This window comes from Micrococcus sp. iso_229 (genome assembly GCF_058072725.1).
On record NZ_CM176514.1, the window covers coordinates 677101 to 791042 of the forward strand.

Consider the following 113942-nt stretch of genomic DNA (forward strand, 5'->3'; position numbering starts at 1 on the left):
GGTCCTGCCGCTCACGGCGTGGCGGTGGGGGGTGCCCGCGCTGTTCGTCGCGCTCGTGGCGTGCCTGGCCCTGGTGGCCGTGTGGACGGCGCTGACGCGCCGGCGCCCGGCGGGCCAGTTCATGCTCGCGGGCGTGTTCATCGTGCTGTGGGCGCCGTTCCTGCTCTCCTTCGCCGTGGCGCTCCTGGACGAGCCGCTGGGGCACCTCATGGTGGCGATCCTGCTGCTGATGGTGGTCTCCAACGACACGTTCGGCTACATCGTTGGCTACCGCCTCGGCCGCACCCCGATCGCCCCGCGCATCAGCCCCAAGAAGTCCTGGGAGGGCCTGGCCGGCTCCCTGGCGGGCTCGGTGCTGGTGGGCGTCGTCGCCGTCCCCCTGCTGGTCGGCCAGCCGTGGTGGATCGGCGCCGTCCTCGGCGTGACCACCGTCGCCGCCGCCACCTCGGGGGACTTCTCCGAGTCCATGGTCAAGCGTGAGCTCGGCATCAAGGACATGTCCTCCGCCCTGCCCGGCCACGGCGGCGTGATGGACCGCCTGGACTCCCTCGTGTTCGCCTCGCCGGTGGCCTACACCGTGCTGGCGCTGCCTCTGACCTGATCCACCCCTCGACCCGGCACGGCCGGGACCCGCACCGCAGGAGACGCCCATGACCCCCCGCACCACCCCGGACGCCGAGCCGGTCTTCCAGCTCGTCGAGCAGGACGAGATCGGCTACGAGACCACCCACGTGGACGCCTTCATGGCGCGTGCCCGTGAGGCGCGCGACGGCGGTGCCCCGCTGACGGCGGAGGAGGTGCGCCAGGCCCGCTTCGCGACCGTCAACGGCGGCTACGCCACGGACGAGGTGGACGACGAGCTGGACCGTCTGGAGGAGGAGCTGGCCGCCGCCGAGCGTCAGGCCTTCGTCACCGAGCGCGGGGACGAGGACTGGGCCGCGGACCTCGAGGAACGCGTGGCCGAGCTCGTGGCCCGCGCCGACCGGGCCCCGGCGGAGCGCTTCCGCCGCCCCTCCCGCGCGGACGCCGTGAGCTACGACGTGGACCAGGTGGACGCGCTCGTGGACCGCCTGCGCGTCACCCTGGCCGGTGGGGAGGGCTCGACGGATCCCGACGCCGAGGGCGGGCTGACCGCGGACGACGTGCGCCGCGCGTCGTTCGGCGAGGCCGAGGGTGCCGCCGGCTACGAGGAGGGCCAGGTCGACGCCTACCTCGACGCCGCCGTCGACGTGCTGCTGCGCCGCGCCTGACACCCGGCCCTCGCGCGGCGGCCCCGGGCAGAGTGGCGCAGATCACACGAAAGTGATTACAATCACACCACCGAGACGCCGCGCGCTCCACCCCTGCTCGCGCATGCGTACAACTCCCTCGCCCCGCACCGTGGGCGTCGATCGGAAGGCAGTGCAGTGACCCTCGTGGACCACACCCGTCCCACCGGCGGACAGTCTGCCGGCTCCCCGCCCCCGGCGGGCCCGGCCGAAGCCGTGGCGCTCCAGGTGCTCGACGCGGAGGGCCGCCGCTGTCCGCAGCCGGAGCTCGACCCGTGGATCGAGGACGTCGACGCCGACGCCCTCGCCGCGCTGTACCGCCAGATGGCCGTCGTCCGGCGCCTCGACGTCGAGGCCACGCACCTGCAGCGTCAGGGCGAGCTGGCCCTGTGGCCCCCGCTGCTGGGCCAGGAGGCCGCCCAGGTGGGCTCCGCCGTCGCGCTGCGCCCGGACGACTTCGTCTTCCCGTCCTACCGCGAGAACGGCGTGGCCCTGCTCCGCGGCGTCCCCGCGCTGGACCTGCTGCGGGTGTGGCGCGGCTCCACGTTCTCGAGCTGGGACCCGAACGAGACGCGGGTGGCCACCCAGCAGATCATCATTGGCGCGCAGGCCCTGCACGCCGTCGGCTACGCGATGGGCGTCCAGCGGGACCAGGCGGACGTCGCCACGATCGTCTACTTCGGCGACGGCGCCACGAGCCAGGGCGACGTCAACGAGGCCATGATCTTCAGCGCCTCCTACCAGGCGCCCGTGGTGTTCTTCTGCCAGAACAACCACTGGGCCATCTCCGAGCCCGTGCGCCTGCAGACCCGCCGCAGCATCGCGGACCGCCCGTGGGGCTTCGGCATCCCGTCGATGCGCGTGGACGGCAACGACGTCCTGGCCGTGCTCGCCGCGACCCGCGCCGCCGTCGAGCGCGCGGCCGACGGGGGAGGGCCCACCTTCATCGAGGCCGTCACCTACCGCATGGGTCCGCACACCACCGCGGACGACCCCACCCGCTACCGGGACGACGCCGAGCTCGAGGCCTGGAAGGCCCGTGACCCGCTGACCCGCGTGGAGGCGCACCTGCGCACCCTCGACGTGGACGTGGACGCCGTGCTCGCACAGGCCCAGGCCGAGGCCGACGAGCTGGCGGCCGAGGTCCGCCGCGCCCTCGAGGCGCTCGAGGAGGACGGCGCGGACAAGCTCTTCGACGAGATCTACGCGGAGCCCCACCAGGAGCTCGAGCGGCAGCGCCGCGAGCACGCCCTCTACCTGCAGCAGTTCGACGACGAGGAGGCGGGCGCGTGAGCGAGCGCATGACCTTCGGCCGTGCGATCAACCGCGGCCTGCACCGTGCCCTGGCCGACGACCCCAAGGTCCTGCTCATGGGCGAGGACATCGGCGCCCTCGGCGGCGTGTTCCGCATCACCGACGGCCTGCAGGCCGAGTTCGGCGAGGACCGGGTGCTCGACACCCCGCTGGCCGAGTCCGGCATCGTGGGCACGGCCATCGGCCTGGCGATGCGCGGCTACCGGCCCGTCGTCGAGATCCAGTTCGATGGCTTCGTGTACCCGGCGTTCGACCAGATCGTGGCGAACCTGGCCAAGCTGCGCGCCCGCACCCGCGGCGCCGTGCCGATGCCGGTGACCATCCGTATCCCCTTTGGGGGCGGCATCGGCTCCCCGGAGCACCACTCCGAGTCGCCCGAGGCCTACTTCCTGCACACCGCGGGCCTGCGCGTGGTCTCCCCGTCCTCCCCGCAGGAGGGGTACGACCTCATCCGCGCCGCGATCGCCTCGGAGGACCCGGTGGTCTACCTCGAGCCCAAGCGTCGCTACCACGACAAGGGCGACGTGGACCTGGACGTCGCGATCCCGCCGATGAGCCCCGCCCGCATCCTGCGCGAGGGCCGTGACGCCACGCTCGTGGCCTATGGTCCGCTCGTGAAGACCGCCCTGCAGGCGGCCGAGGTGGCGGCCGAGGAGGGCGTCGAGGTCGAGGTGGTCGACCTGCGCAGCCTGTCCCCGCTGGACACCGGCCTGGTCGAGTCCTCGGTGCGGCGCACCGGCCGGCTCGTCGTGGCGCACGAGGCGTCCCGCACCGGCGGCCTCGGCGCCGAGCTCGTGGCCACGGTGGCCGAGCGCGCGTTCCATTGGCTCGAGGCCCCGCCGGTGCGCGTCACCGGCATGGACGTGCCCTACCCGCCGTCCAAGCTCGAGCACCTGCACCTGCCGGACCTCGACCGCATCCTCGACGGCCTGGACCGTGCTCTGGGCCGGCCGAATTCGCTGGACTCCGTGGACGCGTTCGCCGCCCCCGAGACCGCCGAGCAGTTCCTCGCCGCCCAGAACGCCGGGGAGGAGACCCGATGAGCCAGAAGACCTTCCGCCTGCCCGACCTCGGCGAGGGCCTGACCGAGTCCGAGATCGTGACGTGGCGCGTGGCCGAGGGCGACGCGGTGACCGTGAACCAGGTGCTCGCCGACGTCGAGACGGCCAAGGCCGTGGTCGAGGTCTCGAGCCCGTTCGCGGGCGTCGTCGCGGCCCTGCACGGCGCCGAGGGCGAGACCCTCGAGGTCGGTGCGCCCCTGGTGACCTTCACCCTCGAGGGCGCCGAGCCCGACGTCGGCGGGCCCGCCGAGGGCGACGGCCGCGTGCCCACCCTCGTCGGCTACGGTGCCGCGCCGGACACCGGCAAGCCCGGCCGCCGTGCTCGGCGCGGCTCTGCGGCCCCGGCGACGTCGGCCGCCCCGGCGGGTGAGCCCGCCCGCGGGCAGGCGCCGTCCACGTCGGAGGCGGCCCCGGCCGGCACCGGGCGCCCGCAGCCCGAGGCCGCCGAGCCGGACCGCGCGGACGCGGCCCCCGAGGCGGCGCCGGGCGAGCGGCCCCGCTGCACCCCGCCCGTGCGCCTGTATGCACGCCGCTCAGGCGTGGATCTGGAGCAGGTCACCGGCACCGGTGCGGGCGGGGTCATCACCCGCGCGGACGTCGAGGCGTTCCTGGCTGGGGGCGGGCAGCCCGCGGTCGCGGCGACGCCGCCGCAGTCCGGCGCAGAGCCGGCTGCGACCGGGGGCGTCCGCACCCTGGGCGGCCGCCCGCGCACGGAGGCCGTGCCGGTCAAGGGCGTGCGCAAGGCGACCGCGGCGGCCATGGTGCAGTCCGCGTTCACCGCCCCGCACGTGACCGAGTTCCTGCAGGTGGACGTCACCGAGACCATGGAGCTGCTCGCCGAGCTCAAGGCCTCCCGCGAGTTCCGGGACGTCAAGCTCACGCCCATGACGCTCGCCGCCAAGGCGTGCCTCGTGGCGATGGAGCGCACCCCGGACGTCAACGCCCGGTGGGACGAGGCCGCCGGCACGATCGTGCGGCAGAACTTCGTCAACCTCGGCTTCGCCGCCGCCACCCCCCGCGGCCTGATGGTGCCGAACGTCAAGGACGCCCAGGCGATGAGCCTGAGGGAGCTGGCCGACGCCATCCGCGATCTCACGGGCCTGGCCCGCGACGGGCGGCTGTCCCCGGCGGACCTGGCCGGCGGCACCTTCACGCTCACGAACGTCGGGGTGTTCGGCGTGGACGCGGGCACCCCGATCATCAACCCGGGCGAGGGGGCGATCATCGCGATCGGCCAGGTCCGGAGGATGCCGTGGGAGCACCGCGGCGAGATCGCCCTGCGGGACGTCATGACGCTGTCCCTCTCGTTCGACCACCGCTTCGTGGACGGCGAGCAGGGCTCGCGCTTCCTCGCGGACGTCGGCGCGATCCTGCGTCGCCCGGGCCTGACCCTGACCATGGTCTGACGGCCCCGGACGCGCCGCGGCCCCGCCACCCGGGCACCGGGAGGCGGGGCCGTCGTCGTGGAAGGCCGGTGCGGCCGCCGGCACGGCGCGGGCCGCGCTCAGTCGCCGGCGGGCAGCTCCATCACGAGCTCGGTGATGACCTCGGCACGGGCGTTGGAGAAGACCTTCTCCTCGCCGACGGTCTCGAAGCCGCGACGGGAGAGCACCTTCACGGAGCCCACGTTGTCCTCGGGGACGTGCGCCCGCAGCGGGCGGGCGGTGTGCTCCTCGAGGAACCGGTCCACGGCCGCGGTCGTCAGGCCCAGGCCCCAGTAGTCCTGTGCGGTCCAGAAGGACAGCTCGCCCACGCCGTCCTGCTGGGTGCACACGAGCGCGCCCACGGCGCGGCCCTCGTGCTCGATGGTCCGCACGATGGTGTGCTCGTCCCCGAGCAGGTGGGCCCAGTGGTAGTCGAAGACGCCGCGGTCCCGGGGGTTGCGGGGGGCGAAGGCGGACATCAGGTTGGCCTGCTCGTCCTGCTGGTGGAGGAAGAACTCGTCCAGATCCTCGGGTCGGACGTCACGAAGAAGCACGGCGGTGGACCTCTCGGGGCGGGGTTCGACGGCGTCCGCCGTCACGGTACCGGCCACCGTATCACCGGGCACGACGCCGGGCCGGTGCCGCCCGCTCAGTCCTCGCCGGGCAGCGGTCCGGGGGCCGTGGCCGCGGCCCAGGCCATGGCCGCGAGGGTCGCGCGGCGGGCCGCGCGGTCGGCCGCGGTGCGCCGCACGGAGCGGGGAGTGGAGTTGAGCAGGCCCAGCACGGCCTGGGCGCGGAACACGGCGGTGGCCCGGTCCTCTTGGGGGTGGACGACCTGCAGTTGGCGCGCCCACACGTCGATGTAGGCGCGCTGGGTGCGCGTGATGGCCGTGCGCGCCCCGTCGGGCAGGGCGGACATGTCGCGGTCCTGCACGCGGATCACGTCGCGCTGGGCGAGGGCGAAGTCCGCCTGGAAGCCGATGAGGGCCCGCAGGGTCTCCGCCCCCGGCGCGTGCTGCGCCTCGGCGGCCAGCCCGCCGTCGAGCAGGTCCTGTGAGGCCGTGTCGAGGATCGCCGTGAGCACGGCCGCCTTGCCGGCGAAGTGGCGGTAGATGGCGGGTCCGCTGATCCCGACGGCGGCGCCGATGTCCTCGAGGCGGACCGCGTCGAAGCCCCGGGCCGCGAACAGTCGCGCCGCGGCCGCGAGCAGGTCCACCCGACGTCGGGCCTTGGCGGCCTCCCGGGCGGTCGGCGGGGTCGCCGGGGCGGCGGGGGACGCGGGATCGGCGGCGGGCATGGGATCCACTGTAGGACGGGACGAGGCGCGCCGGGCACGCGGTCGACGTCGGTGACGATCGTCACTACACTGAGGCTCAGTTCAGTTAGTCGTCATTCACTGAAGGGGGTCTCATGACCGCCAGCACCCCGGCCCCGGCCGCGCAGGCCGCGCCCACCGTGGCCGAGCGCAACGCGGCCGGCCATGCCCGGCTCGAGCAGGAGCTCGCCGACCTCGTCGCCCGCACGTCGCTCGGCGGGCCCGAGCGCTCGCGTGAGCGCCACACCGGCCGAGGCAAGCTGCTGGTGCGGGACCGCATCGACGCGCTGCTCGACGAGGGCTCGCCCTTCCTCGAGGTCGGCGCGCTGGCCGCGCACGGCCTGTACGACGGGGACAGCCCCGCCGCCGGCGTCGTGGCGGGCATCGGCCTGGTCCACGGCCGCCTCGTGATGGTGGTCGGCAACGACGCCACCGTGAAGGGCGGCACCTACTACCCCATGACGGTGAAGAAGCACCTGCGAGCCCAGGAGATCGCCCTGGAGAACCACCTGCCGTGCATCTACCTCGTGGACTCCGGCGGTGCGTTCCTGCCCCGCCAGGGCGAGGTCTTCCCGGACCGCGAGCACTTCGGCCGCATCTTCCGGAACCAGGCGCTGCTCTCCTCGCAGCGCATCCCGCAGCTGGCAGCGGTGTGCGGCTCCTCCACGGCGGGCGGCGCGTACGTGCCGGCCATGTCGGACGAGACCGTGATCGTGCGCGAGCAGGGCACCATCTTCCTCGGCGGCCCCCCGCTCGTGAAGGCCGCGATCGGGGAGGACGTCTCGCCCGAGGACCTCGGCGGCGGCCGGCTGCACGCCGAGCGCTCCGGCGTCGCGGACCACCTGGCGGACGACGACCTGCACGCCATGCAGATCCTCCGGGACATCGTGGCCACCCTGCCCCCGGCCGAGGCGCCGGCCTGGGAGGTCGCCCCCGCCGCGGAGCCCGCCAAGGACCCGGCCGAACTGACCAGCGTCGTGCCCGTGGACGTGAACACCCCCTACGACGTGCACGAGGTGATCGACCGCCTCGTGGACGGCGGCTCCGTCCACGAGTTCAAGCCCCTCTACGGCACCACCCTGGTCACCGCGTTCGCACGGATCGACGGCCACCCCGTAGGCGTCCTCGCCAACAACGGCATCCTGTTCGGCGACTCCGCCCGCAAGGGCGCGCACTTCATCGAACTGTGCGACCAGCGCGGCATCCCGCTGCTGTTCCTGCAGAACATCTCCGGCTTCATGGTGGGCCGGGACGCGGAGGCCGGCGGCATCGCGCGCGACGGCGCCAAGATGGTCACCGCCGTCGCCACCGCCCGCGTGCCCAAGCTGACCGTGGTGATCGGCGGCTCGTTCGGCGCCGGCAACTACGCGATGTGCGGCCGCGCCTACTCACCCCGCTTCCTGTGGATGTGGCCGAACGCGCGCATCTCCGTGATGGGCGGTCCGCAGGCCTCCTCCGTGCTCACGCAGATCAAGCAGGACCAGCGGGCCGCCGCGGGGGAGGAGCCGATGTCCCCCGAGGAGGTCGAGGCCTTCCAGGCGCCGGTCCGCCGGCAGTACGAGGACCAGGGCAGCCCCCTGTACTCCACCGCCCGCCTCTGGGACGACGGTGTGATCACCCCCGGCCAGACCCGCCGGGTGCTCTCCCTGGCCCTCGACGTCATCTCCCGTTCCCCGCTGCCGGACTCCCGGTTCGGCCTGTTCCGCATGTGAGGCACCCGTGATCGAGAACCACGCCCAGGGGACGCCCCTGTTCGACACCGTGCTGGTGGCCAACCGCGGCGAGATCGCCGTGCGCGTCATCCGCACCCTGCGCCGCCTCGGCATCCGCTCGGTGGCCGTGCACTCCGACGCCGACGCCGACGCGCGGCACGTCCGCGAGGCGGACACGGCGGTCCGCCTCGGCCCGGCCCCGGCTCGCGAGTCGTACCTGGACATCGACGCCGTCGTCGACGCCGCGCGCCGCACCGGCGCGCAGGCCGTGCACCCCGGCTACGGCTTCCTGTCCGAGAACGCCGACTTCGCCCGCGCACTGGACGCGGCAGGCATCGTGTTCGTGGGCCCTCCCGTGGGCTCGCTCGACGCGATGGCGGACAAGATCCGCGCGAAGGAGACCGTGGCCGCGTACGACGTGCCGGTGGTCCCCGGCATCCAGGACCCCACGCTCACCGACGAGCAGATCACGGCCGAGGCCGAGCGCGTCGGCTTCCCGCTGCTGATCAAGCCCTCCGCGGGCGGCGGCGGCAAGGGCATGGTGGCCGTGCGCGCCGCCGAGGAGCTGCTCGGCGCCCTCGCCTCCGCCCGGCGCACCGCGCGCTCGGCGTTCGGCGACGACACGCTGCTGCTCGAGCGGCTCATCACCGCGCCCCGGCACATCGAGGTGCAGGTGTTCGCGGACGCCCACGGTGCCACCGTGCACCTGGGTGAGCGCGAGTGCTCCCTGCAACGCCGCCACCAGAAGGTGATCGAGGAGGCCCCCGCGCCCCTGCTGACCGGGCTGGCGCACGGGGCCGAGCTCCGCGAGCGCCTGGGCCGGGCCGCCGTGGACGCAGCCGTGTCCGTGGGCTACCGCGGTGCCGGCACCGTCGAGTTCCTCGTCTCGGACGAGAACCCGGACGAGTTCTTCTTCATGGAGATGAACACCCGCCTGCAGGTGGAGCACCCGGTCTCCGAGGAGGTCGTCCGGGTGCGCGGACAGCGCCTGGACTTCGTGGAGCTGCAGCTGCGCATCGCCGCGGGGGAGCCGCTCGGCTTCGCCCAGGCAGACGTGAGCCTCGACGGCGCCGCCGTCGAGGCACGCGTCTACGCGGAGGACCCCGCGAACGGCTTCCTGCCCTCCACCGGGCCGGTGCTGCGCTGGCGCGAGCCCGCCGGCGAGGGCGTCCGCGTCGACACGCTCCTGCTGCCCTCGCAGGGCGAGGAGCGTGCGTTCGGCTCTGTCCTGACGATCCGCGACGACGACGGTGCGCTGTGGGAGGGGCTCGCGGCCCCGGACGGTGAGCAGCCCGAGATCACCGGCTTCTACGACCCGATGATCGCCAAGCTCATCGCCCGCGGCGCCGACCGCGCCGAGGCCCTGGACCGGCTCGACGCCGCGCTCGCGGACACCGTGCTGTTCGGCGTCCGCTCCAACCTGGGCTGGCTGCACGAGCTCGCCGCTCGTGAGGACGTGCGGGCCGGCCGACTCACCACCGAGCTGATCGACGGCCTCGAGGCGTGGACCGCCCCCGCGCTCCCCGAGGACCTCGCCGCGCTCGCGGCCGAGGCCCTGGCCGACGTGTCCGAGGACGCGGCCGCCGCCGAACGCCGCGCGGCCGGCACCGCGTGGGCCCGGGCGGACGGCTGGCGCGGCGCAGGCGCCCCGCAGCCCGGGATGCGCGTCCGGGTGGGGGACGAGGACCGGATCCTCACCGCCCCCGCCGCCGACGCCGAGGTGGACGAGGACGCCGGAGCCCTGGCGGGCGTCAACCTCCTGGCCGGTGACCCGCGGGACCCGCGCTCGGCGTGGCTGCACCGCGACGGCGCCGCGTGGCAGGTCCGCCGCCTCACCCGGGCCGAGGTGGTCGAGGCCGCCCGCGCGGCCGCGGCCGCGCGCCGTGCCCCGGCCGGCGCAGCGTCCCCCGAGGCCCGCACACCCATGCCGGGCACCGTCGTCGCCGTGTCCGTGGCCACCGGGGACACCGTGGCCGCGGGCCAGGAGCTGGCGGTGGTCGAGGCCATGAAGATGGAGCACCCCGTCACGGCCGCCGTCGCCGGCGTCGTGACCGTCCACGTCGCCGAGGGCGACTCCGTGGCCGCGCAGGCGTTGATCGCCGTCGTCGAGCCCGCCGAGCACGCAGCACCCGAAGAGAACGCCTGAGAACAGGAGAGGACCATGAGCACCAAGCACCGCACCCTGCCCGCCCTCGAGGAGGACTACCAGGTCCTCTCCGACACCGTCCGCGAGTTCGCCGACGAGGTCGTGGCCCCGGTCTCCGCCGAGCTGGACGCCCAGCACGAGTTCCCGTACGAGATCGTGGCCCAGATGGGCGAGATGGGCCTGTTCGGCCTGCCGTTCCCCGAGGAGTACGGGGGCATGGGCGGCGACTACTTCGCCCTGGCCCTGGCCCTCGAGCAGCTCGGCCGCGTCAACCAGTCCGTGGCCATCACCCTCGAGGCCGGCGTCTCCCTGGGCGCGATGCCGCTGCTGAAGTTCGGCACCGAGGAGCAGAAGCAGCGCTGGCTGCCGGACCTCGTGGCCGGCACGCACCTGGCCGGCTTCGGCCTCACCGAGCCGGGCGCGGGCTCCGACGCCGGCGGCACCCAGACCACCGCCGCGCTCGAGGACGGCCAGTGGCGCATCAACGGCGCCAAGGAGTTCATCACCAACTCCGGCACGGACATCACCTCGCTCGTCACCGTCACCGCCGTGACCGGCACGGTGGAGGGCAGGACCGGCCACGACGGCCGCCCCGCCAAGGAGATCTCCACGATCCTCGTGCCCGCCGGCACCGAGGGCTTCTCCGTGGCCAAGGCCTACGACAAGGTCGGCTGGAACTCCTCGGACACCCACGCCCTGCACTTCACGGACGCGCGCGTGCCGGAGGAGAACCTGCTGGGCGCCCGCGGCCGCGGCTTCGCCAACTTCCTCGAGATCCTGGACGAGGGCCGCATCGCCATCGCGGCCCTGGCCACCGGCGCGGCCCAGGGCTGCGTGGACGAGTCGGTCGCCTACGCCAAGCAGCGGACCTCGTTCGGCCAGAAGATCGGGCAGTTCCAGGCCGTGTCCTTCAAGATCGCCCGCATGCAGGCCCGCGCGCACGCCGCCCGCCTGGCCTACTACGAGGCCGCCCAGAAGATGCTGGCCGGCAAGCCGTTCAAGACCGAGGCCGCCATGGCCAAGCTGATCGCCGGCGAGGCCGCCATGGACAACGCCCGGGACGCCACCCAGGTGTTCGGCGGCTACGGCTTCATGAACGAGACCCTCGTGGCCCGTCACTACCGCGACTCCAAGATCCTCGAGGTCGGCGAGGGCACCACCGAGGTGCAGCTCATGCTGATCGCCCGCGAGCTGGGCCTCTGACGTGACGGAACGCGTCGAGATCGAGCAGCGGGGCCGCTACGCGGACGAGCTGGCGGTCGGTCAGGTCTACCTGCACCGGCCCGGCCGCACGCTCACCGAGGCGGACAACGTGCTGTTCACCACCCTCACCATGAACCCGCAGGCCCTGCACCTGGACCACGCGTACGCGGCGGCCCAGCCGTTCGGCCGGCCGCTGGTCAACTCGATGCTGACGCTGTCCACCCTGGTGGGCCTCGCCGTCGGTCAGACCACGCAGGGCACGCTCGTGGCCCAGCTCGGCCTGGGGGAGATCGCGTTCCCGAAGCCGGTCTTCCACGGGGACACGCTCTACGGGCGCTCCGAGGTCACCGCGATCCGCGAGTCCTCCTCGCGGCCGGGGCAGCGGATCGTCACGTTCGCGATGACGGGGGAGAACCAGCACGGCGACGTCGTCGTCCGCGCCCAGCGCACGTGCCTGATGTGGACCGCGCAGGCGCACGCGGAGGCCAAGGCGAAGGCCGCCGACGCCGCAGGGACGGGGGAGCGGGCATGAGCGCGCTGGCCCTCGGACCGGCCGTCATGTTCACCCCGGCGGACCGCTCCGAGCGGTACGCCACGGCGCTCGAACGCGCGGACGCGGTGATCCTCGACCTCGAGGACGCCGTCACCCCGGAGGCCCGGCCCGCCGCGCGGGACGCCGTTGCGGCGGCCTGGGTGGGGCGGGCGACGGGCGGGGTCGACGGCGGCCCGCTGGACGAGGACCGCGTGGTGGTGCGCGTGAACCCCGCGGGCACCGCGGACCACGACGCCGACCTGGCCATGCTCGCCGGGACGGGCTGGCGCACGCTCATGCTCGCCAAGGCCGAGTCCGCCGCGCAGGTGGACGGGGTCGTCGCCGCCCTCGGACCGCAGACCCGCGTCGTCGCCCTGTGCGAGACCGCGGCCGGGATCCTCGCCGCCGCCGAACTGGCCGCCCACCCGCACGTGGGTGCGCTGATGTGGGGCGCCGAGGACCTCGTGGCGTCGATGGGCGGCAGCGCCTCCCGCACCCCCGAGGGCGCCTACCGCTCCGTGGTCCAGCACGCCCGCGCGACGGTGCTGCTGGCGGCGGCCGCCCACGGCGCGGCCGCGTGGGACGCCGTCCACCTGGACCTCGGCGACGAGGCCGGGCTGGCCGCCGAGGCCGAGGACGCCGTCGCCCTGGGCTGCGCCGCGACCGTGTGCCTGCACCCGCGCCAGGTGCCCATCGTGCGTTCCGCCTACACGCCCGCGCCGGAGGCCCTCGAGCGCGCCCGCCGCGTCCTCGCCGCGGCTGAGGGCCGGCACGGCGCCTTCGCGCTGGACGGGACGATGGTCGACGAGGTCGTCCTCGCGCAGGCCCGCGCGCTCCTGCGCCGCGCGGATGCGGTGGGGCCAGCCGGCGCCTGAGCGTCTCCCGGCGGCTCCGCGCCCCGGCGGCCCCGTGCCGTCGGGGCGCAGCCGTGTCCGCACGGCTGCGCACCGGGGCTGTCACATGGGCACACGGCCCAGGGGCGCGCTTGACGGCGCACCCCTCCGCCCGTCACAGTGTGGTTGTCATCACAGTGATCTGTCTCACACTGACCCGTCCCACGCACCCCGGAGGGCCCATGTCATCCAGCGAGCCCACGGCGCCGGTCCCCACGGCCGCGCAGTTCCGCGCCGCGCAGCAGTCCGAGGAGTTCGCCGAGCTCCGGCGCACCCACCGATCCTTCGCCTTCCCCATGACCGTGGCGTTCTTCGTCTGGTACCTGGTGTTCGTGATCGTCGGAGCGTTCTTCCCCGAGTTCATGGCGATCCGCCTCGGCGGCAACATCACCCTCGGCCTGATCCTCGGCCTGCTCCAGTTCGTCACCACGTTCCTGATCACCTTCGCCTACGTCCGTTTCTCCAACCGGACCCTGGACCCCCGCGCCACCGCGCTGCGCGAGCGCCTCGAGCGCGAGGCCGCCGGCGCCCACGAGAACCCGGAGGCCACGCGATGAGCGCTTCGACCCCCCTGCTCCAGGCCGCCGCGCAGACGGTCGGCAACCCCGCCGTGAACATCGGCATCTTCGTGGCGTTCGTCGTGGTCACCCTCGTGATCGTGATCCGCGCGTCCAAGACGAACGCGTCCTCGGCGGACTACTACGCCGGTGGCCGCGGCTTCTCCGGCACCCAGAACGGCACGGCCATCGCGGGTGACTACCTCTCCGCGGCCTCGTTCCTCGGCATCGTGGGCGCGATCGCCCTCTACGGTTACGACGGCTTCCTCTACTCGATCGGCTTCCTCGTCGCCTGGCTCGTCGCCCTGCTGCTGGTGGCCGAGCTGCTGCGCAACACGGGCCGGTTCACCATGGCGGACGTGCTGTCCTTCCGCCTGCAGCAGCGTCCCGTGCGCATCGCCGCCGCCTTCGGCACCATGGCCGTCTGCCTCTTCTACCTTCTGGCCCAGATGGCCGGCGCCGGCGGCCTGGTGTCCCTGCTGCTGAACATCAACGACCGGGCCGGCCAGGCCCTCGTGATCGTGATCGTCGGCGTGCTCATGATCGTCTACGTGCTGATCGGCGGCATGAAGGGCACCACCTACGTGCAGATCATCAAGGCGATCCTGCTGATCGCCGGCGCGGGGATCATGACCGTGTGGTCGCTGGCCCTGTTCGGCTTCGACTTCAACGCCCTGCTGGGGGCCGCCGTCGAGCTGAACCCGAAGGGCGAGGCGATCCTCGAGCCGGGCCTGCAGTACGGCGCCAGCGCGCTGACCCGCCTCGACTTCGTGTCCCTGGGCATCGCGCTCGTGCTCGGCACGGCCGGCCTGCCGCACGTGCTCATGCGGTTCTACACGGTGCCCACCGCCAAGGAGGCGCGCAAGTCCGTGGTGTGGGCCATCGTCCTCATCGGCGCGTTCTACCTGTTCACCCTCGTGCTGGGCTACGGCGCCGGCGCACTGATCGGTCCCGAGCGCATCCTGGCGGCGCCCGGCGGGCAGAACTCCGCGGCCCCGCTGCTGGCGTTCGAGCTCGGCGGCTCCATCCTGCTGGGCCTGATCTCGGCGGTCGCGTTCGCCACCATCCTCGCGGTGGTCGCGGGCCTGGCCATCACGGCGGCGGCGTCCTTCGCCCACGACGTGTACGGCTCCGTGATCGCCAAGCACCCGCTCACCCCGCAGGAGGAGGTGCGGATCGGCAAGATCACCGTGGTGGTGATCGGCGTCCTGGCGATCGTCGGCGGCATCGCCGCCCAGGGCCAGAACGTGGCGTTCCTCGTGGCGCTCGCCTTCGCGGTGGCGGCCTCGGCGAACCTGCCGACCATCCTCTACTCCCTGTTCTGGCGGCGCTTCACCACCCGCGGCGCGGTGTGGTCGATGTACGGCGGACTGCTCTCCGCGATCATCCTGATCGTCCTGTCCCCGGTGATGTCCGGGACGCCGACCTCGATGATCCCGGGCGCGGACTTCGCGGTGTTCCCGCTGAAGAACCCGGGCATCGTCTCCATCCCGCTGGCCTTCTTCCTCGGCTGGCTCGGCTCGGTGACCTCGTCGCGCGCCGAGGACCCGGACAAGCAGGCCGAGATGGAGGTCCGCTCCCTCACCGGCATCGGCGCCGAGAAGCCGGTGCAGCACTGATCCGCGGCTGACCCGGTCCCACGGGGGTCGGCGGGGCGGGACATCGCGGTGCGGCGTCCGTCCGGCCGGCCCCCCGTCCGTGTCCAGGCCCGGCTGGCATCATGGCGGGGTGACGCACGGATCCCTCACCGACTACACGCTGCCCGCCCCCGACCCGGCGGACGACGGCGGCGCCCCGCGCGCCGTCGCCCTGATCGGCTCCACGGGCTCGATCGGCACCCAGGGCCTCGACGTGATCGCCCAGGACCCCGCCCGGCTCCGGGCCGTCGCGCTCGCGGGCGGGGCGAACACGACCCTGCTGGCCGAGCAGGCCGTGCGCTTCGAGGTCGAGGCGGTGGGCTCCGCCGCGGCGGGGGAGGAGGAGCTGCGGGCCGCCCTCGCCGACGCCGCCGCCCGCCTCGGGCGCCCGGCCCCCCGGCCCGTGCTGTTCACCGGTCCGTGCGCCGCCGAGCAGATCGCCGCGTGGCCCGGCGCCGACACCGTGCTGAACGGGATCACGGGCTCGATCGGCCTGCGGCCCACCCTCGCCGCGCTGCACGCCGGTCACCGCCTGGCCCTGGCCAACAAGGAGTCGCTCATCGTCGGCGGGGCCCTCGTGAAGGCCGCCGCGGCACCAGGGCAGCTCGTGCCGGTGGACTCCGAGCACTCCGCGCTCGCGCAGGCGCTGCGCGGCGGCACGGCGGACGAGGTCCGCCGCCTCGTGCTCACGGCCTCGGGCGGGCCGTTCCGGGGCCTGGACCGCGCCGCCCTGCACGCCGTCACGCCCGCCCAGGCCCTCGCCCACCCCACGTGGGACATGGGCCGCGTCGTCACCACCAACTCCGCCTCTCTCGTGAACAAGGCCCTCGAGGTGATCGAGGCCCACCTGCTGTTCGACGTGCCCCTGGACCGGATCGACGTCGTGGTCCACCCGCAGTCCGTGGTGCACTCGATGGTCGAGTTCGTCGACGGGTCCACGCTCGCCCAGGCCTCCCCGCCGGACATGCGCCTGCCCATCGCCCTCGGGCTGTGCTGGCCGCGCCGGGTCCCGGGCGCGGCCCCGGCCTGCGACTGGACGCGGGCGGCCACCTGGACCTTCGAGCCCCTCGATGAGGAGGCCTTCCCCGCCGTGCGGGCCGCGAAGGAGGCGGCGGCCGCCTCGCCCACCCACATGGCCGTGTTCAACGCCGCCAACGAGGAGGCGGTGGACGCCTTCCACGCCGGCGCCCTGCCCTTCGACGGGATCGTGGACACGGTCCGCGCCGTCGTCGCCGACTACGCCCCCGAGGACGTGCTCGCCGCGGCCGGCCACGACCCCGCGGCGCTCACCGTGGACGCCGTGCTCGCCGCCGAGGCCTGGGCGCGCCGTGCGGCGCGGGCCCGCTGGTGACCGTCGTGGAGATCCTCTGGTACGTCGCGGGTGTCCTCGCGGTCGCGTTGGGCCTGGCGGTCTCGATCGCCCTGCACGAGGTCGGCCACCTCATCCCGGCCAAGCTCTTCGGCGTGCGCGTCACGCAGTACATGATCGGCTTCGGCCCGACGCTCTTCTCCTGGCGCCGCGGCGAGACGGAGTACGGGTTCAAGGCCGTCCCGCTGGGCGGCTACGTCGCGATGATCGGGATGCTGCCCCCGCCGCGGCCCGGACAGACGCCCCGCACGGCGTCCACGGGCTTCGTCCAGCAGCTGGGCCGCCTGGCCGACGACGCGCGGGCCCAGGCCGCCGAGGAGGTCCGCCCCGGCGACGAGCACCGCCGCTTCCTCGCCCTGCCGGTGTGGAAGCGCGTGGTGATCATGCTCGGCGGGCCGTTCATGAACCTGCTCATCGCGCTGGGCCTCACCGCCCTGCTGGTCACCACGGTGGGCACCTCGCAGCCCAGCACCACCGTCGCCGAGGTCTACCGGTGCGTGGTCACGACGCAGGAGCAGCAGACCCGCGCCGCCTCCGGCGGGACAGAGGACTGCCGCCCGGGCGATCCCGCCGGGCCCGCCCACGAGGCGGGACTGCGCCCCGGGGACACCGTGCTCGCCTTCGACGGGCAGCCGGTCTCCGACTGGGACGCCCTCTCCGCCGCGATCCGGGACCGCGCCGGACAGCCCACCCGGATCGAGTGGGAGCGCGACGGCGAGCGGATGAGCGCCACCCTGACCCCGCGCCTGACGGAACGGCCCGTGACGGACGCGCTGGGCCGGCCCGAGCGGGCCCCCGACGGGACCGTCGCGACCCACGAGGTCGGGTTCATCGGCATGGGCTCCCAGGTCCAGACCGTGCGCGGCACCCCGCTCGACGCCGGCCCGCTCGTCGCCCAGCAGGTGCGCGGCGTCGTCGACGTCGTCCTCGTCCTGCCGCAGCGGCTGTGGGACACCGCCGTCGCCGTGGTGACCCCGGCCGAGCGCGACCCGGACGGCCCGATGTCCGTGGTGGGGGTCGGCCGGATCGCCGGGGAGGCGGCGGCGCTCGAGCAGGCCACGCTGACGGACAAGGCCGCCCTGCTGCTGTCCCTGCTCGCGGGCGTGAACGTGGCGCTCATGGTGTTCAACCTCATCCCGCTGCTCCCGCTCGACGGCGGCCACGTGGCCGGCGCCCTGTGGGAGGCGGTGCGCCGCGGCTGGGCCCGGACCACGGGCCGCCCCGACCCGGGGCCGTTCGACCTGGCCCGCATGCTGCCGCTGACCTACGCGGTGGGCGCGGCGATGCTGCTCATGGGCGTCGTCCTGATCGTGGCGGACATCGTGGAGCCGGTCCGGCTGTTCTGAGCCCGGCCCGTTCGCCGTGGGCGGTCGCCCCGCGCCCCGGGGCGCCCGCGCGCCTAGGATGGACCGGAGAACCCGGCGGCCCCGCGCCGTCGACCCCGAGAACCCATGAGGAGCGCCCCCGTGCCCGTCAGCCTTGGAATGCCGTCCGCCCCGCCGCCCGTGCTGGCCCCGCGCCGCACCACCCGGCAGATCCAGGTGGGCTCGGTGGGCGTCGGCTCGCAGCACCCCGTCTCGGTGCAGTCGATGACCACCACCAAGACGCACGACATCGGCGCGACCCTGCAGCAGATCGCCGAGCTCACGGCCGCCGGCTGCGACATCGTCCGCGTGGCCTGCCCCACGGACAAGGACGCCGAGGCCCTCAAGGTCATCGCCCAGCAGTCCACCATCCCCGTGATCGCGGACATCCACTTCCAGCCGAAGTACGTGTTCGCGGCGATCGAGGCCGGCTGCGGCGCCGTGCGCGTGAACCCGGGCAACATCAAGAAGTTCGACGACAAGGTCAAGGAGATCGCGCAGGCCGCCTCGGACCACGGCACCTCCATCCGCATCGGCGTCAACGCCGGCTCCCTGGACCCGCGCCTGCTGAAGAAGTACGGCAAGGCCACCCCGGAGGCCCTCGTCGAGTCCGCCGTCTGGGAGGCCTCCCTCTTCGAGGAGCACGGCTTCAAGGACTTCAAGATCTCCGTCAAGCACAACGACCCGGTGATCATGGCCCGCGCCTACGAGCTGCTCGCCGAGCAGGGTGACTGGCCGCTGCACCTCGGGGTCACCGAGGCCGGCCCGGCCTTCCAGGGCACCATCAAGTCCGCCACCGCCTTCGGCTACCTGCTCGGCCAGGGCATCGGCGACACCATCCGCGTCTCCCTCTCCGCGCCGCCCGTCGAGGAGGTCAAGGTGGGCCTGCAGATCCTGCAGTCCCTGAACCTGCGCGAGCGCAAGCTCGAGATCGTCTCCTGCCCCTCGTGCGGCCGCGCCCAGGTGGACGTGTACACGCTGGCCGAGCAGGTCACCGAGGGCCTCCAGGACCTCGAGGTCCCGCTGCGGGTGGCCGTCATGGGCTGCGTCGTCAACGGGCCGGGCGAGGCCCGCGAGGCCGACCTCGGCGTCGCCTCCGGCAACGGCAAGGGCCAGATCTTCGTCAAGGGCGAGGTCATCCGCACCGTGCCCGAGGATCAGATCGTGGAGACCCTCATCGAGGAGGCCAACCGGATCGCCGGTGAGATGGACCTGGGGGAGGACGGCGGTGACCAGGCTGCCGCCGGTGCCCCGGTGGTCTCCGTCCACTGACCGGGAGGTCCGGGCCGCCACGGGAGACCGCGTCCGCCTGCTGACCGACGCGGACACCGCCGCGCTCGTGGCCCTGTCCGCCCGCGCCCCCGTGTCCAACGTGTTCGTGGACTCCCTGCTCGAGGCGGGCCGCCTGGCCGGCCCGCGCGGGGGAGCCGCGGGCACCCTGTTCCTCGGGATCGACGACGACGCCCCGGGCGCCGGGGGGCTGCGCGCGGCCGTCTGGATCGGCTCGAACGTGGTGCCGGTCGCCGCGTCCGAGGCCCCGGACGCGGGCTGGGCGCCGGGCGACGCGGAGGCGCTCGGCGCGGCGACCGCCGCGCTGCGCCGCCGGTATGGGTCGATCTACGGCCCGGCCGGTCCCGTGCTGGCCGCCGGCGAGGCCCTCGCCGCCGCGGGCCACCGGTCCCGGTCCGTGCGCGCCGACCAGCCGCTGCTCGTGCTGGGCGCGGCCGGGGGGATCGACCCGAACCCGTACGTGGTGCAGGCGCAGCCACGCGACTTCGCGCGCGTCCTGCCGGCCAGCGCGGCGATGTTCGAGGAGGAGCTCGGCTTCTCCCCGTTCGCCGGCGGCGCGGCCCAGTACCGGGACCGCGTCGAGCGGCTGATCCACGCCGGGCGCGTCTTCATCGATCCGGGCCCGCGCGACGCGGGCGGCCCGCTGCGCTTCAAGGCGGACATCGGGCTGCTCTCCTCCCGGTGCGCCCAGATCCAGGGCGTGTGGATGGCCCCCGCCGCGCGGGGCCGAGGGCTGGCGGCGTCGGCGATGGCCGCCGTCGTGGACTACGTGCGCCTCCAGGCGCCCGTGGTCAGCCTCTATGTCAACGCGTACAACACCCCCGCGCTGCGCACGTACGAGCGCGTGGGGTTCGAGCGGCGCGGCACGTTCGCGACCGTCCTGTACTGACCCGGCGGACCCTGCGCGGGCGATAGGATCGGCGGTCAGGACGCCGGGCACCCCGTGCCGGCGTCGTCCCGTCCCGCGCGCCGCCCCCGACCGCGCGAGCCCGTCCGAGGAGGCCCCGTCATGCCCCTGCGCATGTCCACCCTGTTCCTGCGCACCCTGCGCGACGACCCGGCGGAGGCCGAGGTGGCGAGCCACAGGCTCCTCGTCCGTGCCGGGTACATCCGTCGCGCGGCCCCGGGCATCTACTCGTGGCTGCCGCTGGGCCTGAAGGTGCTGGCCCAGGTGGAGCGGATCGTGCGCGAGGAGATGGACGCGATCGGCGCCCAGGAGGTGCACTTCCCGGCGCTGCTGCCGCGGGAGCCCTACGAGGCCACGGGGCGCTGGGACGAGTACGGCGACGGGCTGTTCCGCCTGCAGGACCGCAGGGGCAACGACTACCTCCTGGCCCCCACGCACGAGGAGATGTTCACGCTCCTGGTGAAGGACCTGTACTCCTCGTACAAGGACCTGCCCGCGTACCTGTACCAGATCCAGACCAAGTACCGGGACGAGGCCCGCCCGCGCGCCGGCCTGCTCCGCGGGCGCGAGTTCATCATGAAGGACTCCTACTCCTTCACGGTGGACGACGCCGGCCTGGACGCCGCGTACGAGGCCCACCGGGCCGCCTACCTGCGGATCTTCGACCGCCTCGGCCTCGAGGTCGTGCCGGTGCGGGCCACCTCTGGTGCGATGGGCGGCTCCCGCTCCGAGGAGTTCCTGCACCCCACCGAGGTGGGCGAGGACACCTTCGTCGAGTCCGACGGCGGCTACCGGGCCAACGTCGAGGCCGTCACCACGGTGGCCCCCGCCCCGCTGGACGAGGCCGCCATGGCGGCCCTGCCCGCCGCCGAGGTCAGGGACACCCCGGTCTCCACCACCATCGCCGCGCTCGTGGACGTCGCCAACCAGGTGGCCCCGCGCGAGGGCGAGCCGTGGACCGCCGCGGACACGCTCAAGTGCGTCGTGGTCACCGCGGTGGTGGACGGCGGTGAGCGCCGCCCGTTCGTCGTGGGCGTGCCCGGCGACCGTGAGGTGGACCTCAAGCGTCTCGAGGCCTCCGTGGGCCCGGCGCTCGGCGTGGTCGGCGAGCCCACGCTCGAGGCCGCGACCGCCGCGGACCTGGCCGCGCACCCCGCCCTGGTCAAGGGCTACATCGGCCCCGCGGCCGCCGACGCGGTCGAGGGCACCCCGGTGCTCGGCGCGGAGGACTCCGTCTCGGGCCTGCCCTTCTTCGTGGACCCGCGCATCGCCCCCGGCACGGCGTGGATCACCGGCGCGAACGCGGACCAGCGCCACGTGTTCGGCCTCGTGGCCGGCCGCGACTTCACGTGGGACGGCGTGCTGGAGGCCACCGCGGTGCGTGAGGGCGACGAGGCCCCCGACGGCTCCGGCCCGCTGCACACCCGCCGCGGCATGGAGATGGGCCACATCTTCCAGCTCGGCCGCAAGTACGCCGAGGCCCTCGACCTGAAGGTCCTCGACGTCCACGGCAAGCAGGTCGTGGTGACCATGGGCTCCTACGGCATCGGCATCACGCGCGCCGTCGCCGCGATCGCCGAGCGCTACCACGACGACAAGGGCCTGGCATGGCCGCGCGCCGTGGCTCCGGCGGACGTGCACGTCGTCGTCGCCACGAAGGGCGAGGACGGCCTCGCCGCCGCCGAGACGCTCGCCGCGGGCCTCGAGGCCGAGGGCCTGACCGTGCTCGTGGACGACCGTCCGAAGGTCAGCCCGGGCGTGAAGTTCAAGGACGCCGAGCTCATCGGCGTGCCCACCGCCGTGGTGATCGGCCGCGGCCTGGCCGACGGCGAGCTCGAGCTCAAGGACCGTGCCACCGGCGAGGCCCGCCCCGTGCCCGTGGACGGGGCCGTCGCGGCCGTGCTCGCGGAGGTGCGCGACGGGCGCTGAGTGGTTCGGCGCCGTCGAGCTGACCGCCGGACTGCTCGTCCTCGTGCTCGTCGCGGGCTTCGCGGCGGGCTGGATCGACGCCGTCGTGGGCGGGGGCGGCCTGCTGCAGCTGCCGGCCCTGCTGCTCGTGCCCGGGCTGAGCCCGATCCAGGCCCTGGCCACCAACAAGCTCGGCTCGGTGTTCGGCACGGCGACGTCGGCGCTCACCTACCGGCGGCGCCTGCGGCAGGACCTGTCCACTGCACTGCCGATGGCCGCCGTCGCCTTCGCGGCGGCCCTGGGCGGGGCCGTGGTCGCCGCGCATCTGCCGGCCGGCGTGATCCGGCCCGTGATCCTGGTGGCGTTGATCGCCGTCGCCGTGTTCACGGCCGTGCGCCCGGGCCTCGGGCAGGTCGCCGGCGTGGGGCCGCGGCGGAGCGCCGCGCTGGTCCGGGCCGTGGCGCTCGGCGCGGCGGTGGGCTTCTACGACGGCGTCCTCGGCCCCGGCACGGGCACGTTCCTCATCCTGGGGCTGGTCCTGCTGCTCAAGTTCGACTTCCTGCACGCCTCGGCACAGGCGAAGGTGGTCAACCTCGCGACCAACCTCGGCGCGCTCGTTTACTTCGTGCCCGCGGGGCACGCGATGCTGGGCCTGGGGCTGCTGCTCGGCGCGGCCAACCTCGTGGGCGGCTACGTGGGGGCCCGCATGGCGATCGCCCGCGGCACCGGCTTCATCCGCGTGGTGTACCTCATGGTGGTGACCGCGCTCATCGTCAAGGTCGGCGCGGACACCCTCGCCCCGCTGCTGCGCTGACCGCGCCCCGTCCGACCCGGTCGGGAGCACTCGGCCCCGCCGTGGGCCGCCGGTAGGCTCGGCCCCGGATCCCGACCCCGGCCCCCGCCCGCGTGACGCGGCGGCCCCGACCCGACGAGTGAGGCACCCCATGGACAGCACCGACCGCCGCGACGACCTCGCCGAGCTGCGCACCCGCGTCGAGGAGGCCCTGGCGGCCGACGACGTGGTGGTGGAGCAGGTGCGCGCCACGGGCACCGCCGAGCACCGCACCGTCGAGGTGGTCCTCGACCGCGCCTCGGGCACCCAGGGCCTGAGCCTGGACGACGTCGCCCGCCTCTCCGGCCGGGTCTCCGCCGTCCTCGACGCCCTGGGCGACCACGTGCCCGGCGTCGGCGCGGGGGAGTACCTGCTCGAGGTCACCACCGCGGGCGTGGACCGCCCGCTCACCGAGCCCCGCCACTTCGCCCGCAACGTCGGCCGTCTCGTCGAGGTCTCGGTCGACGGCGCCGCGCCCGTGACCGCCCGCCTGAAGGACGTGACGGCCGACGACGTCGAGCTGGCCGTGGTGCGCCCGCCCGCGAAGAAGGGCATGAGGGCCAAGGAGCTGCCCGCCGAGCGGGTCGCCCTCGACCGCCTCGGTCCGGCGATCGTGCAGGTAGAGTGGAGCCCCGCTCAGCAGGCCGGCGACGCCGACGCCGCCGCGGGCGAGGACACGGCCGAGCACACGGAGGCATGAGTTGGACATCGACATGAGCGCGCTGCGCATGCTGGAGGCGGAGCGGGAGATCCCGATGGACCGCCTCATCCCCACCATCGAGCAGGCCCTGCTCATGGCGTACCACCGCACCCCGGGGGCCCTGAAGCGCGCCCGCGTGGAGATCGACCGCGCGAGCGGCCACGTCACCGTGTGGGCCACGGAGCTGGACGAGGACGACACGCCCATCGGCGAGTTCGACGACACTCCGAACGGCTTCGGCCGGGTGGCCGCCTCCACGGCGCGCCAGGTGATGATCCAGCGCATGCGCGAGGAGGACGACGACAAGGTCCTCGGCGAGTTCAAGGACAAGGAGGGCGAGCTCGTCTCCGGCGTCATCCAGCAGGGCCTGAACCGCCACATGGTCCAGGTGAACCTCGGCACCCTCGAGGCCGTCCTCCCGCCGCCCGAGCAGGTGCCCGGCGAGGACTACGCCCACGGCCGCCGGATCCGCGCCTACGTGGTCTCCGCGACGCGCGGTGCCAAGGGACCGTCCGTCACGGTGTCCCGCTCGCACCCCGGCCTCGTGCGCAAGCTCTTCGAGCTCGAGGTCCCGGAGATCGCGGACGGCTCGGTCGAGATCACGGCGCTGGCCCGCGAGGCCGGCCACCGCACCAAGATGGCCGTGCGCGCGACCCGCCCCGGGGTGAACGCCAAGGGCGCCTCCATCGGCGAGATGGGCAGCCGCGTGCGCGCCGTCATGACGGAGCTCAACGACGAGAAGATCGACATCATCGACCACGTGGACGACCCCGCCGCGATGATCGCCAACGCCCTCTCGCCCGCCACGACCGTCTCGGTGGAGATCCTCGACGCGGACCAGCACTCGGCCCGCGCCGTGGTGCCGCAGTACCAGCTGTCCCTGGCCATCGGCAAGGAGGGCCAGAACGCCCGCCTCGCGGCCAAGCTCACGGGCTGGCGGATCGACATCGTCGGCGACGGGGTCACCACCTCCGCCCCGGGCCGCTGACCGTCCCCGGGAACAGATCCGGGCCCAAACGCGCTAGGATGGATGAGGTCCTTTCTCGATCCGACGCCCGTGAGGGGTGAACGCATGACGTCTCGGACGGTCGTGCGCACCTGCATCGGATGCCGATCGAGGGCGGACCAGCAAGAGCTGGTGCGCGTCGCCCTGGACTCCTCGACGGAACCCCCATCCGTCGTCTGGGACCCGGAACGACGCCGTCCCGGCCGGGGTGCGTGGCTGCACCCCGGCGAGGACTGCCTCCACCTCGCCCTGCGCCGCCGCGCGTTCGGGCGGGCCTTCCGGTCCGCCGTCGACGCCGACGCGCTGGTCCGCACCGCGGAGGCACCGGCTGACAGACCGACAGATGAAGGCGGGTCAGAGATCTGATGCGTACCCGATGAGCACTGAAGCATGAGTGCCCAGCGATGAACTTCACCCCCTGCTATCAGGCAGGCCGTGGTGCGCGTGCCCTGGTGGCGCGCGCGACGGCCTGGAGCAACGTCAACGGTCCCAGGACGCGCTGAGACGGACAGCCCGAGCGGCTCCGTTCCGGCCCGTGGGGCCAGAACAGGAGAACCGTGGCCAAGGTCCGCGTCCATGAGCTCGCCAAGGAGCTCGGCATCACCTCGAAGGAGGCCTTGAGCACGCTCAAGGACCTCGGCGAGTTCGTCAGCTCGGCTTCGTCCACCATCGAGCCCCCGGTGGTCAAGAAGCTGCGCAACGCCTACCCGGGTGCCGGCAAGTCCGCCGCCAAGCCCGGTTCCACGCCCGCCGCCCCGGCCGCGGGCCGTTCCGCCGCGCCGAAGCCGGCGGCCGCCCCGTCGCCGCGCACCGCGGCCCCCACGTCGAACGCCGGCGCCCCGGCGCCCGGTCCCGCCGCGGGCCGCACCGCCGCGCCCAAGCCGGGCGTCGCCCCGACCCCCGGCCCCGCCGCACCGACGCCGGCCGCCCAGGTCCCGGCCGCCCCGGCCGAGCCGAAGGCCCCGCAGCCGTCGGCCACGCCGGGGTCGGCCGCGCCGAAGCCGGGCGCCGCTGCGCCCAAGCCGGGTGCCTCCGCGCCCAAGCCGGGCGCCCCGCGTCCCGGCAACAACCCGTTCAGCCCCAAGGGCGGCTCCGCCGGGTCTCGTCCGGGCGCCCGCCCGGGCGGCCGTGGCGGTGCTCCGCGCCCGGGCAACAACCCGTTCGCCCCCTCGCAGGGCATGCGCTCCGGTCGCGAGGACCGCGCGCCTCGTCCGGGCGGCGGCCCCCGTCCGCAGGCCGGTGCCGGCGGCCCCCGTCCGGGCGGTCCGCGCCCGGCCGCGGGCGCCGGCGGTCCCCGTCCCGGTGGGCCGCGTCCGAACCCGGGCATGATGCCCAAGCAGATCACCCCGGCCCCGCAGCCGGCCCGCGGCCGTGGCCGTCCGGGCGGCGGCCCCGGCGGCGGTCCGGGTCGTCCCGGCGGCCCGGGCGGCCGTGGCGGTCGAGGCAACGCCCAGGGCGCCTTCGGGCGCGGCGGCGGCCCGCGCAAGGGACGCAAGTCGAAGCGCGCGAAGCGCCAGGAGTTCGAGCAGCAGCACACGCGTGAGATCGGCGGCGTCAAGGTCCCCAAGGGCGACGGCACCACCGTCCTGCGCCTGCGCCGCGGTGCGTCCCTGGCCGACTTCGCCGAGAAGATCCGCGCCGACGTCGCCGACCTGGTGAAGGTGCTCTTCACCCTCGGCGAGATGGCCTCGGCCAACCAGTCCCTCGACGAGGAGACCTTCCAGCTGCTCGGCGACGAGCTGGGCTACAAGGTCCAGATCGTGTCCCCGGAGGACGAGGACAAGGAGCTGCTGGAGGCCTTCGACATCGACCTCGAGGCCGAGGAGGCCAACGAGGACGAGGCCGACCTCGAGCCGCGCCCCGCGGTCGTCACCGTCATGGGCCACGTGGACCACGGCAAGACGCGTCTGCTGGACGCCATCCGCTCCTCGAACGTCATCGAGGGCGAGGCCGGCGGCATCACCCAGCACATCGGCGCCTACCAGGTGCCCGTGGAGCACGAGGGCGAGCAGCGTCGCCTCACCTTCATCGACACCCCGGGTCACGAGGCGTTCACCGCCATGCGTGCCCGCGGTGCGAAGGTCACCGACATCGCCGTGCTGGTGGTGGCGGCCGACGACGGCGTCATGCCGCAGACCGTCGAGGCGCTCAACCACGCCCAGTCGGCCGGCGTGCCGATCGTGGTGGCGGTCAACAAGATCGACAAGGACACCGCCGCCCCGGACAAGATCCGCGGTCAGCTCACCGAGTACGGCCTCGTGCCCGAGGAGTACGGCGGCGACACGATGTTCGTGGACGTCTCCGCGCGCAACAACATCAACATCGACCAGCTACTCGAGGCGATCCTGCTCACCGCGGACGCCGCCCTCGAGCTCACGGCGAACCCGCACAAGGCCGCCCGCGGCGTGGCCATCGAGGCCAACCTCGACAAGGGCCGCGGCGCCGTCGTCACCGTGCTGGTGCAGACCGGCACGCTGCGCGTGGGCGACACCATGGTGGTGGGCTCCGCCCACGGCCGTGTGCGCGCCATGTTCGATGAGAACGGCAACGCCGTGGAGGCGGCCGATCCGTCGCGTCCCGTCCAGGTGCTCGGCCTGTCCTCGGTGCCGCGCGCCGGCGACTCGTTCCTCGTCACCGACGACGAGCGCACCGCCCGCCAGATCGCGGAGCGGCGCGAGGCGGCGGACCGCAACGCCCAGCTGGCCAAGCGCCGCAAGCGCATCACCCTGGAGGACTTCGACCAGGCCGTGGCCGAGGGCAAGCTGGACACGCTCAACCTGATCATCAAGGGCGACGCGTCCGGTGCCGTCGAGGCGCTGGAGGACTCGCTGCTCAAGATCGAGGTCGGCGAGGACGAGGTGCAGCTGCGCGTCATCCACCGCGGCGTCGGCGCCATCACGCAGAACGACGTGAACCTGGCGACCGTGGACAACGCCATCATCATCGGCTTCAACGTGCGCCCCGCCGAGCGGGTCGCCGACCTGGCCGACCGCGAGGGCGTGGACATGCGCTTCTACAGCGTGATCTACGACGCGATCGACGACATCGAGAACGCGCTCAAGGGCATGCTGAAGCCGGAGTACGAGGAGGTCGAGCTCGGCTCGGCCGAGGTCCGCGAGGTGTTCCGCTCCTCCAAGTGGGGCAACATCGCCGGTTCGCTCGTGCGCTCGGGCCTCATCCGCCGCAACGCCCAGGCCCGCCTGGTGCGCGACGGCGTGGTGGTCTCCGACCACCTCAAGATCGAGTCGCTGCGCCGCTTCAAGGACGACGCCACGGAGGTCCGCGAGGGCTACGAGTGCGGCATCGGCCTGGGCAGCTTCAACGACATCAAGGAGGGCGACGTGATCGAGACCTTCGAGATGCAGGAGAAGCCGCGCGTCTGACGGCCGGGGCGGGGGCCCGCACGGGCCCCCGCCCTCCGCGTCCCACCCTCTGAACCATCACCACCGGAAGGAACCGCACCATGGCCGATCCGGCACGCGCCGGCCGCCTGGCCCAGCGCATCAAGGTCCTCGTGGCCGAGGCGCTGCGCCGCGGCGTCAAGGACGACCGCGTGGAGCCCGTCACCGTGACGGAGGTCCGCGTGACCAACGACCTGCAGCACGCCACCGTCTACTACACCGTCCTGGGCGACGAGGCCACGGTGGCCGCCGCCCACGAGGGAATCCAGGACAACCGCGGCATCCTGCGCCGCGAGGTGGGCCGCGGGCTCACCATCCGCCTGGTGCCCACGCTCGAGTTCGTGGCGGACACCGTCCCCGAGGCGGCCGCACACCTGGAGGACGTCCTCCGCGTGGCCAAGGAGCGGGACGCCGAGCTGGCGAAGGCGCGCGAGGGCGCGTCGTACGCCGGTGACGCGGACCCGTACCGCGCCGCGGAGCCGGACGCCGACGCCGACGACGCCCCGCGCGCCTGAGGCCCGCGGCACGGTGAGCGCACGCAGCACCGGGGGACAGGCCCCCGACGCGCCGGGAACGGAGGCGTCGGGGGTCGTCCTCGTGGACAAGCCGCAGGGGTGGACCTCGCACGACGTCGTCGGGCGGGTCCGTCGGCTGGCGGGCACCCGCAAGGTGGGCCACGCCGGCACCCTGGACCCCATGGCCACGGGCCTGCTCGTGGTCGGCGTCAACAAGGCCACGCGCCTGCTGACCGCCATCACGGGCACGGACAAGACGTACACGGCCACGATCCGGCTCGGGCAGTCGACCGTCACGGACGACGCGGAGGGCGAGGTCGTGCAGACCCGGCTGGCCAACGCCGTCACGCCCGAGCGCGTCGCCGAGCAGGTCGCCGCCCTGACGGGCGAGATCCTGCAGGCGCCCTCGGCCGTCTCCGCCGTCAAGGTGGCGGGCCGGCGCGCCTACGATCTCGTCCGCGCGGGAGAGGACGTCACCCTCGACGCCCGCCCCGTCACCGTGCACGAGTTCACGGTGCACGAGCTGCGCCGGCTCGACGGCGGCCGGCTGGTCGACCTCGACGTCACCGTGCGCTGCTCCTCCGGGACCTACATCCGGGCGCTCGCCCGCGACCTGGGCGAGGCCCTCGAGACCGGCGGGCATCTGACGGCGCTGCGCCGCACCGCCGTCGGCCCGTTCGACGTGGCCGACGCTCTCACGATCGAGGCCCTCGCGGAGCGCTTCGCGATGACCGAGCTCTCCGAGGCCGCCGCCGGGCTCTTCCCGGTGCGCGAACTGACGGAGCATGAGGCCCACGAGCTCGCCTTCGGGCGGGTCGTGGCGCCCACCGGCACGGGTGAGACGCTCGTCGCCGGACGCGCGCCGGACGGCCGCGTCATCGCCCTCGTCTCCGACGTGCGCCGCCGCGGCGCCGACGTCGCCAAGCCCCAGCTCGTGTTCGCCCCGGCCGAGGGGCCGGGACAGGGAAGGACCGCATGATCCTCGACGCCTGGTTCTGGACGGGACTGGTGATCGGCGCCGTCTCGTTCGTGGTCTGCGTGGTGATGACGGCGATCCGCCGCCACCCCGCGGACGCCTCGATCCTCTCGGTGGCCGCCGTCGAGCTGTTCACGCTCGTCTACGCGGCGGCCGCCGCCGTCCGCCAGCTCCGCGGGGACACCCTGAACGGCCCCGGCTGGGAGTTCTGGGGCTACATCCTCACCGCCCTGATCGTGCCGGTGATCGCCGTGGGCTGGGCCGTCACGGACAAGACCCGGTGGTCCAACCTCGTGCTGGCCGTGGTCGGGCCCACGATCGCCGTGATGCTGCACCGCATGCAGGTCATCTGGTTCGGGCAGTGGTGAGGAGGACGGACATGGCACCCAGCGACGGCGCCCCCGCGCGCAACCAGGGTCTCGGCCGGATCATCGTCATGGTCTACGCGGTGTTCGCCCTCTCGGCGAGCGCGCGCAGCCTCTTCCAGATCCTCACGCAGTTCGACGCCGCCCCCGTGGCGTACACGCTCTCCGCGGTCGCGGCGGTCGTGTACATCGTGGCGACGCTCGCGCTCGCCCGCTCCGGCCCCCGCGCCTGGGCCGTGGCGCTCGGCGCCGTGCTCGTGGAGCTGGCCGGCGTGGTCGGCGTGGGACTGTGGACCGTCCTGGATCCGGGGATGTTCGCCCATGACACCGTGTGGTCCCGGTTCGGCGCGGGCTACGGCTACGTGCCGCTCGTGCTGCCGGTGGTCGGCCTGATCTGGCTGCTGACGCACCGCCCCGTCCGCCCGGCCGAGGCGGGGGCGCTCTGATGCGGGTCTGGAACAGCCTGGACGAGGTCCCCACGGACCTGCCGCGCACCGTGGTCACCCTGGGCAACTTCGACGGCGTGCACCGCGGCCACCGCGAGGTGCTGCGCCGGGTCGTCGAGCTGGCGCGGGCCCGCGACGCCCTGGCCGTGGCCGTGACCTTCACCCCGCACCCGCGCGCCGTGCACCATCCCGAGGTGCCCCACGTGGACATCATCAGCCCCGAGCAGCGGGTCGTCCTCCTGGACGAGGCGGGTCTGGACGCGGTGCTCCTGCAGCGGTACACCCTCGAGTTCGCGGACCAGTCCCCGGAGGAGTTCGTCCGCGGCATGCTCGTGCACGGGCTGCACGCCGCCGTCGTGGTCGTGGGGCACGACGTGCGCTTCGGCCGGGGCAACACCGGCGACGTCGCGGAGATGGTGCGCCTGGGCGCCCGCTACGGCTTCGAGGTCGAGGCCGTCGAGGAGTTCCCCGCCGAGCACGGGGCCGAGCCGGAGCGCCGCTGCTCCTCGACGTGGGTGCGCGAGGCGCTGGCCGCGGGCGACGTCGCGCAGGCCGCGGCCGTGCTCGGCCGGCACCACGTGCTCGCCGGCGAGGTGGTGCACGGGTTCGCGCGCGGCCGCGAGCTCGGCTTCCCCACGGCGAACCTTGAGACGGATGTGCAGGGCATGATCCCGGCCGACGGCGTCTACGCCGGCTGGGTGCACGACGCGCACGGCGGGGTGTGGCCGGCCGCGATCTCCATCGGCTCGAACCCCACCTTCGAGGACGTCTCCCGCGTGGTGGAGGCGCACGTGATCGACCGCCACGACGAGCGCGTGGAGGACTTCGACCTGTACGGCCAGCACATCGAGGTCGAGTTCGTGGCCCGGCTGCGTGGGATGGTCGCCTACGAGGGCGTCGAGAAGCTCGTGGCGCAGATCACGCAGGACGTGGACGAGGCCCGGGCGATCCTGGCCGCGACCCCCTCCGACCGGTGAGCGCCCCGGAGCCGGTCGTTCCCCCCGCCGTGCCGAACCTGCCGGGGCGCCCGGCCCGGGCCCGTCGGGCCGGGCCCAACCCCTTCGAGACCGGCGGTGAGCACTACGACGCCGTCCGCCCCTCCTACCCGGCCGCCGCGGTGGACCGCGTCCTGGCGGACACCGCCGACGGCGCGGACGTGGTGGAGCTCGGGGCCGGCACGGGACTGTTCACCCGGCTGCTCGCGGCCCGCCCGGCGGACCGGGTGCGGACGGTGACGGCCCTCGAGCCGTCGGCGTCGATGCGCGCCGTCCTGGAACGCGAGGTCGCGGCCGCCACGGGCGGGCGGGTGCGCGCCGTGCCGGGCACGGGCGAGGCCACGGGCCTGCCGGTGGCGAGCGCCGACGTCGTGGTGGCGGCCCAGGCGTGGCACTGGATGGACCCGGCCGCGGCGAGCGCGGAGGCCGCACGGGTGCTGCGCCCGGGCGGGCGCCTGGCCGCGGTGTGGAACCAGCTCGACACGGCGGTGCCGTGGGTGCACCGTCTCACCCGGATCATGCACGCCGGGGACGTGCACGCCGCCCGGCCGGAGCAGCGCCGGTTCGCCGCCCCGTTCGGGGCGGAGGAGCACGCGCGCTGGGCGTGGACGCAGCCCATGACCGCGGCGGGGCTGCACGGGCTCATGGCCTCGCGCTCGTACTGGCTGCGCGCGGACGAGCGGATCCGGTCCCGGATGACGGCCAACCTCGACTGGTACCTGCACGAGCACCTGGGCCATGCGGCGGACGCGGTCCTGCAGGTGCCCTACGTGACGGTGGCCTGGTGGGCGGCGCCGGTCAGGGGCGGGCGCCCACGGTGACCGGGACCGTCCGGGCGATCCCGGCCCGCCGCGCCTGCCAGAGCAGCAGCGCCGTGGCCACCGCGACCACCGCCACCGAGAGCAGCGTGGCCGCCGGGGAGCCGGCGGTCTCCGCACCCACGTAGCTGTCCTCGACGGTGCCCACGAGCGTGCCGACGGCGATGATCACCACGTTGTTGACCACGTGGAGGGCGACGGCGGCCTCGAGCCCGCCCGTGCGCCACGTGAGCAGGACGGCGGCGACGGCGAACGCGGCGAGGTCCAGCAGGATCCACGGGTCGAGCGAGCCGTGGGCGAGGGAGAAGGCCGCCGCCGAGAGCGCCGCGGTGACGGCGACGGCCACGACCGGCCGGCGGATCCACGTGCCGACGGCCAGCAGCAGCCACCCGCGGAACAGGTACTCCTCACCCGCGGCCTGGAACGGGGTGAGCACGAACGCCATGACGAGCAGCCAGACCCAGTCCTGCGCGCGCGGGGCCGTGGGGGCGCCGTCGAGGGCCCACGTGCCCAGCACGTAGGCGAGGAACAGCGGCGTCAGCACGACGACGCAGCGCGCCAGCCAGCGCCAGCGCACGCGGCCCTCGACCGAGTGGACGAAGCGGGCGGCGACGGGGTGGCCCAGGGCCACGGCCAGCAGCGCGACCCCGATCAGTGCGGCGAGCAGGAGGTTGTTCAGCAGCACCATGGGCGCGGAGTACAGGTCGAGGTCGGTCACGTCCGTGGGGTCGGCCGCGCCGAGCAGTGCGGGCCCGGACGTGGCGATCAGGGCGAGAGCGCCCAGCACGCCCCCGAGCACGAGCAGGCCCACCAGGCCGGCCAGCACGAGGCCGAAGGACGCGAGCGGGTTCCACCATCGGGCCCGCGGCGTGCGCAGCAGCGCGGGGTAGCCGTGGCCGATCAGCGGCAGGTCCAGGGGCGGCGCGGGCGGCCGGAGGGGGAACGACGGCGGGGCCGGGGAGTGGGGGACCGGTGGGGTGCTCACCGGGCCAGGGTAGGCGATGCGGTAGACTCGACCCTCGGCCTCCCTGCAGTCCGCGGTGGGGTGGGCCCCGCGTCGTCCGCCCCGGCGGGGCGCGGCCCGTGTTCGCGGTACCGAAGTGAAGGAGGCCCACCATGGCCCTGGATCCCGCTGTCAAGCAGCAGATCATCAAGGAGTACGCCACCCACGAGGGCGACACCGGTTCCCCCGAGGTGCAGATCGCGGTCCTGTCCCGCCGCATCAAGGACCTGACCGAGCACCTCAAGGAGCACAAGCACGATCACCACACCCGTCGCGGCCTGATGGCCCTGGTGGGTCGCCGTCGTCGCATGCTGGGCTACCTGCAGAAGGTCGACATCGAGCGCTACCGCGCGCTGATCGAGCGCCTCGGCCTGCGCAAGTGACCTGAGGAGGCGGCGCCGGAGCCCGCGGGAGACCCGCGAGCGCCGGCGCCGCCTTTCGTCTGCCCCCGGACGCACGTAGTGTGTCCCGGGGGAGACCGCCGCAGCCTGCGGCATCCCGGCGCGCCATGGCGCGCATCCCCGCATCATCGACACACCCGACGGTTCCGCGCCCATCGCCCGCGGTCCTCGACAGTGGCTCCCGGACCCCGCCGCACGGCGGGATGCCGAGGGCCTCGATCGAAGACCAGGGGGACAGGGGCGCCTGCGGCGCCGTCCACCTGAAAGGAGGCCCTCATGGAGGGTCCTGAGATCACCTTCGCCGAGGCCGTCATCGACAACGGCTCGTACGGCAAGCGCACCGTCCGCTTCGAGACCGGGCGCCTCGCCCAGCAGGCCGCCGGCGCCGCCATGGTCTACATCGACGAGGAGACGTCGATGCTGTCCGCCACGACCGTGGGCAAGTCGCCCCGCGAGGGCTTCGACTTCTTCCCGCTGACCGTGGACGTCGAGGAGCGCATGTACGCCGCGGGCCGCATCCCCGGCTCGTTCTTCCGCCGCGAGGGCCGCCCGTCCACGGACGCGATCCTCACCTGCCGCCTGATCGACCGCCCGCTGCGCCCGGCGTTCGTCAAGGGCATCCGCAACGAGGTCCAGGTCGTCGTGACCGTCACCTCGATCGCCCCGGACGAGATCTACGACACGGTGGCCATCAACGCCGCCTCCCTGTCCACGCAGCTGTCCGGCCTGCCGTTCTCCGGTCCCATCGGCGGCGTGCGCATGGCCCTCATGGACGACGGCTCCGGCACGCGCCAGTGGGTCGCGTTCCCGAAGCACTCCCAGCTCGAGGGCGCCGTGTTCAACATGGCCGTGGCCGGCCGCGTGGTGGGCGACGACGTCGCCATCATGATGGTCGAGGCCGAGGCGACCCCGGACTCCTGGACCCTGGTCAAGGAGCGCGGCGCGCAGGCGCCCACCGAGGAGATCGTGGCCGAGGGCCTCGAGGCCGCCAAGCCCTTCATCCGCGCCCTGTGCGAGGCCCAGGCCGACCTGGTCAAGCGCGCCGGCAAGGACCCGGTGGACGTCCCCGTGTTCCAGGACTACCAGGACGACGCCTACGCCGCCGTCGAGAAGCTCGCCACGGGCCGCCTGACCGAGATCTTCTCCATCGGCGACAAGCAGGAGCGCGAGTCGGCCTCGGACGCCTACCTGCTCGAGGTGCTCGAGGAGCTCGCCGGCGAGGGCAAGGACTTCGCCGAGCGCAAGGGCGAGATCGCCAAGGCCTACGGCTCCCTCACCAAGCAGATCGTGCGGCGCCGCATCCTCACCGACCAGGTGCGCATCGACGGCCGCGGCCTGACGGACATCCGCAAGCTGACCGCGGAGGTGGAGGTCCTGCCCCGCGTGCACGGCTCCGCGATCTTCGAGCGCGGCGAGACCCAGATCATGGGCGTCACCACGCTGAACATGCTCAAGATGGAGCAGCAGATCGACTCGCTGGCGCCGGAGACGGCCAAGCGGTACATGCACCACTACAACTTCCCGCCGTACTCCACCGGCGAGACCGGCCGCGTGGGCTCCCCGAAGCGCCGCGAGATCGGCCACGGCGCCCTCGCCGAGCGCGCCCTGGTGCCCGTGCTGCCGGCCCGCGAGGAGTTCCCCTACGCGATCCGCCAGGTCTCCGAGGCCCTCGGCTCCAACGGCTCGACGTCGATGGGCTCCGTCTGCGCCTCCACCCTGTCCCTGCTGAACGCGGGCGTGCCGCTGCGTGCGCCCGTGGCCGGCATCGCCATGGGCCTGGTCTCCGCCGAGGTGGACGGCCAGACCCAGTACGCGGCCCTGACCGACATCCTCGGCGCCGAGGACGCGTTCGGCGACATGGACTTCAAGGTGGCCGGCACCGCCGAGTTCGTCACCGCGATCCAGCTGGACACCAAGCTGGACGGCATCCCGGCCTCCGTGCTGGCCGCCGCCCTGACGCAGGCCCGCGAGGCGCGCCTGCACATCCTGTCCGTGCTGAACGCCGCCATCGACGCCCCGGACGAGATGGCCCCCACCGCTCCGCGGATCATCTCCGTGCGCATCCCGGTGGACAAGATCGGCGCGGTCATCGGCCCCAAGGGCGCCATGATCAACCAGATCCAGGACGACACGGGCGCGGACATCACCATCGAGGACGACGGCACCGTGCTGATCGGCGCCACCGACGGCGCCTCGGCCGAGGCCGCGCGCTCCGCGGTGAACGCGATCGCCAACCCGCAGGTCCCCGAGATCGGCGAGCGGTACCTCGGCACCGTCGTGAAGCTGACCACGTTCGGCGCGTTCGTCTCGCTCACCCCGGGCAAGGACGGTCTGCTGCACGTCTCCGAGCTGCGCAAGCTCAACGAGGGCAAGCGCGTGGACGACGTCGAGGACGTGCTCGGCGTGGGCCAGAAGGTCCAGGTCGAGATCACCAAGATCGACGACCGCGGCAAGCTCTCCCTCTCCCCGGTGGTGGCGGAGTCCGACGCCCTGACCGAGACCGCGGACGCGATCGAGTCCTCGCAGATCGAGGCCTGATCCGCCCCGGCCGGGCACGCCCGGCCCGGTGACCACGACGGCGCCGCACCCTCCCCGCGAGGGGTGCGGCGCCGCGTCGCGCATGGGCGAGAATGGCCGTCATGAGTGTTCACCGTGAGATCCCCCTGGACTTCGACGGCGTGCTGGCGGACGAGGGCAACGGTTCCGTGGTGCGCCGCTCCGTGCTGCCCGGCGGCGTCCGCGTGCTCACCGAGGCCATGCCGGACCAGCGCTCGGTGACCATCGGCTACTGGGTGGCCGTCGGGTCTCGTGACGAGTCGCCCGAGGGCTACGGCGCCACGCACTTCCTCGAGCACCTGCTCTTCAAGGGCACGCCCACGCGCACCGCGATGGACATCGCGGCCGCCTTCGACCGCGTAGGCGGGGAGTCCAACGCCGGCACAGCCAAGGAGTCCACCGTCTACCACGCCCGCGTGCTGGACGAGGACCTGCCGATGGCCGTGGAGGTCCTCACGGACATGCTCACCTCCTCCCTGATCGACCCGGACGAGCTCGAGACCGAGCGCGGCGTGATCCTCGAGGAGCTCGCCATGGACGCGGACGACCCCGTGGACGTGGCCCACGAGAAGCTCGCCGAGGTCATGCTGGACGGCCACCCCCTCGGCCGGCCGATCGGCGGCACGCCCGAGACGATCCGGGCCGTCACCCGCGACCATGTGGTCGGGCACTACACGCACTGGTACCGCCCGGACGAGCTCGTCGTCACCGCCGCCGGCCACCTCGACCACGACGAGGTCTGCCGCCTCGTCCTCGCCGCCCTGCGCGTCTCGGGCTGGGAGCTCACCCCGGGAGCCCTGCCCGCCCCGCGTCGTGCCGTGGACACCGCCGGGGCCGCGGCCTCGCGGGTGCGGACCGGCACGCACACCGTCACCAAGGCGGTCGAGCAGGCCAACGTCCTCGTCGGCGGCCGCTCGCTGTCCACCACGGACCCGGACCGCTTCGCCCTGGGCGTCATGCAGTCCGTCCTGGGCGGGGGCATGTCCTCGCGGCTGTTCCAGGAGATCCGCGAGCGCCGCGGCCTGGCCTACAACACCTACTCGTTCTCCGCCGGGTACTCCGACGCCGGCTACTGGGGCCTGTACGCGGGCTGCCAGCCGGACCGGGTGGACGAGGTGGCCGCGCTGATGGAGGCCGAGCTGGACCGGATGGCCGAGGCCGACGTCACCGGGGAGGAGCTCGCGCGCGCCCACGGGCAGATCTGCGGCGGCACCGTGCTGGGCATGGAGTCCACGGGCGCCCGCATGTCCCGGCTGGGACGGGCCGAGCTGGTCACGGGGGAGTACGTGGACCTGGCGGCCTCCCTCGCCCGGGTCCGCGAGGTCGACGCCGGCCAGGTCCGGGCCGTGGCCGCGCGCCTGGCCGCGGGGGACCGGGCGCGCGTCGTCGTCGCCCCGGCCTGACCTCGGCCACGGCCGCCGGGGCGGGCCGCGTAGGCTGGAGGCCATGACCGAGACCCGCACCCCCTCCGCCGTGTCCGCTCCCGACGACGTCCCGCGCGTCGCGATCCTGGGCGCCCGTGGCCGCATGGGCCGCCACGCGGTGCCCGCGGTGCGAGCGGCCGAGGGGCTGGAGCTCGTGGCCGAGCTCGGCTCGCAGGACCGCCTGGACGCGGTGCTCGACGCCGGCGCCACGCACGTCCTGGACCTCACGGTGCCGGACGCCTCGCCCGGGAACGTGGCCTTCGCCGTGGAGCACGGGCTGCACACGGTCGTCGGCACGTCGGGCTGGGTGCCCGAGCGCCGCGAGCGCCTCGAGGCGCAGCTGGCTGAGCACCCGGGGGTGGGCGTGCTGATCGCCCCGAACTTCTCGGTCGGCTCGGTGCTGGCCTCGGCGTTCGCCGCGCAGGCGGCGCGGTACTTCGAGTCCGTCGAGCTCGTCGAGCTGCACCACCCGGACAAGGTGGACGCCCCGTCGGGCACGGCCGTGCGGACCGCCGAGCTCATCGGCGCGGCCCGGGACGCGGCCGGCGTGCCCGTCTCCCCGGACGCCACCGAGCACGACCCGGACGGCGCGCGCGGTGCCGTCGTCCACGGCGTGCACGTGCACGCGGTGCGCCTGCGTGGCCTGGAGGCGCACCAGGAGGTGCTGCTGGGCGGGCCGGGCGAGCAGCTCGTGGTCCGGCACGACGCGTTCGACCGCGGCGCCTACATGCCCGGCGTCGTCCTCGGCCTGCGGACCGTGGCCTCCCGCCCGGGTCTGACCTACGGACTGGACGGATACCTGGACCTTGGCTGAGCCCTCCCGCACCCCCGACGACGGCGCCGTGGGCCCGACCGAGCACGCCGCCCGCGCCCGCCGCTCGACCGTGATGAGCAAGGTGTGGGTCGGCTTCGTGTGCCTGCTCGTGCTGCTGTTCGCCGGGTTCGCCCTCAACGCGTCCGTCGCGCTGGTGCGCGCCCCGCAGCCGCTGGCCAAGGCGATCGGCGCGGGCGTCATCCTCGTGGTGCTGGTGACCGTGGCTGTCCTGGCCCGCGAGGTGTGGTTCGGCCGCCAGACCGAACGCCTGGCCGACCAGCTCGAGGCCGAGGGCGGGCTGCCGGAGGACGACCTGCCGCGCTCGCCCGGCGGCCGGATCGACCGGGAGGCCGCCGACGCCCAGTTCGAGCTGTACCGCGTGGAGGCCGAGGCCGCACCGCGCGACTGGCGCGCCCGCTACCGCCTCGCCCTGGCCTACGACGCCTCGGGCGACCGCCGCCGCGCCCGCGAGGCGGCCCGGGAGGCCGTCCGCCTGCACCGCGCCGGCTGACGCGGCCCACGCCTCGCTCAGCGCCCTGCGACGGCCCGTTCCTAATCCGCCCGGGAGAGCCGGGCCATCACGGCCTCGAGCGGACCCCGTCGGCCGCTGAGCTCGGCGGCCAGCCCGGCCGTGAGGCACAGCACGACGAGGGCGGCGAGCAGCGCCCCGTCGGCCGGGTCGAGCCCGGTGGCGTCCACGAGCGCGAGCACCACGAGGTGCCCCACGTAGAGCGTGAGCGGGATGCGCCCCGCACCCACGAGCGGGCGCAGCGCGGCGTGCCCGACCAGCGGCCGGGCCAGCAGGCAGGCGCCCAGCACGGCGCAGGCCCAGCCCGCCGCGAGCACGGCGGCCACCACGGACCCGGAGTGCGGGGTCGGCAGGGCGAGCCACAGCGGATCCGGGATCAGCAGCGCGAGCCGCGGCTCGCCCGTGCGCAGCGTGAGCGCCGTCTCGGCCGGGTCCGTGCCGATCGCCGCGGCGACCCGCCCGACCGTGCCCGGAGCCCGCAGCACCGCCGCACCGACGACGCCGGCCGCCGCCCACGCCGCGGCCCCGCCGCCGAGGATCCCGGCGGCCACGCGGGGCCGGTCCAGCGGCAGCCGCCCCAGGGCCAGCCCCAGCACGAGGAACGCGCCCCAGGACAGGACGGGGTAGTAGCCCGTGAGCGTCAGATCGGCCAGCAGCAGCCCGGGACGCAGCAGGTCCGCGGGGCCGGGGGAGAGCCAGAGCCGCCCGCCCAGGAAGAACTCCTGGCGCCCCACGGCGGCCTGCGCGGCCGCGACCACCGCGAACACCAGCACCGGCCCGAGCACGAGCCACGCCCCCGCGATCAGGCCCAGGGCGCGGGCGCGCAGGCCCAGCAGGGGCAGCGCGAGCAGGAAGAGCAGGGCGTAGTGGCACAGGATGACGGCCACGGGGACGCCGAGCGTCCCGCACGCGAGCCCGAGTACGAACAGCAGGCCCGCGCGTCGGGCGATCCGGCGGCGCAGCGCCGCGCGCCGGACCCCCGTGGCCGGCGTCGCGCCCCCCGTGGACAGGGCCAGCCCGACGCCGGCCAGCAGGACGAACAGCACCGAGGCGCGTCCGGCGAACCACAGGAACGCCGGGTGCGGCGCCCCGTCCGCCGTCGCCGGGTCGACGACGTGGACGGTGATCATGCCGAGCAGGGCGATCCCGCGGGCCGCGTCGACGCCGGGCAGCCGGCGACGTGCGGGCCGGTCCGGGCGGACGGCGGCGGGGGGCGGGGCGGGACGCAGGGCGGGCTCCTCTCGGGTCGCCGCGCGTCGCGGAGGGGCCACGGACGGCGCGGGCCCCCAGTCTCGCAGGTAGGGTGGGGCCCATGAGTGCCGTCCGTTCCGCCGTCATCCCCTCCGAGCTGCTCTTCGGCACGGTCGTGCCCGCCATGGTCACCCCCATGACGGACGAGGGCGCCGTGGACCTCGAGGTGGCCGCCGCGCTGGCCGAGCACCTGGTGGACCGCGGGGCCGACGGCCTCGTGGTCACCGGCACCACCGGCGAGACCTCCACGCTCACGGACGACGAGAACGTGGCGATGTTCCGCACCGTCGTCGAGGCCGTGGGGGACCGCGCCAGGGTCGTGGCCGGCACCGGCACCAACGACACGGCGCACACCCTCGAGCTGTCCCGCCGCGCGGCCGAGACGGGCGTGGACGGGCTGCTGCTCGTCACCCCGTACTACAACAAGCCCAACCAGGCCGGCATCCGCGCGCACTTCGAGGCCGTGGCCGACGGCGTGGACCTGCCGATCATGCTCTACGACATCCCGGGCCGCTCCGTGATGCCGATCGAGCCCGAGACGATCATCGCGCTCGCGCAGCACCCCAACATCCGTGCGCTCAAGGACGCGAAGGGGGACCTGCAGTCCACCACCACCGTCCTGGCGCACACGGACCTCGACCTCTACTCCGGCGACGACGGTGCGACCCTGCCGCTCATGGCGCTCGGCGCCGTCGGGGTCGTCTCGGTGGCCGCGCACGCGGCCCCCGAGCTGTACCGCCGGCTCGTGGACGCCGTCCACGCCGGCGACCTGGCCGGTGCCCGTGATCACCACTTCGCGCTGGACCCCGTCCAGCGCGGCATCATGACCCACGTCCAGGGCGCGGTGGCCGCGAAGGCCGTCCTCGCCGCCCAGGGCGTCATCCCGTCCGCAGCCGTGCGGCTGCCCCTCGTCCAGGCCACGCCGGACGAGCTCTCCGTCATCCGAGCCGACCTCGCGGAGGCCGGCATCACCTTCTAGAAGGGACCCGTTCCATGACCGCAGGCACCCGCCTGTCCACCCCGCCCAAGCTCAAGCGGGGCACCTGCCGCATCGTCCAGCTGGGCGGCCTCGAGGAGGTCGGCCGCAACATGGTCACCTTCGAGATCGACGGCAAGATCCTCATCGTCGACTGCGGCGTCCTCTTCCCCGAGGAGCACCAGCCCGGCGTCGACCTGATCCTGCCGGACTTCGACTACATCCGGGACCGCGTGGACGACGTCGTCGGCATCGTCCTGACCCACGGCCACGAGGACCACATCGGCGCCGTGCCGTACCTGCTGCGCCTGCGCGACGACATCCCCGTGATCGGCTCCAAGCTGACCCTCGCCCTGATCGAGGCCAAGCTCGAGGAGCACCGGATCAAGCCGCGCACCCGCGTGGTCAAGGAAGACGACATCGTCGAGTTCGGCCCGTTCGAGTGCGAGTTCGTGGCCGTGAACCACTCGATCCCGGACGCGCTCGCCGTCGCCATCCACACGGACGCCGGCACCATCCTGCACACCGGCGACTTCAAGATGGACCAGCTGCCGCTCGACGGCCGCATCACGGACCTGCGCGCCTTCGCCCGTCTCGGCGAGGAGGGCGTGGACCTGTTCATGACCGACTCCACGAACGCCGAGGTCCCGGGGTTCACCACCACGGAGGCGGAGATCGGCCCCACCCTCGAGCGCTACTTCGCCACGGCGAAGCGCCGCATCGTGGTGGCCTCGTTCTCCTCCCACGTGCACCGCGTCCAGCAGGTCCTCGACGCCGCCCACAAGCACGGTCGCAAGGTGGCCTTCGGCGGGCGCTCCATGATCCGCAACATGACCATCGCGGCGAAGCTCGGCTACCTCAACGTGCCGAACGGGATCCTCGTGGACATCCGCAAGGTGGACAAGTACCGAGACGACGAGATCGTGCTCATGGTCACCGGCTCCCAGGGCGAGCCGATGGCGGCCCTGTCCCGCATGGCCAACGGGGACCACCAGGTGCAGCTGGAGGAGGGCGACCTCGTCGTGCTGGCCTCCTCCCTGATCCCGGGCAACGAGAACTCCGTGTTCCGCGTGATCAACGGGCTCATGAAGCTCGGCGCGACCGTGGTGCACAAGGGCATGGCCAAGGTGCACGTCTCCGGCCACGCCTCCGAGGGCGAGCTGCTGTACTGCTACAACATCGTCGAGCCCGAGTTCGTGATGCCGGTGCACGGCGAGACCCGCCACCTGATCGCCAACGGCCGGATCGCGGAGAAGACCGGCGTGCCGGCCGAGAACGTCATCCTGGCCGGCAACGGCACCGTGGTGGACATGACCGACGGCCTCGTGAAGGTCGTCGGCGAGGTGGAGTGCGGCTACGTGTACGTGGACGGCTCCTCCGTGGGTGAGATCTCCGACTCGGACCTCAAGGACCGCCGTGTCCTGGGCGAGGAGGGCTTCATCTCGATCATCACCGTGGTCAACCGGCAGACGGGCACGATCGTGTCCGGTCCGGACGTCCACGCCCGCGGCGTCGCCGAGGACGAGAAGGTGTTCGAGGAGATCAAGCCGAAGATCGTCCGGGCGCTCGAGGAGGCCGTGCAGTCCAGCAAGGACCACACCGCCCACCAGCTCCAGCAGGTGGTCCGCCGGACCGTCGGCACGTGGGTCAACCGCAAGCTGCGCCGGCGCCCGATGATCATCCCGGTGGTCCTGGAGGCCTGACCCCTCCGGGTCGCCATGCCTGCCGTGTCCGCGGTTCGCGGTAGTTTGGTGGGCATGGCGACCCGTACTTCCCCCACGCGTTCGTCGTCCTCCTCCTCCGCCACGTCCCGCTCCGGCTCCGCCGGACGCCGAGGCTCCGGACGGAAGGGGTCGACCGCGACCGTCCCCGAGGCCGACCGGCCCGCCGCGCCCCTGCGCGCCCTGCACACCCTGTGGATGGGGTTGGCCACACCGGTCGGCGCGGGCTTCCGCAAGCTCGGCCCGGACGTGCGCATCGACCGCGAGGAACGCCGTGACGGCACCGGCCTGGTCCTGCTGCTGCTCGCCGCGCTGATCGCGGCCGTGGAGTGGTGGGGCCTGCGCGGCACCGTCGTCGGCCGCGTGGTGCACGGGGTGGTGGGCGGCACCGTCGGGTGGTTCGCCCTCCTGGTGCCGATCGCCCTGCTCGTCGTGGCCGTGCGCTGCTTCCGCCACGCCACGGACCATCGCGCCAACGGACGCATCATCATCGGCCTGCTCATGGCCACCGTCGCGGGCTCCGGCATCGCCCACCTCGTGGGCGGCGTGCCCTCGGCCGCCGACGCCTTCGAGGACATGCTCGGCGCCGGGGGCATGGTCGGCTACCTCGCGACGGCGCCGTTGGCCTCCCTGCTGACACCCGTGCCCGTCTGGGTCCTCATGATCCTGCTGGCTTTCTTCTCGGTGCTCGTGCTCACCGCGACGCCCGTCGGCTCGATCCCGCAGCGGATCGCGGGCGGCTACGACTGGCTCACGGGCCAGGACCCCGAGGGTGCCTCCGAGCAGCGGGCCGCCCGCCGTGCCGAGCGGCGCCGGGCCCGGGAGGAGCGCCGCGAGGCCGAGGACCTCGCCACCCCGCTCTCCGTGGATGCGGAGACCGGGCGCACCCACCCGGACCACGACCAGTCCTACCTGGACGGCCCGGCCGCCGGCGCCCACGCCGCCGGGGCCTCCCGCCCCGGCCTGTTCGCGCGCCTGTTCGGCGGGCGCCGGGCACGCGAGGAGCAGGCCGCCGACGCCGCCCCGGAGCACACCGCCAGCACCGCCTACGACTCCCCGGTGATCCACGAGGCCGAGGCCGGCTCCCACGCCGCCCCCGAGGCGGAGACCACCCAGGTCCTGCCCCGGCCCGCCCCCCGGCGAGCCGCTCGCGGGGAGCAGGGCGTGTTCGACGCCGAGCAGGCCGCCGCAGACGCGCGTGACCCGCGGGACGCGGACCAGGACGCCTCGGACGACTTCGACCCGTGGGTGGACGAGGACGACGCGCCCGAGGACGCGGACGCCGAGCCGCAGCCGCCCGCCGGAGTGCGCCGGCCCACGGCCGCGGACCGTGCCCTCGAGCAGGTGCGCGAACACGCCCGCGCCCAGCGTGAGGCCGCCGCCCCGGCCGCCGCATCCCTGGAGGAGGACGCGGGGGAGGACACCCCGTTCGCCCTGGACGACGCCCCAGGTCAGGGCTCCGGGACCGCCGCGTCGTCGTCGTCCTCCGCCGTGCCCGCCAGCACCCCCGCGCCGGTGCCGCCGGTGACCGCCGAGCCGGCCCGCGGCACCCAGTCCCCGCTGGGCGGGGACGTGTCCTACACGCTGCCGCAGTCGGCCCTGCTCCCTGCCGGCCCCCAGCCGAAGGAGCGCTCCGAGGCCAACGACCGGGTCGTCGCCGCCCTGACCACCACGTTCACCGAGTTCAAGGTGGACGCCCAGGTCACCGGGTTCTCCCGCGGGCCGACGGTGACGCGCTACGAGGTCGAGGTCGCCCCCGGCACCAAGGTGGAGAAGGTGACGGCGCTGGAGAAGAACATCGCGTACGCGGTGGCCTCCTCGGACGTCCGGATCCTCAGCCCCATCCCGGGCAAGCGCGCGATCGGCATCGAGATCCCCAACACGGACAAGGAGGTCGTGGCCCTCGGCGACGTCCTGCGCTCGCAGGCCGCCCAGCGCACCGACCACCCGATGGTGATGGGCGTCGGCAAGGACGTGGAGGGCGGCTACGTGGTGGCCAACCTCGCGAAGATGCCCCACATGCTCGTGGCGGGCGCCACCGGCGCCGGCAAGTCCTCGTTCGTGAATTCGATGATCACCTCGATCCTCATGCGCTCCACCCCGGACGAGGTGCGCATGGTGATGGTGGACCCCAAGCGCGTCGAGCTCACCGCGTACGAGGGCGTGCCCCACCTGGTCACCCCGATCATCACGAGCCCGAAGAAGGCGGCCGAGGCGCTGCAGTGGGTCGTCAAGGAGATGGACACCCGCTACGACGACCTCGCGGCGTTCGGCTACAAGCACGTGGACGACTTCAACAAGGCCGTCCGGGCCGGCCAGGTGAAGCTGCCGCCGGACTCCAAGCGCGTGCTGCGCCCGTACCCGTACCTGCTGGTCATCGTGGATGAGCTCGCGGACCTGATGATGGTCGCCCCGCGCGACGTCGAGGACGCGATCGTGCGCATCACCCAGCTGGCCCGTGCGGCCGGCATCCACCTCGTGCTCGCCACGCAGCGGCCGTCCGTGGACGTGGTCACGGGCCTGATCAAGGCCAACGTGCCCTCGCGCATGGCGTTCGCGACGTCGTCGGTCACGGACTCGCGCGTGGTCCTGGACCAGCCCGGCGCGGAGAAGCTGCTCGGCCAGGGCGACGCCCTGTTCCTGCCGATGGGCAAGTCCAAGCCCATGCGCGTGCAGGGGGCGTGGGTCAACGAGTCCGAGATCCACGCCGTCGTGGAGCACGTGAAGTCGCAGATGCAGGTCCAGTACCGCGAGGACGTGATCCCCGAGAAGACCGAGAAGGTCATCGACGAGGACATCGGCGACGATCTGGACCTGCTCCTGCAGGCCGTCGAACTCGTGGTCACCACGCAGTTCGGCTCCACGTCCATGCTGCAGCGCAAGCTGCGGGTGGGCTTCGCGAAGGCCGGCCGCCTCATGGACCTCATGGAGTCCCGCGGCGTCGTGGGCCCCTCCGAGGGCTCCAAGGCCCGCGACGTGCTGGTCAAGCCCGACGACCTCGCGGACGTGCTCGCCACCATCTCCGGAGACACCCCGCCCTCGACCGGAACCGGTGACGACGCCGCCTCGGCGTCGTCCGCTCCGCGCGACCTGGTGCAGGAGGACCTGGACTCGCGCCCGGCCGCCGTCGACTGGAACGATGAGGACGACGACGAGGGATCGGAGGACGCGTGGCAGCTGACGGGCAGATGAGCACGGCGGGCGGGGCGCAGCACGTGTCCGCCTGGAACCTGCCGAACATCCTGACCTCGGTGCGCATCCTGATGGTGCCCTTCTTCGCCTGGGCGCTGTGGGCCGGCGGGCCGTGGGGCGGCGACTCTCTCCTCGCCCGCTGGCTCGCGCTGGCGCTGTTCGCGGCGGCCATGTACACCGACAAGCTCGACGGGGACATCGCCCGCGCCCGCGGGTTGATCACCGACTTCGGCAAGATCGCGGACCCCATCGCGGACAAGCTGCTCACGGGCACGGCCCTCGTGCTGTTCTCCCTGCTGGGCGAGCTGTGGTGGTGGGTGACCATCGTGATCCTGGTGCGTGAATGGGGCATCACCCTGATGCGCTTCGTGGTGATCCGCTACGGCGTGATGCCGGCCGGCCGCGGCGGCAAGCTCAAGACCGTGCTGCAGACCGTGGGCATCGGCCTGCTGCTCCTGCCCCTGGCTCCGCTCGTGGGCGGCTGGTGGCCCTGGGCCGGCTGGGTGGTCATCGGGGCCGCCACCGTGCTGACGGTGCTGACCGGCCTGGAGTACGTCAAGGACGCGTGGGTCCTGCGCCGGGACGCCCTCGCCGCCCAGCGGGGGGCCTGAGGCGATGACCATGGCGGCCGCCCGGGACGTGGTGCACGCGCTCGCGCACGCGGGCCTCACGGTGGCGACGGGGGAGTCCCTCACCGCCGGCCTGCTGGCCGCGCGCCTGGCCGACGTCCCCGGGGCGTCGGCCGTGCTGCACGGCGGCGTGGTGGCCTACCAGAACGCCGTGAAGACCGGCCTGCTGGGTGTGCCCGAGGACCTGCTCACGCGGGTCGGGGCGGTGGACGCGGACGTGGCCCGACGGATGGCCCTCGGCGCCCGCGCGGCCCTGGGCGCCGACGTCGGCGTGGCCACCACGGGCGTCGCCGGGCCCGAGCCCCACCAGGGCCGGCCGGTGGGCACCGTGTGGCTCGGCCTGGCCGTGCCCGACGCGGACGCGAACGCGCTGGACGTGCTCGGCGGCGGGCGCGACGGCGCGGCCACCGCGATCCTCCTCCGGCTCGACGGCGACCGGGCCGCGATCCGGGAGGCCACCGTCGCCGCGGCGCTGCGGGCCCTGACGCGCCTGCTCGCCGGCCGCGGCCACTGAGGCGGCACGGGGGCGCCGACTGACCCGCCTTGGCGCCCCGTCCCTGGTGGCGGCCCGCCCCGCCGCGTAGGTTCGGCGCGATGGAGACCGCATCGCCTCCCACCCCGCCCGAGCGTGCACCGCAGGACGGCGCCGACGCCCCGGGTCCCCGCGTGATCGGACTCGTGGCCGACCCGGGCACCCCGTGGGCGCTCGTGCGCCGCATCGCCGGGGACGTCCAGGACCGGCTCGACGAACGCCTGCCGCAGCCCGGCGGTTGGCGGGTCGAGACGCGGCAGGAGTCGCTGCCGGTCGGTGCGACCGGGGGCATGGTCCTGGAGGAGCCGGTCCGCTCCCTCGCGGACCGGCAGGGATGGGACACGGTGGTCGCCGTCGTCGACCTGCCCCGGTTCGACGACCGGCGCGGCGTGGTGGCGGACGTCGTGCCGCAGCTGCGGGTCGGCGTCGTGTGCGTGCCGGCGCTGGGGGTCATCACCCCGGCCCGCCGGCTGCGGGAGACGGTGCTGCGGATCGTCGAGCACATCGACACCGCCCCCCACGTGGACCCGCCGGACGGGGAGCTGGACGTGCAGTCCTCCGACGAGTCCGGCGAGGTGGAGGAGGACGGCGGCCGGTCCCCGGTGGACGGGCTCCCCGAGCCCGACACGGACGCACTGCGGGGCATCGCCCCGCTGGTCGACGTCGACGCGGACGTGACCACGACCACCCGGATGGGCGGCGGGTCCCGGCGCACGTCCACGGTGTACGTGAAGGGCTGGACGGGCACGCTGCGTCTGCTGGCCGGGATGGTGATGGCCAACCGGCCGCTGCTCATGCCGCGGGACATGACGTTCACGATCGCGTCGGCCAGCGCGGCCGGTGCCTACGGCGTGTTCTTCGGCTCCATCTGGGTGCTCTCCAGCGTGATGTCCCCGGGGCGGCTCGCGGCGGTCAGCGTGCTGTCCGTGGTGCTGCTGGTGGCGTGGCTGGTCACCACGAACGGTCTGTGGACGCACGGTGCGGCCCACCGGCACAGCTCGCGGCTGGACAACCTCTCCACCGTGCTCACCGTGGGCCTGGCCTGCACCGTGGTCTACGTGCTGCTCTTCGTGACGCTGCTGCTGGTCGCGCTCATGATCATCCCCGTGGAGTACCTGGAGGAGGAGCTCGACCAGCCCAGCGGTGTGGTCGACTACGTCCGGCTCGTGTGGCTGGCGGCGTCCATGGGCACGATGGCCGGGGCCGTCGGCTCGAGCCTGGACGACTCCCACCGCATCCGGAACGCCACGTACTCCCTGCGGGAACGGCATCGGCGCTCGGAGCGGCACGCCGGGGCCGGGGAGGGCCCGACGGCGGGGGAGACCATGTCTCGGGAATGAACGCGACCCCGCCCGACGTTGAATGTAACGAGTCAAGAAGAGTGCCTCGCGGGATCAGGCCCGCGGCCCGGCGCCCTTCAGGAAAAGTCCAGGAGTAGGCGATAGACATGATGCGACATCCCGTCCATTCCCACGGAATCACGCGCTGGGTCGATGACCAGCCCCGTCCCCGCGCGGCCACCCCCGACATCAAGGAGCGCAGCATGCCCCTCCTCCGCCACGAGATCGGCGACGTCCTGCGCGACGTCCGGCAGCTCCAGGGCCGCACCCTGCGCGAAGTCTCGCACGATGCCCGTGTCTCGCTCGGCTACCTGTCGGAGGTGGAGCGCGGCCAGAAGGAGGCCTCCTCCGAACTGCTGGCCTCGATCTGCCAGGCGCTGGACATCCCGCTGTCCTACCTGCTGCGGGAGGTCTCGGACCGGCTGGTGGAGCAGGAGGGCATGGTCGTCCCGGACACCCTGCCGGACGACCTGACGGACCCGAGCCTGGGCTCGCTGGCCGGCCGCTGACTCCGCCACTCCCACGGCGCGGGCGCCCCGTCTCGGGGCGCCCGCGCCGTCTGCGTCCCCGTCCCTGACCCCGTGACCGACCACAGAGAGGACCGTCCGTGCGCGAGAGCGAGTTCCGCCGGCTGATGGACGAGGAGTTCGGCCCCGCCCGGGCCGGCCTCGTGGCCGACTCCCTGCACCTGCCCGGTCTGGACACCACCGCGACGGCGGCGCTCGCCGCCGGTGTGGACCCGCGGCGGGTGTGGCTGGCGGTCTGCGACCTGCATGAGATCCCGCAGGAGCGGCGTCTCGGTCGGGACGTGCCGCCGAAACGCTGACGCCGCGACGTCCCCGGCGCCCGAGACCTCCCTCGGTTAGGGTGGTCGAGCGGTCGTGACGGGTGCCCCCGCCCCATTCCGGTCCGTTCCCCCGTACCCCGAGGCAGCAGACAGGAGCCGTGGTGACGTCAGCGCAGGACCCCCCGGAGCGTACGGCACGGATGGCCGCGGCCCTCGCCCCTGGGGACCTCGTCGTGGCGGTGGGCGCCGACCTGAGCGACCATGCACTCCATCTGGCCTGCGCCGCCGGGGCGCACGTCCTGGCCGTGACGCCGGATCCGCGACGGGCCGCCGACGTCGAGCAGTCCGCGCGCCGACGCGACCTCCACGACCGGGTCGAGGTGCACACCTGCGCGCTCGGCGCGCTCCCGGATCAGTCGGCGCGCGACGTGCCGGGGCGTACCGTGGACGGTCTCGTCGGCCGACGTGTGGTGCGCATGCTCGCGATCGACGTCGACGGGCTCGGGCCCGAAGTGCTCGAGGGCGCGAGGGACACGCTGCGCCGCGGCAGGCCGCTCGTGTGGATCGACTGCCCCGACGAGCGGGCGTACCGGGCCGTCGCCGCCGTGCTCTGGCCGCTCGGCTATCGGGTGCAGGACATGCAGGACTGCTCCCCGACGCTGCTGTTCGCCCCGGCCGCCCCGGGCGTCGGCCCGGTCGACGATCCGGGCGTCGACGCGGCATTGCGGCGGCTGTATGCCGAGCGCCGGACCGTCGAGGCCCTGCGTGGGCGGCTCCGGTGCGAGGGCGAGGGCGCCGACACCGCCGGCGTCGTCGGGCTCCACGGCACCGGGATCTCGGAGATCGAAGCCGGGGCACGGGATGACGTCGTGGTGATGCGCGCCGAGCTGGCCGCCGCCCGGCGTCGCGTCGAGGAACTCGAAGCGCGGGCCCGGCGGGACCGGGAGGACTTCCGGGTGCTGCGCGGCTTCGTCGAAGACGTCCAGCAGCGGCTCTGGGAGGAGAGGCAGGCCAGGGCCGCACGCGAGGCCGCCGGTGAGCGGCTGCGCGAGGTGGAAGAGGCGCTCGGCCGCGTGGCCGAGGAGAAGGAACGGGTGGCCGCCACGGCCCGGGAGGCCCGGTCGGCGCTGCGCCGGGTGCGCGCCTCCCGCACCTACCGCGTCGGCCGCGTCCTCGGCGAGGCCCGAACCCTGCAGGGGGCTCGGCGCGCCCTTCCGCGTCTGGTCTCGATCATCCGTGAGAACCGGAAGGACGACGCATGAGCCGCTCCGCCCCCGAGCCCGTCGTGCCCGAGGAGATGACGGCGCGCCGGCGCCCCGGCCCCTCCGTGCCGGTCCGGCGTCGAGCCGGGCGCGCGGGCCGTCTGGTGGTCGCGTGCATCCTGGACGAGTTCTCGCACACCGCCTTCGAGAGCGAGGCCGACCTCGTCCCACTGTCCATGGAGTTCTGGCGTGCGGAGCTCACCGCGGCCCGCCCGGACCTGCTGTTCGTGGAGTCCGCGTGGCGGGGTCACCGGCAGGCCTGGTGGAACACCGTGCACCGACTCGGACCGGAGCTGCGCGGGATCCTGGAATGGTGCCGCGATCGCGGCGTGCCCACGGCCTTCTGGAACAAGGAGGACCCGGTCCACTTCAACACGTTCCTGACGACGGCGGGCCAGTTCGACGCGGTGTTCACGACGGACCTGGACTGTGTGCCCCGCTACAAGCGGGAACTGGGCCACGACAACGTCCACTTCCTGCCCTTCGCGGCGCAGCCCGCCGAGTCGAATCCGGCCGAGGTCTTCGATCGGGTCGACGGCTGTGCCTTCGCCGGGGCCTACTATGCGCGCTATCCGGAGCGGCTGGCCGACCTGCGGGAGCTCTCCGCGGAGCTGTCGTCCGAGGGTCGCCGGTTCGACGTCTACGACCGCAACCTCGGCCGTCCCCCGTCGGGCTACACGTTCCCCGAGGAGTACGACCGGTTCATCGTGGGCGGCGCGCTCACCCCGGACCTGTTGGACGTGCCCTACAAGGGCTACACCGTCAACCTCAACCTCAACTCGGTGAAGCAGTCCCAGTCGATGTTCGCTCGGCGGGTGTTCGAGCTGCTGGCGTCGAACACGCTGGTCGTCAGCAACTTCTCGCGCGGACTCCGACTGATGTTCGGGGACCTCGTGATCTCCACGGACTCCGGTCCGGAGCTGCGCCGCCGTGTCGAGGCCCTGGAGGCCGAGCCGAACGGCGTCGAGCGGCTGCGTGCCATGGCCCTGCGCAAGGTCCTGCGCGAGCACACCTACGCCGAGCGGCTCGAGTTCGTGGCCTCCCGGTCCGGGGTCGCGATGCCGGCCGCGGCGGTCGAGCGCCCCCTGCTGGTCCTGCCCGCGTCAGCCGGACACGACCCGTCCGCGGTCCGCGCGCTCGTGACGGACTGGCGGGCGCAGTCGTGGACGGACTGGGTCCTGGCCGTGGTGGCCGCGGACGAGGCCGACCTGGGGGAGTCCGTCGCCGACCCGCGCGTCGTGACGGTGGACGGCCCGGACGCCCTCGACGCCCTCGCGCGGGCGAGGGGCTGCACCAGCGTGGGCACGCTCGACCCAGGCGACTGGTACGGACCGCACTACCTGGAGGACCTGGTCCTCGCCCTCCGGTGGGCCGATGTCGAGGCGGCCGGGCACGACGAGCACATCGCCGTCGTCGACGGCGTCGTGCAGCGCCGACGGGCCGGCACTGCCTGGACCCTGAGCGAGGATCTCCGGCCCGCGCGTTCGCTGGTGCGGCTCAGCGGCGACGTCACGGCGGCCCCCGGCGATGTCACCCGTCTGCTGGCCCAGGACGTCGTGCCGGGCCTGGCCGTCGGGCCCGTCGAGTACGTGGCAGGCGGGGCCGACTCACCGACGCTGTTGCGGGAGCAGGCGGCGACGCTCGAGCTCGACCCGGGGCTGTCGCTCGCGGCGATCCGCGCCCATGCGGACGCCCTCGAGATCGACGAGCCGGACGAGGAGCCGGACGTGCTGGACCTCGGCCGCATCCTCGAGGGCATGGCGACGTTCGACCAGCTGAGCGTCCTCTGGGAGGAGGGCGGCGCACGGGTGAGCTCGACCATGGAGACGGGCCGGCACCAGTACTGGATCAACCCCCTGATCCGACCCGTGGCCGAGGCGGTGCGCGGAACCGAGGAGCAGCTCCACCTCGACGTCGGGGTGGGGCTCGACGTGATGCTCGTGGCGTTCTGGCTGAACGACGCAGGGGAGCGCATCGGCCATGCGATGATCCCGGCGCGCCAGTACACCCGGGTGCGCGTCCCGGCCGAGGCCACGGGCCTACGGTGGGGGCTGCGCGTCAGCGGGACCGGCAGCGCCGTGATCCACCGGGTCGTGCGGGGTCCGTACGTCGCCCCGCCCGTGCCCATGCTGACCGGCAGCCCGGACCTGCTGGTCACGAACATCTACCCGTCGTACGGGAACCTGTACCGCAACGGCTTCGTGCACGCTCGGCGCCGCAGCTACCTCCAGCGGGGCCACCGGATCGAGGTCGTCGTGCTCGGGGCCGGGGACCAGCCACGGTTCCGGGAGTTCGAGGACGTGGACGTGGCGATGCTCCGCCCCGCCGACCTGGCGGCGACGCTGGCCTCGGGGGAGGTGCGCACGCTGATGGTGCACTGCCTCCTGCCCGAGACGTGGGAGGTGCTCAAGACCGCCCCCGCGCTGCCGCCCACCACGGTGTGGACGCACGGGTTCGAGATCCAGCCCTGGTGGCGCCGGCGCTTCAACTACACGACGGCGGCGGAGCTGGAGGCGGCCCAGGCGGCCTCCGAGGCGCGCTTGGCGATGTGGCGGGAGGTGTTCCAGACGACCGGCGACGACGTCCACTTCGTCTTCGTCTCCCGCTGGTTCGCGGAGACCGTCTTCGACGACGTCGGCGTCCGCCTGCCCGAACACCGGTACTCCGTCATCCACAACCCGGTCGACGGCACCGTCTTCCGCTACCGGGAGAAGACGGCCGAGGACCGTCTGCGCATCCTCTCGATCCGGCCGTACCATTCCCGGGTGTACGCGAACGACCTGGCCGTGGCGGCCGTCCTCGACCTCGCGGCCGAGCCGTGGTTCGACGAGCTCGAGTTCACCTTCCTCGGGGACGGGCCGCTCTTCGAGGAGACGATCGCACCGCTGCGCGATCTGCCCAACGTCACGGTGCGCCGCGGCTTCCTGACCCACGCGCAGATCGCGGCCGAGCACGCGCGCCACGGGGTCCTGCTGGTCCCGAGCCGCAGCGACACCCAGGGCGTCAGCCGCGACGAGGCGATGTCCTCGGGTCTGGTGCCCATCACGTCGGCGGTGGCCGCGATCCCCGAATTCGTCGACGAGGAGGTCGCCTTCCTGGCGCCGCCCGAAGACCACCGCGCGCTCGCGGACGCCGTCCGGACGCTGCGCGCAGAGCCCGCGCGGTATCTGCGGATGTCCGCGGCCGCGGCACGCCGGGTCCGCAGACAGTCCGGCGCGGACCACGTGCTGGACGCCGAACTCCGCCTGGCGTTCCGCACCGACGGGGACCACTCCGCTCCGTCGGTCCGTCCCCATCCCGAGAGAGAGGCCCACAGGCCATGACCGCACGCATCGCCGTCGTCGGGAGCGCCCTCACCCGCTCCGCCCTGGTCGCGGACCCCCGGCTCTCCGTGCCCGCCGGGCACTTCCTCGCCCGGGTCTCCATGGCTGGGCTGGGCACCCCGCCCGTCGAGGACGCCGACCTGACCGGGGTCGCCTCGGACTTCCGGCGCGAGCTGGTCCGTCGCGACGTCGACCGCATGCTCGTGGCGGACCTGGTCCGGCTCGATCCCGACGCGATCGTCGTCGACGTCGCCGACGAGCGATTCGCCCTGGACGTGCTCCCGTCCGGGGCCGTCGTGACCGTCTCGCCGGAGTACCTCGAGTCGGCGCCGCCGCAGGACGGCCGGCGCCGGGTGCCCAGCGGCGACGAGGAGCACCTCGCGCTGTGGGTGGCCGGGTGGCGGACCTTCCTCTCCACCCTGGACGCCGTGGGTCTGAGAGAGCGGCTGATCCTGCATCACGGCGGGATGGCGGTCCGCACCGCGGACGGGACCCCCGCCCGGCACGAAGCCGCGATCCTCGCCGCCGCGCGCTACGCGGACCGGCTCGCCGACCGGGCGGCCCAGGACCTCGACCCGGCCCGGGTGGTGCGCGTGGACGACGCGATCAGGCACGCCGCGCCGGCCGACGACGGCACCGCCGACCCGCTGGCCCTCGCCCCGGCGGCCGCCGCCGCGCTGGCCGCCGGGGTGGTCGCCGTGCTGGACGGGCGCGATCCATGGGAGGTCGACGGGCTCGTCGACGTCAGCCCGGACGCGGAGCCCGCCGAGTGCGCCGCGCCGCAGGCCCACGCAGAGCCCGCCGCGCCACAGGCCCCCGCCGAGTCCGCTGCGCCCGAGCCGTCCGCACCGCACCGGGACGTCGTGGAGAGCGACTATGCGAACTACGGGGTCGACCCGGTCCGCTGGGAGTCGGCCGAGGAGTTCGCGGCCTCCGGCTTCGGCCCGGGACTGCACATCCTGCCGCTGCCGGACGGCAACCACCTGGACCTCATCATCCGCGGTGACCTCGGGGGTGTGGGCGAGCGCGAGTCCGTCGTCGTCTTCCTCACGGGTGCGATGAGTCAGCGGAACAGCGTGGCCCCGCCGTTCTTCGCCGGGCGTCGGCTCACCTACGAGCTGGGGATCCCGTGGGTCGCCGTCAGCGACCCCTCGATGCAGCTCGCCGACGACCTCCTCCTCGGGTGGTACACGGGCTCGCCCGGCTCTCAGGCCCACGCCAGGCTGCTCGCCGCTCTGCGGGCGCTGGCGGACGGGCTGGACCGTGACCTGCTCCTGGTGGGCGGGTCCGGGGGCGGCTTCGCGGCGCTGCGGCTGAACGAGGAGCTCGAGGGGCGCAGCAGCGTCTTCGCCTGGAACCCCCAGACGGATCTCCTCGATTACCATCCGCCCACGGTGCGGGACTACCTGCGGACCCTCTTCCCGGGCGAGGACCTCGACCCCGGCTCGGAGCGCGAGGCCGTGGAGGCGCGGCTGGCCGAGGAGGGGATCGGGCACCGGGTGGGCACGCTCGACGCGGGCCGTCGCGTGGTGGTGTTCCAGAACGCGGGCGATCACCACGTGGAGGGGCACCTGCTGCCCCTCGTCCACCGCACCCCGGGCATGACGGGCGGCCCTCGCCGGTTCGCCACGGACGCCGAGCACCAGGTGCGGATCGCCACTTGGGGGGCCGGGCACGCCGCGCTGCCCGCCCACGTGACGGCGCGGGCCGTGGACGCGATGCGTCGGGGCCACTCGGCCTCGACCGTGGCGACGGACATCGACGCGCTGCTGGCGCATGAACGGGGCGACGACTCGGACGGGCCGGACGTCCTGGTCACCGCCGAGCCCGGCGGGCTCTCACGGGTGGACTGGGCCGCCTTCCCGGGAGAGGCCGACGACGGGCACGCCTGCACCCTGTCCCGGATGCTCGGCGAGGACGTCGTGGACCAGGTGGAGCACATCGGTCCGCCCGTGGTGCTGTCCCGGCTGGACGAGGGGGAGCACTGGCGGCTGGAGGCGTTCGACGCGCGCGGTCGGCGGGTCCACGAGATCCACGTCGACGGTCGGGGGGACCCGGTGCCGTCCGGCGGTATGGGCGGCTCCGCCCGGCCCCGTCGCGCCCGGCAGTGACGCCGGCGCGTCCGGGTGCCGGCGGTCCGGCCGCGGCACGGTCTGCGGCCCCGGGACCGTCTGGGGCCCACGCCGGTCTTCGAACACGTGTTCGAAGAATGCGGTAGAGTCCTGCACAGCAGTGCGACGGGGTGATCTCGTGCACAGGCGGGGCGGGCCACGCTTATCGTGTCCGCCGCCCCCCGTAGATTCACGGACATGACCGAGGCGGGCGCTCCAGCGTCCGCGGCAGCACCACCAGAGCTAGGGGTGAAGGATGAGCAAGGTGACGGATCGCGAGAAGGCCCTCGAGGCCGCTCTCGCCCAGATCGACAAGCAGTTCGGCAAGGGTTCCGTCATGCGGCTGGGAGACCAGACCCAGGCACCCGTCGAGGTCATCCCCACGGGCTCGGTGGCCATGGACGTGGCACTGGGCATCGGCGGCCTGCCGCGCGGCCGCGTGGTGGAGATCTACGGCCCGGAGTCCTCGGGCAAGACCACCCTGGCCCTGCACGCGGTGGCCAACGCGCAGCGCAACGGCGGCATCGCGGCCTTCATCGACGCGGAGCACGCCCTGGACCCGGTCTACGCCCGCAAGCTCGGGGTGGATACGGACGCCCTGCTGGTCAGCCAGCCGGACACGGGCGAGCAGGCCCTGGAGATCATGGACATGCTCGTCTCCTCGGGCACCCTGGACATCGTCGTCATCGACTCCGTGGCCGCGTTGACCCCGCGCGCCGAGATCGAGGGCGAGATGGGCGACTCCCACGTCGGCCTGCAGGCCCGCCTCATGTCCCAGGCGCTGCGCAAGGTGACCGGCCGCCTCCACCAGACCAAGACCACGGCCATCTTCATCAACCAGCTGCGCGAGAAGATCGGCGTGTTCTTCGGCTCCCCGGAGACCACCACGGGCGGCAAGGCGCTCAAGTTCTATGCGTCCGTGCGCATCGACGTCCGCCGCATCGAGACCCTCAAGGAGGCCGGCAACCCCGTCGGCAACCGCACCCGCGTGAAGATCGTCAAGAACAAGATGGCCCCGCCCTTCAAGCAGGCCGAGTTCGACATCCTCTACGGGGTCGGCATCTCCCGCGAGGGTGGCCTGATCGACATGGGTGTCGAGGAGGGCATCGTCAAGAAGTCCGGCGCGTGGTTCACCTATGACGGGGACCAGCTCGGGCAGGGCAAGGAGAACGCCCGTCGGTTCCTCCGGGACAACCCGGACCTTGCCAACGAGATCGAGCAGCGCATCCTCACGAAGCTCGGCATCGGCGTGGCCCCGGAGGCCGAGGATGACGAGGCCCCGGCCCTGACCGCGGTTCCGGGGGACACTGCGGCCGGATGACCCGATCGCGCAGGAGCGTCGGAGGCGGGGCCGCCCACCGGTCGGAGACGACCGGCCGGAGCGGCTCCGCCTCCGGTGCGTCCGCGTTCGACGACGCCCGGGACTCGGACGTGGGCCGGATGTGGCTCGACCTGGCCGGCGCACCGGAGCCGACGTCGTCCGACGCGGACGCCACGGACGCCGAGCAGGACGCCGTGCCCGCGCACGACGCCGGAGCCCCCGCAGGGGACGTCCCGGACCACGCCCCCGGCGCGGCACCGGATCTCGGGGCCCTGCTGACCCGCGCGAGCGACCTGCCCAGCCCCGCGCCCGGCGCCGGGCCCCGATCGCTGCCCTGGTCCGAGCGCCAGGACACCCGGGCGGACACCGAGCGCCGGGGCCGACAGCGGTCCACCACGCCCCCGCGGCGTGGCCGTCCTCGCGACGAGGGTCGCCCGGCCGTGGATCCCCGCCCCGCCGTCGAGGCCGATCGCCCCCGACGTCGCCCCGGCCCGGCGCCCCTGCCCACCGCACCGCGTGAGCGCGAGGAGGCCGCACGCGAGGTCGTCCTGCGCCAGCTCGCCCTGGGCCCCCGCTCCCGCGGCCAGCTCGAACGCAAGCTCGCCGAGCGCCAGGCCGAGCCCGAGCTGATCGAGCGCGTCCTCGACCGCTTCGAGGAGGTGCGGCTCGTGGACGACGCCGCCTTCGCCGAGGTCTGGGTCCGCAGCCGTCACCGAAGCAAGGGCCTGGCGCGCCGCGCCATCGGGCACGAGCTCCAGCAGAAGGGCGTGGACCGGGAGATCGCCGCCGAGGCGCTCGAGGCCATCGACGGCGAGGACGAACGGACCGCCGCCCTGGACCTCGTGCGCCGACGGCTGCGGGGCCGCACCGCCCCCGGCGGTGCCTCGCCGGAGGCCCGGGCCGAGCGGGACAAGGTGACCCGCCGCCTCGTCGGCATGCTGGGACGCAAGGGCTACGGCGGCGGCCTCGCGTTCGCCGTCGTGAAGGAGGTCCTCGCCGAGCACGAGGAGTGAGCGGCCCCGGGCCGCGCCCGGAGTTCCTAGAATGGTGCGGTGACTCTGACGGACCCCACCCCCCGCACCACCCCGCTCGCGCAGGACGGCGCCACCGCGCGCCCGCACGAGGGTCTGACCTATGAGGTCCGCACCTTCGGCTGCCAGATGAACGTGCACGACTCCGAGCGCATCTCCGGCCTGCTCGAGTCCACCGGCTACGCCCCGGCCGCCGAGGACGCCCAGGCCGACCTCGTGGTCTTCAACACGTGCGCGGTCCGCGAGAACGCGGACAACCGCCTGTACGGCAACCTCGGCAACCTGCGCGCGGTGAAGGACGCGCACCCGGGCATGCAGATCGCCGTCGGCGGGTGCCTCGCCCAGAAGGACCAGGCCGCCATCCAGCGCAGGGCCCCGTGGGTGGACGTCGTCTTCGGCACCCACAACATCGGCTCCCTGCCCGTGCTGCTGGAGCGCTCCCGCCACAACGCCGAGGCCGAGATCGAGATCCTCGAGTCGCTCGAGGTGTTCCCCTCCACCCTGCCCACCAAGCGCGACTCCACGCACTCCGGCTGGGTGTCCATCTCCGTGGGCTGCAACAACACGTGCACGTTCTGCATCGTCCCGTCGCTGCGCGGCAAGGAGAAGGACCGCCGCCCCGGGGAGATCCTCGCCGAGGTGCAGGCACTCGTCGACGCCGGCGCCGTCGAGGTGACGCTGCTGGGCCAGAACGTGAACACCTACGGCGTCGAGTTCGGCGACCGCGGCGCGTTCGCCAAGCTGCTGCGCGCATGCGGGGAGATCGAGGGCCTCGAACGCGTCCGCTTCACCAGCCCCCACCCGGCCGCGTTCACGGACGACGTCATCGACGCGATGGCCGAGACCCCCAACGTCATGCCGCAGCTGCACATGCCCCTGCAGTCAGGCTCGGACAAGGTGCTCAAGGACATGCGCCGCTCCTACCGGTCCGCGAAGTTCCTGCGGATCCTGGAGAAGGTGCGCGAGCGCATCCCGCACGCCGCCATCACCACGGACATCATCGTCGGCTTCCCCGGGGAGACCGAGGAGGACTTCGCCGAGACGATGCGGGTGGTCGAGGCCTCCCGCTTCTCCTCCGCGTTCACCTTCCAGTACTCCATCCGCCCGGGGACCCCGGCCGGGGAGATGGACCACCAGGTGCCCAAGGCCGTCGTCCAGGAGCGCTTCGAGCGCCTCGTGGCACTGCAGGACCGCATCTCGGCCGAGGAGATGGCCACGCTCGTCGGCACCCGCCAGGAACTGCTCGTCACCGCCGCCTCCGGCTCCAAGGCCGCGGAGCGCGGCCGCCTGTCCGGGCGCGCACCCGACAACCGGCTCGTGCACTTCTCCGTGCCCGCCGGCGCCGAGACCCCCCGCCCCGGCGACTTCGTCACCGTGACGGTCACCGAGGCCCACCCCTTCTTCGCCGTCGCCGACCCGACCGCACAGGACTACGTCCTGCGCCGCTCCCGCGCCGGTGACGCGTGGGACCGCGCCCAGGCCGAGTCGTGCGGCGCGCCCGCCCCCGGCACGGCGGGCGGCTCCGGGGCCACGAGCCTCGGCATGCCGACCCTGCGCCCGCGGTCCTGATGTCCGCCGCCGCGGCCTGCCCGCCCGTCGTCGCCGTGGTCGGGGCGACGGCGACGGGCAAGTCCGCCCTCGCCGTCGCCCTGGCGCACGCGCTGGACGGCGAGGTGGTCAACGGGGACGCCCTGCAGTTCTACCGGGGGATGGACGTGGGCACGGCGAAGGTCACCCAGGCGGAACGCGAGGGCGTCCCGCACCATCTGCTGGACGTGCTCGACGTCGGCCAGGAGGCCTCGGTGGCGGCCTTCCAGTCCGCGGCCCGCGACCTGTTCGACCAGATCCGCGTGCGGGGTCGGACCCCGATCCTCGTGGGCGGCTCCGGGCTGTACGTGCGGGCGGCGCTGGACGTGCTCGAGTTCCCGCCCACGGACCCGGTGCTGCGGGCCGAGCTGGAGGCGCGGGCGCAGCGGGAGGGCCTGGCCGGGCTGAGGGCCGAGCTGGCCGCCCTGGACCCGGTCTCGGCGGAGCGGCTGCAGGACGCCCGCCGCATCGTGCGCGCGCTGGAGGTGTGCCGGCTGACGGGCCGCCCGTTCTCCGCGTTCATGCCGGAGCGCACGTACGCCCCGGAGGTCGCCCCCGCGGTGCAGCTCGGCCTGCGCCTGGACCGGGCCGAGCTGCACCAGCGGATCGCGGCCCGGGTGGAGCGCATGCTGGCCGAGGGCCTGCTGGACGAGGTCCGCCGCCTCGACGTCCCCGGGCCGGACGGGCTGCGGCGGGGACCGACCGCGTCCCGCGCGATCGGCTACGCCCAGATGCTCGCCGTCCTCGACGGCGAGCTCACCGAGGCGGAGGCGGCCGAGCAGACCGTCGTGGCCACGCGGCGCTTCGCCCGACGCCAGGAGACCTGGTTCCGGGCCGACCCGCGCGTCGTCTGGCTCGACGCGCAGGGCGAGGACGTCGTGGCGGAGGCGCTCGCCGTCGTCGCCGGGGGCGCCCCCTAGACTGGGCCCATGACCGAGCAGCCCGCAGCGCCCGCCGCCCAGGACCCCCTCCACGCGAGCGCGCCGCGCGTGCCGTTCACGAAGGGCCATGGCACGGGCAACGACTTCGTGCTGATCGCCGATCCGGACGGCAACACGCAGCTCGACGCCGAACGCGTCGCACGGCTGGCCGACCGGCACCGGGGGATCGGCGCCGACGGCGTCATCCGCGCCGTGCGGTCCGCGCGCCTGCCGGAGGGTGAGGCGCTGCTCGCCGAGCACCCCGAGGCCGAGTGGTTCATGGACTACCGCAACGGCGACGGCTCGATCGCCGAGATGTGCGGCAACGGGGTGCGCGTCTTCGCGCACTTCCTGGTCGAGAAGGGCCTCGTGGACCTGGCCCCCGGCCAAGCGATCACCATCGGCACGCGCGCCGGCGTGAAGGCCGTGACCCGGCTCGAGCACGGCTACGCGATCGACATGGGCCCCTGGTCCTACCTCGACCCCGAGCTGGCGGAGGAGGCGGCGTCGGACTCGATGGTCCTCGCCCACGGCCTCACCGATCCGCGGCCGGCGCTGAGCGTGTCGATGGGCAACCCCCACACCGTGGTCCCGCTGGCCTCCTTCGCCGACCTGGAGGGCCTGGACCTGGGCCGCGCCCCGGAGGTGGACCCCGCTCCGCCGCACGGCACGAACGTCGAGTTCGTGGCCGCGCACGAGCCGCTCGTGCGCGAGGGCGTGGGCCGCGTGCGGATGCGCGTGCACGAGCGCGGGGTGGGCGAGACCCAGTCCTGCGGGACGGGCGCGTGCGCGGCGGCGGTGGCGATGCGCGCGTGGTCGGGCGACCAGGGCTCGGACTCGTGGCTCGTCGAGGTGCCCGGCGGCGTGCTGGCTGTGGACGTCGTGCCGGGCCCGGAGGGGGCCGAGCACGTGGTCCTCTCGGGCCCGGCCGAGCTGGTCTTCGACGGCGAACTCACCGCCTGACCGCTTTCGTTCGGGAAACGGCGGGCCACGAACCGCTGTCGTTCGGGAAACGGCGCCTCAGCGCGCCCGCGCCACCCGCAGGATCCGGAAGCCCTTGACGCTGTCCGCCCGCTCCGCGGTGAACCGGCCGGGCGCGCGCTCCTCGAGCATCCGGCCGATCCACGGCAGCAGCGAGTCCGCGCCGAGGTTCTTCTGCACCACCAGCCAGGCCTCGCCGCCGGGGGCCAGGCGTGGCAGCCACCGCTCCAGCAGGGCGTGCAGTGCCGGCTTGCCGATCCGGATGGGCGGGTTGGACCAGATGAGGTCGAACTCCGCGCCCTCGGGGACGTCCTCCGGCCGCAGTGCCACGACGTTGCCGAGGCCCAGCGCCGCGGCGTTGTCGCGGGTCAGCTGCAGGGAGCGGTCGTTGACCTCGACGGCGGTCACCTCCGCCTCGGGCGACCGCAGCGCCAGCGTGAGGGCGATCGGTCCCCAGCCCGCGCCGACGTCGAGGAACCGGCCCGTCGCCGGCGGCGCGGGCACGGCCGAGAACAGGGCCGCGGTGCCCTTGTCCAGACCGTCCGGCGAGAAGATCCCGTTGGCCGTCTGGACCTCGACGTCGCGGCCGGCCAGGCGGGTCCGCAGGGTGCGGCGCCGCTCGGGCGCGGAGGGGTCGGCGTCGAAGTAGTGGGATGCGGAGCTCACGGCGACCATGGTAGCCAGCGGGTCGTCGCGGCCCTCAGCCCGACGCCGGCCCGGCCAGGTCCGCGAGGATCGCGCGCACGGCGTCGCGCCCGGCGCGGTTGGCCCCGACCGTGGACTGGGAGGGCCCGTAGCCGAGGAGGAACAGGCGCGGCTCGTCCAGGGCGCGCCCGCCCGCCACGCGGATGCCGCCGGCGGGCGTGCGCAGCCGCAGCGGAGTGAGGTGCCGGATCGCCGGCCGGAAGCCGGTGGCCCAGAGGATCACGTCCGCCGGTTCGAACGAGCCGTCGGGCATCCGCACCCCGTCCGGCTCGACGGCCGTGAACATGGGGTGGCGCACCAGCACGCCTCGCGTCTCGGCCTCGCGCACCCAGGACGAGCGGTGCATCCCGGTCGCCTCGACCACGGAGCCCGGCGGCAGGCCCGCACGGGTCCGTTCGTCCACCCCGCGCACCGACTCGGCCAGGGCGCCGGGCGCGGCCGAGTCCTGCCACTGCGGCTCGCGGCGGGTCACCCACAGGGTGTCCGCGACCGTGGAGATCTCGGCCAGCAGCTGCGTCGCCGAGACGCCCATGCCCACGATCACCACCCGCTGCCCGGCGAACTCGTCCTTGGACACGTAGTCATGGGTGTGCAGCTGCCGGCCGCGGAACGAGCGCATCCCGGGCACCGAGGGCCACCGCGGGGACGTCCAGGTGCCGGTCGCGTTGACCACGAAGTCCGCCCGCCACGTGCCCGGCGCCCCGTCCGTACGGACGAAGAACCCGCGCGCACGTCCCGGCTCGCCGATCCGCTCGACGCGCCTCACACGCACGGGCCGCCGGATCGGGAGGGCGAACCGTGCCTCGTAGTCCGCGAAGTAGGCCGGCAGCAGGGCGTTGGCGCGCGCGGCCGGGTCGGCCGGCGGCACCGGGTCGCCGGGCAGCTCGTGGATGTGGTTGACGGTGGCCATCGTGAGCGAGTCCCAGCGGTGCTGCCACGCCCCGCCCGGGGCGGTCTCCGCGTCGAGCAACACGAACGTGCCGGGGGCGTCCTCGGGGACGCCGGCGGCGCCGTCGTCGTTCGGAGCCAGCCCCACGAAGCCGCGGCGGCGCAGGTGGTAGGCGGCGGACAGCCCCGCCTGGCCCGCGCCGATCACGACGACGGTCGCCCGGCCCGTCCGGCCGGGCTGCGGCGGGGCGGGGGAGGGGGACGCGGTCATGCCCGCAGGATACGTGGGCGTCGTCGGCGGACCGGGCGTCGGGGCTCCTGTCGCCCACGCGCGCCGCCCGGTATACTCGACGCTCATGTGGATCTTCCTGCGCTGACGCCCCCGCGTCACTGCCCGCCCCCGCCCCTCGCGCGCCCGCCTCGGATGAGGCCGTCGAGCGCGCCCCGGCACCTGAGGGAGATCCCACCATGGACCACCTGGTCCGCCCCTGCACGCCCACCGACGAGACCTCGTGGCTGCGGTGCCGCGTGCTCGCCTGCCTCACGCCGACGGAGCCGCCCAGAGGTTGTCGCCACGCGCCGCCGACCCTCGCCCACACGGCCGTGCGCGTCACCCACCACGTCCGCCCCCTGCGGACAGCCGCCTAACGCGTCCGCCAACCCCTCTACCCTGAGACCATCGGGCCGCCCGACCGCGGCGGCCCAGAGGAGACCATGACTGAGAAGAACCAGCACACCCCCGGCCCCCAGGGCGCCCACGGCTCCGAGGACGAGATCCAGGCCGTGATCGACCGCATCCTGGCCGCCGATGACGCTCGCCGCGCCTCCGACCGCGAGGCGACCGGGCGCGGCTCCGCGGACAGCGTGGCCGCGGACCACGAGGGCGCCCTCGACACCGGCACCCCGGATCGCTCCGCCGCGCTCGCGGGCCGCGCACTCGCCCTGGACGAGGGCGAGGACGGCCACACGGATGCCGACGGCGACCAGGACGAGCTCGCCGCGCGCCACTCCCTCAAGCGCGTGCAGGGCCTGTCCACCGAGCTCGAGGACATGACCGAGGTCGAGTACCGCCAGCTGCGCCTGGAGCGCGTGGTGCTGGCGGGGGTCTGGACCGAGGGATCCGCGGAGGACGCGGAGAACTCCCTGCGGGAGCTCGCCGCGCTCGCCGAGACCGCGGGCTCGGAGGTGCTCGACGGCGTCATCCAGCGTCGCGCCACCCCGGACCCGGCCACGTTCCTCGGCAAGGGCAAGGCGCAGGAGCTCGCCGAGATCGTGGCGCTCTCCGGCGCGGACACCGTGGTGGTGGACTCCGAGCTCGCCCCGTCCCAGCGCCGCGCGCTGGAGGACGTGGTGCGGGTGAAGGTCATCGACCGGACCGCGCTGATCCTGGACATCTTCGCCCAGCACGCGAGCTCGCGTGAGGGCCGCGCCCAGGTCGAGCTCGCGCAGCTCGAGTACCTGCTGCCGCGCCTGCGCGGCTGGGGCGAGTCCATGTCCCGGCAGGCCGGCGGCCGTGCCGCCGCCGGCGAGGGCATCGGCTCCCGCGGCCCCGGCGAGACCAAGATCGAGCTGGACCGCCGCCGCATCCGCACTCGTATGGCGAAGCTGCGCCGGGACATCGCCGGGATGAAGCCGGCACGCGAGGCCAAGCGCGCCAACCGTCGTCGCAACCGGGTGCCGTCCGTGGCGATCGCCGGCTACACCAACGCCGGCAAGTCGTCCCTGCTCAACCGCCTCACCCACGCCGGGGTGCTCGTGGAGAACGCCCTGTTCGCCACGCTGGACCCCACCGTGCGCAAGGCCATGACGCCGGACGGCATCGGCTACACCCTCTCGGACACGGTCGGCTTCGTGCGGAACCTGCCCACGCAGCTGGTCGAGGCGTTCCGCTCCACTCTCGAGGAGGTCGCGGACGCGGACGTCATCCTGCACGTCGTGGACGGCTCGCACCCGGACCCGGAGGGCCAGATCGCCGCGGTGCGCTCCGTGTTCGCGGAGGTGGACGCGCACCGGATCCCCGAGATCATCGTGCTGAACAAGGCAGACGCAGCGGACCCGGCCGTCGTCGCCCGGATCCGGTCCAAGGAGCCCCACGCCGTGGTGGTCTCCGCGCGCACCGGCGAGGGCATCGACGAGCTGGAGCGCGCCATCGCGGCCACCATCCCGCGGCCGGACGTGCGGCTCGAACTGCTGGTCCCGTTCACCCGGGGTGAGCTGGTCTCCCGCCTGCACTCGGCGGACGCGGAGATCCTCGCCGAGGGCTACGAGGAGGGCGGCACCCGCCTGTCCGTGCTGGTCCGTGAGGACATCGCGCCGGACTTCGCCGAGTTCGTCGTGGAGGCGGACGCGTCGTGAGCGACGGGGTGAAGGAAGCCGGGGCGGGCGGCGCGCAGCCGCGCACGGAGCACGAGCGCGAGGCGCTGCGCCTGCTGGATGTCGCGGTGCAGGCCACCGGCGGCCAGCACCGTGCGGGCCAGCGGGAGATGGTGCTGCAGGTGGCGCGCGCCCTCGAGTCGCGCCGTCACCTGCTCGTGCAGGCCGGCACCGGCACCGGCAAGTCCCTGGCCTACCTGATCCCCGCCCTCCAGCACGCGATGACGCAGGAGGACCCCGTCGTCGTCGCCACGGCCACGCTCGCGCTGCAGGCCCAGATCATGAAGCGGGATGCCCCACGGCTGGTCGAGGCGCTCAAGGACGAGCTGCCCCGCGAGCCCGTCGTCGCCCTGGTCAAGGGCCGCTCCAACTACCTGTGTCGCCACAAGGTGGACGGCGGCTACCCCGGGGACGAGGGCGAGGAGGCCCTCTTCACGGTCGCCGACGACGGCGGGATGATCGGCTCCGCCACGGACGGCGCCGCCGGGCCCTCCTCCCTGTTGGGCAAGGAGGTCATGTACCTGCGGGCGTGGGCGGACCAGACCGAGACCGGGGACCGCGACGACCTCGAGGTCCCCGTCACCGACCGCGCGTGGCGGCAGGTCTCCGTGTCCGCGGTCGACTGCCTCGGCGCGTCCCGCTGCCCCCAGGCCGAGGAGTGCTTCTCTGAGCGTGCCCGCGCGGACGCGGCGGACGCGGACGTCGTGGTCACCAACCACGCGATGCTCGCCATCAGCGCCTTCGAGGGGCTCGCGGTGCTGCCGGCGTACTCGGCCGTCGTGGTGGACGAGGCCCACGAGCTCCAGGACCGGGTGACCGGTGCGGTCACCGGGCAGCTGTCCGGGTCGATCGTGCACGGCGCGGCCACCTCGCTGCGCCGCCACACCACCGTAGCCGTGGAGGACCTGATCGAGGCCGGGGCGGCCCTGGACCGCGCGTTCACGGACACCCCGTCCGGCCTGATCGCCGCGGGCCCGGACGAGGTGCAGGAGCAGGCCCTCACCGGCGTCCTCACGGCCGCGCGCCAGTGCCTGTCCGACCTCGGCCAGGACAAGGACAAGGAGGCCGACGCCGACGGCGGACGGCAGATGGCGCGCTCGCGGATCCTCGAGGTCCTCGAGGTGGTGGAGCGCATGCTCGCGGCCCGGCCCGAGGCCGACTTCCCCGAGGTGCTGTGGGCCACCCGCCCCGGCCACTTCGAGCCCGGCGTGGGCTGGCAGCCGGGGGACGAGACAGACCCGCCCCAGCTCTACGTGGCCCCGCTCTCGGTGGCAGGCAAGCTGCGGGAGGGCCTGTTCGGCAAGGCGACGACGGTGCTCACCTCCGCCACGCTCACCGTGGGCTCGGGGGAGCGCCGGTTCGACTCGGTGGCCGGCGACGTGGGCCTGGCCGGCCCGGACGCCCCGAAGTTCGAGGCCCTCGACGTCGGCAGTCCCTTCGACTACCCGCGTCAGGGCGTGCTCTACGTGGCCCGGCACCTGCCCCGGCCCGGCCGGACGGCCTCGCCCGAGTCCCTCGATGAGCTCGAGGCGCTCCTGAGGGCGTCGCAGGGCGGGGCCCTCGGCCTGTTCTCCTCGCGCCGGGCGGCTGAGGACGCCGCCGCCGAGATGCGCCGTCGGCTCGGGCCGAAGGCCACGATCCTGTGTCAGGGGGACGCGACCCTCTCCGCCCTCGTGCGCCAGTTCGCCGAGGAGCCGGACACGTCCCTGTTCGGCACCATGAGCCTGTGGCAGGGTGTGGACGTGCCGGGGAACTCGCTGCGGCTCGTGGTGATCGACCGCATCCCGTTCCCGCGGCCGGACGACCCGCTCTCCCAGGCCCGCACCCGGGACGTCGCCCGGCACGGCGGCAACGGGTTCATGCGGATCTCCGCCACGCACGCGGCCGTGCGCATGGCCCAGGGCGCCGGGCGCCTCGTGCGCTCCGTGACGGACCGCGGCGTGGTGGCCGTGCTGGACCCCCGCCTGGCCACCGAGCGGTACGGCGGCTACATCACGAGCGCCCTGCCGGACTTCTGGCGCACCACGGACGGCGACGTCGTCCGCGGGGTGCTGGCACGGCTCGCCTCGGGCGATTGACCTCGCTCGGCCTCGGACCGTCGGCCCGGCCCGGTAGGAGGGCGCGGGTCAGAGCGAGCGCAGGACCGTGACGACGCGCCCCATCACGGTGGCGTGATCGCCGAGGATGGGCTCGTAGGCCGTGTTCTGGGGCAGGAGCCACGTGTGCCCGTCACGGCGGCGGAAGGTCTTCACCGTGGCCTCGTCGTCGAGCAGGGCCGCGACGATGTCGCCGTTCTCCGCCGTCTCCTGCCGGCGCACCACCACCCAGTCGCCGTCGCAGATCGCGGCGTCCACCATCGAGTCGCCCGTGACGCGCAGCATGAACAGCTCGCCCTCGCCCGTGAGGCGGCGCGGGATCGCCATGACGTCCTCGACCTGCTGCTCGGCCAGGACGGGGCCGCCCGCCGCGATGCGGCCGACCCAGGGGACCGGTACGCTGTCCGCCCCGTCCGCGCCGGTGTGCCACGCGGGGATCGCGGAGACCTGCGACGACGGCGCAGCGGCGGGGGAGGCGGCCTCACCCAGCGGGGTGCCGTCCACGTCGCGCAGCACCTCGAGGGCACGCGGGCGGCCCGGGTCGCGCCGGATGTAGCCGTGTCGCTCGAGACGGCCGAGCTGGTGCGTGACGGAGGAGAGCGAGGCCAGGCCCGCGGCGTCGCCGATCTCGCGCATGGAGGGCGGGTAGCCGTGGTCGGCGATCGCGTCCCGGATGGTCTGCACGATCCGCCGCTGGCGGTCGGTGAGCGGCGCGCGCGCCGCCGGCTGATCGTCGGTGGTGCTCATGGCTGCCGTCCGTTCTCCCGGGGGTGATGGTGGCCGGCCTCGTGTTCCGGCGTCCGGCTGCCGTCCGGACGCTTACCGTGTCCGCCCCCGCTGGTTGCCTGTGTCCTGGCGGTCCCCGGGGGCGTTCCGGGGCGTCCGTGCATCGCCTCGAGCCTAGAGGAGAGCCGCCTCTCATTCAAAGATATGTTCGATCTCGTCGTGGCGTGTCTCGAACACCTGTGCTAGAAAAGTACTCGAACGGATTCGAACAGATGTTCGATCGCCTGGAGGGCACTCGCCCCGGAGGAGGACACCATGACGCTCACCACCGCCCAGTTCGCCGGCTCGCCCGCGACCGCGCGGCCGCGTCCGGCCACCATCCGTCTGACCCGCCGCGGCCGCCTCGTGCTGCGGGGGATCCCCGTGATCGCCGCGGCCGTGGCCGCCACGCTGGCGGCCGCCTTCTTCCTGGGTGTGCTGCTGTCGCCCGCCGCGGTGTCCGCGGACACCGCAGGACCGGCCACCCAGTCCGTCACGGTCATGCCCGGGGACAGCCTGTGGACCATCGCCACCACGGTGGCGCCGGAGGCGGACGTCTACGAGGTGATCGCCACGATCGACGAGCTCAACGGGCTCGAGGGCCGGGCCCCCGCCCCGGGTGAGGAGCTGTTCGTCCCGGCCATGCGGTGACGCACGGCGGGCCTCGCCCTCCACGGTTCCTAGACTGGCGGCCATGACCGACCTCAGCACTCTGCCCCTGCGCGAGAACCTCCGCGGCCTGAGCCCCTACGGCGCCCCCCAGCTGGACGTGCCGTACATGCTCAACACCAACGAGAACACGCACCCGGTGCCGGAGGAGGTCGCCGCCGCGATCGCCGAGCGGGTCGCGGCCGTCGCCGGGGGGCTGAACCGCTACCCGGACCGCGAGTTCACGGGGCTGCGACATGCGCTCGCCGGCTACCTCGGCCACGGCCTCACGGCGGACCACGTGTGGGCCGGCAACGGCTCCAACGAGATCCTGCAGCAGATCCTCCAGGCCTTCGGCGGCCCGGGGCGGACCCTGCTGAGCTTCCTGCCCTCGTACTCCATGTACCCGCTGCTGGCCGGCGGCACGGACACCGTGTTCGTGGACGGCGGCCGCGCCGACGACCACAGCCTCAGCGCCGAGCACGCGGCGGCCATGGTGCGGGAGCACCGTCCGCACGTCGTCTTCCTGGCCTCCCCCAACAACCCGACGGGCACCGCCCTGGACCTGGCGACCATCGAGGCCGTGTACGCCGCGCAGGCGGAGAACGAGGCTGCCGGCGGGCCCGGCGCGATGGTCGTCGTGGACGAGGCCTACGCGGAGTTCGCCCTCGCCGGCACCCGCTCCGCCCTCACGCTCCTGCCCGGCCGTGAGCGGCTGATCGTCACGCGCACCATGTCCAAGGCGTTCGCCCTGGCCGGCGCGCGCCTGGGCTACCTGGCCGCGGACCCCGCCGTCACCGACGCCCTGCGCCTGGTGCGCCTGCCGTACCACCTCTCCGCGGTCACGCAGGCCACGGCGGAGGCCGCTCTCGACCACGTGGACGCGCTGCTGCGCACCGTGGAGGACATCAAGGCCCAGCGCGACCGCATCGTCTCCACCCTGCGCGGCCTGGGACTGAGGCCCTCGGTGTCCGACTCGAACTTCGTCTTCTTCGGTCACCTCGAGGACGCCTCCGACGTGTGGCGCCGCCTGCTCGACCGAGGCGTGCTCGTGCGGGACGTCGGCATCCCGCACCACCTGCGCGTCACCGCCGGCACCGAGGCGGAGACGACGGCGTTCCTCACTGCTCTCGCGGAGGTCCTCGGCGAGACCGGGCACCGGTCCTGAGGCGTCACCGGAGTCGCGGCGTCCGCCCGGCTCCCTAGGATGGGGACAGCGCGCGCGGCGCCCCGGCCCGCCGGCACCGGCCGCGCGCACCCGCATCCCCCGCACCCGTCCCGGACCGGTGCGGCCCCAGCCCGAGGAGGACCCGTGGCAGCCGAGCTGATCTCCGGACGCCGTGCGCGCATGACGCGCACCACGAGCGAGTCGGACGTGTACGTCGAGATGGATCTGGACGGCACCGGCCGTGCTGAGATCTCCACCACCGTGCCGTTCTACGACCACATGCTCACCGCGCTGTCCCGGCACTCCCAGATCGATCTGACGGTCCGCGCCACCGGTGACACGCACATCGACGTGCACCACACGGTCGAGGACGTCGCCATCACCCTGGGCGAGGTGCTCAAGACCGCGCTCGGGGACAAGTCCGGCATCCGCCGCTTCGGCGAGGCGTCCGTGCCGCTGGACGAGGCGCTGGCGCGCGCCGTCGTCGACGTCTCCGGCCGGCCCTACCTCGTGCACGAGGGCGAGCCCGAGGGGCAGCAGTACCACCGCATCGGCGGGCACTTCACCGGTTCCATGACGCGCCACGTGTTCGAGTCGATCACGTACCACGCGGCGATCTGCCTCCACATGGACGTCGTGCGGGGCCGGGATCCGCACCACATCGTCGAGGCGCAGTTCAAGGCCTTCGCCCGCGCCCTGCGCGCCGCCGTCGAGGACGACCCCCGCATGACCGGCGTGCCCTCCACCAAGGGCGCCCTCTGATGGCCCGCCCCACCACCGTCCCCGGTGTGCGGCCGCGCGTCGCCGTCCTGGACTACGGCTCGGGCAACGTGCACTCGGCGCTGCGTGCCGTGGAGCGGGCCGGCGCGGAGGTCGAGCTCACGCGCGATCCGCAGGCCGTGCAGGAGGCCGACGGGCTGCTCGTGCCCGGCGTCGGGGCGTACGCGTCCGTGATGCGGGCACTGACCGAGGTCGGCGGCACCCGCTGGATCGGCCGCCGCGTGGCCGGGGGCCGACCCGTCCTCGGCATCTGCGTGGGCCACCAGATCCTCTTCGACGCCGGCGTCGAGCACGGCGAGCGCACCGCGGGCATGGGGGAGTGGCCGGGTGTCGTCGCCGAGCTGCCCGCCGAGGTCCTGCCCCACATGGGCTGGAACACCGTCCGGCCGCCCGAAGGCAGCGCCCTCTTCGCCGGCATCGAGGACGAGCGGTTCTACTTCGTCCACTCCTACGGCGTGCTCGAGTGGGAGTTCGACCAGACGATCTCCGCCATGCGTCCGCCCCAGGTCACCTGGGCGCACCACGGCGCGGACTTCATCGCCGCCGTGGAGAACGGCCCCCTGTCCGCCACGCAGTTCCACCCCGAGAAGTCCGGGGATGCCGGGCTGCAGCTGCTGCGCAACTGGCTGGAGACCCTCTGATGCCCTACTGGTCCGTCCTGTACCTCGCCCTCGGCGGGCTGCTGCTCGGCGCCGCCTGGTCCCTGCGCACGCAGAAGGCGCCGCTGTGGGCCATCGTGATCGTCCTTGTGCTGGCCGGCATGGCCATCGCCGCCTCCTTCCTGACCGTCGGCGCCTGACCGCGCCGGCCGCCCCACCCGAGAGGAACCCCATGACCCCGAACGCCCCCGCCCTCGAGCTGCTGCCCGCGGTCGACGTCCAGGACGGCCAGGCCGTCCGCCTGGTCCAGGGCGAGGCCGGCAGCGCCACCTCGTACGGCGACCCGGTGACCGCCGCCCTGGACTGGCAGCGCGCCGGCGCGGAGTGGATCCACCTCGTGGACCTGGACGCCGCCTTCGGCCGCGGTGACAACCGCGAGGTCATGCGCCGTGTGGTGGAGGAGATCGGCGTGAAGATCGAGCTGTCCGGCGGCATCCGCGACGACGCCTCGCTCGAGAACGCCCTCGAGATGGGTGCGGCGCGGGTGAACCTGGGCACCGCCGCCCTCGAGGACCCGGAGTGGACCGCGCGCGTCATCGAGCGCTTCGGCGACCGGGTGGCCGTGGGCCTCGACGTGCGCGGTACCACGCTCGCCGCCCGCGGCTGGACGAAGGAGGGCGGCGACCTCTGGGAGGTGCTGGACCGCCTCGAGGACGCCGGCTGCGCCCGCTACGTGGTCACCGACGTCACGAAGGACGGCACGCTCAAGGGGCCGAACACGGAGCTGCTGGCCCAGGTCTGCGCGAAGACCGCGAAGCCGGTCGTCGCCTCGGGCGGCATCTCCTCCCTCGAGGACGTCGCCGCGCTCGCGGCCATGACCGGCCAGGGCGTCGAGGGCGCGATCATGGGCAAGGCGCTGTACGCCGGCCGCTTCAGCCTGGAGCAGGCGCTGGCCGTCGCCGGCGGCGCCACGGTGGAGCAGGCGCGCTCCGAGCAGCCTGGCCCGGTCGCCCCGTGACGGGTTCGCACGACGACGGCGGCCTGGCCCGCGGCGACGGGCTCGGCCCGATCGACGAGACGGTCGCGGTGCCGCACCCGGCGGCCCGGGAGCTGCCGGGGCACATCCGGGCCGCACTCGACCGCATGCGGGAGAAGACCGCGGGCGAGAACACCGCGGACACCGCGGGCATCCCGTGGCAGGGCCGCGACCTCTCCGGCCCCGGCGTGGACGGCTCCGCGAACCCGTTGCACGTGTTCGACGAGGACGACGGCACCAGCCCGGCCGAGTGGACCGCCGTCATGGCGGCCCTGACGGACGGCTCCGCCGGTGAGCGGGAGGTGACGGAGGTGCTCACGCGCATCCGCGTGTTCGCCGCCGTCGTGCCCACCCTCGCCGTGGACGAGGATGACGTCCACGACCACGGCGACCACACCGGCCACGAGCACGACGTCGCGGCGCACGGGGACAAGGCCGCGGACGTGGCCCTCGTGACCATGCGCGCGCCGGACGGCCGGCAGGCGCTGCCGGTGTTCACGAACGTGCCCGCGCTGACCGCGTGGAACCCGGTCGCCCGGCCCGTGGCCGTCTGGCTGCCGCGTGCCTGTCTGTCCGCCGTGGACGAGGGCTGTGAGCTCGTCGTCATCGACGCCGGCGCCGAGCACACGTACGTGGTGCGACGCCCGGCCGTGTGGTCGCTCGCCCAGCAGAAGGAGTGGACCCCCGCCTACCGGGACCAGGAGATCGCGGACGAGATCGCCGAGGTCGCCGACCTGGTCCCGAACCTGCTGAACCTGGGCCTCGCCCCCGGGTCGGGGGTGGCCACGCACACGGGCTCCGGCGCGGTGATGAACGGAGGCGGGGCCGGGCCCGAGCTGCAGATCGTCGCGATGCCCACCCGGGACGCCGACGCGGCCGGGGTGCGCCTGATGACGGCCACGCTCAGGACCCTCCTGGCAGACCTGCCGCTGCTGGCCGAGCGGGCCGACTCCGTGGAGATCACGGTCCGCCGACCCTGATCGGTCGCCCGGCGCGTCCGGTACCGTTGAGGGGGAGGGGAGGGCCCGTGGTGGCCCCACCCCATCCTTGGAGGCCGTGCGCCGCGCGCCGGCCCCATGCCTCCCATCCTCCGAGGAGTACCCATGAAAACCAGAACCTTGACCGGCGTCGCCACCGCGGCGCTGGGCGCGGTGGTGGTGGCCGGTGCCGGCCCCGCCCTCGCGCAGACCACGCTCACCCAGGGCTCGGCGATCACCGCGCCGGCCGGGGCGTGCAGCCTGACCATCGTCGACGAGGCCACCGCCTACACCGCGGCCCACTGCGGCGCGGGCCAGTGGCAGATCGGATCGACCGTCCGCGACGTCGACGGCGCAGCGATCGGCACCGTCTCGGCACTGCCCGGCGATTCGGGCGTGGACGCGGTCCGCGTGGCCCTGGCCGACGACGTCGACGTCGTGGGCGACTGGTCCACGCGGCCGGCCTCATCCGTCGGTGTGGGCGAGACCGTCTACACCCATGGCTCGTCCGTGCCGCTGGGCGCGCCGAACACCGTGTCCCACACGCAGACGTTCGAGGCCGCCACGGTCTGCGACGACGCGTACGCGGATCAGGTCGCCCTGGACACCGCCTCGACCCACGCCGGCGACTCGGGCGGCGCCGTCTATGACGCCCAGCAGCGGGTGGTCGGTGTCATCTCGGGCATCGCCCCGGTGACCTTCGACGCCGAGGGCAACGTGGTGGGCTGCGACGCCCAGGCGATGTCCTCGATCATGGTCCCGGTCGAGTCCCTCGACGCGCTGGACGCCTCCGCGGCGCCCGCCGCCGAGACCGCCGAGACCGCCCCGGCGATCGCCGACGTCGCCGGCCCCGTGGCCGACGAGGACCTGCCCACCGGCGGCGAGCCTGCCGTGGACGAGTCGGAACTGACCGAGTTCACGCCGGCCGAGGAGGAGGCCATCGCGGCCGAGCTCAAGGCCCGCGCCGAGGCCGCCGCGGAGGAGGAGGCCGCCGAGGCGGCCCCCGCTGCTGAGGCCCCGGCCGCCGAGGCCGCCGCGCCGGGCGTGACCGACGTCGTGGCCCCGGCCGCCGAGGCCGCCGCGCCGGGCGTGACCGACGTCGTGGCCGCGCCCGCCGAGGGTGTCGCCTACGGCACCCGGGTGGTCGCGCAGACGGATCAGGGCGGCTTCGCCTCCGTCACCGTCACGGCCTACGACGCGGACGGCACCGTCCTGGGCCAGGACGGCCTGGACCTCACCGGCGAGTACCGCGCCTGGCTGCCCGTGCCGGCCGAGGTGCCTGCGGGCGGCTCCGTGGTGGTCACCGTGGTCGACGCCGCCGGTGCCGCCACGGACGCCACCGTGACCCTGGACGGTCAGCTGGTCGGCTGATCGATTCCGCCCCGAACGGCACGACGAGGCCCGGTGATCCCGCACGGATCACCGGGCCTCGTCACGTCCCGGGGCCGGGGCGACCCCGGCCAGGTGGGGACGTGGTCAGCACATCCCCTCGAGCCGGCACCCCAGGCGGGAGAAGATCCGGGTGAGGGACTCCGCCTCGCCCGGGGCCAGGTCGCCGAGGAAGAGCTCGTCCGCCTGCCGGGCGTGCACGATCGCGGCGCGCCGGAAGGCGGACCGGCCCTCGTCGGTGAGCACGGCCTCGAAGCCCCGCCGGTCACAGGCCACCGGGCGGCGGTCGATCAGGCCGCGGGCCACGAGCGTCTTCACCTGGTAGGTGATGCGCGACGGGGAGAAGACCATCCGGGACGCCAGCTCTCCCAGCCGGAGCCGGCCCTCGGGGGACTCGTAGAGGAGCAGCAGCAGGTTGTAGTCGGCCAGCGACATGCCGCAGTCCTGTTTGAGTCGGCGCTCCAGTACCTCCGTGAGCATCTGGGTGGCCTCGAAGTAGGCGCGCCAGGCGCGCTTGGGCAGGTCCACCGGGCGGTGCGCCTCCGAGGCGGAGCCGAACCAGCCGCCGTCGGGCTCCGTCGGCGCCGCCGCGTCCGGAGTGGCGGGCTCAGGGGCCGGGGTTGAGGAGCTGCTCAAAGGGGGTCACCTCCAGGTCGAGGTCCGCGGGCGCGGCGGCGCGTGCCCGCGGGGGGCGGTTCAGGGTGATCTCGGCCAGGTCGCGTCCGGCGGCCCGGATGCGGGACTGCAGCGGGTCGGTCCGCATCGATTCCTGCACGCCGGCCGCCTCGCCCCAGTCGTCCGAGGCCGCGAAGACCGCGGTCGGCACGATGCGGGCCTTGAGGTAGGCGAACAGCGGCCGCATGGCGGTGTCGATCATGAGCGAGTGGCGGGCGGTGCCGCCGGTGGCGCCGAGGAGCACGGGCACCCCGACGACGGACGTGGGCTCCGCGAGGTCCCAGAAGGACTTGAACAGGCCCGAGTAGGAGGCCTTGTACGTGGGCGAGACCGCGATGACGGCGTCGGCCTGGGCGACCTCGTCCAGGGCCGCGCGCAGGGCCGGGGAGATCGCGAAGGTCACCAGGGCCTGCGCGATGTCCGTGGCGAGCTCCCGCAACGTGATCAGGTGGATCTGCGGGACCACGCCGTGCTCGGAGAGCGCCGCCGAGGCGGACTCGGCCAGGCGTTCGGCGAGCATGCGGGTCTGTGACGGGTCCCCGGACCCGCCGGAGACCACGGCGAGGTGTCGGGCCTGCGGCGTGAACGGGTCGGAGGCATCGAGGGTGCCGGGGGTGGTCACTGCGCGGCACCGCCCTTCGCGGCGTCGGCGGTGGCGCGCTGCTCGGCGGCCGCCGCGCGGTCGAGCTGGGCCTGCGATCCCTCCTTGCCGCCGGGCACGGGGGCCTCGCCGCGGCGGGCGCGTGCCACGAGGAACTCGTGGGTCGGGGCCGCCGGGACGTCGTCCGGCCGGAGAGCGTCGAACTCCTTGCGCAGCACGGGCAGGACCTCCTCGCCGAAGAGGTCGATCTGCCGCAGGACGGTGTCCGTGGGCAGGCCGGCGTGGTCGATGAGGAACATCTGGCGCTGGTAGTCGCCCACCCAGTCGCGGAACGTGAGCGTGCGCTCGATGACCTGCTGCGGCGAGCCGACCGTCAGGGGCGTCATCCTCGAGAAGTCCTCGAGGGACGGGCCGTGGCCGTAGACCGGCGCGTTGTCGAAGTAGGGGCGGAACTCCGCCACGGCGTCCTGCGAGTTCTTCGCCATGTAGGCCTGGCCGCCCAGGGCCACGTACGCCTGATGGGCCTTGCCGTGGCCGTAGTACTCGTAGCGCTGGCGGTACAGGCGCACCATCTGGATGACGTGCTCCTTGTTCCAGAAGATGTTGTTGTGGAAGTAGCCGTCGCCGTAGTAGGCGGCCTGCTCGGCGATCTCGGGGGAGCGGATGGAGCCGTGCCACACGAAGGGGGCGACGCCGTCCAGGGGCTGCGGGGTGAGGGTGAAGTCCTGCAGCGGGGTGCGGTGATTGCCGCTCCAGTCCACGGTCTCCTCGTGCCACAGGCGGTAGAGGAGGTTGTAGTTCTCCACGGCGAGCTGGATGCCCTGGCGGATGTCCTTGCCGAACCACGGGTACACGGGGCCGGTGTTGCCGCGGCCCATCGTCAGGTCCACACGGCCGTCGGCGAGGTGCTGCAGGTACGCGTAGTCCTCGGCCAGACGCACCGGGTCCATGGTGGTGATCAGGGTCGTCGCCGTGGAGAGCTGGAGGGTCTCGGTCTGCGCGGCCAGGTAGGCCAGCAGCGTGGGCGGGTTGCCCGGGGCCACGAAGGGCGGGTTGTGGTGCTGGCCGGTCGCGAACACCTCGAAGCCCGCCTGCTCGGCGTGGCGGGCGATCTTGACGGTGTCCTTGATCCGCTGATGCTCGGTGGGGGCGGTCCCGTTCGTCGGATCGGCGGTGATGTCGCCGATCGTGAAGACGCCGAACTGCATGGTGTGCTCCTCAGTGTGCCCGGGGGCGGGTCTCACGGTGCGGCCGCGCCGTCGCCGTGTTCTTAAAAAATGAACTATACCGCACAACGAGCCGTCCGGTACTGGGTATTCCGCCGGGTCCGACACGGCAGACTGGTCCCATGAGCCCCGCCTTCGACGCCGGTCGCCTCGCCCACACGGACGTCCTCACCCTGCAGCAGGTGACGAGCTTCCTGTCCAACGACATCCAGGTGACGGACCCGGACGGGCGCACCGTCGTCTCGGTGGTCACCACGGGCGGGGGGCTGGGCCGAATGCTGATGGGGAGCCGCAGCTTCGACGTGGTCGACGGTGACGACGGCCGCGTGCTCTTCCGCCTCGCCGACCCGGCCACGTTCGGCCGCGACCGCTTCGCGATCCTGGACCCCGACGGGCTGCCCCTGGCCCACCTCGTCCGCCAGTTCGCGTTCCTGCGGACGTCCGTGAACGTCGAGGTCGTGGACGGCACGTGCTTCGCGGTGACCGGCGACCTGTGGGACCACGACTACGCCATGACCGTGGGCCAGCAGCCGATCGCCCGCGTGACCGCGCGGTTCGGAGGGGTCATGAACGCCCTGGCCGGGCGCTCGCGGTACGAGATGCGCCTGGACCCCGGCATGCCGCCCGTGGTGCGCTGCGCCGTGCTCGGCACGGCCATCGCACTCGACCTGATCCGGGCCAAGGACCGGCGCAGCAACAGCTGAGTCCGCCGAGCGCGCGGCTGTCTCGGCGGCGCCTCCGGGGCGTGCCTTGACGTCTCCCATAGGATTCGACGGTGGACTTCGGAGCGTACGGACGGCTGTTGCAGGACCCTCGGATCCGCCATCTGCTGGCGGTGGGGTTCATCGCCCGCTTCCCGCACACCGCGGCCGGGGTGATCCTCACCCTCCACGTGGCGCTCACGCTGGGCCTGGGCTACGGCCAGGCCGGCCTGGCCGGGGCGGCGATGACGCTGGGCATCGCGGTGGGCTCGCCGTGGCGGGGCCGCGTGGTGGACGCGAAGGGGCTGCGCCGTGCACTGCTGCCCTCCGTGATCGCGGAGGCGGTGATCTGGCCGATCGTCCCGTGGCTGCCGTTCTGGCCGATGCTCCTGGCCGTGTTCCTGGGCGGCGTGTTCTCGCTGCCGATCTTCTCCGTGGTCCGGCAGGGACTCGGCGTGCTCACCCACGGCAAGGACCGGCAGACGGCCTTCGCCCTGGACTCCATCGTCACGGAGACGATCTTCATGATGGGCCCGGCGCTGGGCGCCGTCGTCGCGGCCACGTGGTCGAGTGCCCTCGGCCTGACCATCGTGGGCCTGTCCAGCGCGCTGGGCGGCATCCTGCTGATGTGGTTCAACCCGCCCACGCGGTCGAGCCAGCTGGCCGTCGTCGGGCCGGCGACCGAGGACCCGTACACCGAGGAGCAGGACCGTCAGGAGGCGATCGCCCAGGCGGTGACCGCCGCGCCCATGCACGTGGAGATGGCCGCCCCCAGTCTGGCCACCGGCGCGCTGCCCGCGATCACCGAGGCCATCCCGATCGTCACCGGGGCGCTGCCGGTGATCGCGGCGGACGGCTCCGGGCCGACGACGGCGCCGCGCCAGGCCCGGGCCGAGCGGCTGCGGCAGTGGCGGCGGACCCACTTCTCCTGGATCGGGTCGGAGGTGCTCGGCGTGCTCGTGGTGTCGATGGCGGCCGGGATCGTCATGGTCGGCACCGAGGTCTCGATGGTGGCCGAGCTGGAGTCCCAGGGTGCCGCGGCGTCGGTGGGCCTGGTGTATGCGTTCTGGTGCGGCGCCTCCGCCGTGGGCGGGCTGTTCTATGGGGCCTGGGGCCGCCAGGTGCACCCGTACCGGCTGATGGCGCTGTTCGCCGTGGCGACGGTGCCGCTCGCGCTCGTGGACGGGGTGTGGGCGCTCGCACTGGCCTCGATCCCCTCCGGCCTGCTGACGGCGCCGACCCTGGCCTCGGCCTCGTCCCGACTCTCGCACCTCGTGGTGGAGGAGCGGCGCGGCGAGGCGATGGGCTTCTACGGCTCGGCCATGACCGCGGGCGCCGCGATGGGTGCCCCGCTGGCCGGCGTGTTCATCGACGGCGTCGCCCCGTCCGCCGGCTACGTGTTCGCGGCGGCCGCGGGCTTCGTGTTCGTGCTGCTGGCCGTCCTGGCGACGGTGATGCGCGGGCGGCGTTCCGCCTGAGCCGGACCCGCTCCGCGGCTCAGGCCAGGAGTTCGTGGATGCGGCGCACCAGCACGGCGGTGAGATCCGCGTCGAAGTCCGCGGTGGAGGAGTCCATGAACAGGTGCCGGTCCGTGTCGTACTCGAAGAGGTCGGCGGGGCGGTCCGGGTGCTCGGCGGTGGCCGCGTAGGAGCGGGCGGTCTCGAGGTCGCCCTCGAGGGCCCAGGGGTCGCGGGTGCCGAGGTGGATCTGCAGGGCGGTGTGGGGCTGCCAGAGCGGGGCGAAGGCGTCGAGGGGCAGGGCGCCGGCCATGGCGATGCACGCGCGGAAGCCGGGGACCACCTGGGCGGCGCGCCAGGCGGGCATCACGCCCATGCTGACGCCCGCGACGACGGAGGCCTCCTGGTGCTCAGCACACGCCCGCATGCCGCGCTGGCCGATCTCCTCGAAGCCGATCTGCTCGGCGTGGGAGACACCCTCGTCCACGGTGGCGAAGGTGCGGCCGTCGTAGAAGGTCAGGGGTGTGGACCGTGTGACCGCCGCTGGCGATCTGGTCGGCGAGCGCACGCACGCCGTCCGTGAGACCGAGGGCGTGGTGGAAGAGGATGATCTGCGCCATGGGTCAGAGCGTAGACCGCGGTGGGCGGCTGCCCCAGAGTGCGGGTGGGTGATCGGGGCGAAGGAGTGGAGTTCACCTGTCACCACACGTAGGTTGGCGCTCATCTCAACAGAGCGGAGAGAGTCATGCCGTTGAAGCGCTGGGTTGCGCTGGCCCTGGTGGGGGTTGTCGTTCTGGCGTGTTGGGTCAACTGGCCGGACCCTTCGGGGCGTGGGCCGTGGGGGAGTGCTGTGTCGACCCTGCTGGTCGCGGGGGCGCTGATCGCGTGCATCGCGAGCGCAGTTCTTGCCCGATCGGTGCCGGTTGGGATGGTCGCCCTGGTCTTCTCGGCGGCGGCCCTGGCGGGGTCTCTCGTGACGCAGGCACCGAGTTCGGTGCCCTGGGTTCTCATTGCAGCAGTCCTTCCGGCGCGTGCTCTGCTGGGTGGGGACAGGGCCGCGCGCGAGGCATGAGCGGGCAGCGGCCACCTGGCTCCATCCGTCCTGCGACCTTCAGGACGTCATCGCCGGACGATGCCGCAGCCGATAGGTCGCCGTCCCCTTCGGACGCACGGCGACGAAGGGGTGCCATGTCCGACTGCTCCCGGCCCACTCGCCCGCGGCGTCCACGTTCGACGCAGAACGCCTCACGGAGTGGGCGTCGGAGCTGAGTCCACCGTTCCGCGGCGGTGACACGGGCATCGCCGACAGTGCGGTCACGCCGAAGCGGGAAACGCGAGCTGGCAGGGCATCCCGGGTTCGGGGACGGCGGGACTGATGTGCACGGCCCGGCCCGGCAGGGGCTCGACCTCGGTCAGCCGGGGCCAGACGAGCCGGTGCTCGGCGTTCGTCCCGGCCGGCACGAAGAAGCGGTGGGGCAGGTGCAGCAGCAGCCGGCCCGTCGCCAGCTCGCGGCCGCCGAACACCGCCAACCGCAGCCCGGCGGCGGCCGGACGGCCGAGCCAGCCGTGCACGTCCTCCTCGACCGTGCGGTAGGTGTCCCCGACGCGCAGGCCAGACCAGGCGTTCCAGCCCGTGATCACTGCTGTACCGCCGTCGGCCGCGAGCTCGTGCAGACACTCCAGGACGGCCTCCCCGGCCCCCTCGGCGTCCGGGGTCAGCACCGGCAGCCCGGACCGCGCGGTCGCGGCGGCCTCCCCGGTGCCGTCCAGCACGGCCACCGGCCCGCCGCTGCGCATCGCCACCTCGACGACGGCGGCCAGCGTCTCCGCGCGACCCCCCGCGGCCTCGACGATCCACGCGGTGCGTCCCTCTGCGCCGGTCGGCCACCGCCAGGGACGGTGCCGGCCGTGGGCCGCGTCGTCGAGCAGGGCCAGGGCCGTGGCCTCGGCCCGGCGACCGCGGTACGGCACCCAGCGTTCCGGCAGGGCGGGGGTGACCACGGGCGGGGGTGTCGGCCAGTCACCCGCAGCGTAGTTCTCCACCAGGACCGCGACGACGGCCTCCCAGGGGGCGATGGCCGGGGTGGCCGCGGCCTCGCCCAGCCGTCGCCACACGGGCGTGCCGCCGTCGACCGTCCATTGGGACGCGCGGAACGAGACCGTCGGGCGCCCCGCCGTCGAGAGGATCGCGGAGCCGGGGCGGCGCGGGTCGAGTCGGGCCGCGGCGGCCGTGCCCACCAGGTCCCACGACTCCTGCTCCGTCGCGGTGCGCAGGGCGATCGTGCTGCCCAGGTTCGAGCGCAGGTCCGAGCCCACCGCACCCGTGGCCCGCTGCGTGGCCAGGATGAGGTGGAAGCCGAGGGAACGGCCCGTGGCGGCCAGACGTTGCAGGACGGCGGCCGCGTCCGGGTGGTCGTCCACGAGCACGCGCAGTTCGTCGATCGCCACGACGAGCCGAGGCAGCGCCGCGTCCGGATGGCGGCGGCGGAAGCTGGGGTAATCGCTGACCCCGGCCTCCGCGAAGAGGGCCTCACGGCGATGCAGCTCCGCCCGAATGGCGCTCAGCGCCCGCAACGAGGCCGTTCCCACGTGGTTGGTTTCCAGGCTCATCGTGTGGGGGAGCGCACCCAGCGGACCGAACGACGCGCCGCCCTTGAAGTCCAGCAGCAGGAACGCGACCTCGGCCGGCGGGTGGTGCGCCGCGGCCCCCAGCAGGAGGGACAGCAGGAGATCCGACTTCCCGGATCCCGTGGTGCCCGCGATGAGCAGGTGCGGACCGTCGGCGGCCAGGTCCATCTCGACGACGCCCGTCTCGTCGCCGCCCCGGGCGAGGGTCACGGTGAGCCCGTCGACGGCATCACGGGTGCCCACCTGCCCCGGTGGTGTGAGCGTGCCGTCCCCGTCGTCGGTGGGCAGCAGGCCGAGGTCCACGACGTCGTCGGCCAGCTCGGTCAGCCAGGCGACCAGAGTGCCGTCGGCGAGGCCGTCGGCGGCCACGTCCTCGAAGCGCTGCTGTTCGGCCGGGACCACGACGGTGCACCCGCGCAGATCGACGACGGTGTCCCCCGGCGCAGGCGGCGGCCCGGTGAAGTCGTACCGCGTCCAGGGCAGATCCGTCCGGGCCGTGGCCATCGTCCCCGCGTCGTCGCCGATGGCGGCCCGCCACGCTCGCCACGCCGGATCCAGTGCCGCGTCCTCAGGGGCCGTCACCAGCAGCTGCGGGCCGGAGGCGCCCGACCACCAGGTGCGGCGGACGCCACCGGCCTCCACCACGAACGCGCCATCGGCCGCCACCGCGTGCCGCAGGAGCTGGAACACCGCCCACCGGCAAACCCCGGCCACATCGCGCGGTGGCCCGGCCACGACGGCGCGCGACTCCGGCGGTGACGTCGTCATCACGGTGCGCCGCGACGTGACGGCCTCCACCCATGCTTCGTCCGGGTCGTCCCGCGACAGGGACAGCGCCCCGACGCCGGAACCCCACGAGACCGCCACGGCCTCGTCGGCGCCCGCTGTCAACCCGAAGCGGTCCGTCGCGCGGGAGCGGACGGCGCGGGCCACCGCACCGGGGCTCAGTGCCGCCCGAGCCCGCCGACGCACGACCGCGTCCGCGCGGGCGGCGAGCAGCCGCGCATGCCGCAGCCGGGTGCGGCGCTGCATCGCCAGCATGACCAGCGCCACCGTCACGGACAGCACGCCGAACAGCAGGAACATCGGGTTGCCCATCATCAGGACCAGGGCGACCCCGAGCACCAGCGGGCCCAGGGCCGCCACCAGCGGGATCACGACGGACTGCCGGGCCGGTGGAGATCCGAGGTCGACGGTGGGCGGCTCCGGCGTGATCGGCCGTGGCAGGGCGGCCCCGGGCCCGCGGACCAGACCCAGGGCGGTCCGGCCCACCGGGAGCGGGCTCCGGCCGCCCCACAGGCGTCCGGTGCCCCGAGGGCCGTCGTGGATGTGCAGCCCGGTGGGCGCGAGCCGCAGACGCATCGGCCGCGACGGGGCAGAGGGGTCGTCCAGCAGCAGCCGCGCCCCACCGCGTCCCACGCTCAACCCGTCCTCCCCGAGAGGGACGAGGCGGCCGGCGTCGGGTCCGTGCTCGGTGACCACCGCGAGCTCCGGCCCCCGGGCCGGTGCACTCCCGACCCGTTCCGCGTACGTCACGCTGCGCGGCCCGGCAGCGCACCGGCGCAGCGACCGGGCGGGAAAATGTTCCCGCACCGCCCGGTCCTGCTCGTCCGCGTCGGCGGGGAAGTGCTCCACCCGCCATGTCTCGGGAGCGGCTCCGCCCAGGATCCGTACGCTCCAGGCCATCCCCGCCCCTCCCTCCTGAGACCGGCGACCGGCCCGTCCGGCCGCCTGGGGACGACCCTGCCACGGCCTGATGGCAGTTCGGGCGGCCTGTGGACAACTCCCCGTCGAACGGGTCCGCCGCCACGTTGTCCACAGTCATGGTGTCCTGGACCACACGCGACGACGGAACGGGGTATCTTCCTGATCGAGACGTGTGCGGCGCTGGGGATGGCGCCGAATCGGGCACAGGAGGGACACATGGATGCGGTGCGCATTCTCGAGGACGAGATCCGGGAGATCGTCCGGCGGCAGGGCATCGACCCGCAGCGTGAGCACGCCCGGGTCCTGACGCTCATCCAGGACGCGGCCGCGGACTACGAGTCCCGCGCGATGGTCAGCTCGCTGCCGGACCTGGAGGATCCCGTGGCGGCGCGGCAGGACCTGTTCGACCGCATTGCGGGCCTCGGGCCGCTCCAGCGGCTCATGGACGATCCCTCCGTGGAGGAGATCTGGCTGAATGCGCCGGACGCCGTCTACTGCGCGCGGTCCGGCCGCTCCGAGCTGACGGGCATCGTCCTGACCGAGGAGGAGGTGCAGGACCTCGTCGAAGTCATGTTGAAGTCCTCGGGCCGGCGGCTGGACCTGTCGATGCCGTTCGTCGACGCGGCCCTGCCGGACGGCTCGCGCCTGCACGTGGCCATCCCCGACATCACGCGGCGGCACTGGGCCGTGAACATCCGGAAGTTCATCGCCCGGGCGCGCCGGCTGGACGACCTCGTCCGGGGCGGTTCCCTCACGCCGACGGCGGCCCGCTTCCTGGACGCGGCCGTGGACGCGGGCATGAACATCCTCGTCAGCGGGGCCACCCAGGCGGGCAAGACCACCCTGCTCAACTGCCTGGCCTCGGCCATCGGCCCGCGGGAGCGGGTGATCACCGTGGAGGAGATCTTCGAGCTGCAGATCCCGGTGCGCGACGTCGTCGGGCTGCAGTGCCGCCAGCCGAACCTGGAGGGCCACGGCGAGATCCCGCTGCGCCGCCTCGTCAAGGAGGCGCTGCGGATGCGCCCGGACCGCCTGATCGTCGGCGAGGTGCGCGAGGCCGAGGCACTGGACATGCTCGTCGCGCTGAACTCCGGCCTGGCCGGCATGTGCACGATCCACGCGAACTCGGCCGCGGACGCGCTCACGAAGCTCTGCACGCTGCCCCTGCTGGCAGGGGAGAACATCTCCCGGGACTTCGTCGTCCCGACGGTCGCCACGTGCATCGACGTCGTCGTGCACTGCGAGCGCGACCGCCAGGGCCGCCGGCGGGTGCGGGAGATCCTCACCGTCGGCTCACGGGTGGAGGGCGGGGTCATCGAGACGTCGGCGCTCTTCCAGCGCGACACCGAGGGCGACCTGCGCCTCAACGAGGGTGCGAACCTGGAGTTCGAGGCGCTCGCCCGTCGCGGCGTGGACGTCCACGAGCTGGTGGGGCTCCGCTGATGGCCGCGCTGCTGGGGCTCGCGCTCGGCTGCGGCCTGTTCCTGCTGTGGTGGTCCCTCTGGTCCCCTCCCACGGAGAGACCCGAGGCCGCCCGCACCGACTCGCGCCTGCGTGTGCTGATCGCCCAGTCCGGCATCCAGCGCCTCAGCCCGGCCGGCGTCGTGTCCGCCATGGCCGTCGGCGGTCTCGTGGTCGGGCTGCTCGTCCTGTCGCTGACCGGCACGTGGACCATCGCCGCGTGCTTCGCCGTCTTCGGGGCGGCCGTGCCCTGGCTGCTGCTGTCCTGGCAGGCCCGTCGGCGGTCCACGGCACTGCGCGAGCTGTGGCCGGACGCGATCGACCACGCCCGGTCGGCCATCCGCGCGGGCCTGACTCTCCCGGAGGCGCTCATCCAGCTCGGGGAGACCGGGCCGGAGGGGCTGCGCGAGCCGTTCCAGCACTTCGCCCGGGACTACCGGGCCGGAGCCCGCTTCGTGGACGCACTGGACCGGCTCAAGGCCCGGATGGCCGACCCCGTCGCGGACCGCCTGGTGGTCTCGCTGCGCCTGACCCGCGAGGTCGGCGGCGCCGACATCGGCCGTCTGCTGCAGACCCTCTCCGAGTTCCTCCGGCAGGACGCCCGCATCCGCGCCGAGCTCGAGGCACGGCAGTCGTGGACCGTGAACGCGGCCCGGTTGGCGGTGTGCGCCCCGTGGCTCGTGCTCCTGCTGCTGGGGACCCAGCCCGCCGCGGTCGCGGCCTACCGGTCCGCCGCCGGCGGGGCCGTGCTCCTCGCGGGCATGGTGGCCTCCGTCGTCTGCTACCGCGTCATGCTCCGCATCGGCGCGCTGCCCCGGGAGAAGCGGGTGTTCGCATGACGTCCGCGCTGATCTGGGCCGCGCTCCTGGGCCTCACCCTCGGGGCGGGACTGCTCCTCATCCTGGTCACCCAGCCGGTGGGCTGGCGCCCCAGCCTCGAGCAACGGGTCGAACCGCAGCTGCGCCACCACATCCCGGCCTCCCGCCTCCTCGAGGAGGAACGTGCGGGCGCCTCGCCCTGGGGAGCGTGGGGACGCATCCTCGATCCCGTGGTGCAGGCCGGGGTCGGCTGGGTCCAGCGCATCTCCCCGGGCGGGGTGGCGCTCGACCGCAAGCTGGCCGCCGCGGGGCTCGCGGTCACGTCGACGGACTTCCGCGCCCAGCAGGTCCTGAGCGCGGCCGCGGGGGCCGCCGTGGCGGCCGTCCTCGCGCTCAGCCTCACCGTCACGGGCCGCGTGCCGGTGATCACGGGGGTCGCCCTGGTGATCGCCGGCGGCATGGCCGGGTTCCTGCTCCGAGACCAGCTGCTCTCCCTGCGGGCGCGACGGCGGCGCGAGGCCATCCTCTCCGAGTTCCCGTCCGTGGCCGAGCTGTTCGCCCTCTCGGTGGGAGCGGGGGAGAGCGCCGCTGGAGCGCTCGAGCGCATCGCGGGGACGGCGCGCGGGGAGCTGGCCGGCGAGTTCCGCGTCACGCTCGCCGACATGCGTGCCGGGGCGTCGCTGTCCGCGGCGCTCAAGGCCATGGGACGGCGCGTGCAGCTGGCCCCCGTCGAACGGTTCATCGGGGGCGTGCTCATCGCGCTGGACCGCGGCACACCCCTCGCCGACGTCCTGCGCGCGCAGGCCCAGGACGTGCGTGAGATGGGTCGCCGCGAGCTCATGGAGGCCGCCGGCCGGAAGGAGATCCAGATGATGGTGCCCCTCGTGTTCGGCATCCTCCCGCTCACGGTGATCTTCGCCGTCTTCCCCGGCATCTCCCTGATGCGCCTGGGGTTCTGAAGACCCACAACTGAATAGTCCATCCGTCCACCCACCATCACCATCCACCCCGGCCGCACGGGCGGCCGGCCACCCGAGGAGGGGACCATGCTCCACCACCACGCCATCACCGTCCTGGCCGCCCTGCGCGCCCTCATCCACGACGACGTCCGCGACGAGCGCGGCGACGTCCCCGGCTGGGTGATGATCACCCTCATGTCCGCCGTGCTCGTGGCCGGCCTGCTGGCCCTCGCCCTGCCGGCGCTCGAGGGACTGTTCAACCAGGCCATCTCCCAGGTGTCCCAGGGCGGCTGAGCATGCCCCGGGGTGCTGCCCACGGCGCGCCGGCGCCCCGTGGCGGCCACACGGGCGTCCGCTGGCGGGACGACCGGGGCGCCGCGGTGGCCGAGTCCACCATGGTGATGACCCTGGTCGTCCTGCTCTTCGCCGCGCTCCTCCAGGCCGGCGTCGTGATCCACACACGCAACGTGATGATCGACGCCGCCTCCGCCGGGGCCCGGTACGGGGCGCTCGCGGACCGGAGCCCCGAGGACGGCGTCCAGCGGGCTCGGGAGCTGCTCTCGGCCGGCGTGCCCGGCCAGTCCGGGGCCGACGTCGCCGCGGAGCTCACCAGTCAGGACGGGGTCCCGGTCCTTCGGGTCACGGTTTCGAGTTCGCTGCCCGGCCTGGGGTTCCTGCCGGGCCCGATCCCCGTGGAGGTGAGCGGTCATGCGTTCCGTCAATGACGTCCGCGACGAGCGGGGGGCGGCCACGGTCGAATTCCTGGGCCTCACCCTCGTCCTGCTGATCCCCGTGGTGTACCTGATGATCTACGTCTCCCAGGTCCAGGCCGCGGCGTTCGCCTCGGTCGCCGCCGCGGACCAGGCCGTCAAGGCCGTGGTCGCCGAGGCCGAGCACCCCAGCGCCGGCGCCGCCCACGCCACCGTCGAGCTCACGCTCGCCGACTACGGCGTGGGCGCCGGCCAGTACGACCTGACCGTCGGCTGCGATCAGGGCGGCTGTGGCACGCTCGAACCGGGCGAGGTCGTCGCCGTGCGGGTGGACGTGGCGGTGCCCGTCCCCCTCACGCCGGCAGCGTGGTCGCTGACCCCCGTGACGGTGGGTTCCGACGCCCGCCAGACGGTGCCGAGGTTCTGATGCGCCGCCTCCTCACTGCTCGCCTGGGTCGCGACGACGGGCAGACCACCGTCCTCACCGCCGGCCTGTGCGCCGTGCTCGTGGCCCTCATGCTGGTCATGCTCGCGGTCACCACCGTGCAGTTGCAGCACCGTCGCCTGCAGTCGCTCGCGGACTCGGCCGCCGTCGCCGGGGCAGAGGAGCTCGGCTTCCGGCTGGGGGAGGACCCGGGCGTCGTGCTCTCCGACGACGACGTCGCCGCCTCCGCCAGCGCACACCTCGCAGCCGTCGGCGCCCGCGAGGCCGTCCCCGGGCTCGGCGGGATGAACGCCCGCGTGGCCGACGACGGCACCACCGTCGTCGTCACCCTCGACGCCCGGGCCGATCTGTTCGCCATGACCGGCCCGTTCGCGGGCACACTGCCCCTGTCGGTCCCCCTGGAGGCGACGGGCAGCAGTCGCACTAGCCTGGCCCGGTGATCCGCTTCCTCCACGGCATCGGTGGCCGACCCGCCCACTTCGAGCCCCTCGCCGACGCGCTCGGCGCCGCGGCCGACCTCGCGGTCTCGCCCGCCCTGCCCGGCCACCCGGGCACGGACGCCGGCGGTCAGGACCGCCCCCGGGCCGCACGGCCGGCGACCGATGCGGACCCCGTCCTCGACGCGGCCCGCACCTGGGCGGCGCAGGCCGGCCCTGTGCCGGGGCTGCTGATCGGCCACAGCACGGGCGGGGTCATCGCGCTGCGCGCCGTCGCCGACGGGCTGGTGCGACCCCGCGCCCTCGTGGTCATCGACTCGAACGTCCCGGTGACGGACACCGCCCTGGCCGCCCGGGCGGACAAGGCCCGCCTCGCCGCCCGCTCGGACTGGCGGAGCATGCTCCGCGCCTCGCTCGCACGCGACCTTCTCGTCCCGGAGCCGTGGCGCGAGCGGATCCTGGCCGATCTCGACGCGACGCCGGACCATCCGATGCGCGAGCTCTGGGCCGCCGTCCTCGCCGCGGACACCCGTGCCCTCTGGGCGGGCATCACGATCCCGACCCTGTACGTGCGCAGCACCCGGGACGTCCACCAGCGGGACCTGGACGCGGTCACCGAGCACACCACCGTCGTCGACGTCGGCCCGGGCCACTGGCCGCACGTCGCGGAGCCCGAGGCCGTCGCCGCGGTGATCCGGCGCTGGCACACGACCGGCGTCCACCCCACGCGGTAGGCTGGCCGAATCATGGCTGACACTGACTTCTCCGCGGAGATCGACTCCCTGCGCCACACCCTGGCCTCCATCGAGCAGGTCTCGGACCTCGACCGCATCAAGGCGGACATCGCCGAACTGGAGCAGCAGGCCTCCGCACCGGACCTCTGGGACGACCCGGAGGAGGCCCAGAAGGTCACCTCCAAGCTCTCCCACCGTCAGACGGACCTCAAGCGCATCACCTCCCTGGAGAGCCGCATCGAGGACCTGGAGACCATGGTCGAGCTCGCCGCGGAGGAGGACGAGCCCTCCCTCCTCGACGACGCGAACCAGGAGCTGACCTCCATCCGCAAGGCCCTGGAGGAACTCGAGGTCGTCACGCTGCTCAGCGGCGAGTACGACCAGCGCGACGCCGTCGTGACCATCCGCGCGGGCGCCGGCGGCGTGGACGCGGCCGACTTCGCCGAGACCCTCATGCGCATGTACCTGCGCTGGGCCGAGCAGCGCGGCTGGTCCACCAAGGTCATGGACACCTCCTACGCGGAGGAGGCCGGCCTGAAGTCCGTCACCTTCGAGGTCAACGCGCCCTTCGCGTTCGGCACCCTCTCCGTGGAGGCCGGCACGCACCGCCTCGTGCGCATCAGCCCCTTCGACAACCAGGGCCGCCGCCAGACGTCCTTCGCGGCGGTCGAGGTGGTGCCGCTGATCGAGTCGGACGACTCCATCGAGATCCCCGAGTCCGACATCAAGGTGGACGTGTTCCGCTCCTCGGGCCCCGGCGGCCAGTCCGTGAACACCACGGACTCCGCCGTCCGCATGACGCACCTGCCCACCGGCATCGTCGTGTCCATGCAGAACGAGAAGTCGCAGATCCAGAACCGTGCCGCCGCCCTGCGCGTGCTCCAGTCCCGCCTGCTGCTGCTGCGCAAGGCCGAGGAGGACGCGAAGAAGAAGGAGATGGCCGGCGACGTCAAGGCGTCCTGGGGCGACCAGATGCGCTCCTACGTGCTGAACCCGTACCAGATGGTCAAGGACCTGCGCACGGGCCACGAGGAGGGCAACCCCTCCTCCGTGTTCGACGGTCACATCGACGATTTCGTGGACGCCGGGATCCGCTGGCGCGCCGAGCAGGTCAAGGCCGCCCAGGAGGACTGAGTCCCGCGGCGCGGCCCCGCCGCCCGGGCCACCACGACGCCGGCCCGCACCTCCGCAGCGAGGCGCGGGCCGGCGTCGTCGTTCCAGCCCCCGCCGGGACCTCGGGCCTGGCCCGGGAGACCGGCCCGGTGGGATGCTCGAAGCACCGGGCAGGCGCCCCCGCGCGCCGGTCCGGCAGCCGACTCCATTCCCACCCAGGAGGTCGAACAGCATGACCATGCGCGCCGCCCGTTGGCACGGCAAGAAGGACATCCGCATCGAGGAGATCGACTCGCCCACGGCCGGTCCGGGGCAGGTCCTCGTGGACGTCGCGTGGTGCGGCATCTGCGGCACGGACCTGCACGAGTACCTCGAGGGCCCGATCTTCATCCCGCCGGCCGGGCACCCGCACCCGATCTCCGGCGACGCCGCCCCCGTCACGCTCGGCCACGAGATGTCCGGCACCGTCGCCGCCCTGGGCGAGGGCGTCACGGACCTCGAGGTCGGCCAGAAGGTCGTCGTGGAGCCGTACATCGTGCGCGAGGAGGACCGGGACCGACCGGACTACAACCTCGCGCCGGACATGAACTTCATCGGCCTGGGCGGCGACGGCGGCGGACTGGCCGAGCAGATCGCGGTGCAGCGCCGCTGGGTCCACCCCGTGGCCGACTCCGTGCCCCTCGACCAGGCCGCGCTCATCGAGCCGCTCTCCGTGGCCCACCACGCGTGGGTGCGGGCCGGCTCTCCGACGTCGGGCGTGGCGCTGATCGGCGGCGCCGGCCCCATCGGCGCGCTGACCGCGGCCGTGCTCAAGGGCAAGGGCCTGACGGTGTACGTCTCCGAGCTCTCCGAGCTGCGCCGCCGGAAGGTGCTCGAGGCCGGCGTGGTGGACGAGGCCTTCGACCCGCGCGAGGTGGACGTGCCCGCCAAGATCCGCGAACTGCACGACGGCCAGGGCGCGGACGTGGGCTTCGAGTGCACCTCGGTGGACGTGGTGCTGGACATGCTGCTGGACGCGGTGCGCTCCGGCGGCGTGATCGTCAACGAGTCCATCTGGGGCCACGAGCCCGCCGTGGCCCTGCACAAGCTGGTGATGAAGGAGATCGACCTGCGCGGCACCATCGCGTACGCGAACGATCACGCGGACACCATCCGCATGGTCGAGGACGGCGCCGTGGACCTCACGCCGTTCATCACCGGCAAGATCGGCCTCGACGACCTGGTCGACCAGGGCTTCGAGACCCTCATCCACCACAACGAGACGGCCGTGAAGATCCTCGTCTCGCCGACCGGCCAGGGTCTCTGAGGCGCCGGCCCGATCCCCGGACGTCCCCACGACGGCCCGCGCCCGCAGCCGGCGGGTGCGGGCCGTCGTGGTCCCTGCCCCGCGGCGCGTCGTCATGGATGCGTCGCCGCCTGGCGCGCCTGTGACCGGGGTCATAGACTGCATTTGAGTGAATCGTGATGAACCGAGTTGAACGTCCCAGGAGGACCGCATGACCGCCGAGCTGCCCCAGCCTCAGCCCACCGACGCCGTGATCGTGGGCGGTGCCCGCACGCCCTTCACCCGGCTGCTCTCGCAGCAGGCCGACCTGCGCGCCGTGGACCTGGGCGCCCACGCGATCACGCACGCGCTCGAGCGCGCCGGCGTGGCCCCCGAGGACGTGGACATGGTCTACATGGGCCAGGTCGTGCAGGCCGGCGCGGGGCAGAACCCGGCCCGCCAGTCCGCGCTCGCCGCGGGCATCCCGTGGAACGTCCCGGCCATGACGATCAACAAGGTGTGCCTGTCCGGCCTCACCGCCGTGATCGACGCCGCCCGTCTCATCCGCCTCGGCGAGGCGGACGTGGTGGTGGCCGGCGGTCAGGAGTCCATGACCAACGCCCCGCACCTGCTGCCCGGCGCGCGCAAGGGCTTCAAGTACGGCCCGGCCACCATGCTCGACGCCGTCGCGTGGGACGGCCTCACCGACTCCCTGAGCCACGAGGCCATGGGCGAGCTGACCGAGTCCGGCAACGGCGAGCGGAACATCGCCCGCGCCGAGCAGGACGAGGTCGCCGCGGCCTCGCACCAGCGGGCCGCCCGGGCCCAGTCCGAGGGCGTCTTCGAGGGCGAGATCGCCCCGGTGGAGGTGCCGCAGCGCAAGGGCGACCCGCTGGTCGTCTCCCAGGACGAAGGGGTCCGCCCGGACACGACCGCCGAGTCGCTGGGCGCCCTGCGGCCGGCGTTCGCGAAGGACGGCACGATCACGGCCGGCAACTCCTCGCCCCTGTCCGACGGCGCCGCCGCCCTCGTGGTGACCTCGCGGGCCTTCGCCGAGGAGAAGGGCCTGACGGTCCTCGCCACGGTGGGCGCACCCGGCCAGACCGCCGGCCCGGACAGCTCGCAGCTGCACTCGCAGCCCTCCGACGCGATCAACGCCGCCGTGCGGAAGCAGGGCTGGGACGTGGCCGACCTCGACTTCATCGAGATCAACGAGGCGTTCGGCGCGGTGGCCGTGCAGTCCCTGCGCGACCTCGACTACCCGCACGAGAAGACCAACATCCACGGCGGCGCCATCGCCCTGGGCCACCCGATCGGCGCCTCCGGTGCCCGGCTGGCCCTGCACGCCGCCCTCGAGCTCGACCGGCGCGACGGGGGCCGCGCGGCCGTCTCGCTCTGCGGCGGCGGCGGCCAGGGCGAGGCCCTGATCCTCTTCCGCTGACGGACCGCCCCTGACAGAAAGGACCCCGGACATGGCTCTCGACAAGACCGTGGCCACGCCCGCCGAGGCGGTGGCGGACGTGCCGGACGGCGCGTCCCTGGCCGTCGGCGGCTTCGGACTCTCCGGCAACCCCGTGCAGCTCATCGAGGCCCTGCTCGAGCAGGGCGCCACGGACCTGTCCGTCGTGTCCAACAACTGCGGGGTGGACGGCTGGGGCCTGGGCATCCTGCTCGGCGCGCGCCGGCTGCGGAAGATGACCTCCTCCTATGTGGGGGAGAACAAGGAGTTCGCCCGCCAGTACCTCGAGGGCGAGCTCGAGGTGGAGCTCGTCCCGCAGGGCACCCTCGCGGAGAAGCTCCGCGCCGGCGGCGCCGGCATCCCGGCGTTCTACACCCGCTCCGGCGTCGGCACCCAGGTGGCCGAAGGCGGCCTGCCCATGCGCTACGACGCGGACGGCACGGTGGTGAAGTCCTCGCAGGCCAAGCCCACGGACACGTTCGTGCTCGGCGAGGGCTACCTCAGCCAGACCCCGGACGAGCCCGAGACCTATGTGCTCGAACGCTCCATCGTCACCGACTTCTCCCTCGTGCACGCGTGGAAGGGCGACCGCCACGGCAACCTCGTGTTCCGCAAGGCCACCCGCCAGTTCGGCCCGCCCGCGGCCATGGCCGGCCGTGTGTGCATCGCCCAGGTGGAGGAGCTCGTCGAGCCCGGCGAGATCGACCCGGACGACGTGCACCTGCCCGGCGTCTTCGTGCACCGGATCGTGGAGGTCGGCACGGACATCGAGAAGCGGATCGAGAAGCGCACCGTGCGCGCGTCGGGGGAGGAGCAGGCATGAGCGAGCAGACCACCGGGCGTCCCCAGGGCCTGAGCCGCGACCAGATGGCGGCCCGCGCCGCGCAGGAGCTGCCGGACGGTGCCTACGTCAACCTCGGCATCGGCATGCCCACGCTGATCCCCAACCACATCCCCGCCGGGCGGTCCGTGGTGCTGCAGTCCGAGAACGGCATCCTCGGCACGGGCCCGTACCCCACGGAGGACGCCGTGGACCCCGACCTGATCAACGCGGGCAAGGAGACCGTCACCGTGAACCCGGGGGCGTCCTTCTTCGACTCCGCGCTGAGCTTCGGCATGATCCGCGGCGGCAAGATCGACGTCGCCGTCCTGGGCGGCATGGAGGTCTCCGCCGCGGGCGACCTGGCCAACTGGATGGTGCCCGGCAAGATGGTCAAGGGCATGGGCGGGGCGATGGACCTCGTCCACGGCGCCGGCCGCGTGATCGTCATGATGGACCACGTGTCCAAGGACGGCACCCCCAAGATCGTCGACCAGTGCACCCTGCCGCTGACCGGCCGCGCCGTCGTCGACCGCATCATCACGGACCTGGCCGTCATCGACGTCGTCGGCACCCCGGAACAGCCCCGCCTGGCGCTCGTGGAGACCGCGCCCGGCGTCACCGAGGAGCAGGTCCGCGCGCTCACCGGCGCGCCGGTGGACTGAGCCGACGACGCCGCCCCGCGGCCCCGGCGCACCGCCCCGGCGGGCACCGGACCGGCACGGGATAGACTGGACGGCCGCGCCCTGATCGGGGCGCGGCCGTCGCCGTGGACGCTGGAAGGACGTGAGGCCATGGGCAAGAACAGCAAGGGCAAGGCCACCAAGCAGCCGGCCCCCGGCGAACGCCAGGTGATCGCCAACAACAAGAAGGCGCGCCACGACTACACCATCCTCGACACGTACGAGGCCGGCATGGTGCTCACCGGCACCGAGGTGAAGTCGCTGCGCGAGGGCAAGGCCTCGCTCGTGGACGGCTTCGCGGTCTTCTACCGGGACGAGCTGTGGCTCGAGCAGGTCTACATCCCGGAGTACCTCAACGGCTCGTGGACCAACCACGCCGCCCGCCGCCGCCGCAAGCTGCTGCTGCACCGCGCCGAGCTGACGAAGATCTCCCGGCAGATCCAGGATCCGGGCCTGACCATCGTGCCGCTGTCCCTGTACTTCCTGAACGGGCGCGTGAAGGTGGAGATCGGCGTCGCGCGCGGCAACCGGGAGTACGACAAGCGGCACAAGCTGCGCGAGCAGCAGGACAACCGCGAGGCCCAGCGGGCGATGCGAATGCGCAACCGGCGCGCCGGCGTGGCCTGAGCGCGGCGGGCCCCTTGGGAATGCTCGGGGGGCGTGCTACGTTGTATCTCTCGCAGGCCCGGTTTCAGGACCGGCGGGCTCCGCGCCCTCCGCCTGCAGTGGTGATTGACAACCTCATAGAGGAGTCGCCCCCCTGGGGCCGATCGGTTTCGACGGTGTGTGTCGCGTCGGGAGAAGCGGGCCGAGGATGCAGAGTCATCTCGTCAAACGCTCTCTGCAAACCAATAAGTGCCGAATCCAAGCGCACTGACTTCGCTCTCGCTGCCTGATCAGTGATCGAGTCCGTCACCCCGAGGTCGCTGTCGCCTCGGACCGTGGCGTCAGCTAGATAGCCACTGGGCGTCACCCTCGCCGGGGGTCGTGACGCCGACATCAATCCGGCTGGGTCCGGGTTGGCCGCCCGTCTGCGGGACGGCCAGGACCGAGCAACACCCACAGCAGACTGCGCCCGGAGAAGACCCGGCAACACCACATCGGACGCGGGTTCAATTCCCGCCGGCTCCACTCACCACCACGGGAAGGCCCCGGAATCGTCACGATTCCGGGGCCTTCGTCGTGTCTGCGCCCAGTGTGCGGCGGCCCGCCCCTCAGCCGGCCAGGACCGCGTGCAGGCCCAGGCCGGCGCCCCAGCCGACGACGACGGCCACCAGCCCCAGCCCCAGATGCGCGGCCCACAGGCGGGCGGCCGCGCCCCATCGACGGGCGAGCACGGCGTCGGCGGCCTCCGCGGCCACGGTGGACCACGTCCCCAGGGCGAGGCAGAACCCGGACACCACGGCGGACACCGCCGCGACGAGCATGAGCCCCTGCCCGTCGCCCCAGCCCCCGGACGCGTCCACCAGCTCCGGCACGGCCAGGCCGACGGTGACGCCGAGGAGCAGGGCCGCCGTCGTGTTGGCGGTGAGCAGACCCCGGGGGCCGAGCCGGTCGGTCAGGCGCCCGCGCGCCAGGGCGCCGAGCGCCCCGCCCGCCGCGAGGCAGGCCAGGAGGGCCACCTGGAAGAGAGCGAAGACCTCGTATCCCGCGCCGCTCATGCGTCCTCCTCCGAACGATCCGTCCCGACCACACGCGACCCCGGGGCGCCCCCGGCGCGCAGGCCGAGCACGGCTGCCGCCGTCGAGAGCGCAGCCATCAGCGCGAGCACCAGCAGCACCGATGCCGCCGCGGTGAGGACGCCACCCGCCCCGGACGCCGCGGCGCCCAGCCGCACCGGCCACAGCACCAGGGCGACGGCGCTGGAGATGGTGGTGAACGCACCGAGGAAGCCGGTTCCCAGCCCCGCCACCAGGCGGGGACGCCAGTCCGGCCCGCGGCGTCGCGAGGCCGCCCACAGCAGGCCGAGCAGGAACGAGCCGAGCACGTTCACCACGAACAGCGGCAGGGCCTGGACGAGCACGTCGACCACCCCGAACGCGGCGCCGAACGTGCCGCGGAAGTTGGGCGCCCCGGCCAGCGCGGTCACCGCGTTCATCACCCCCGCACCGCACAGCACGCCCGCGGCACCGCCGAGGGCCACCGCACCCGCAGTGCCGGGCCGGCGATCTGTCCCGAGCCCGCCCCTCCGGTCGGCCGTCGGCTCCCCCCGCGCGGCCATCAGGCGCCGTCCTCGGTCTCGTCACCCGTGCGCAGGCGGGCGAAGACGTCGTCGTGGAGCAGGCCGTTCGTGGCCAGCGCGTGCCCGCCGAACGGGCCGTCCTCGCCGTCCAGCGAGGTGAAGCGGCCGCCGGCCTCGCGCACGATCGGCACCAGCGCGGCCATGTCATGCAGCTCGAGCTCGGGCTCGGCCGCGATGTCCACGGCGCCCTCGGCGACGAGCATGTAGGACCAGAAGTCGCCGAAGCCGCGCACGCGCCACACGTCCGAGGTGAGCTGCAGGAACGCGCGGATCGAGCCGCGTTCGCGCCAGCCCTCGATCGAGGAGAAGGACAGCGACGCGTCCTCGACCCGATCCACGCCGGACACGGTGATCCGCTGAGCACGCGTGAGCGAGGTGCCCGCGAAGGCGCCCTGGCCGGCCGCGGCCCACCAGCGACGGTGCAGGGCGGGGGCGGAGACGACGCCGACGACGGGCTCGCCGTCGATCAGCAGCGCGATGAGGGTGGCCCACACGGGCACGCCGCGCACGAAGTTCTTGGTGCCGTCGATGGGGTCGACCACCCACTGCCGGCCGGAGCGGCTCAGAGATCCGCCGAACTCCTCACCCACGATGCCGTCGCGCGCCCGGGCACGGGACAGGGTCGAGCGGATGGACTCCTCGGCGGCGCGGTCCGCATCCGTGACAGGGGTGAGATCGGGCTTGGTGCTGACCTCGAGGTCCTGGGCCTTGAACCGGGACATCGTGATCGAGTCCACGTTGTCCGCCAGCATGTGGGCCAGCCGCAGGTCCTCCGTGAGGTCGCGGCCGCGGGTCGCAGGGTTCTCAGGTCGCTCCATGCCGCCCACGCTATACCGCGCGGGCCGCCTCAGTCCTCGGACGACGCCGCGTCCTCCGCCCCCGAGGGGGCCAGCCGGTTGCCCAGCAGACGCCGCAGCGAAGCCAGGCGTGCCGCTCCCGAGGGGCCGGCGTGGCCCGCGGCCACCCATGCATCCAGGCCGCAGCCGGGGGAGTCGGCGGTGTGGGTGCAGCCGCGCGGGCAGTCCGCCAGTCCGCCGGCGAGGTCGTCGAACGCCTCCACCACGCGGTCCGGCTCGACCCAGCCCAGCCCGAAGGACCGGATGCCGGGGGTGTCCACCACCCAGGTGTCCGGCAGGGGGGCGCCGACGTCGCCCGTCAGCGGCAGCGCGAGCGCGGACGAGGAGGTGTGCCGGCCCCGGCCGGTGACGGCGTTGACGTGGCCGGTGGCCCGTTCCGCGCCGGTGAGCGCGTTCAGCAGCGTGGACTTGCCGACGCCGGAGGGCCCCACGAACGCGCTGGTGTGCCCGATCAGCCGCTCGGCCACCCGGGCCACGAGCGAGGCGTCCAGGGCGGTGTCCCCGGTCTCGGCTTCGAAGGTCGCCGCACCGGAGGTCATCACCTCCAGGTCCAGCGCCTCGTAGTGCGCCACCAGCGCGTCCGGATCACGCAGGTCGGTCTTCGTGATGAGGAGCACCGGGTGGATGTCGGCGTCGTAGCAGGCGACGAGGGCGCGGTCGATGAAGCCGGTCCGGGGCTCCGGATTGGCCGCGGCCACCATGATCACCAGCAGGTCGGCGTTGGCCACCACCACCCGCTCGACCTCGTCCGAGTCGTCCGCCGACCGGCGCAGGACCGTGCTGCGCTCCTCGACACGGATGATGCGCGCGAGCGTGCCCTCGTCCCCGGAGAGGTCCCCGACGACGGCCACCCGGTCGCCCGTGGCGATCGGCGTGCGGCGCAGCTCGCGGGCGCGCATCGCCGTGATCCGCTCGTCCAGGCGCTCGGGCAGCACCACGGCGTACCGGCCGCGGTCCACGGTGGTCACCATGCCGACCTGCGCGTCCTCGTGCTTGGGCCGCTCCTTGGTGCGCGGGCGGGTGCCGCGCTTGGACGGGCGCACCCGGACATCGGACTCGTCCCACGCCGAGGGATCGAGGCGCCGGGCCATCAGCGGGCCTCCTCGGCCGCGTCGCCGGGTGCCACGAGCGCGGTCCACAGTGCGGGGAAGTCCGGCATCGTCTTCGCGGTGGTCGCCACGTCCACGATGCCGGTCCCCGGCACGCGCAGGCCGACGACGGCGGCGAAGGTCGCCATCCGGTGGTCGTGGTAGGTCTCGAGGGCGGCGGGCGACAGCGGCCCCGACGCGTCCGTGCCCGGGAAGCCGAGCGACGTCTCTCCCTCGTCCACGGTGATCCCCAGGCGGGCGGCCTCGGCGGTGAGCGCGGCGAGCCGGTCCGTCTCATGACCCCGCAGATGGCCGATCCCCGTCAGGCGGGTGGGCCCGGAGGCCAGCAGGGCGAGCGCGGCCGCGGTGGGGGCGAGCTCGGCCGTGTCCGCGATCTCACCGGCGCCGGTGATGCGGGGCGCGCCGTCGTCGTGGACCGCCCCGGTCACCGTGAGCCGGCCGCGGGAGCGGTCCGTGCGGTCGACCGTGAGGGCCACGCTCGCCCCGAACTGCGGCAGGATCCGCCGCCAGCGGTCGCCGATCTGCGTCGTGCGGGTCGGCCAGTCCGGCACCGTCACGGAGCCGCCCGTGGCCACGGCGGCGGCCAGGAAGGGGCCCGCGTTGGACAGGTCCGGCTCGACGGCCGCCTCGTGCCCCGGGATGCGCCCCGGGGCCACGGTCCACGCCCGGGGACCCGTCTCCGCGACGTCCACCTCGAGCGCGCGCAGCACCCCGGCGGTCATCGCGACGTGCTCCGGACTCGGCACGGTCTCCCCGGTGTGCCGCAGCCGGAGACCGCGCGGCATCCCCGCGGCCGCCAGCAGTGCGGCGGACAGGAACTGGGAGGAGCCCGAGACGTCGACCGCGACCTCCGGCACGTCGCCGTCGGGGGCCACCGTGGCCGCGTCCGCGCGGGTCGTCATCGTGAAGGGCAGGCGCCCGGGCTCGCCCTCCTCGACGACGGCCACCCCGAGCTGGCGCAGCGCGTCCAGGACCGGGGCCATCGGGCGCAGGCGCGCGCCGGCGTCGCCGTCGAAGCGGACGCGGCCGGGCCGCAGCGCGGCGACGAACGGGACGAAGCGCATGACCGTCCCCGCCAGTCCGCAGTCCACGGCGACATCACCGGCCAGCGGCTCGCCGACCGGCATCGGATGCACGCGCAGGCCGCCGTCGGACAGGGGCTCGAACCGGGCCCCGAGCGCGGTGAGCGCCGTGCGCATCAGTGCCGTGTCCCGTGACTCGAGGACGCCGTGCAGGATGCAGGGGCCGTCGGCGAGGGCGGCGAGCACGAGGTGCCGGTTCGTCAGCGACTTCGATCCCGGCAGCCGCACGTCTCCGCGCACCGGGCCGCGGGCCACGGGCGCGGGCCAGGTCTCGGCGGCGTCGGGACGGGGGGCGGGAGAGTGCGCGGCGGCACGCGTGGGGCGGGTCACCGGACCAGCCTATCGGGCGTCGGTCGGCCGGGGTCGGCCTGTCTCGGGGGAATACCTGGAACGCTGCTGGCGCTCCACTGGGCGACCCTGCACCCGTGACGGCGCACCGGTCCCGCTCGCCGAGGACCGCAGCCGGAGAGGAGCCCCGCATGAGCGCCGCCCTGCTGACGCGTCCCTCCCAAACCCAAACCGTAGACTGGCCCGCGATGAGCACTGACAACAGCCGGCCGGAATTCGCCCGGCCCGAGGACGCCCCCGAGCACGACCGCGCCGACATCGACGTCGCCGCCGAGTCCGAACAGCAGCGCCGTGCCCGGTTCGAGCGTGACGCCCTCGAGTTCGTGGACCAGTTGTACTCCGCTGCGCTGCGCATGACGCGCAACCCGCAGGACGCCGAGGACCTGGTCCAGGAGGCGTACACGAAGGCCTACTCCTCGTTCCACCAGTACCGGCCCGGCACCAACCTCAAGGCCTGGCTCTACCGGATCCTCACGAACACGTACATCAACCTCTACCGCAAGCGGCAGCGCCAGCCCCTCGAGGCGGACAACCCCGAGGTGGAGGACTGGCAGATGGCCCGGGCCGCCGAGCACACCTCCGGTGGCCTGCGCTCCGCCGAGACGGAGGCCCTCGACCGGCTCCCCGACTCCCAGGTGAAGGACGCCCTGCAGGCGATCCCGGAAGAGTTCCGGCTCGCCGTGTACTTCGCGGACGTGGAGGGCTTCGCCTACAAGGAGATCGCCGAGATCCTCGACGTGCCGATCGGCACCGTCATGTCGCGGCTGCACCGGGGCCGCAAGCAGCTGCGCGAGCGCCTCGCGGACTACGCGGCCGCGCGCGGCATCAAGGCCCAGCCGAAGAAGAAGACCGGGCGCGGCGGCACGAAGCAGACCGAGACGAGCACGAAGGAGGCCACGCGATGACCGCGGACCAGCACGGCAATGAGTGCCGCGACGCCCAGGACGCCTCCCTGGAGCGGCTGTACCAGTACCTGGACGGTGCCCTGACGCCCGAAGACATCGAGCAGGTGCGCGCCCACGTGGCGGACTGTCCGGACTGCCGGCACCAGAAGGAGCTCGAGGAGCTCATCCGCTCGGCGGTGCGTCGGTGCTGCCAGGAGAAGGCGCCCGCGCAGCTGCGGGCCACCATCATGACCCGCATCACCCAGGTCTCGACGACGACCGTCACCTGGGGCTGACACCGCGACATGCGGACCCGAGGGCACCCGATCGGGCGCCCCGACGATGACGAAGGGCCGTCCCCTGAGGGGACGGCCCTTCGTGGTCTGCGGTCGCCGGGTGGCACCCGGCCGGTCCGCGACGCCGATCAGCGGATCAGGCGTTGGGACGCTTGCCGTGATTGGCGCCGCTCCTGCGGCGGTCGCGACGCTTGCGTGCACGCTTGCTCATGACGTCTCCCTTCAACGAGTCGGTCGGTGGTCCATTCTGTCACATCACGCCGTGGGCTCAGGCAGACCGAGCCACTGGTACCAGCCCCGGTGCAGCACGAGCCACGCGATGAGCCCGTGGCCCGCCTGGCCCGGCCGGCCCTGGCCGGAGGCGAGGTCCGAGCGCCACTGCTCGTGGCCCACCAGCGGGGTGAACGTGTCCACGTACACGTGGTTGCGCCGGTCGGCCACATCCAGGTAGGCGGCGTTGAGCTCGGCGAGCCGGGCATTGCGCTGCTCGTCCAGGGTGGGCGTGGGGCCCACCACGAGCACCGGGATGTTCCGCTGCGAGGCGGTGTCCAGGACGTTGGCCAGGTTCAGCCGCGAACGGGCGGTCGAGGTGGCCTCCAGGTCCAGGTCCGCGTCGGACAGGGCCACGACGAGGCGGTTCTCCGTCTCCTCGGAGAAGCGACGCGAGGCCTCGCCCCACCAGCGCTCGTTGAGGTCCTCGGTGGTCTCGTGCGGCACGGCCAGCACGTAGTTCTCCAGCTCCACGTCGGGGGCCTGGGTGCGGGCGAGCACGCGGCCCCACCAGCCGATGGCGCGGGCGTCGCCCGCACCGGCCAGCAGCTGCTCGCCGACGGCGGCGATCCGGATCCGGCGGTTGTGCACAGTGTGTCCTTTCGTCGGCCGATCCGGCGCCGCCGCCGCACCGGAGGGTGCGGCGGCGGCGCAGGCTCGGTCCGGGTCAGCGGCCGAAGGCGGCGTCCAGCAGCGTGCCGAGCTCCTGGTCGTGGCGGCCCTTGGTGCCCGCGGAGGTCGCGGCCGAGGCCGGGCGGGACACGAGGGTCACGGGGCGGTCGAGCTGCGGCACGAGGTTCAGTGCCATGAACGGCCACGGGCCCTGGTTCGCGGGCTCGTCCTGCACCCACGCGACGTCGGCGTCCGGGTAGGCGCGGAGCGCCGTGCGGATCTCGTCGAGCGGCAGCGGGTAGAGCTGCTCCACCCGCACGATCGCGGTGGAGGTGTCGCCGGACTTCTCGCGGCGGGCGAGCAGGTCGTAGTACAGCCGGCCGGAGACCAGCAGCACGCGCGTGACGTCCTTGGCGTCCACCCCGGCGTCCGGGATGACCGGCTGGAAGCGGCCCTCGGTGAAGTCCTCCACCGAGTTCGCGGCGGCCTTGAGGCGCAGCAGCTGCTTCGGGGTGAACACGATGAGGGGCCGACGCGGGCGGGCGTAGGCGTGCTCGCGCAGCAGGTGGAAGTGGTTCGCGCCCGTGGAGGGGTTGACCACGCGCATGTTGTCCTCGGCGCACATCTGCAGGAAGCGCTCGATGCGGGCGGAGGAGTGGTCCGGCCCCTGTCCCTCGTAGCCGTGGGGGAGGAGCAGGACCACGGACGAGGTCTGCGACCACTTCTGATCGGCCGAGGAGATGAACTCGTCGATGATCGTCTGCGCGCCGTTCACGAAGTCGCCGAACTGGGCCTCCCACAGCACGAGGGCGTCGGAGCGCTCCACGGAGTAGCCGTACTCGAAGCCGAGGGCGGCGTACTCGGACAGCAGCGAATTGTAGACCCAGAACTTCGCCTGGTCCTCGGAAAGGTGCTTCAGCGGCGCCCACGTCTCGCCGGTGATCCGGTCGTGGAACACCGAGTGGCGCTGCGTGAAGGTGCCGCGCTGGGAGTCCTGGCCCGCCAGGCGGACCGGCACGCCCTCCACGAGCAGCGAGCCGAAGGCCGCCAGCTCGGCGAAGCCCCAGTCGATGCCGCCGTCGACGGCCATCTTGGCGCGGCGCTCGAGCAGGGCCGCGAGCTTCGGATGGACCGTGAAGCCCTCGGGCACGTCGATGTGCGCCTGCCCGATGGCCCGCAGCGTCTCGGCCGAGATGGCCGTGGATGCCGGCGCCTCCGGGACCGCGTCCCGGTCCTCGGCCGGGCGGATGCCCTCGCCTCCGGAGGTGGGCGCGTCTTCGTGGGTCTCCGCGAAGACCCGCTCGAGCTGCTGCTGGTAGTCCTTCAGGGCGGTGTCCGCCTCCTCCTGCGTGATGTCGCCGCGGCCCACGAGGGACTCGACGTACAGCTTGCGGGTGGAGCGCTTCTGCTCGATGAGGTTGTACATGCGCGGCTGCGTCATCGACGGGTCGTCGCCCTCGTTGTGGCCGCGGCGGCGGTAGCAGACGAGGTCGATGACGACGTCCTTGTTGAACCGCTGGCGGTACTCGAAGGCGAGCTGGGCCACGTGCATCACGGACTCCGGCTCATCGCCGTTGACGTGGAAGATCGGGGCCTGGATGGTCTTGGCCACGTCGGTGGAGTACACCGCGGAGCGTGCCTGGGTCGGCGGCGTGGTGAAGCCCACCTGGTTGTTCACGATCACGTGGATCGTGCCGCCGGTGCGGTAGCCGGGCAGCTGCGAGAGCTGCAGCACCTCGGTCACGACGCCCTGGCCGGCGAAGGCCGCGTCGCCGTGCACCAGGATCGGCAGCACGGAGAAGGAGTCGGGGCGCTGACCGCCCAGGTCGAGGCGGTCCTGCTTGGCACGCACGACGCCCTCGAGGACCGGGTCCACGGCCTCCAGGTGCGAGGGGTTGGCGGCGAGGTACACGCGGGTGCTGTTGCCGGCGTCGGACACGAAGGTGCCCTCGGTGCCCATGTGGTACTTCACGTCGCCCGAGCCCGAGGCGCCGCCCGGGGTGGCCCCCTCGAACTCGCGGAAGACCTGGCTGTAGGTCTTGCCGGCGATGTTGGTCAGCACGTTCAGGCGACCGCGGTGAGCCATGCCGATGGCGACCTCGTCCAGCCCGGCGTCGGCGGCGTCGCCGAGGATGCCGTCCAGCAGCGGGATGAGGGACTCGCCGCCCTCCAGGGAGAAGCGCTTCTGGCCGATGTACTTGGTCTGCAGGAACGTCTCGAACGCCTCCGCGGCGTTGAGGCGACCCAGGATGCGCAGCTGCTCCTCGCGGGTGGGCTTGGCGTACGGCTGCTCGAGCTTCTCCTGGAACCAGGCGCGCTCGGCCGGGTCCTGGATGTGCATGTACTCGACGCCGATGGTGCGGCAGTACGCGTCACGCAGCACGCCGAGGATCTTGCGCAGCGTCAGGCTGCTCGCCCCGCCGAAGCCGCCGGTGGGCCACTTGCGGTCCAGGTCCCACAGGGTCAGCCCGTGCTCGCGGATGTCGAGGTCCGGGTGGTAGGCCATCGAGTACTCGAGCGGGTCCACGTTGGCCAGCAGGTGGCCGCGGTCCCGGTACGCGTGGATGAGCTGCTGGATGCGGGCGACCTTGCCGATCTGCTCCTCCGGGTTCACCTGCACGTCCTGGGCCCAGCGGACGGGCTGGTAGGGGATGCGCAGGGAGTGGAAGACCTCGTCGTAGAAGCCGTCCTCGCCCAGCAGGAGGCCGTGCACGATCTTCAGGAACTCGCCGGAGCCGGCGCCCTGGATCACGCGGTGGTCGTACGTGGAGGTCAGCGTGATCGTCTTGGAGATCGCCAGGTCGTGCAGCGTGGACTCGGCGGCGCCCTGGAAGGCGGCCGGATAGGTCAGCGCGCCGACGCCGATGATGGCGGCCTGGCCCTGGGACAGGCGGGGCACCGAGTGCACGGTGCCGATGCCGCCCGGGTTGGTCAGGGAGACCGTGGTGCCGGCGTAGTCGTCCATCGTCAGCTTGTTCTTGCGGGCGCGCTGGACGAGGTCGTCGTACGCCTTCCAGAAGCCGCGGAAGTCGAGGGTCTCGGCGGCCTTGACGTTGGGGACCACGAGCGCGCGGGTGCCGTCCGGGCGGGGCAGGTCGATGGCGAGGCCGAAGTTCACATGGGCCGGCTCCACCATGGTGGGCTTGCCGTCGCGCACCTCGTAGGTCACGTTCATCGAGGGCATGGCCGCGAGCGCCCGGACCACGGCGTAGCCGATGAGGTGGGTGAAGGAGACCTTGCCGCCGCGGGTGCGGGCCAGGTGGCTGTTGATGACCACGCGGTTGTCGATCAGCACCTTGGCCGGCAGGTCGCGCACGGTGGTGGCGGTGGGCATGGACAGGGAGGCGTCCATGTTCGTGGCCACGGCCTTGGCCATGCCCTTGAGGACGGTGGCCTTCTCCTGCTTCTCGTCCGCGGTGGTGGCGGTGGTGTCGGCGGGCTCGGAGGGCACGGCCTGGGCCGCCGGGGTCTTCTTGGGCTTGGGGCCGGTGCTGACCGAGGTCTCCTTGGGCTGCGCGCCCCGGGCCGGGGCGGTCGCCGCCTTCGGCTCGGTCACCTTGGTGGAGGCCTTCGGCTCGGTCACCTTGGCGGAGGCCTTCGGCTCGGTCTGGGCGGCGGCCTTCGGCTCGGCCTCGGCGGGCGTGCTGGCCTCAAGACGGGCGAAGATCTGTGCCCACTGCCGGTCCACGGAACCGGAGTCCTCGCGGTACTTCCGGTAGATCTCGGCCACGAGCCGTTCGTTCCCCGGGAACTCCTGTGCGAGCCGGTCCGACGTGAGTTCTGGCACTGTGTAACGCCTCTTCCTGAGCCTTGGGATGCGATGTGCTGCGCCGGGCCACCCGCGCGGCGCGCGTGGGGCCGGGAACGCCTCGAGACATCATAGTTCTTCGACGCCCCCGGCTGGAATGCCGCGGCCTCGGCTCGACTCCGCTCCCGGCGGACGCGCGGGGGGCTTTCGGCGTCCACCGCGTCTGGGAGACTGAGGCCATGCGCTTCCTCACCGACCCGGCCGTCGACCTGACGTACAACGACGTCTTCCTCGTGCCCTCGCACTCGGACGTCGCCAGTCGCATGGACGTGGACATCGCCCCGGATGACGGCACGGGCGCCACCATCCCCCTGGTCTCCGCCAACATGACCGCCGTCACCGGGCGCCGGATGGTCGAGACCATGGCCCGGCGCGGCGGTCTCGGGATCCTGCCGCAGGACATCCCGGCGGACGTCATCCGGGACGTCGTGCGTCGGGTGAAGGCAGCCCACCCCGTGGCGGACACCGCCCTGACCGTCGGGCCGCAGGACACGGTGCTGGACCTGCTCCACCTCGTGGACCGCCGCAACCACGGGGCCGTCTGCGTGGTGGACGCGCACGGCGAGCTGCTCGGCGTGGTCCGCCCCCAGGACTGCGACGGCGTGGACCGCTTCGCCTCGGCCGCCTCCGTCATGCACCCACCGGCGGTGACCCTCACGCTCGCCGAGCTCGGCGGCGCGGACGGGGCCCCGGACAAGGACGCGCTGCGGGCGGCCTTCGAGCGCCTGCACGCCGCGCGCCAGGAGATGGCCCCCGTCGTGGACCCGGCGGAGGGCACCGCCGCCCCCATGCTGCGCGGGGTCGTCACCGCGGCGGGCCTGCTGCGCTCGTCTGTGTTCACGCCCGGTCTGGACGACGACGGACGGCTCCGCGTCGGCGCCGCCGTCGGCATCAACGGGGCGGTGGGGGAGAAGGCCGCCGCCCTGGTCGAGGCCGGCGTCGACGTGCTCGTCGTGGACACCGCGCACGGTCATCAGCGGACCATGCTGGACGCGCTCGCCGCCGTGCGGGCCCTCGACCCCGGCGTGCCCGTGGTGGCCGGCAACGTCGTCTCCGGCGACGGCGTCCGGGACCTGGTCGCGGCCGGCGCGGACATCGTGAAGGTGGGCGTGGGCCCGGGTGCGATGTGCACCACGCGCATGCAGACCGCGGTGGGCCGGCCGCAGTTCTCGGCGGTCCTGGAGTGCGCCGTCGCGGCCCGCGAGCTGGGGGCACGCGTGTGGGCGGACGGCGGGGTGAAGCACCCGCGGGACGTGGCGCTCGCGCTGGCCGCCGGAGCCAGCTCGGTGATGATCGGCTCGTGGTTCGCGGGGACGCTCGAGTCTCCGGGCGACCTCGTGCACGGCCCGGACGGTCGGCGGTACAAGGAGAGCTTCGGCATGGCCTCGGCTCGCGCGGTCCAGCACCGCACCCGCCACGAGGACGCCTTCACCAAGGCCCGCAAGGCGATGTTCGAGGAGGGCATCTCGTCCTCACGCATGTACGTGGACCCGCGCCGCCCGTCGGTGGAGGACCTCCTGGACACCATCACGTCCGGGGTGCGCTCGTCGCTGACCTACGCCGGCGCCCACGACCTGGCGCAGTTCCGCGAGCGCGCCGTCGTCGGCCTGCAGTCCGCGGCGGGCTACGAGGAGGGCCGGCCGGTCGGCTCGTCGTGGTGAGGCGGCCGCTTTCCCCGGCTCGTTCCGTCGGGGCCTGACGCCCCTATACTGGGCGGACTATGGATCACCCTGACACCTGTGTGCCAGACCGCCCGTCCGCCCACGCGGACGCGGCCGGATCGGAGCCTTCCAGTCCCGGTGCCCCGCACCGCCGCCCGGCCCGCCGTCGAGGGGGTGAGGTCGAGTGGAGTGGCTCCTGCTGATCCTCGGCCTGGTCCTGATCGCGGGCACCGGCTTCTTCGTGGCCGTCGAGTTCGCCATGATCGCGATCGACGTGCCGACCGTGCAGCGCATGGTGGACGCGGGTGACCGCGGCGCCGAGCCCCTGCTGCGCTGCCTCAAATCACTCTCGACCCAGCTCTCCGCGTGCCAGCTGGGCATCACCCTGACCACACTGCTCACCGGCTACGTGATGGACCCGGCGATCAGCCGTCTCATCGACCCGCTGCTGCTCCAGATGGGGCTGCCGGCCGGCGTGGTGGGCACCGTCTCGCTCGTCGTCGCGATGGTCGTGGCGACCCTGCTCTCGATGCTCCTCGGCGAGCTGATCCCCAAGAACATGTCCATCGCCGAGCCCATGGTGATCGGCCGTGCGCTCGCCCGACCCCAGCTCGTGTTCAGCACCGTGTTCAAGCCGGCGATCCTGGTCCTGAACGGGTTCTCCAACGGCGTGCTGGCCCGCGTGGGCATCGAGGCCAAGGAGGAGATCTCCGGCGCCCGCAGCCCCGAGGAGCTCTCCTCGCTGGTCCGCCGCTCGGCGCAGCTGGGCACGCTCGACGCGCAGACCGCCTCGTTCCTGGACCGGACGCTGCGCTTCGCGGACCGCACCGCCGCGGACGTGATGACCCCGCGCATCCGCGTGGAGACCGTGGGGGAGGACCAGGCGCTGCCCGAGGTCCTGGACCTGGCCCGCAGCACCGGCTACTCCCGGTTCCCCGTGATCGGCGACTCCTCGGACGACATCCGCGGCGTCGTGCACGTGAAGAAGGTCGTGGCCGTGCCGCGGGAGCGCCGCGCCGACCTCGAGGCCGGTGCGCTGATGACGGAGGTCATCCGCGTGCCGGAGACCGTGCACCTGGACCAGCTGCTGGCCGAGCTGCGCGACGCGAACCTGCAGATGGCCGTCGTCGTGGACGAGTACGGGGGCACCGCCGGGGTGGTCACGCTCGAGGACGTGGTGGAGGAGATCGTCGGCGAGGTCGCGGACGAGCACGACCGCGTCACCCCGGGGGTCCTCCAGACGGCCTCCGGCCGCTGGTACTTCCCGGCGGAGCTGCGGCCCGACGAGGTGCGCACCCAGATCCCGGCCCTCGTGGTGCCGGAGGACGGGGCCTACGAGACCGTCGGCGGGTACATCCTGGCCCGCCTGGGGCGCCTGGCGGAGGTCGGGGACGTGGTGGACGTGGACGGCGGCACCCTGACGGTCGAGCGGCTGGACGGCCGCCGCATCGAGCGCGTGCGCTTCGACCCGGCCGCTGAGGACGAGGAGACGCGCGCATGAACGGGGACGTCGTCGGACTGCTGTGGCTGGTGGTCCTGTTGGCCGCCAACGCCTTCTTCGTGGCGGGCGAGTTCGCCGTCATGGGCGCCCGCCGGGCGCAGATCGAGCCGCGGGCCGAGGCCGGCTCCCGCCAGGCCCAGGTGGCGCTCTACGCGATGGAGCACGTCTCCCAGATGCTGGCCGTCTGCCAGCTCGGCATCACGGTGTGCTCCCTGCTGATCCTCAACGTGTCCGAGCCGGCGCTGCACCACCTGCTCGTCGTCCCGATGGGCGCCCTCGGGGTGCCGGCCGCGGCGGCGGACGTCACCGCCTTCGTGCTCGCGCTGCTGGTGGTCACCTTCCTGCACGTGACCCTGGGCGAGATGGTGCCCAAGAACGCCGCCGTCTCGTTCGCGGACCGCGCCGTGATGCTGCTGGCCCAGCCGCTCGTGTGGCTCTCGAAGCTGCTGCACCCGGTCGTGGCCGCGCTGAACTGGACCGCCAACCTCGTGCTGCACGCCCTGCACATCGAGCCGAAGGACGAGGTGGCCTCCTCCTACACGCTCGAGGAGGTGCAGTCGATCGTGGCCGAGTCCACCCGCTCGGGCACCCTGGACGACGAGTCCGGCGTGCTGCACTCGGCCCTCGAGTTCTCGGACCACCGGGCCGGGGACGTGATGGTGCCGCTCGAGCGGGTCGTCACCGTCCCGGAGGGGATCACGCCGCACGACTTCGAGTGGACCGTGGGCCGCGTGGGCTTCTCCCGGTTCGTGGTCGAGGACCCCGACGGCGGCTACACCGGCTACCTGCACCTGAAGGACGTCCTCACCGTGGGGCCGTCGGGGTACGACGAGCCGATCCCGCTCACGCGCGTGCGGTCGCTGGCCAACGTGCGGCTCGAGGACGAGGTCGAGGACGCCCTGGCGCTCATGCAGCGCACGGGCTCCCACCTCGCCCGGGTCATCACGCCCGAGGGCGAGACCGCGGGCATCCTCTTCCTCGAGGATGTGCTCGAGGAGCTCGTCGGGGAGATCAACGACGTGACGCAGTCGCCGCGTCGGTTCCGGCCCGCGTGAGCGTCGCGTGGGCGGCGCGGTGCTACTGTTGAGAACCGATTTCATGCACCGCCCCGACACGAACGAGGTCGCCCCATGCTCCGCCGCCGTCGCCTGCCCGCCCTGACCGGGGCCCTCGCCGCGCTCACCCTGAGCCTCGCCGCGTGCGGCGGGACCGACGGCGGCTCCTCGGGTGCGCAGGCCGCGGGCTCCTCTGCGGCCGCCGGGTCCGGCTCGGCCGCGGGCGCGCCCGTGGCCGTCGCCACGACGACGCAGCTCGGCTCCGTGCTCGACCGCGTCGTCGCGTGCGCCGACGCCCGCAGCGCCACGGTGATGGGCCCGGGCGACGACCCGCACGACTTCTCCGCCTCGTCCGCGCAGGTGAAGGACATGGTCTCCTCCGGCCTCGTGTTCTCCAACGGCCTCGGCCTCGAGGGCGGCATGGAGTCCGCCCTCGCGAACGCGGAGGCGGACGGTGCGACCGTCGTCGAGGTGGCGCCCCAGCTGGATCCGCTGCCCTTCGGCGGCCATGACCACGCCGAGGAGGGGGCAGGCCACGAGGGCCACGACCACGGGTCCGAGGATCCGCACGTCTGGATGGACGTCGCCCGCATGGCGAGGGCCGCCGAGCTGATGGGCGACACGCTCGCCCAGGAGCGGGGCGACGAGAAGTTCGCCGAGTGCGGCACGACCGTGCGCGGGGAGCTCGAGCAGACGGACACGCAGGTCCGGGAGATCCTCGCCGGGGTCCCGGAGGACCGCCGCACGCTGGTCACGGACCACGACGCCTACGGGTACTTCGGCGAGGCCTACGACTTCACCGTGTCCGGCGTCGTCGTCCCGGGCGGCTCCACCGACGGCGAGCCCTCCTCCCAGGAGATCGCCGAGCTCGCCCGGTCCATCCGTGACGGCGGCGCGGACGCCGTGATCACGTCCGTGGGCGCGCGCAACAGCCTCGTGGACACCGTGGCCGAGGAGGCCGGCGACCTGCCGGTCATCGAGGTCTACGAGGGCGGCGTCGGCCCGAAGGACACCCCGGAGGCGGACTACGCCGAGGCCATGCTCGCCAACGCCCGCACCCTCGCCGACGCGCTGGAGGGCTGAGGATGGACTGGCTGCTCGAACCCTTCCAGATGGGCTTCCAACAGCGCGCCCTCGTCGGCGGACTCATCGCGGTGGTGATGTGCTCGGTCGTGGGCACGTGGCTGGTGCTGCGCGGGATGAGCTTCTTCGGGGACGCGTTCGTGCACGGTGTCCTGCCGGGCATCGCCCTGGCGGTCGTCACCGGCGGCAGCCCCCACCTCGGTGCGGCGGTGGCCGCCGTCGTCATGATGGCGGGCATCTCGCTGGTGCACCGGGCCACCACCCTCAAGGAGGACACGGCCATCGGCCTGCTCTTCGTGGGGATGATGGCCCTGGGCGTGGTCATCATCTCCAAGTCGGACTCCTACACGGGTTCGCTCACGTCGATCCTGTTCGGCGATGTGCTGGGTGTCAGCGTGGACGGCATCGTGACCCAGGCGGTCATCGCCGTCGTGGTGATCGCCCTGGCCCTGCTGCTCTACCGGCCCCTGCTGGCGCTGAGCTTCTCCGAGGTCAAGGCGCGCTCCCTGGGCATGCGGCCGGGGCTGACGCACACGCTGCTGCTGGTGATGATCGGCGCGGCCGTGATCGGCTCGTTCCAGGCGGTGGGCACGGTGCTCGTGTTCGGCCTCCTCGTGGGACCGCCCGCGACGGCGGCGCTGCTGACGCGCAGCGTCCCCCAGATGATGCTCGTCTCCGTCGTGATCGGCGCGGCGTGCGTCGTCACCGGGCTCACCCTCAGCTACCGGCTGGGCACGGCGGGTTCGGCCACCATGGCGCTCATGCCGATCCTGCTGTTCTTCGTCGTGCTCGCCGTCCGCGCCGCCGTGCTGGCGCTCCTGGGCCGGCACGTGCGCTCGCGCGCGCAGCGTGAGCAGGAGGCGCCGGTCGTGGCCCTGCCCGGAGCGGAGGTCGCCCGATGAACGCGTCCTTCCCCGCGGGCGCCGCGGCGGCCACGCCTCCCCTCGCGGTCGCCCGGGCGCTCGAACTGCGCCACGGCTCGCACGTGGCCGTCCGGCACTCCGACTTCACCCTGCCGGCCCGGCGGCTGATCGCGGTGATCGGGCCCAACGGCTCCGGCAAGTCCACGCTGCTGACCGCCCTGGCGGGCCTGAGCGACCCGGCCTCCGGTGCGCTGGAGGTGCTCGGCGAGAACCCGCGGCGGCGCACGCAGCGCACCTCCTTCGTGATGCAGTCCATCGGCGTGCCCCAGGGCGTGCCGGTGACGGTGCGCGACGTCGTCGGGATGGGCCGGTACCCCACGCTCGGGTGGTTCCGCCGGTTCCGGAAGCGGGACCGGGACATCGTGCGGGCCGCCATGGAGCGCATGCAGGTCGCGGACCTGGCGCGGCGGCACCTCGACCAGCTCTCCGGCGGCCAGCGCCAGCGCGCCTACGTGGCCCAGGGCCTCGCCCAGGACCACGACGTGCTGCTGCTCGACGAGCCGATGACGGGCCTCGACATCGTCTCCGCCCGCACGATCGACGACCTCCTCCACGAGGAGCCGACGCGCGGAGTGTCCGTGGTCTACACGACCCACGATCTCGACGAGGCCGCGGAGGCGGACCATGTGGTCCTGATGGGCGGGCGTGTCGTGGCCTCGGGCCCGCCGCGGGACGTGCTCACGGTCGAGAACCTGGACATCGCGTACGGCCGGGGCGCCCTGCACGGGCCCTCCAAGGCGGTCGAGGACGCGGCGGACTTCCTGGACGACCCCGCGGGCGGCATCCGCCACTGACCGGGGCCCGGCCCCGGGGTCAGGCCGCGCGGGTGCGCCCCTCGGCCCGGCAGCGGGCACAGACGCCGGTGATCTCCACCGTGTGGTCCGCGTCCGTGAAGCCGTGCTCCGCGGCGACGGCGGTGGCCCACGCCTCGACGTGGGGGGCGGTGACCTCGACGGTGGTCCAGCAGATCCGGCACACCAGGTGGTGATGGTGGCCCTCGTCCTCGCACCGGCGGTACACGGTCTCGCCGTCGTCGCGGCGGAGCATGTCCACGAGGCCGTCGTCGAGCTGCTGCTGCAGGGTCCGGTACACCGTGGCCAGCGAGACGCGTTCGCCCTGGTCCTGGAGGCGGGCATGGAGCTCCTGCGCGCTCACGAAGTCCGGGATGCGGTCCAGGGCTCGGTCGACGGCGGCCTTCTGCCGGGTCGCCCGGGGACGGGCGACGCGGGGGCCGGGCTGGGGGG

The 113942-nt window shown here is 73.7% G+C and carries 104 protein-coding genes and 1 other RNA gene (2 of these 105 only partly in view); 84 read left to right on the plus strand and 21 right to left on the minus strand.

The window, feature by feature from the left end; translation table 11 throughout:
* The 5 genes from AC3RKA_RS03175 to AC3RKA_RS03195 all read left to right on the plus strand — a co-directional run.
* Positions 1–601: the 3' portion of a phosphatidate cytidylyltransferase gene (locus tag AC3RKA_RS03175; protein WP_049159409.1), read on the plus strand. It extends 236 nt beyond the left edge of the window; only the last 601 of its 837 coding nucleotides appear in the window; its start codon lies beyond the left edge, outside the window; its stop codon occupies positions 599–601.
* 49 nt (positions 602–650) lie between these two features.
* Entirely contained in the window at positions 651–1250 is a 600-nt protein-coding gene (locus AC3RKA_RS03180) for a DivIVA domain-containing protein (RefSeq protein WP_002857700.1), read from the plus strand.
* 156 nt (positions 1251–1406) lie between these two features.
* Positions 1407–2561: a pyruvate dehydrogenase (acetyl-transferring) E1 component subunit alpha gene (gene pdhA, locus AC3RKA_RS03185; RefSeq protein ID WP_227448638.1), complete on the plus strand. Its 1155-nt coding sequence runs from the start codon at positions 1407–1409 to the stop codon at positions 2559–2561.
* A gap of 8 nt (positions 2562–2569) precedes the next feature.
* Positions 2570–3625 carry an alpha-ketoacid dehydrogenase subunit beta gene (locus AC3RKA_RS03190; RefSeq protein ID WP_044659478.1) on the plus strand — a complete coding sequence of 352 codons (1056 nt, stop codon included), beginning with the start codon at positions 2570–2572 and terminating at the stop codon, positions 3623–3625.
* Positions 3622–5049 (plus strand): dihydrolipoamide acetyltransferase family protein, encoded by a 1428-nt coding sequence (locus AC3RKA_RS03195; RefSeq protein WP_336265179.1) that lies wholly within the window; start codon positions 3622–3624, stop codon positions 5047–5049. The genes AC3RKA_RS03190 and AC3RKA_RS03195 overlap by 4 nt, the downstream gene beginning before the upstream one ends.
* A 98-nt stretch (positions 5050–5147) precedes the next feature.
* On the opposite strand, the gene AC3RKA_RS03200 is transcribed toward AC3RKA_RS03195, so the two are convergent.
* Together AC3RKA_RS03200 and AC3RKA_RS03205 are read right to left on the minus strand one after the other, a co-directional pair.
* Complete coding sequence (locus tag AC3RKA_RS03200) at positions 5148–5666, minus strand: GNAT family N-acetyltransferase (protein WP_145033187.1); 519 nt, start codon at positions 5664–5666, stop codon at positions 5148–5150.
* 50 nt (positions 5667–5716) lie between these two features.
* Entirely contained in the window at positions 5717–6364 is a 648-nt protein-coding gene (locus AC3RKA_RS03205) for a TetR/AcrR family transcriptional regulator (RefSeq protein ID WP_363738210.1), read from the minus strand.
* 113 nt (positions 6365–6477) lie between these two features.
* Between AC3RKA_RS03205 and AC3RKA_RS03210 the strand changes: the two genes are divergently transcribed.
* The 23 genes from AC3RKA_RS03210 (at position 6478) to AC3RKA_RS03320 (ending at position 31957) form a co-directional block, all read left to right on the plus strand.
* Positions 6478–8094 (plus strand): carboxyl transferase domain-containing protein, encoded by a 1617-nt coding sequence (locus AC3RKA_RS03210; RefSeq protein ID WP_489727487.1) that lies wholly within the window; start codon positions 6478–6480, stop codon positions 8092–8094.
* Between the two features lie 7 nt (positions 8095–8101).
* The gene (locus AC3RKA_RS03215; RefSeq protein ID WP_489727488.1) at positions 8102–10240 is read left to right on the plus strand and encodes an acetyl/propionyl/methylcrotonyl-CoA carboxylase subunit alpha; all 2139 of its coding nucleotides are present in this window, start codon (positions 8102–8104) and stop codon (positions 10238–10240) included.
* 15 nt (positions 10241–10255) lie between these two features.
* A complete protein-coding gene (locus AC3RKA_RS03220; protein ID WP_049159283.1) occupies positions 10256–11443 on the plus strand; it encodes an acyl-CoA dehydrogenase family protein in 1188 nt (395 codons plus the stop codon).
* A 1-nt stretch (position 11444) separates the two neighbouring features.
* On the plus strand, positions 11445–11975 hold the full coding sequence (locus AC3RKA_RS03225; protein WP_002855019.1) for a MaoC family dehydratase: 531 nt from the start codon (positions 11445–11447) through the stop codon (positions 11973–11975).
* Positions 11972–12850 (plus strand): HpcH/HpaI aldolase/citrate lyase family protein, encoded by an 879-nt coding sequence (locus tag AC3RKA_RS03230; RefSeq protein ID WP_489727489.1) that lies wholly within the window; start codon positions 11972–11974, stop codon positions 12848–12850. Before AC3RKA_RS03225 ends, AC3RKA_RS03230 begins: the two co-directional genes overlap by 4 nt.
* 200 nt (positions 12851–13050) lie before the next feature.
* A complete protein-coding gene (locus tag AC3RKA_RS03235) occupies positions 13051–13425 on the plus strand; it encodes a DUF485 domain-containing protein (protein WP_095695502.1) in 375 nt (124 codons plus the stop codon).
* Positions 13422–15044, plus strand: coding sequence for a solute symporter family protein (locus tag AC3RKA_RS03240; RefSeq protein ID WP_002855014.1), 1623 nt, complete (start codon positions 13422–13424; stop codon positions 15042–15044). The genes AC3RKA_RS03235 and AC3RKA_RS03240 overlap by 4 nt, the downstream gene beginning before the upstream one ends.
* Before the next feature lie 109 nt (positions 15045–15153).
* On the plus strand, positions 15154–16413 hold the full coding sequence (gene dxr, locus AC3RKA_RS03245) for a 1-deoxy-D-xylulose-5-phosphate reductoisomerase (protein ID WP_002855012.1): 1260 nt from the start codon (positions 15154–15156) through the stop codon (positions 16411–16413).
* The gene (locus AC3RKA_RS03250; RefSeq protein WP_489727490.1) at positions 16410–17777 is read left to right on the plus strand and encodes a M50 family metallopeptidase; all 1368 of its coding nucleotides are present in this window, start codon (positions 16410–16412) and stop codon (positions 17775–17777) included. The genes dxr and AC3RKA_RS03250 overlap by 4 nt, the downstream gene beginning before the upstream one ends.
* 138 nt (positions 17778–17915) lie before the next feature.
* On the plus strand, positions 17916–19067 hold the full coding sequence (gene ispG / locus AC3RKA_RS03255) for a flavodoxin-dependent (E)-4-hydroxy-3-methylbut-2-enyl-diphosphate synthase (protein WP_036338390.1): 1152 nt from the start codon (positions 17916–17918) through the stop codon (positions 19065–19067).
* Positions 19042–19974, plus strand: coding sequence for a GNAT family N-acetyltransferase (locus tag AC3RKA_RS03260; protein WP_387101861.1), 933 nt, complete (start codon positions 19042–19044; stop codon positions 19972–19974). Before ispG ends, AC3RKA_RS03260 begins: the two co-directional genes overlap by 26 nt.
* Before the next feature lie 120 nt (positions 19975–20094).
* Positions 20095–21921, plus strand: a complete 1827-nt coding sequence (locus AC3RKA_RS03265) for a proline--tRNA ligase (protein WP_475464174.1) — start codon at positions 20095–20097, stop codon at positions 21919–21921.
* A gap of 43 nt (positions 21922–21964) precedes the next feature.
* On the plus strand, positions 21965–22714 hold the full coding sequence (locus AC3RKA_RS03270; protein ID WP_489727491.1) for a sulfite exporter TauE/SafE family protein: 750 nt from the start codon (positions 21965–21967) through the stop codon (positions 22712–22714).
* A gap of 130 nt (positions 22715–22844) precedes the next feature.
* Positions 22845–23432 (plus strand): ribosome maturation factor RimP, encoded by a 588-nt coding sequence (gene rimP / locus AC3RKA_RS03275; RefSeq protein WP_475464172.1) that lies wholly within the window; start codon positions 22845–22847, stop codon positions 23430–23432.
* 1 nt (position 23433) lies between these two features.
* A complete protein-coding gene (nusA, locus tag AC3RKA_RS03280; RefSeq protein WP_206396080.1) occupies positions 23434–24420 on the plus strand; it encodes a transcription termination factor NusA in 987 nt (328 codons plus the stop codon).
* Positions 24421–24504: 84 nt separating this feature from the next.
* Positions 24505–24804: a YlxR family protein gene (locus tag AC3RKA_RS03285; RefSeq protein WP_223246455.1), complete on the plus strand. Its 300-nt coding sequence runs from the start codon at positions 24505–24507 to the stop codon at positions 24802–24804.
* A gap of 191 nt (positions 24805–24995) precedes the next feature.
* Positions 24996–27821, plus strand: coding sequence for a translation initiation factor IF-2 (gene infB, locus AC3RKA_RS03290; protein ID WP_489727492.1), 2826 nt, complete (start codon positions 24996–24998; stop codon positions 27819–27821).
* A gap of 80 nt (positions 27822–27901) precedes the next feature.
* Positions 27902–28354, plus strand: a complete 453-nt coding sequence (rbfA, locus tag AC3RKA_RS03295; protein ID WP_049158269.1) for a 30S ribosome-binding factor RbfA — start codon at positions 27902–27904, stop codon at positions 28352–28354.
* Positions 28355–28367: 13 nt separating this feature from the next.
* Complete coding sequence (truB, locus tag AC3RKA_RS03300) at positions 28368–29333, plus strand: tRNA pseudouridine(55) synthase TruB (RefSeq protein ID WP_095695509.1); 966 nt, start codon at positions 28368–28370, stop codon at positions 29331–29333.
* The gene (locus AC3RKA_RS03305) at positions 29330–29698 is read left to right on the plus strand and encodes a hypothetical protein (RefSeq protein ID WP_095695510.1); all 369 of its coding nucleotides are present in this window, start codon (positions 29330–29332) and stop codon (positions 29696–29698) included. The genes truB and AC3RKA_RS03305 overlap by 4 nt, the downstream gene beginning before the upstream one ends.
* An 11-nt stretch (positions 29699–29709) precedes the next feature.
* The gene (locus AC3RKA_RS03310; protein WP_095695511.1) at positions 29710–30141 is read left to right on the plus strand and encodes a hypothetical protein; all 432 of its coding nucleotides are present in this window, start codon (positions 29710–29712) and stop codon (positions 30139–30141) included.
* Positions 30141–31118 carry a bifunctional riboflavin kinase/FAD synthetase gene (locus AC3RKA_RS03315; protein WP_095695512.1) on the plus strand — a complete coding sequence of 326 codons (978 nt, stop codon included), beginning with the start codon at positions 30141–30143 and terminating at the stop codon, positions 31116–31118. The genes AC3RKA_RS03310 and AC3RKA_RS03315 overlap by 1 nt, the downstream gene beginning before the upstream one ends.
* Complete coding sequence (locus AC3RKA_RS03320; protein ID WP_489727493.1) at positions 31115–31957, plus strand: class I SAM-dependent methyltransferase; 843 nt, start codon at positions 31115–31117, stop codon at positions 31955–31957. The genes AC3RKA_RS03315 and AC3RKA_RS03320 overlap by 4 nt, the downstream gene beginning before the upstream one ends.
* Here the strand turns inward: AC3RKA_RS03320 and AC3RKA_RS03325 are convergent.
* Positions 31935–32939, minus strand: coding sequence for a CPBP family glutamic-type intramembrane protease (locus AC3RKA_RS03325; RefSeq protein WP_363738182.1), 1005 nt, complete (start codon positions 32937–32939; stop codon positions 31935–31937). The genes AC3RKA_RS03320 and AC3RKA_RS03325 overlap by 23 nt on opposite strands.
* Positions 32940–33070: 131 nt before the next feature.
* Between AC3RKA_RS03325 and rpsO the strand changes: the two genes are divergently transcribed.
* The 5 genes from rpsO (at position 33071) to AC3RKA_RS03350 (ending at position 38663) form a co-directional block, all read left to right on the plus strand.
* Positions 33071–33340, plus strand: coding sequence for a 30S ribosomal protein S15 (gene rpsO, locus AC3RKA_RS03330; protein ID WP_017488396.1), 270 nt, complete (start codon positions 33071–33073; stop codon positions 33338–33340).
* 294 nt (positions 33341–33634) lie between these two features.
* A complete protein-coding gene (locus tag AC3RKA_RS03335; RefSeq protein ID WP_489727494.1) occupies positions 33635–35896 on the plus strand; it encodes a polyribonucleotide nucleotidyltransferase in 2262 nt (753 codons plus the stop codon).
* A 92-nt stretch (positions 35897–35988) separates the two neighbouring features.
* The gene (locus AC3RKA_RS03340) at positions 35989–37317 is read left to right on the plus strand and encodes a M16 family metallopeptidase (protein ID WP_489727495.1); all 1329 of its coding nucleotides are present in this window, start codon (positions 35989–35991) and stop codon (positions 37315–37317) included.
* Between the two features lie 43 nt (positions 37318–37360).
* Positions 37361–38152: a 4-hydroxy-tetrahydrodipicolinate reductase gene (dapB, locus tag AC3RKA_RS03345; RefSeq protein ID WP_115165211.1), complete on the plus strand. Its 792-nt coding sequence runs from the start codon at positions 37361–37363 to the stop codon at positions 38150–38152.
* On the plus strand, positions 38145–38663 hold the full coding sequence (locus AC3RKA_RS03350) for a hypothetical protein (protein ID WP_141843238.1): 519 nt from the start codon (positions 38145–38147) through the stop codon (positions 38661–38663). The genes dapB and AC3RKA_RS03350 overlap by 8 nt, the downstream gene beginning before the upstream one ends.
* A gap of 41 nt (positions 38664–38704) precedes the next feature.
* Here AC3RKA_RS03350 and AC3RKA_RS03355 read toward each other — a convergent pair whose 3' ends face one another.
* Complete coding sequence (locus AC3RKA_RS03355; RefSeq protein WP_489727496.1) at positions 38705–39952, minus strand: heparan-alpha-glucosaminide N-acetyltransferase domain-containing protein; 1248 nt, start codon at positions 39950–39952, stop codon at positions 38705–38707.
* 41 nt (positions 39953–39993) lie between these two features.
* Between AC3RKA_RS03355 and dapA the strand changes: the two genes are divergently transcribed.
* The 16 genes from dapA (at position 39994) to dapF (ending at position 61627) form a co-directional block, all read left to right on the plus strand.
* Positions 39994–40911, plus strand: a complete 918-nt coding sequence (dapA, locus tag AC3RKA_RS03360) for a 4-hydroxy-tetrahydrodipicolinate synthase (protein WP_431794038.1) — start codon at positions 39994–39996, stop codon at positions 40909–40911.
* Positions 40912–40925: 14 nt separating this feature from the next.
* Positions 40926–42611 carry a ribonuclease J gene (locus AC3RKA_RS03365; RefSeq protein ID WP_002856517.1) on the plus strand — a complete coding sequence of 562 codons (1686 nt, stop codon included), beginning with the start codon at positions 40926–40928 and terminating at the stop codon, positions 42609–42611.
* 54 nt (positions 42612–42665) lie between these two features.
* Positions 42666–45821, plus strand: coding sequence for an FtsK/SpoIIIE family DNA translocase (locus AC3RKA_RS03370; RefSeq protein ID WP_489727497.1), 3156 nt, complete (start codon positions 42666–42668; stop codon positions 45819–45821).
* A complete protein-coding gene (locus AC3RKA_RS03375) occupies positions 45818–46432 on the plus strand; it encodes a CDP-alcohol phosphatidyltransferase family protein (RefSeq protein ID WP_049161745.1) in 615 nt (204 codons plus the stop codon). Before AC3RKA_RS03370 ends, AC3RKA_RS03375 begins: the two co-directional genes overlap by 4 nt.
* 10 nt (positions 46433–46442) lie before the next feature.
* The gene (locus tag AC3RKA_RS03380; RefSeq protein WP_162838059.1) at positions 46443–46964 is read left to right on the plus strand and encodes a CinA family protein; all 522 of its coding nucleotides are present in this window, start codon (positions 46443–46445) and stop codon (positions 46962–46964) included.
* Between the two features lie 80 nt (positions 46965–47044).
* The gene (locus AC3RKA_RS03385) at positions 47045–48322 is read left to right on the plus strand and encodes a hypothetical protein (RefSeq protein ID WP_144824212.1); all 1278 of its coding nucleotides are present in this window, start codon (positions 47045–47047) and stop codon (positions 48320–48322) included.
* A 107-nt stretch (positions 48323–48429) separates the two neighbouring features.
* Positions 48430–48831 carry a helix-turn-helix domain-containing protein gene (locus AC3RKA_RS03390; protein WP_036334756.1) on the plus strand — a complete coding sequence of 134 codons (402 nt, stop codon included), beginning with the start codon at positions 48430–48432 and terminating at the stop codon, positions 48829–48831.
* A 98-nt stretch (positions 48832–48929) separates the two neighbouring features.
* A complete protein-coding gene (locus tag AC3RKA_RS03395; RefSeq protein ID WP_002856506.1) occupies positions 48930–49148 on the plus strand; it encodes a DUF3046 domain-containing protein in 219 nt (72 codons plus the stop codon).
* 122 nt (positions 49149–49270) lie between these two features.
* On the plus strand, positions 49271–50371 hold the full coding sequence (locus AC3RKA_RS03400; protein ID WP_143741612.1) for a class I SAM-dependent methyltransferase: 1101 nt from the start codon (positions 49271–49273) through the stop codon (positions 50369–50371).
* Complete coding sequence (locus tag AC3RKA_RS03405) at positions 50368–53694, plus strand: glycosyltransferase family protein (RefSeq protein WP_098471416.1); 3327 nt, start codon at positions 50368–50370, stop codon at positions 53692–53694. Before AC3RKA_RS03400 ends, AC3RKA_RS03405 begins: the two co-directional genes overlap by 4 nt.
* Complete coding sequence (locus AC3RKA_RS03410) at positions 53691–55805, plus strand: DUF6270 domain-containing protein (protein ID WP_489727498.1); 2115 nt, start codon at positions 53691–53693, stop codon at positions 55803–55805. The genes AC3RKA_RS03405 and AC3RKA_RS03410 overlap by 4 nt, the downstream gene beginning before the upstream one ends.
* Positions 55806–56061: 256 nt before the next feature.
* Positions 56062–57126, plus strand: coding sequence for a recombinase RecA (recA, locus tag AC3RKA_RS03415; RefSeq protein WP_036315035.1), 1065 nt, complete (start codon positions 56062–56064; stop codon positions 57124–57126).
* Positions 57123–58139 (plus strand): regulatory protein RecX, encoded by a 1017-nt coding sequence (locus tag AC3RKA_RS03420; protein WP_489727499.1) that lies wholly within the window; start codon positions 57123–57125, stop codon positions 58137–58139. Before recA ends, AC3RKA_RS03420 begins: the two co-directional genes overlap by 4 nt.
* Positions 58140–58178: 39 nt before the next feature.
* Complete coding sequence (gene miaB, locus AC3RKA_RS03425) at positions 58179–59726, plus strand: tRNA (N6-isopentenyl adenosine(37)-C2)-methylthiotransferase MiaB (RefSeq protein ID WP_049161757.1); 1548 nt, start codon at positions 58179–58181, stop codon at positions 59724–59726.
* Entirely contained in the window at positions 59726–60664 is a 939-nt protein-coding gene (gene miaA, locus AC3RKA_RS03430) for a tRNA (adenosine(37)-N6)-dimethylallyltransferase MiaA (RefSeq protein ID WP_098471841.1), read from the plus strand. Before miaB ends, miaA begins: the two co-directional genes overlap by 1 nt.
* Positions 60665–60673: 9 nt before the next feature.
* Positions 60674–61627, plus strand: coding sequence for a diaminopimelate epimerase (gene dapF, locus AC3RKA_RS03435; RefSeq protein WP_489727500.1), 954 nt, complete (start codon positions 60674–60676; stop codon positions 61625–61627).
* Positions 61628–61684: 57 nt separating this feature from the next.
* On the opposite strand, the gene AC3RKA_RS03440 is transcribed toward dapF, so the two are convergent.
* Entirely contained in the window at positions 61685–62320 is a 636-nt protein-coding gene (locus AC3RKA_RS03440; protein WP_010079101.1) for a class I SAM-dependent methyltransferase, read from the minus strand.
* Positions 62321–62345: 25 nt separating this feature from the next.
* Positions 62346–63509 (minus strand): NAD(P)-binding domain-containing protein, encoded by a 1164-nt coding sequence (locus AC3RKA_RS03445; protein WP_489727501.1) that lies wholly within the window; start codon positions 63507–63509, stop codon positions 62346–62348.
* A gap of 443 nt (positions 63510–63952) precedes the next feature.
* Between AC3RKA_RS03445 and hflX the strand changes: the two genes are divergently transcribed.
* Together hflX and AC3RKA_RS03455 are read left to right on the plus strand one after the other, a co-directional pair.
* On the plus strand, positions 63953–65593 hold the full coding sequence (gene hflX, locus AC3RKA_RS03450; protein ID WP_049158378.1) for a GTPase HflX: 1641 nt from the start codon (positions 63953–63955) through the stop codon (positions 65591–65593).
* Positions 65590–67689, plus strand: a complete 2100-nt coding sequence (locus AC3RKA_RS03455) for an ATP-dependent DNA helicase (RefSeq protein ID WP_489727502.1) — start codon at positions 65590–65592, stop codon at positions 67687–67689. The genes hflX and AC3RKA_RS03455 overlap by 4 nt, the downstream gene beginning before the upstream one ends.
* Before the next feature lie 48 nt (positions 67690–67737).
* On the opposite strand, the gene lexA is transcribed toward AC3RKA_RS03455, so the two are convergent.
* Positions 67738–68454, minus strand: coding sequence for a transcriptional repressor LexA (gene lexA / locus AC3RKA_RS03460; RefSeq protein WP_004167707.1), 717 nt, complete (start codon positions 68452–68454; stop codon positions 67738–67740).
* 294 nt (positions 68455–68748) lie between these two features.
* On the opposite strand from lexA, the gene AC3RKA_RS03465 reads away from it, so the two are divergent.
* The 8 genes from AC3RKA_RS03465 to AC3RKA_RS03500 all read left to right on the plus strand — a co-directional run bounded on the left by AC3RKA_RS03465 (position 68749) and on the right by AC3RKA_RS03500 (position 75051).
* Positions 68749–69123 (plus strand): LysM peptidoglycan-binding domain-containing protein, encoded by a 375-nt coding sequence (locus tag AC3RKA_RS03465; protein ID WP_004167706.1) that lies wholly within the window; start codon positions 68749–68751, stop codon positions 69121–69123.
* 43 nt (positions 69124–69166) lie between these two features.
* Positions 69167–70288, plus strand: coding sequence for a histidinol-phosphate transaminase (locus AC3RKA_RS03470; RefSeq protein WP_049158380.1), 1122 nt, complete (start codon positions 69167–69169; stop codon positions 70286–70288).
* Positions 70289–70468: 180 nt separating this feature from the next.
* Positions 70469–71050: an imidazoleglycerol-phosphate dehydratase HisB gene (hisB, locus tag AC3RKA_RS03475; RefSeq protein WP_169577989.1), complete on the plus strand. Its 582-nt coding sequence runs from the start codon at positions 70469–70471 to the stop codon at positions 71048–71050.
* Positions 71050–71709 carry an imidazole glycerol phosphate synthase subunit HisH gene (gene hisH, locus AC3RKA_RS03480; RefSeq protein ID WP_004167703.1) on the plus strand — a complete coding sequence of 220 codons (660 nt, stop codon included), beginning with the start codon at positions 71050–71052 and terminating at the stop codon, positions 71707–71709. Before hisB ends, hisH begins: the two co-directional genes overlap by 1 nt.
* Positions 71709–71867, plus strand: coding sequence for a hypothetical protein (locus AC3RKA_RS03485; protein ID WP_162838048.1), 159 nt, complete (start codon positions 71709–71711; stop codon positions 71865–71867). The genes hisH and AC3RKA_RS03485 overlap by 1 nt, the downstream gene beginning before the upstream one ends.
* A 32-nt stretch (positions 71868–71899) precedes the next feature.
* Positions 71900–72685, plus strand: coding sequence for a bifunctional 1-(5-phosphoribosyl)-5-((5-phosphoribosylamino)methylideneamino)imidazole-4-carboxamide isomerase/phosphoribosylanthranilate isomerase PriA (gene priA, locus AC3RKA_RS03490; RefSeq protein ID WP_049158381.1), 786 nt, complete (start codon positions 71900–71902; stop codon positions 72683–72685).
* Complete coding sequence (locus AC3RKA_RS03495; RefSeq protein WP_049158382.1) at positions 72682–73683, plus strand: SseB family protein; 1002 nt, start codon at positions 72682–72684, stop codon at positions 73681–73683. Before priA ends, AC3RKA_RS03495 begins: the two co-directional genes overlap by 4 nt.
* A gap of 123 nt (positions 73684–73806) precedes the next feature.
* Positions 73807–75051, plus strand: a complete 1245-nt coding sequence (locus AC3RKA_RS03500; RefSeq protein WP_431794050.1) for a trypsin-like serine protease — start codon at positions 73807–73809, stop codon at positions 75049–75051.
* Between the two features lie 105 nt (positions 75052–75156).
* Here the strand turns inward: AC3RKA_RS03500 and AC3RKA_RS03505 are convergent, their stop codons facing one another.
* From AC3RKA_RS03505 to AC3RKA_RS03515, 3 genes are read right to left on the minus strand one after another with little or no spacing between them, the layout of a single operon-like run.
* Complete coding sequence (locus AC3RKA_RS03505; RefSeq protein WP_239668477.1) at positions 75157–75705, minus strand: MarR family winged helix-turn-helix transcriptional regulator; 549 nt, start codon at positions 75703–75705, stop codon at positions 75157–75159.
* On the minus strand, positions 75677–76366 hold the full coding sequence (locus AC3RKA_RS03510) for an FMN reductase (protein ID WP_049159987.1): 690 nt from the start codon (positions 76364–76366) through the stop codon (positions 75677–75679). The genes AC3RKA_RS03505 and AC3RKA_RS03510 overlap by 29 nt, the downstream gene beginning before the upstream one ends.
* Entirely contained in the window at positions 76363–77553 is a 1191-nt protein-coding gene (locus AC3RKA_RS03515) for an LLM class flavin-dependent oxidoreductase (protein ID WP_060774628.1), read from the minus strand. The genes AC3RKA_RS03510 and AC3RKA_RS03515 overlap by 4 nt, the downstream gene beginning before the upstream one ends.
* Before the next feature lie 140 nt (positions 77554–77693).
* On the opposite strand from AC3RKA_RS03515, the gene AC3RKA_RS03520 reads away from it, so the two are divergent.
* Positions 77694–78275 carry an LURP-one-related/scramblase family protein gene (locus AC3RKA_RS03520; RefSeq protein WP_060774629.1) on the plus strand — a complete coding sequence of 194 codons (582 nt, stop codon included), beginning with the start codon at positions 77694–77696 and terminating at the stop codon, positions 78273–78275.
* 71 nt (positions 78276–78346) lie between these two features.
* Positions 78347–79750: an MFS transporter gene (locus AC3RKA_RS03525; RefSeq protein WP_431794051.1), complete on the plus strand. Its 1404-nt coding sequence runs from the start codon at positions 78347–78349 to the stop codon at positions 79748–79750.
* A gap of 19 nt (positions 79751–79769) precedes the next feature.
* Here AC3RKA_RS03525 and AC3RKA_RS03530 read toward each other — a convergent pair whose 3' ends face one another.
* Complete coding sequence (locus AC3RKA_RS03530) at positions 79770–80216, minus strand: dienelactone hydrolase family protein (RefSeq protein ID WP_489727503.1); 447 nt, start codon at positions 80214–80216, stop codon at positions 79770–79772.
* 827 nt (positions 80217–81043) lie between these two features.
* Entirely contained in the window at positions 81044–84043 is a 3000-nt protein-coding gene (locus AC3RKA_RS03535; RefSeq protein WP_431794052.1) for an FtsK/SpoIIIE domain-containing protein, read from the minus strand.
* Between the two features lie 237 nt (positions 84044–84280).
* Between AC3RKA_RS03535 and AC3RKA_RS03540 the strand changes: the two genes are divergently transcribed.
* The 15 genes from AC3RKA_RS03540 (at position 84281) to ssrA (ending at position 96101) form a co-directional block, all read left to right on the plus strand.
* Positions 84281–85507 (plus strand): TadA family conjugal transfer-associated ATPase, encoded by a 1227-nt coding sequence (locus AC3RKA_RS03540; protein WP_004167684.1) that lies wholly within the window; start codon positions 84281–84283, stop codon positions 85505–85507.
* A complete protein-coding gene (locus AC3RKA_RS03545) occupies positions 85507–86364 on the plus strand; it encodes a type II secretion system F family protein (RefSeq protein WP_406905611.1) in 858 nt (285 codons plus the stop codon). The genes AC3RKA_RS03540 and AC3RKA_RS03545 overlap by 1 nt, the downstream gene beginning before the upstream one ends.
* Positions 86361–87302, plus strand: coding sequence for a type II secretion system F family protein (locus tag AC3RKA_RS03550; RefSeq protein ID WP_004167682.1), 942 nt, complete (start codon positions 86361–86363; stop codon positions 87300–87302). The genes AC3RKA_RS03545 and AC3RKA_RS03550 overlap by 4 nt, the downstream gene beginning before the upstream one ends.
* Positions 87303–87389: 87 nt before the next feature.
* The gene (locus AC3RKA_RS03555) at positions 87390–87596 is read left to right on the plus strand and encodes a hypothetical protein (RefSeq protein WP_004167681.1); all 207 of its coding nucleotides are present in this window, start codon (positions 87390–87392) and stop codon (positions 87594–87596) included.
* Between the two features lie 2 nt (positions 87597–87598).
* Positions 87599–88027 carry a TadE/TadG family type IV pilus assembly protein gene (locus AC3RKA_RS03560; RefSeq protein WP_489727504.1) on the plus strand — a complete coding sequence of 143 codons (429 nt, stop codon included), beginning with the start codon at positions 87599–87601 and terminating at the stop codon, positions 88025–88027.
* A complete protein-coding gene (locus AC3RKA_RS03565) occupies positions 88011–88439 on the plus strand; it encodes a hypothetical protein (protein ID WP_489727505.1) in 429 nt (142 codons plus the stop codon). The genes AC3RKA_RS03560 and AC3RKA_RS03565 overlap by 17 nt, the downstream gene beginning before the upstream one ends.
* On the plus strand, positions 88439–88897 hold the full coding sequence (locus AC3RKA_RS03570) for a pilus assembly protein TadG-related protein (RefSeq protein WP_489727506.1): 459 nt from the start codon (positions 88439–88441) through the stop codon (positions 88895–88897). Before AC3RKA_RS03565 ends, AC3RKA_RS03570 begins: the two co-directional genes overlap by 1 nt.
* A complete protein-coding gene (locus AC3RKA_RS03575) occupies positions 88894–89628 on the plus strand; it encodes an alpha/beta fold hydrolase (RefSeq protein WP_489727507.1) in 735 nt (244 codons plus the stop codon). Before AC3RKA_RS03570 ends, AC3RKA_RS03575 begins: the two co-directional genes overlap by 4 nt.
* A 12-nt stretch (positions 89629–89640) precedes the next feature.
* Positions 89641–90762, plus strand: coding sequence for a peptide chain release factor 2 (gene prfB, locus AC3RKA_RS03580; protein WP_144826078.1), 1122 nt, complete (start codon positions 89641–89643; stop codon positions 90760–90762).
* A 217-nt stretch (positions 90763–90979) separates the two neighbouring features.
* Positions 90980–92047 carry a 2,3-butanediol dehydrogenase gene (locus AC3RKA_RS03585; RefSeq protein ID WP_489727599.1) on the plus strand — a complete coding sequence of 356 codons (1068 nt, stop codon included), beginning with the start codon at positions 90980–90982 and terminating at the stop codon, positions 92045–92047.
* Between the two features lie 190 nt (positions 92048–92237).
* On the plus strand, positions 92238–93446 hold the full coding sequence (locus tag AC3RKA_RS03590) for an acetyl-CoA C-acetyltransferase (RefSeq protein ID WP_489727508.1): 1209 nt from the start codon (positions 92238–92240) through the stop codon (positions 93444–93446).
* A 31-nt stretch (positions 93447–93477) separates the two neighbouring features.
* Positions 93478–94287 (plus strand): CoA transferase subunit A, encoded by an 810-nt coding sequence (locus AC3RKA_RS03595; RefSeq protein WP_060974329.1) that lies wholly within the window; start codon positions 93478–93480, stop codon positions 94285–94287.
* Entirely contained in the window at positions 94284–94949 is a 666-nt protein-coding gene (locus AC3RKA_RS03600; RefSeq protein ID WP_489727509.1) for a CoA transferase subunit B, read from the plus strand. Before AC3RKA_RS03595 ends, AC3RKA_RS03600 begins: the two co-directional genes overlap by 4 nt.
* 129 nt (positions 94950–95078) lie before the next feature.
* A complete protein-coding gene (gene smpB, locus AC3RKA_RS03605) occupies positions 95079–95594 on the plus strand; it encodes an SsrA-binding protein SmpB (protein WP_004167668.1) in 516 nt (171 codons plus the stop codon).
* A 135-nt stretch (positions 95595–95729) separates the two neighbouring features.
* Positions 95730–96101, plus strand: a transfer-messenger RNA (tmRNA) gene (gene ssrA / locus AC3RKA_RS03610).
* A gap of 80 nt (positions 96102–96181) precedes the next feature.
* On the opposite strand, the gene AC3RKA_RS03615 is transcribed toward ssrA, so the two are convergent.
* From AC3RKA_RS03615 to aroA, 5 genes are read right to left on the minus strand one after another with little or no spacing between them, the layout of a single operon-like run.
* Positions 96182–96628, minus strand: a complete 447-nt coding sequence (locus AC3RKA_RS03615; protein WP_098471435.1) for a CrcB family protein — start codon at positions 96626–96628, stop codon at positions 96182–96184.
* Entirely contained in the window at positions 96625–97188 is a 564-nt protein-coding gene (locus AC3RKA_RS03620) for a FluC/FEX family fluoride channel (RefSeq protein ID WP_431794083.1), read from the minus strand. The genes AC3RKA_RS03615 and AC3RKA_RS03620 overlap by 4 nt, the downstream gene beginning before the upstream one ends.
* Complete coding sequence (gene hisN, locus AC3RKA_RS03625; RefSeq protein ID WP_489727510.1) at positions 97188–98027, minus strand: histidinol-phosphatase; 840 nt, start codon at positions 98025–98027, stop codon at positions 97188–97190. The genes AC3RKA_RS03620 and hisN overlap by 1 nt, the downstream gene beginning before the upstream one ends.
* A 29-nt stretch (positions 98028–98056) precedes the next feature.
* Complete coding sequence (gene rsgA / locus AC3RKA_RS03630; RefSeq protein ID WP_489727511.1) at positions 98057–99157, minus strand: ribosome small subunit-dependent GTPase A; 1101 nt, start codon at positions 99155–99157, stop codon at positions 98057–98059.
* Positions 99157–100587 (minus strand): 3-phosphoshikimate 1-carboxyvinyltransferase, encoded by a 1431-nt coding sequence (gene aroA / locus AC3RKA_RS03635; RefSeq protein WP_489727512.1) that lies wholly within the window; start codon positions 100585–100587, stop codon positions 99157–99159. The genes rsgA and aroA overlap by 1 nt, the downstream gene beginning before the upstream one ends.
* A 206-nt stretch (positions 100588–100793) precedes the next feature.
* Between aroA and AC3RKA_RS03640 the strand changes: the two genes are divergently transcribed.
* Both AC3RKA_RS03640 and rsrA read left to right on the plus strand, forming a co-directional pair.
* A complete protein-coding gene (locus AC3RKA_RS03640) occupies positions 100794–101510 on the plus strand; it encodes a sigma-70 family RNA polymerase sigma factor (RefSeq protein ID WP_036314006.1) in 717 nt (238 codons plus the stop codon).
* Positions 101507–101785: a mycothiol system anti-sigma-R factor gene (rsrA, locus tag AC3RKA_RS03645; protein ID WP_060774639.1), complete on the plus strand. Its 279-nt coding sequence runs from the start codon at positions 101507–101509 to the stop codon at positions 101783–101785. The genes AC3RKA_RS03640 and rsrA overlap by 4 nt, the downstream gene beginning before the upstream one ends.
* Before the next feature lie 136 nt (positions 101786–101921).
* Here rsrA and AC3RKA_RS03650 read toward each other — a convergent pair whose 3' ends face one another.
* The 3 genes from AC3RKA_RS03650 to AC3RKA_RS03660 all read right to left on the minus strand — a co-directional run bounded on the left by AC3RKA_RS03650 (position 101922) and on the right by AC3RKA_RS03660 (position 106454).
* On the minus strand, positions 101922–101996 hold the full coding sequence (locus tag AC3RKA_RS03650) for a 50S ribosomal protein bL37 (protein WP_100069119.1): 75 nt from the start codon (positions 101994–101996) through the stop codon (positions 101922–101924).
* A gap of 44 nt (positions 101997–102040) precedes the next feature.
* Positions 102041–102646 (minus strand): GDSL-type esterase/lipase family protein, encoded by a 606-nt coding sequence (locus tag AC3RKA_RS03655; protein ID WP_144824240.1) that lies wholly within the window; start codon positions 102644–102646, stop codon positions 102041–102043.
* A 76-nt stretch (positions 102647–102722) separates the two neighbouring features.
* Complete coding sequence (locus AC3RKA_RS03660) at positions 102723–106454, minus strand: multifunctional oxoglutarate decarboxylase/oxoglutarate dehydrogenase thiamine pyrophosphate-binding subunit/dihydrolipoyllysine-residue succinyltransferase subunit (RefSeq protein WP_431794087.1); 3732 nt, start codon at positions 106452–106454, stop codon at positions 102723–102725.
* A 200-nt stretch (positions 106455–106654) separates the two neighbouring features.
* Between AC3RKA_RS03660 and guaB1 the strand changes: the two genes are divergently transcribed.
* From guaB1 to AC3RKA_RS03690, 6 genes are all read left to right on the plus strand, one after another.
* Complete coding sequence (guaB1, locus tag AC3RKA_RS03665) at positions 106655–108136, plus strand: GMP reductase (protein ID WP_098471439.1); 1482 nt, start codon at positions 106655–106657, stop codon at positions 108134–108136.
* Positions 108137–108320: 184 nt separating this feature from the next.
* Positions 108321–109637: a hemolysin family protein gene (locus AC3RKA_RS03670; protein WP_098471440.1), complete on the plus strand. Its 1317-nt coding sequence runs from the start codon at positions 108321–108323 to the stop codon at positions 109635–109637.
* Entirely contained in the window at positions 109634–110692 is a 1059-nt protein-coding gene (locus AC3RKA_RS03675; protein ID WP_004167655.1) for a hemolysin family protein, read from the plus strand. The genes AC3RKA_RS03670 and AC3RKA_RS03675 overlap by 4 nt, the downstream gene beginning before the upstream one ends.
* Positions 110693–110767: 75 nt before the next feature.
* Positions 110768–111775, plus strand: coding sequence for a metal ABC transporter substrate-binding protein (locus tag AC3RKA_RS03680; protein ID WP_049160051.1), 1008 nt, complete (start codon positions 110768–110770; stop codon positions 111773–111775).
* Between the two features lie 2 nt (positions 111776–111777).
* Positions 111778–112677: a metal ABC transporter permease gene (locus AC3RKA_RS03685; RefSeq protein WP_004167653.1), complete on the plus strand. Its 900-nt coding sequence runs from the start codon at positions 111778–111780 to the stop codon at positions 112675–112677.
* A complete protein-coding gene (locus AC3RKA_RS03690; RefSeq protein ID WP_004167651.1) occupies positions 112674–113492 on the plus strand; it encodes a metal ABC transporter ATP-binding protein in 819 nt (272 codons plus the stop codon). Before AC3RKA_RS03685 ends, AC3RKA_RS03690 begins: the two co-directional genes overlap by 4 nt.
* A 19-nt stretch (positions 113493–113511) precedes the next feature.
* Here AC3RKA_RS03690 and AC3RKA_RS03695 read toward each other — a convergent pair whose 3' ends face one another.
* A protein-coding gene (locus tag AC3RKA_RS03695; RefSeq protein WP_049160055.1) for a Fur family transcriptional regulator crosses the window boundary here: on the minus strand, positions 113512–113942 show its 3' portion. It continues 16 nt past the right edge of the window; only the last 431 of its 447 coding nucleotides appear in the window; the start codon falls outside the window, past its right edge; the stop codon is at positions 113512–113514.

Bases quoted from the DNA above. Each gene is read 5' to 3' on its own strand.
- AC3RKA_RS03180 (WP_002857700.1), top strand. From the start codon at position 651: ATGACCCCCCGCACCACCCCGGACGCCGAGCCGGTCTTCCAGCTCGTC.
- AC3RKA_RS03190 (WP_044659478.1), top strand. From the start codon at position 2,570: ATGACCTTCGGCCGTGCGATCAACCGCGGCCTGCACCGTGCCCTGGCC.
- AC3RKA_RS03195 (WP_336265179.1), top strand. From the start codon at position 3,622: ATGAGCCAGAAGACCTTCCGCCTGCCCGACCTCGGCGAGGGCCTGACC.
- AC3RKA_RS03205 (WP_363738210.1), bottom strand. From the start codon at position 6,364: ATGCCCGCCGCCGATCCCGCGTCCCCCGCCGCCCCGGCGACCCCGCCG.
- AC3RKA_RS03210 (WP_489727487.1), top strand. From the start codon at position 6,478: ATGACCGCCAGCACCCCGGCCCCGGCCGCGCAGGCCGCGCCCACCGTG.
- AC3RKA_RS03220 (WP_049159283.1), top strand. From the start codon at position 10,256: ATGAGCACCAAGCACCGCACCCTGCCCGCCCTCGAGGAGGACTACCAG.
- AC3RKA_RS03230 (WP_489727489.1), top strand. From the start codon at position 11,972: ATGAGCGCGCTGGCCCTCGGACCGGCCGTCATGTTCACCCCGGCGGAC.
- AC3RKA_RS03235 (WP_095695502.1), top strand. From the start codon at position 13,051: ATGTCATCCAGCGAGCCCACGGCGCCGGTCCCCACGGCCGCGCAGTTC.
- AC3RKA_RS03240 (WP_002855014.1), top strand. From the start codon at position 13,422: ATGAGCGCTTCGACCCCCCTGCTCCAGGCCGCCGCGCAGACGGTCGGC.
- ispG (WP_036338390.1), top strand. From the start codon at position 17,916: ATGCCGTCCGCCCCGCCGCCCGTGCTGGCCCCGCGCCGCACCACCCGG.
- AC3RKA_RS03265 (WP_475464174.1), top strand. From the start codon at position 20,095: ATGCCCCTGCGCATGTCCACCCTGTTCCTGCGCACCCTGCGCGACGAC.
- rimP (WP_475464172.1), top strand. From the start codon at position 22,845: ATGGACAGCACCGACCGCCGCGACGACCTCGCCGAGCTGCGCACCCGC.
- AC3RKA_RS03285 (WP_223246455.1), top strand. From the start codon at position 24,505: ATGACGTCTCGGACGGTCGTGCGCACCTGCATCGGATGCCGATCGAGG.
- rbfA (WP_049158269.1), top strand. From the start codon at position 27,902: ATGGCCGATCCGGCACGCGCCGGCCGCCTGGCCCAGCGCATCAAGGTC.
- AC3RKA_RS03305 (WP_095695510.1), top strand. From the start codon at position 29,330: ATGATCCTCGACGCCTGGTTCTGGACGGGACTGGTGATCGGCGCCGTC.
- AC3RKA_RS03310 (WP_095695511.1), top strand. From the start codon at position 29,710: ATGGCACCCAGCGACGGCGCCCCCGCGCGCAACCAGGGTCTCGGCCGG.
- AC3RKA_RS03315 (WP_095695512.1), top strand. From the start codon at position 30,141: ATGCGGGTCTGGAACAGCCTGGACGAGGTCCCCACGGACCTGCCGCGC.
- rpsO (WP_017488396.1), top strand. From the start codon at position 33,071: ATGGCCCTGGATCCCGCTGTCAAGCAGCAGATCATCAAGGAGTACGCC.
- AC3RKA_RS03335 (WP_489727494.1), top strand. From the start codon at position 33,635: ATGGAGGGTCCTGAGATCACCTTCGCCGAGGCCGTCATCGACAACGGC.
- AC3RKA_RS03340 (WP_489727495.1), top strand. From the start codon at position 35,989: ATGGCCGTCATGAGTGTTCACCGTGAGATCCCCCTGGACTTCGACGGC.
- dapB (WP_115165211.1), top strand. From the start codon at position 37,361: ATGACCGAGACCCGCACCCCCTCCGCCGTGTCCGCTCCCGACGACGTC.
- dapA (WP_431794038.1), top strand. From the start codon at position 39,994: ATGAGTGCCGTCCGTTCCGCCGTCATCCCCTCCGAGCTGCTCTTCGGC.
- AC3RKA_RS03365 (WP_002856517.1), top strand. From the start codon at position 40,926: ATGACCGCAGGCACCCGCCTGTCCACCCCGCCCAAGCTCAAGCGGGGC.
- AC3RKA_RS03370 (WP_489727497.1), top strand. From the start codon at position 42,666: ATGGCGACCCGTACTTCCCCCACGCGTTCGTCGTCCTCCTCCTCCGCC.
- AC3RKA_RS03375 (WP_049161745.1), top strand. From the start codon at position 45,818: ATGAGCACGGCGGGCGGGGCGCAGCACGTGTCCGCCTGGAACCTGCCG.
- AC3RKA_RS03380 (WP_162838059.1), top strand. From the start codon at position 46,443: ATGGCGGCCGCCCGGGACGTGGTGCACGCGCTCGCGCACGCGGGCCTC.
- AC3RKA_RS03385 (WP_144824212.1), top strand. From the start codon at position 47,045: ATGGAGACCGCATCGCCTCCCACCCCGCCCGAGCGTGCACCGCAGGAC.
- AC3RKA_RS03390 (WP_036334756.1), top strand. From the start codon at position 48,430: ATGATGCGACATCCCGTCCATTCCCACGGAATCACGCGCTGGGTCGAT.
- AC3RKA_RS03405 (WP_098471416.1), top strand. From the start codon at position 50,368: ATGAGCCGCTCCGCCCCCGAGCCCGTCGTGCCCGAGGAGATGACGGCG.
- AC3RKA_RS03410 (WP_489727498.1), top strand. From the start codon at position 53,691: ATGACCGCACGCATCGCCGTCGTCGGGAGCGCCCTCACCCGCTCCGCC.
- recA (WP_036315035.1), top strand. From the start codon at position 56,062: ATGAGCAAGGTGACGGATCGCGAGAAGGCCCTCGAGGCCGCTCTCGCC.
- AC3RKA_RS03420 (WP_489727499.1), top strand. From the start codon at position 57,123: ATGACCCGATCGCGCAGGAGCGTCGGAGGCGGGGCCGCCCACCGGTCG.
- miaA (WP_098471841.1), top strand. From the start codon at position 59,726: ATGTCCGCCGCCGCGGCCTGCCCGCCCGTCGTCGCCGTGGTCGGGGCG.
- dapF (WP_489727500.1), top strand. From the start codon at position 60,674: ATGACCGAGCAGCCCGCAGCGCCCGCCGCCCAGGACCCCCTCCACGCG.
- AC3RKA_RS03440 (WP_010079101.1), bottom strand. From the start codon at position 62,320: ATGGTCGCCGTGAGCTCCGCATCCCACTACTTCGACGCCGACCCCTCC.
- AC3RKA_RS03445 (WP_489727501.1), bottom strand. From the start codon at position 63,509: ATGACCGCGTCCCCCTCCCCCGCCCCGCCGCAGCCCGGCCGGACGGGC.
- hflX (WP_049158378.1), top strand. From the start codon at position 63,953: ATGACTGAGAAGAACCAGCACACCCCCGGCCCCCAGGGCGCCCACGGC.
- lexA (WP_004167707.1), bottom strand. From the start codon at position 68,454: ATGAGCACCACCGACGATCAGCCGGCGGCGCGCGCGCCGCTCACCGAC.
- AC3RKA_RS03465 (WP_004167706.1), top strand. From the start codon at position 68,749: ATGACGCTCACCACCGCCCAGTTCGCCGGCTCGCCCGCGACCGCGCGG.
- AC3RKA_RS03470 (WP_049158380.1), top strand. From the start codon at position 69,167: ATGACCGACCTCAGCACTCTGCCCCTGCGCGAGAACCTCCGCGGCCTG.
- hisB (WP_169577989.1), top strand. From the start codon at position 70,469: ATGACGCGCACCACGAGCGAGTCGGACGTGTACGTCGAGATGGATCTG.
- hisH (WP_004167703.1), top strand. From the start codon at position 71,050: ATGGCCCGCCCCACCACCGTCCCCGGTGTGCGGCCGCGCGTCGCCGTC.
- AC3RKA_RS03485 (WP_162838048.1), top strand. From the start codon at position 71,709: ATGCCCTACTGGTCCGTCCTGTACCTCGCCCTCGGCGGGCTGCTGCTC.
- priA (WP_049158381.1), top strand. From the start codon at position 71,900: ATGACCCCGAACGCCCCCGCCCTCGAGCTGCTGCCCGCGGTCGACGTC.
- AC3RKA_RS03500 (WP_431794050.1), top strand. From the start codon at position 73,807: ATGAAAACCAGAACCTTGACCGGCGTCGCCACCGCGGCGCTGGGCGCG.
- AC3RKA_RS03515 (WP_060774628.1), bottom strand. From the start codon at position 77,553: ATGCAGTTCGGCGTCTTCACGATCGGCGACATCACCGCCGATCCGACG.
- AC3RKA_RS03520 (WP_060774629.1), top strand. From the start codon at position 77,694: ATGAGCCCCGCCTTCGACGCCGGTCGCCTCGCCCACACGGACGTCCTC.
- AC3RKA_RS03535 (WP_431794052.1), bottom strand. From the start codon at position 84,043: ATGGCCTGGAGCGTACGGATCCTGGGCGGAGCCGCTCCCGAGACATGG.
- AC3RKA_RS03540 (WP_004167684.1), top strand. From the start codon at position 84,281: ATGGATGCGGTGCGCATTCTCGAGGACGAGATCCGGGAGATCGTCCGG.
- AC3RKA_RS03545 (WP_406905611.1), top strand. From the start codon at position 85,507: ATGGCCGCGCTGCTGGGGCTCGCGCTCGGCTGCGGCCTGTTCCTGCTG.
- AC3RKA_RS03550 (WP_004167682.1), top strand. From the start codon at position 86,361: ATGACGTCCGCGCTGATCTGGGCCGCGCTCCTGGGCCTCACCCTCGGG.
- AC3RKA_RS03555 (WP_004167681.1), top strand. From the start codon at position 87,390: ATGCTCCACCACCACGCCATCACCGTCCTGGCCGCCCTGCGCGCCCTC.
- AC3RKA_RS03560 (WP_489727504.1), top strand. From the start codon at position 87,599: ATGCCCCGGGGTGCTGCCCACGGCGCGCCGGCGCCCCGTGGCGGCCAC.
- AC3RKA_RS03565 (WP_489727505.1), top strand. From the start codon at position 88,011: ATGCGTTCCGTCAATGACGTCCGCGACGAGCGGGGGGCGGCCACGGTC.
- AC3RKA_RS03570 (WP_489727506.1), top strand. From the start codon at position 88,439: ATGCGCCGCCTCCTCACTGCTCGCCTGGGTCGCGACGACGGGCAGACC.
- prfB (WP_144826078.1), top strand. From the start codon at position 89,641: ATGGCTGACACTGACTTCTCCGCGGAGATCGACTCCCTGCGCCACACC.
- AC3RKA_RS03585 (WP_489727599.1), top strand. From the start codon at position 90,980: ATGCGCGCCGCCCGTTGGCACGGCAAGAAGGACATCCGCATCGAGGAG.
- AC3RKA_RS03590 (WP_489727508.1), top strand. From the start codon at position 92,238: ATGACCGCCGAGCTGCCCCAGCCTCAGCCCACCGACGCCGTGATCGTG.
- AC3RKA_RS03595 (WP_060974329.1), top strand. From the start codon at position 93,478: ATGGCTCTCGACAAGACCGTGGCCACGCCCGCCGAGGCGGTGGCGGAC.
- AC3RKA_RS03600 (WP_489727509.1), top strand. From the start codon at position 94,284: ATGAGCGAGCAGACCACCGGGCGTCCCCAGGGCCTGAGCCGCGACCAG.
- smpB (WP_004167668.1), top strand. From the start codon at position 95,079: ATGGGCAAGAACAGCAAGGGCAAGGCCACCAAGCAGCCGGCCCCCGGC.
- AC3RKA_RS03615 (WP_098471435.1), bottom strand. From the start codon at position 96,628: ATGAGCGGCGCGGGATACGAGGTCTTCGCTCTCTTCCAGGTGGCCCTC.
- AC3RKA_RS03620 (WP_431794083.1), bottom strand. From the start codon at position 97,188: ATGGCCGCGCGGGGGGAGCCGACGGCCGACCGGAGGGGCGGGCTCGGG.
- hisN (WP_489727510.1), bottom strand. From the start codon at position 98,027: ATGGAGCGACCTGAGAACCCTGCGACCCGCGGCCGCGACCTCACGGAG.
- rsgA (WP_489727511.1), bottom strand. From the start codon at position 99,157: ATGGCCCGGCGCCTCGATCCCTCGGCGTGGGACGAGTCCGATGTCCGG.
- AC3RKA_RS03640 (WP_036314006.1), top strand. From the start codon at position 100,794: ATGAGCACTGACAACAGCCGGCCGGAATTCGCCCGGCCCGAGGACGCC.
- rsrA (WP_060774639.1), top strand. From the start codon at position 101,507: ATGACCGCGGACCAGCACGGCAATGAGTGCCGCGACGCCCAGGACGCC.
- guaB1 (WP_098471439.1), top strand. From the start codon at position 106,655: ATGCGCTTCCTCACCGACCCGGCCGTCGACCTGACGTACAACGACGTC.
- AC3RKA_RS03675 (WP_004167655.1), top strand. From the start codon at position 109,634: ATGAACGGGGACGTCGTCGGACTGCTGTGGCTGGTGGTCCTGTTGGCC.
- AC3RKA_RS03680 (WP_049160051.1), top strand. From the start codon at position 110,768: ATGCTCCGCCGCCGTCGCCTGCCCGCCCTGACCGGGGCCCTCGCCGCG.
- AC3RKA_RS03685 (WP_004167653.1), top strand. From the start codon at position 111,778: ATGGACTGGCTGCTCGAACCCTTCCAGATGGGCTTCCAACAGCGCGCC.
- AC3RKA_RS03690 (WP_004167651.1), top strand. From the start codon at position 112,674: ATGAACGCGTCCTTCCCCGCGGGCGCCGCGGCGGCCACGCCTCCCCTC.